85 protein-coding genes and 2 pseudogenes (1 of these 87 cut by a window edge) are annotated in these 93,900 nt (G+C 69.9%); 53 read left to right on the forward strand and 34 right to left on the reverse strand.

Features of this window, described 5'->3' with window-relative positions:
* From MLV88_RS02940 to MLV88_RS02955, 4 genes are all read right to left on the reverse strand, one after another.
* A protein-coding gene (locus tag MLV88_RS02940) for a CARDB domain-containing protein (protein ID WP_242359956.1) crosses the window boundary here: on the reverse strand, nucleotides 1-626 show its 5' portion. 985 nt of this gene lie to the left of the window's left edge; only the first 626 of its 1,611 coding nucleotides appear in the window; it begins with the start codon at nucleotides 624-626; its stop codon lies beyond the left edge, outside the window.
* 236 nt (nucleotides 627-862) lie between these two features.
* Nucleotides 863-1,846 (reverse strand): acrylyl-CoA reductase (NADPH), encoded by a 984-nt coding sequence (acuI, locus tag MLV88_RS02945; RefSeq protein ID WP_242359957.1) that lies wholly within the window; start codon nucleotides 1,844-1,846, stop codon nucleotides 863-865.
* Between the two features lie 146 nt (nucleotides 1,847-1,992).
* On the reverse strand, nucleotides 1,993-2,493 hold the full coding sequence (locus tag MLV88_RS02950; protein ID WP_242332966.1) for a rubrerythrin family protein: 501 nt from the start codon (nucleotides 2,491-2,493) through the stop codon (nucleotides 1,993-1,995).
* Between the two features lie 53 nt (nucleotides 2,494-2,546).
* Nucleotides 2,547-3,500: a DUF481 domain-containing protein gene (locus MLV88_RS02955; protein WP_242359958.1), complete on the reverse strand. Its 954-nt coding sequence runs from the start codon at nucleotides 3,498-3,500 to the stop codon at nucleotides 2,547-2,549.
* 297 nt (nucleotides 3,501-3,797) lie between these two features.
* Here MLV88_RS02955 and MLV88_RS24450 point away from each other — a divergent pair, with 297 nt between their 5' ends.
* The 6 genes from MLV88_RS24450 to MLV88_RS02985 all read left to right on the forward strand — a co-directional run bounded on the left by MLV88_RS24450 (nucleotide 3,798) and on the right by MLV88_RS02985 (nucleotide 10,787).
* The gene (locus MLV88_RS24450) at nucleotides 3,798-5,327 is read left to right on the forward strand and encodes an OmpA family protein (RefSeq protein WP_242359959.1); all 1,530 of its coding nucleotides are present in this window, start codon (nucleotides 3,798-3,800) and stop codon (nucleotides 5,325-5,327) included.
* A 162-nt stretch (nucleotides 5,328-5,489) separates the two neighbouring features.
* Nucleotides 5,490-6,050, forward strand: coding sequence for a xanthine phosphoribosyltransferase (gene gpt / locus MLV88_RS02965; RefSeq protein ID WP_242359960.1), 561 nt, complete (start codon nucleotides 5,490-5,492; stop codon nucleotides 6,048-6,050).
* A 7-nt stretch (nucleotides 6,051-6,057) separates the two neighbouring features.
* A complete protein-coding gene (locus tag MLV88_RS24455; protein ID WP_242359961.1) occupies nucleotides 6,058-7,596 on the forward strand; it encodes an ABC transporter ATP-binding protein in 1,539 nt (512 codons plus the stop codon).
* The gene (locus MLV88_RS02975; RefSeq protein WP_242352277.1) at nucleotides 7,593-8,681 is read left to right on the forward strand and encodes an ABC transporter permease; all 1,089 of its coding nucleotides are present in this window, start codon (nucleotides 7,593-7,595) and stop codon (nucleotides 8,679-8,681) included. Before MLV88_RS24455 ends, MLV88_RS02975 begins: the two co-directional genes overlap by 4 nt.
* Nucleotides 8,678-9,598, forward strand: a complete 921-nt coding sequence (locus MLV88_RS02980) for an ABC transporter permease (RefSeq protein WP_242332977.1) — start codon at nucleotides 8,678-8,680, stop codon at nucleotides 9,596-9,598. The genes MLV88_RS02975 and MLV88_RS02980 overlap by 4 nt, the downstream gene beginning before the upstream one ends.
* A 58-nt stretch (nucleotides 9,599-9,656) precedes the next feature.
* Nucleotides 9,657-10,787: a BMP family ABC transporter substrate-binding protein gene (locus tag MLV88_RS02985; protein ID WP_242332979.1), complete on the forward strand. Its 1,131-nt coding sequence runs from the start codon at nucleotides 9,657-9,659 to the stop codon at nucleotides 10,785-10,787.
* A gap of 102 nt (nucleotides 10,788-10,889) precedes the next feature.
* On the opposite strand, the gene MLV88_RS02990 is transcribed toward MLV88_RS02985, so the two are convergent.
* On the reverse strand, nucleotides 10,890-11,054 hold the full coding sequence (locus tag MLV88_RS02990; RefSeq protein ID WP_242332981.1) for a hypothetical protein: 165 nt from the start codon (nucleotides 11,052-11,054) through the stop codon (nucleotides 10,890-10,892).
* Nucleotides 11,055-11,222: 168 nt separating this feature from the next.
* Complete coding sequence (locus MLV88_RS02995; protein WP_242332983.1) at nucleotides 11,223-13,199, reverse strand: alkyl/aryl-sulfatase; 1,977 nt, start codon at nucleotides 13,197-13,199, stop codon at nucleotides 11,223-11,225.
* A 553-nt stretch (nucleotides 13,200-13,752) separates the two neighbouring features.
* Between MLV88_RS02995 and MLV88_RS03000 the strand changes: the two genes are divergently transcribed.
* Complete coding sequence (locus MLV88_RS03000; RefSeq protein ID WP_242352279.1) at nucleotides 13,753-14,136, forward strand: cupin domain-containing protein; 384 nt, start codon at nucleotides 13,753-13,755, stop codon at nucleotides 14,134-14,136.
* Nucleotides 14,137-14,164: 28 nt separating this feature from the next.
* Nucleotides 14,165-14,584: an SRPBCC family protein gene (locus MLV88_RS03005; protein WP_242352281.1), complete on the forward strand. Its 420-nt coding sequence runs from the start codon at nucleotides 14,165-14,167 to the stop codon at nucleotides 14,582-14,584.
* Nucleotides 14,585-14,615: 31 nt separating this feature from the next.
* Here MLV88_RS03005 and MLV88_RS03010 read toward each other — a convergent pair whose 3' ends face one another.
* The gene (locus MLV88_RS03010) at nucleotides 14,616-15,416 is read right to left on the reverse strand and encodes a DUF2182 domain-containing protein (RefSeq protein ID WP_242352283.1); all 801 of its coding nucleotides are present in this window, start codon (nucleotides 15,414-15,416) and stop codon (nucleotides 14,616-14,618) included.
* A gap of 48 nt (nucleotides 15,417-15,464) precedes the next feature.
* Nucleotides 15,465-16,244: a DUF899 domain-containing protein gene (locus MLV88_RS03015; RefSeq protein ID WP_242332991.1), complete on the reverse strand. Its 780-nt coding sequence runs from the start codon at nucleotides 16,242-16,244 to the stop codon at nucleotides 15,465-15,467.
* Between the two features lie 138 nt (nucleotides 16,245-16,382).
* Here MLV88_RS03015 and MLV88_RS03020 point away from each other — a divergent pair, with 138 nt between their 5' ends.
* The 5 genes from MLV88_RS03020 to MLV88_RS03040 all read left to right on the forward strand — a co-directional run bounded on the left by MLV88_RS03020 (nucleotide 16,383) and on the right by MLV88_RS03040 (nucleotide 23,772).
* Complete coding sequence (locus tag MLV88_RS03020) at nucleotides 16,383-17,627, forward strand: helix-turn-helix domain-containing protein (RefSeq protein ID WP_242332994.1); 1,245 nt, start codon at nucleotides 16,383-16,385, stop codon at nucleotides 17,625-17,627.
* Nucleotides 17,624-18,289, forward strand: coding sequence for a Vgb family protein (locus MLV88_RS03025; protein WP_242332996.1), 666 nt, complete (start codon nucleotides 17,624-17,626; stop codon nucleotides 18,287-18,289). Before MLV88_RS03020 ends, MLV88_RS03025 begins: the two co-directional genes overlap by 4 nt.
* A gap of 390 nt (nucleotides 18,290-18,679) precedes the next feature.
* Nucleotides 18,680-19,687: an efflux RND transporter periplasmic adaptor subunit gene (locus MLV88_RS03030; RefSeq protein WP_242352285.1), complete on the forward strand. Its 1,008-nt coding sequence runs from the start codon at nucleotides 18,680-18,682 to the stop codon at nucleotides 19,685-19,687.
* Entirely contained in the window at nucleotides 19,684-23,058 is a 3,375-nt protein-coding gene (locus tag MLV88_RS03035; protein WP_242359963.1) for an efflux RND transporter permease subunit, read from the forward strand. Before MLV88_RS03030 ends, MLV88_RS03035 begins: the two co-directional genes overlap by 4 nt.
* 141 nt (nucleotides 23,059-23,199) lie before the next feature.
* Nucleotides 23,200-23,772, forward strand: coding sequence for a flavodoxin family protein (locus tag MLV88_RS03040; protein ID WP_242352289.1), 573 nt, complete (start codon nucleotides 23,200-23,202; stop codon nucleotides 23,770-23,772).
* Between the two features lie 22 nt (nucleotides 23,773-23,794).
* Here the strand turns inward: MLV88_RS03040 and MLV88_RS03045 are convergent, their stop codons facing one another.
* Nucleotides 23,795-24,202 carry a MarR family winged helix-turn-helix transcriptional regulator gene (locus tag MLV88_RS03045; protein ID WP_242352291.1) on the reverse strand — a complete coding sequence of 136 codons (408 nt, stop codon included), beginning with the start codon at nucleotides 24,200-24,202 and terminating at the stop codon, nucleotides 23,795-23,797.
* Between the two features lie 103 nt (nucleotides 24,203-24,305).
* Between MLV88_RS03045 and MLV88_RS03050 the strand changes: the two genes are divergently transcribed.
* Nucleotides 24,306-25,391: an aldo/keto reductase gene (locus tag MLV88_RS03050; RefSeq protein WP_242352293.1), complete on the forward strand. Its 1,086-nt coding sequence runs from the start codon at nucleotides 24,306-24,308 to the stop codon at nucleotides 25,389-25,391.
* On the opposite strand, the gene MLV88_RS03055 is transcribed toward MLV88_RS03050, so the two are convergent.
* A complete protein-coding gene (locus MLV88_RS03055) occupies nucleotides 25,330-26,190 on the reverse strand; it encodes an AraC family transcriptional regulator (RefSeq protein ID WP_242352295.1) in 861 nt (286 codons plus the stop codon). The genes MLV88_RS03050 and MLV88_RS03055 overlap by 62 nt on opposite strands.
* Before the next feature lie 105 nt (nucleotides 26,191-26,295).
* On the opposite strand from MLV88_RS03055, the gene MLV88_RS03060 reads away from it, so the two are divergent.
* Nucleotides 26,296-27,231 carry a DMT family transporter gene (locus MLV88_RS03060; protein WP_242352297.1) on the forward strand — a complete coding sequence of 312 codons (936 nt, stop codon included), beginning with the start codon at nucleotides 26,296-26,298 and terminating at the stop codon, nucleotides 27,229-27,231.
* Here MLV88_RS03060 and MLV88_RS03065 read toward each other — a convergent pair.
* Nucleotides 27,228-28,397 carry an NAD(P)/FAD-dependent oxidoreductase gene (locus MLV88_RS03065; protein ID WP_242352299.1) on the reverse strand — a complete coding sequence of 390 codons (1,170 nt, stop codon included), beginning with the start codon at nucleotides 28,395-28,397 and terminating at the stop codon, nucleotides 27,228-27,230. The genes MLV88_RS03060 and MLV88_RS03065 overlap by 4 nt on opposite strands.
* Nucleotides 28,398-28,717: 320 nt before the next feature.
* Between MLV88_RS03065 and MLV88_RS03070 the strand changes: the two genes are divergently transcribed.
* The 9 genes from MLV88_RS03070 to MLV88_RS03110 all read left to right on the forward strand — a co-directional run bounded on the left by MLV88_RS03070 (nucleotide 28,718) and on the right by MLV88_RS03110 (nucleotide 37,183).
* Nucleotides 28,718-29,695, forward strand: coding sequence for an aldo/keto reductase (locus tag MLV88_RS03070; protein ID WP_242352301.1), 978 nt, complete (start codon nucleotides 28,718-28,720; stop codon nucleotides 29,693-29,695).
* 26 nt (nucleotides 29,696-29,721) lie between these two features.
* The gene (locus MLV88_RS03075; RefSeq protein WP_242333015.1) at nucleotides 29,722-30,957 is read left to right on the forward strand and encodes an NAD(P)-dependent alcohol dehydrogenase; all 1,236 of its coding nucleotides are present in this window, start codon (nucleotides 29,722-29,724) and stop codon (nucleotides 30,955-30,957) included.
* Between the two features lie 19 nt (nucleotides 30,958-30,976).
* Nucleotides 30,977-31,837 carry a carboxymuconolactone decarboxylase family protein gene (locus tag MLV88_RS03080; RefSeq protein ID WP_243336756.1) on the forward strand — a complete coding sequence of 287 codons (861 nt, stop codon included), beginning with the start codon at nucleotides 30,977-30,979 and terminating at the stop codon, nucleotides 31,835-31,837.
* 7 nt (nucleotides 31,838-31,844) lie between these two features.
* A complete protein-coding gene (locus tag MLV88_RS03085; RefSeq protein ID WP_242333018.1) occupies nucleotides 31,845-32,762 on the forward strand; it encodes a LysR family transcriptional regulator in 918 nt (305 codons plus the stop codon).
* A 20-nt stretch (nucleotides 32,763-32,782) separates the two neighbouring features.
* A complete protein-coding gene (locus MLV88_RS03090) occupies nucleotides 32,783-33,265 on the forward strand; it encodes a glycine/sarcosine/betaine reductase selenoprotein B family protein (protein WP_242352307.1) in 483 nt (160 codons plus the stop codon).
* Between the two features lie 54 nt (nucleotides 33,266-33,319).
* Nucleotides 33,320-33,571, forward strand: coding sequence for a hypothetical protein (locus MLV88_RS03095; protein WP_242352309.1), 252 nt, complete (start codon nucleotides 33,320-33,322; stop codon nucleotides 33,569-33,571).
* A gap of 175 nt (nucleotides 33,572-33,746) precedes the next feature.
* Nucleotides 33,747-34,880 (forward strand): NAD(P)/FAD-dependent oxidoreductase, encoded by a 1,134-nt coding sequence (locus tag MLV88_RS03100; RefSeq protein ID WP_243336758.1) that lies wholly within the window; start codon nucleotides 33,747-33,749, stop codon nucleotides 34,878-34,880.
* A 213-nt stretch (nucleotides 34,881-35,093) separates the two neighbouring features.
* Entirely contained in the window at nucleotides 35,094-36,512 is a 1,419-nt protein-coding gene (locus MLV88_RS03105; RefSeq protein WP_242352312.1) for an amidase family protein, read from the forward strand.
* Entirely contained in the window at nucleotides 36,512-37,183 is a 672-nt protein-coding gene (locus MLV88_RS03110; protein ID WP_243336760.1) for a TetR/AcrR family transcriptional regulator, read from the forward strand. The genes MLV88_RS03105 and MLV88_RS03110 overlap by 1 nt, the downstream gene beginning before the upstream one ends.
* Before the next feature lie 241 nt (nucleotides 37,184-37,424).
* Here the strand turns inward: MLV88_RS03110 and MLV88_RS03115 are convergent, their stop codons facing one another.
* A complete protein-coding gene (locus tag MLV88_RS03115; protein WP_243336762.1) occupies nucleotides 37,425-39,047 on the reverse strand; it encodes a cation:proton antiporter in 1,623 nt (540 codons plus the stop codon).
* A 317-nt stretch (nucleotides 39,048-39,364) separates the two neighbouring features.
* On the opposite strand from MLV88_RS03115, the gene MLV88_RS03120 reads away from it, so the two are divergent.
* From MLV88_RS03120 to MLV88_RS03165, 10 genes and pseudogenes are all read left to right on the forward strand, one after another.
* Nucleotides 39,365-40,423 carry an NAD(P)-dependent alcohol dehydrogenase gene (locus MLV88_RS03120; RefSeq protein ID WP_243336764.1) on the forward strand — a complete coding sequence of 353 codons (1,059 nt, stop codon included), beginning with the start codon at nucleotides 39,365-39,367 and terminating at the stop codon, nucleotides 40,421-40,423.
* 108 nt (nucleotides 40,424-40,531) lie between these two features.
* Nucleotides 40,532-40,798: pseudogene (locus tag MLV88_RS03125) on the forward strand (dihydrofolate reductase family protein); the annotation flags it as partial.
* The gene (locus MLV88_RS03130; protein WP_243336766.1) at nucleotides 40,799-41,950 is read left to right on the forward strand and encodes a chromate resistance protein ChrB domain-containing protein; all 1,152 of its coding nucleotides are present in this window, start codon (nucleotides 40,799-40,801) and stop codon (nucleotides 41,948-41,950) included.
* Between the two features lie 178 nt (nucleotides 41,951-42,128).
* A complete protein-coding gene (locus MLV88_RS03135; RefSeq protein ID WP_243336768.1) occupies nucleotides 42,129-43,568 on the forward strand; it encodes an efflux transporter outer membrane subunit in 1,440 nt (479 codons plus the stop codon).
* Nucleotides 43,565-44,143: a MarR family winged helix-turn-helix transcriptional regulator gene (locus MLV88_RS03140; RefSeq protein WP_243336770.1), complete on the forward strand. Its 579-nt coding sequence runs from the start codon at nucleotides 43,565-43,567 to the stop codon at nucleotides 44,141-44,143. The genes MLV88_RS03135 and MLV88_RS03140 overlap by 4 nt, the downstream gene beginning before the upstream one ends.
* Before the next feature lie 37 nt (nucleotides 44,144-44,180).
* Nucleotides 44,181-46,304, forward strand: a complete 2,124-nt coding sequence (locus MLV88_RS03145; RefSeq protein WP_243336772.1) for an FUSC family protein — start codon at nucleotides 44,181-44,183, stop codon at nucleotides 46,302-46,304.
* Nucleotides 46,294-46,494: a DUF1656 domain-containing protein gene (locus MLV88_RS03150; RefSeq protein ID WP_243336774.1), complete on the forward strand. Its 201-nt coding sequence runs from the start codon at nucleotides 46,294-46,296 to the stop codon at nucleotides 46,492-46,494. The genes MLV88_RS03145 and MLV88_RS03150 overlap by 11 nt, the downstream gene beginning before the upstream one ends.
* A gap of 18 nt (nucleotides 46,495-46,512) precedes the next feature.
* Nucleotides 46,513-47,385, forward strand: a complete 873-nt coding sequence (locus MLV88_RS03155; protein ID WP_243336777.1) for an efflux RND transporter periplasmic adaptor subunit — start codon at nucleotides 46,513-46,515, stop codon at nucleotides 47,383-47,385.
* 112 nt (nucleotides 47,386-47,497) lie between these two features.
* The gene (locus MLV88_RS03160; RefSeq protein WP_243336778.1) at nucleotides 47,498-48,733 is read left to right on the forward strand and encodes a dipeptidase; all 1,236 of its coding nucleotides are present in this window, start codon (nucleotides 47,498-47,500) and stop codon (nucleotides 48,731-48,733) included.
* Between the two features lie 898 nt (nucleotides 48,734-49,631).
* Complete coding sequence (locus tag MLV88_RS03165) at nucleotides 49,632-52,277, forward strand: DUF4062 domain-containing protein (RefSeq protein ID WP_243336780.1); 2,646 nt, start codon at nucleotides 49,632-49,634, stop codon at nucleotides 52,275-52,277.
* Between the two features lie 143 nt (nucleotides 52,278-52,420).
* Here MLV88_RS03165 and MLV88_RS03170 read toward each other — a convergent pair whose 3' ends face one another.
* From MLV88_RS03170 to MLV88_RS03195, 6 genes are all read right to left on the reverse strand, one after another.
* On the reverse strand, nucleotides 52,421-53,329 hold the full coding sequence (locus tag MLV88_RS03170) for a hypothetical protein (protein ID WP_243336782.1): 909 nt from the start codon (nucleotides 53,327-53,329) through the stop codon (nucleotides 52,421-52,423).
* A gap of 46 nt (nucleotides 53,330-53,375) precedes the next feature.
* A protein-coding gene (locus MLV88_RS03175; protein WP_243336792.1) for an IS3 family transposase occupies nucleotides 53,376-54,487 on the reverse strand; the annotation gives its coding sequence in 2 pieces (ribosomal slippage) (nucleotides 53,376-54,226 and nucleotides 54,226-54,487; 1,113 coding nt in all).
* A gap of 505 nt (nucleotides 54,488-54,992) precedes the next feature.
* Nucleotides 54,993-56,612 carry a hypothetical protein gene (locus MLV88_RS03180; protein ID WP_243336793.1) on the reverse strand — a complete coding sequence of 540 codons (1,620 nt, stop codon included), beginning with the start codon at nucleotides 56,610-56,612 and terminating at the stop codon, nucleotides 54,993-54,995.
* A gap of 359 nt (nucleotides 56,613-56,971) precedes the next feature.
* The gene (locus MLV88_RS03185) at nucleotides 56,972-58,195 is read right to left on the reverse strand and encodes an RNA polymerase sigma factor (protein ID WP_243336794.1); all 1,224 of its coding nucleotides are present in this window, start codon (nucleotides 58,193-58,195) and stop codon (nucleotides 56,972-56,974) included.
* Between the two features lies 1 nt (nucleotide 58,196).
* On the reverse strand, nucleotides 58,197-58,532 hold the full coding sequence (locus MLV88_RS03190; RefSeq protein WP_242359979.1) for a YciI family protein: 336 nt from the start codon (nucleotides 58,530-58,532) through the stop codon (nucleotides 58,197-58,199).
* Between the two features lie 183 nt (nucleotides 58,533-58,715).
* Nucleotides 58,716-59,336 carry a cupin domain-containing protein gene (locus tag MLV88_RS03195; RefSeq protein ID WP_243336795.1) on the reverse strand — a complete coding sequence of 207 codons (621 nt, stop codon included), beginning with the start codon at nucleotides 59,334-59,336 and terminating at the stop codon, nucleotides 58,716-58,718.
* A 273-nt stretch (nucleotides 59,337-59,609) separates the two neighbouring features.
* On the opposite strand from MLV88_RS03195, the gene MLV88_RS03200 reads away from it, so the two are divergent.
* Complete coding sequence (locus tag MLV88_RS03200) at nucleotides 59,610-60,083, forward strand: VOC family protein (protein ID WP_243336796.1); 474 nt, start codon at nucleotides 59,610-59,612, stop codon at nucleotides 60,081-60,083.
* A gap of 185 nt (nucleotides 60,084-60,268) precedes the next feature.
* On the opposite strand, the gene MLV88_RS03205 is transcribed toward MLV88_RS03200, so the two are convergent.
* Nucleotides 60,269-60,667 carry an alanyl-tRNA editing protein gene (locus MLV88_RS03205; RefSeq protein ID WP_243336802.1) on the reverse strand — a complete coding sequence of 133 codons (399 nt, stop codon included), beginning with the start codon at nucleotides 60,665-60,667 and terminating at the stop codon, nucleotides 60,269-60,271.
* 305 nt (nucleotides 60,668-60,972) lie between these two features.
* On the opposite strand from MLV88_RS03205, the gene MLV88_RS03210 reads away from it, so the two are divergent.
* Nucleotides 60,973-62,445, forward strand: a complete 1,473-nt coding sequence (locus tag MLV88_RS03210) for an aminotransferase-like domain-containing protein (RefSeq protein ID WP_243336803.1) — start codon at nucleotides 60,973-60,975, stop codon at nucleotides 62,443-62,445.
* An 83-nt stretch (nucleotides 62,446-62,528) separates the two neighbouring features.
* On the opposite strand, the gene MLV88_RS03215 is transcribed toward MLV88_RS03210, so the two are convergent.
* The 3 genes from MLV88_RS03215 to MLV88_RS03225 are packed head-to-tail and all read right to left on the reverse strand — an operon-like array spanning nucleotide 62,529 to nucleotide 65,550.
* Nucleotides 62,529-63,839, reverse strand: coding sequence for a DNA polymerase Y family protein (locus tag MLV88_RS03215; RefSeq protein WP_242359984.1), 1,311 nt, complete (start codon nucleotides 63,837-63,839; stop codon nucleotides 62,529-62,531).
* Between the two features lie 48 nt (nucleotides 63,840-63,887).
* Nucleotides 63,888-64,886, reverse strand: coding sequence for a non-homologous end-joining DNA ligase (ligD, locus tag MLV88_RS03220; protein ID WP_242359985.1), 999 nt, complete (start codon nucleotides 64,884-64,886; stop codon nucleotides 63,888-63,890).
* Nucleotides 64,887-64,935: 49 nt separating this feature from the next.
* A complete protein-coding gene (locus tag MLV88_RS03225) occupies nucleotides 64,936-65,550 on the reverse strand; it encodes a dihydrofolate reductase family protein (RefSeq protein WP_242333057.1) in 615 nt (204 codons plus the stop codon).
* 409 nt (nucleotides 65,551-65,959) lie between these two features.
* On the opposite strand from MLV88_RS03225, the gene MLV88_RS03230 reads away from it, so the two are divergent.
* Nucleotides 65,960-67,174, forward strand: a complete 1,215-nt coding sequence (locus MLV88_RS03230) for a formylglycine-generating enzyme family protein (protein WP_242352333.1) — start codon at nucleotides 65,960-65,962, stop codon at nucleotides 67,172-67,174.
* An 8-nt stretch (nucleotides 67,175-67,182) separates the two neighbouring features.
* On the opposite strand, the gene MLV88_RS03235 is transcribed toward MLV88_RS03230, so the two are convergent.
* The gene (locus MLV88_RS03235) at nucleotides 67,183-68,157 is read right to left on the reverse strand and encodes a hypothetical protein (protein WP_242359987.1); all 975 of its coding nucleotides are present in this window, start codon (nucleotides 68,155-68,157) and stop codon (nucleotides 67,183-67,185) included.
* A 430-nt stretch (nucleotides 68,158-68,587) separates the two neighbouring features.
* Nucleotides 68,588-69,616 carry a vWA domain-containing protein gene (locus tag MLV88_RS03240; protein ID WP_243336806.1) on the reverse strand — a complete coding sequence of 343 codons (1,029 nt, stop codon included), beginning with the start codon at nucleotides 69,614-69,616 and terminating at the stop codon, nucleotides 68,588-68,590.
* Between the two features lie 323 nt (nucleotides 69,617-69,939).
* Between MLV88_RS03240 and MLV88_RS03245 the strand changes: the two genes are divergently transcribed.
* Together MLV88_RS03245 and MLV88_RS03250 are read left to right on the forward strand one after the other, a co-directional pair.
* Nucleotides 69,940-70,284, forward strand: a complete 345-nt coding sequence (locus tag MLV88_RS03245; RefSeq protein WP_243336815.1) for an ArsR/SmtB family transcription factor — start codon at nucleotides 69,940-69,942, stop codon at nucleotides 70,282-70,284.
* A complete protein-coding gene (locus tag MLV88_RS03250) occupies nucleotides 70,281-70,796 on the forward strand; it encodes an SRPBCC family protein (protein WP_243336817.1) in 516 nt (171 codons plus the stop codon). Before MLV88_RS03245 ends, MLV88_RS03250 begins: the two co-directional genes overlap by 4 nt.
* Nucleotides 70,797-70,815: 19 nt before the next feature.
* Here the strand turns inward: MLV88_RS03250 and MLV88_RS03255 are convergent, their stop codons facing one another.
* From MLV88_RS03255 to MLV88_RS03265, 3 genes are all read right to left on the reverse strand, one after another.
* Nucleotides 70,816-71,826 carry an aldo/keto reductase gene (locus MLV88_RS03255; protein ID WP_243336871.1) on the reverse strand — a complete coding sequence of 337 codons (1,011 nt, stop codon included), beginning with the start codon at nucleotides 71,824-71,826 and terminating at the stop codon, nucleotides 70,816-70,818.
* A gap of 146 nt (nucleotides 71,827-71,972) precedes the next feature.
* A complete protein-coding gene (locus tag MLV88_RS03260) occupies nucleotides 71,973-72,734 on the reverse strand; it encodes an SDR family oxidoreductase (protein ID WP_243336827.1) in 762 nt (253 codons plus the stop codon).
* 33 nt (nucleotides 72,735-72,767) lie between these two features.
* On the reverse strand, nucleotides 72,768-73,655 hold the full coding sequence (locus tag MLV88_RS03265; RefSeq protein WP_243336829.1) for an aldo/keto reductase: 888 nt from the start codon (nucleotides 73,653-73,655) through the stop codon (nucleotides 72,768-72,770).
* 210 nt (nucleotides 73,656-73,865) lie between these two features.
* Between MLV88_RS03265 and MLV88_RS03270 the strand changes: the two genes are divergently transcribed.
* The 9 genes from MLV88_RS03270 (at nucleotide 73,866) to MLV88_RS03310 (ending at nucleotide 79,473) form a co-directional block, all read left to right on the forward strand.
* On the forward strand, nucleotides 73,866-74,771 hold the full coding sequence (locus MLV88_RS03270) for a LysR family transcriptional regulator (RefSeq protein ID WP_243336831.1): 906 nt from the start codon (nucleotides 73,866-73,868) through the stop codon (nucleotides 74,769-74,771).
* A 79-nt stretch (nucleotides 74,772-74,850) separates the two neighbouring features.
* Nucleotides 74,851-75,417 carry a dihydrofolate reductase family protein gene (locus tag MLV88_RS03275; RefSeq protein WP_243336833.1) on the forward strand — a complete coding sequence of 189 codons (567 nt, stop codon included), beginning with the start codon at nucleotides 74,851-74,853 and terminating at the stop codon, nucleotides 75,415-75,417.
* Nucleotides 75,418-75,559: 142 nt separating this feature from the next.
* Nucleotides 75,560-76,042 carry a cupin domain-containing protein gene (locus MLV88_RS03280; RefSeq protein WP_243336835.1) on the forward strand — a complete coding sequence of 161 codons (483 nt, stop codon included), beginning with the start codon at nucleotides 75,560-75,562 and terminating at the stop codon, nucleotides 76,040-76,042.
* A gap of 80 nt (nucleotides 76,043-76,122) precedes the next feature.
* Nucleotides 76,123-76,299, forward strand: a complete 177-nt coding sequence (locus MLV88_RS03285; protein WP_243336838.1) for a hypothetical protein — start codon at nucleotides 76,123-76,125, stop codon at nucleotides 76,297-76,299.
* A 44-nt stretch (nucleotides 76,300-76,343) separates the two neighbouring features.
* Nucleotides 76,344-76,667 carry a hypothetical protein gene (locus tag MLV88_RS03290; RefSeq protein ID WP_243336839.1) on the forward strand — a complete coding sequence of 108 codons (324 nt, stop codon included), beginning with the start codon at nucleotides 76,344-76,346 and terminating at the stop codon, nucleotides 76,665-76,667.
* A gap of 424 nt (nucleotides 76,668-77,091) precedes the next feature.
* The gene (locus MLV88_RS03295) at nucleotides 77,092-77,766 is read left to right on the forward strand and encodes a hypothetical protein (protein ID WP_243336841.1); all 675 of its coding nucleotides are present in this window, start codon (nucleotides 77,092-77,094) and stop codon (nucleotides 77,764-77,766) included.
* A gap of 11 nt (nucleotides 77,767-77,777) precedes the next feature.
* Entirely contained in the window at nucleotides 77,778-78,095 is a 318-nt protein-coding gene (locus tag MLV88_RS03300) for a hypothetical protein (RefSeq protein WP_243336843.1), read from the forward strand.
* 17 nt (nucleotides 78,096-78,112) lie between these two features.
* Complete coding sequence (locus MLV88_RS03305) at nucleotides 78,113-79,039, forward strand: zinc dependent phospholipase C family protein (RefSeq protein ID WP_243336845.1); 927 nt, start codon at nucleotides 78,113-78,115, stop codon at nucleotides 79,037-79,039.
* Nucleotides 79,040-79,107: 68 nt separating this feature from the next.
* On the forward strand, nucleotides 79,108-79,473 hold the full coding sequence (locus MLV88_RS03310) for a hypothetical protein (RefSeq protein ID WP_243336848.1): 366 nt from the start codon (nucleotides 79,108-79,110) through the stop codon (nucleotides 79,471-79,473).
* A 237-nt stretch (nucleotides 79,474-79,710) separates the two neighbouring features.
* Here the strand turns inward: MLV88_RS03310 and MLV88_RS03315 are convergent.
* A pseudogene (locus MLV88_RS03315) lies at nucleotides 79,711-80,070 on the reverse strand (IS3 family transposase); the annotation flags it as partial.
* On the opposite strand from MLV88_RS03315, the gene MLV88_RS03320 reads away from it, so the two are divergent.
* Entirely contained in the window at nucleotides 80,030-80,215 is a 186-nt protein-coding gene (locus tag MLV88_RS03320; protein WP_243336872.1) for a hypothetical protein, read from the forward strand. The pseudogene MLV88_RS03315 and the gene MLV88_RS03320 sit on opposite strands and share 41 nt — an antisense overlap.
* Nucleotides 80,216-80,356: 141 nt before the next feature.
* Here the strand turns inward: MLV88_RS03320 and MLV88_RS03325 are convergent, their stop codons facing one another.
* The 3 genes from MLV88_RS03325 to MLV88_RS03335 all read right to left on the reverse strand — a co-directional run bounded on the left by MLV88_RS03325 (nucleotide 80,357) and on the right by MLV88_RS03335 (nucleotide 84,634).
* Nucleotides 80,357-81,202 (reverse strand): hypothetical protein, encoded by an 846-nt coding sequence (locus MLV88_RS03325; protein ID WP_243336851.1) that lies wholly within the window; start codon nucleotides 81,200-81,202, stop codon nucleotides 80,357-80,359.
* A 926-nt stretch (nucleotides 81,203-82,128) separates the two neighbouring features.
* Nucleotides 82,129-82,569 (reverse strand): cysteine peptidase family C39 domain-containing protein, encoded by a 441-nt coding sequence (locus tag MLV88_RS03330; protein WP_243336853.1) that lies wholly within the window; start codon nucleotides 82,567-82,569, stop codon nucleotides 82,129-82,131.
* A 1,084-nt stretch (nucleotides 82,570-83,653) separates the two neighbouring features.
* On the reverse strand, nucleotides 83,654-84,634 hold the full coding sequence (locus MLV88_RS03335; protein WP_243336856.1) for a hypothetical protein: 981 nt from the start codon (nucleotides 84,632-84,634) through the stop codon (nucleotides 83,654-83,656).
* Nucleotides 84,635-85,774: 1,140 nt separating this feature from the next.
* On the opposite strand from MLV88_RS03335, the gene MLV88_RS03340 reads away from it, so the two are divergent.
* The 4 genes from MLV88_RS03340 to MLV88_RS03355 all read left to right on the forward strand — a co-directional run bounded on the left by MLV88_RS03340 (nucleotide 85,775) and on the right by MLV88_RS03355 (nucleotide 92,020).
* Nucleotides 85,775-88,639 carry a type I restriction endonuclease subunit R gene (locus MLV88_RS03340; protein WP_243336858.1) on the forward strand — a complete coding sequence of 955 codons (2,865 nt, stop codon included), beginning with the start codon at nucleotides 85,775-85,777 and terminating at the stop codon, nucleotides 88,637-88,639.
* A complete protein-coding gene (locus tag MLV88_RS03345) occupies nucleotides 88,636-90,189 on the forward strand; it encodes a restriction endonuclease subunit S (protein ID WP_243336861.1) in 1,554 nt (517 codons plus the stop codon). Before MLV88_RS03340 ends, MLV88_RS03345 begins: the two co-directional genes overlap by 4 nt.
* Nucleotides 90,186-91,712, forward strand: a complete 1,527-nt coding sequence (locus MLV88_RS03350; protein WP_243336863.1) for a class I SAM-dependent DNA methyltransferase — start codon at nucleotides 90,186-90,188, stop codon at nucleotides 91,710-91,712. The genes MLV88_RS03345 and MLV88_RS03350 overlap by 4 nt, the downstream gene beginning before the upstream one ends.
* A gap of 128 nt (nucleotides 91,713-91,840) precedes the next feature.
* Entirely contained in the window at nucleotides 91,841-92,020 is a 180-nt protein-coding gene (locus tag MLV88_RS03355) for a hypothetical protein (protein WP_243336865.1), read from the forward strand.
* A 38-nt stretch (nucleotides 92,021-92,058) separates the two neighbouring features.
* Here MLV88_RS03355 and MLV88_RS03360 read toward each other — a convergent pair whose 3' ends face one another.
* The 3 genes from MLV88_RS03360 to MLV88_RS24780 all read right to left on the reverse strand — a co-directional run.
* Nucleotides 92,059-92,808 (reverse strand): hypothetical protein, encoded by a 750-nt coding sequence (locus MLV88_RS03360; RefSeq protein WP_243336867.1) that lies wholly within the window; start codon nucleotides 92,806-92,808, stop codon nucleotides 92,059-92,061.
* Nucleotides 92,808-93,452: a hypothetical protein gene (locus MLV88_RS03365; RefSeq protein ID WP_243336869.1), complete on the reverse strand. Its 645-nt coding sequence runs from the start codon at nucleotides 93,450-93,452 to the stop codon at nucleotides 92,808-92,810. The genes MLV88_RS03360 and MLV88_RS03365 overlap by 1 nt, the downstream gene beginning before the upstream one ends.
* Before the next feature lie 338 nt (nucleotides 93,453-93,790).
* On the reverse strand, nucleotides 93,791-93,900 hold a 110-nt coding region (locus MLV88_RS24780), incomplete at its 5' end, for a transposase (RefSeq protein ID WP_242337485.1).

Below are 93,900 nucleotides of genomic sequence, written 5' to 3' on the forward strand. Positions count from 1 at the left end.
TCGTCACACTCGGTGATGTTCGCGTCGCCGGTGACGTACGCCGCGAGATAGAACCCGCTCGCGCCGATGGGTCCGCTCGTGCGCCCGTCCCCGAGGTTCTTGAGGTGCGCGGTGACCGTGACGGTCTCGCCTGCCTGGATGCTCGTCGGCCCGGCCATCCCCGTGACCGCCAGGTCGGACTGCGTGACCGTGATCTGCGTCCCGAGCAGCGTGTTGTCGTCCTCGTTCGTCTCGGGGACGCGCGCGCCGCCGTAGCCGTCGGGGCCGTCCACGATCGCGCCGGCCCAGAACACCCCCGGCCCCGAGCCTCCGCCGGCCGGCACGTTCATCGCGACCGTCTTCTCCTGCCCGGGCGCGAAGTCCGAGAACCAGCCCGAAGCCCACGCCGGGTCGTCGGGCGTGATGGTCGCGTCGGACGAGAAGTAGACCACCACGTACACGCCGCCGGGCGAGTTCGTGGCGACGTTGCCGATGTTCTTCACCGTCGCCACGTACGTGGCCGGCTCCGCCTTGTTCACGACCGCGGGCACGTCCAGCCGCGTCACCACGAGGTTGGGCCCGTCGAGCGCGGCCGCCGACGAGCCGACCGCGAGGGCCACCACGACACCCAAGAGCTTCGAGCGCATCCAACTCCTCCGCGAGGCGCCCGCGCCTGGAGCGGGAGCTCGCCCCATGCGCGACCGCCTCATGACTGGTTGTGAAGCACACATCGCTAGCACGCTCAGCGCACGGGCGGCGCGGGCGGATTGTCGCACGGACGCCACGCGCGCGGCGGGCGGCGCGGTTGCGCGAGCCGCTCCAGCGAGTCACGAGCGAGGTCCCGGAATCGCGCGCTCACGCGCGCCCGTCGGCCCCTCACCGCTCAGCGATTCACGTTCACCACGAGCCGCCCGCGGACCTTGCCCGCGAGGACGTCGCGGGCCGCCCCGATCGCCTCGCCGAGCCCGATCTCGTGCGTGATGGCGTCGAGCTTGGTCGCGTCGAGGTCGCGCGCCAGCCTCGACCACGCCTCGAGGCGGAGCGCCCTGGGCGCCATCACGCTGTCGATGCCGTAGAGCGTGACGCCGCGGAGGATGAAGGGCGCCACCGTGGCCGGGAAGTCCATGCCCTGCGCGAGCCCGCAGGCCGCGACGGCGCCCCGGTAGCGGGTCGTCGCGCAGACGTTCGCGAGCGTGTGGCTGCCGACCGAGTCCACGGCGCCGGCCCAGCGCTCCTTGCCGAGCGGCTTGCCCGGCGCGGAGAGCTGGGCGCGGTCGATGACCTCCGCGGCGCCGAGCGACTGGAGGTAGCTCGCCTCGGCGGCGCGCCCCGTGGAGGCCACGACCCTGTAGCCGAGCCTGGACAGGATCGCGATCGCGACGCTGCCCACGCCGCCCGCGGCGCCGGTGACCAGCACCTCGCCGTCGCCGGGCTTCAGGCCGTGCTTCTCCAGCGCGAGGACGCAGAGCATGGCCGTGTAGCCCGCGGTGCCGATGGACATCGCCTGCCGCGAGGTGAAGGCCGCAGGCACCGGCAAGAGCCACGCGCTCCTCACCCGCGCCTTCTGCGCGAGCCCGCCAAAGTGGCTCTCACCCACGCCCCACCCGTCGAGCAACACCCTGTCGCCCGGTGACCACGCGGGATCGCCGCTCGCCTCCACGACGCCGGCGAGGTCGATGCCCGGCACCATCGGGTACTTGCGCACGACCGGCGACGCGCCGGTGATGGCGAGGGCGTCCTTGTAGTTGAGGGTCGAGTACTCGACGCGCACGGTGACGTCGCCTTCCGGGAGCTGCGCCTCGTCGAGCTCGGTGAGGCGGGCCTCGTGCCCCGCGGCGGCCTTCTCCACGACGATCGCCTTGAACATTCGCGCCTCCTCCGTGCCCGTCCGCACTCGACGGGAGAGCGTCACGATCGCACGGTTCCCTCGGCTCGCTCGAGCCGCATCTGAGGTGCTGCCTTCGCGACCCGCGAAGAGCCGGCGCCGCAGAGCGACCCCGCCACGTCGAAAAGCTAGGCGACGAGCTGGAACTTCGACTGCGGCGCGCCGCACACCGGGCACTTGTCCGGCGGCGTGCCGAACTCGACGTCCCCGCAGACGGGGCACAGGTACACCTCCATCGTCGAGAGGTCGGCGCCGGACTCCAGCGCCTTCAGGGCCTGACCGAAGAGCCCTGCGTGGACCTTCTCGGCGGCGTTCGCGAACCCGAGCAGGTAGCGCGCCTTGTGGTTCTCGCGCTGGGCCTGCTCCACCATGGGCGGGTACATCTCGGTGTACTCGTAGGTCTCGCCGGCCACCGCGCTCTTCAGGTTCTCGAGCGTCGAGCCGACGCCGCCCATGTTGGCGAGGTGTCCGAGCGCGTGGATCGTCTCGGCCTCCGCCGCGGCACGGAAGAGCTTCGCGATCTGCGCGTAGCCCTCCTTCTCGGCCTGGCGCGCGAACGCGAGGTACTTGCGGTTCGCCTGGCTCTCGCCGGCGAAGGCGACCTTCAGGTTATCGACGGTGGCGGGCATGGTGGGTCTCCTGTTTGCGAGGCGAGATGGATACCACGGGAGCGCCGGCGCTCTTACAGCAGCACGTCGAGCGTGAGCCCGAGCGCCGTGTCCGTCGAGACCTTCGTCGGCGCGGGCCGGCTGTCGTGATTCACCGTGAACGACACCCCGAACGCCAGCGAGCGCGAGAGGCGCGTCGAGATCTTGGAGAGGCTGTTCAAGACGACCCTGCTCTCGCCGACCACGTTCGGCAGGACCTCGGCGTCCTCGGCGAAGAGGACGTCCTTGGAGATGGCGTACCTGAAGCCGAGCCCGGCGCGCGGGGCGTAGAGGGTGTCGTCGGGGAGCTGCGCAGCGGTGGGGTAGTACTGGTAGCGGGCCTCGTTCGCGAGCCGGAAGCCGAGGTCGGTGCGCAGGCTCGTCTTCCAGCCGGAGGGCCCGCCGGCGTCCACCCACACGACCGTCGCGCCGACCTCCCCCGTGCCGCGGAGCTCGACGCTCTTCACGTGGTCGGTCTCCGCCGCGCCGAGCACGTACGCGCTGTAGCGCTCGCCGAAGCGCCGATCGAGCCGGAGCTGGGCACCGGCCGCCTCCGCCACCGTCTGCGAGCCGGTGACGCCGGCCACGCGGTTCTGCCCGTAGCTCGCGGAGACCTTCGCGCCCCAGATCCACGACGCGCTCTTCCGCTCGGCGGCCGCGTTCGCGTTGAACGTCACCGTGTTCGAGTTGCCGGTGAGCGAGATGAGGCCGAGCCCGACGGTGCTGGACCAGCTCGTCGGGACCGCGTGCGCCGGCGCCGGTGGCGCAGCCGGGACCTCGAAGCGGACGGGGACGACGGCCGCGACGCGGGCGGCGGCGTCGGCTGCACGGGCGGCGGCCTCCGCCGCGAGGAGCGCCGCGGCAGCCGCCTTCTCGGCTGCGGCGGCCGCGCGATCGGCGGCGCCTTCGGGGGCGGCCGCGGTGGTCGCGGCGGGCGCCTCGGTCTGCGCCACGAGGAACGTGGCGAGGAGCATTGCGGCGGTGGTCATGTCGGTCTCGGGGGTTCGGGATTCAGAATCGAGGGAGCGAGCGCACGGACTCCGGGCTCGGAATCGTGCGGCAAAAGAGCGCGCTTCTCGGCGACCAGCGGGACGGGCGCGTGAAGCACGCTCGCCATTTTAGGCGAATGCGGCCATAAGGGTAGCTCTCCGGGGTACCTTTCCATGCTCGGCCCGAAAGGTGGGCCACAGATGGAGAGGAGCGGACGATTCAATGCCCGGCTGTCAGGCATTGGAGGTAGTTTGCGCCCGTTCGCTTACTCCCCACTTCAACATGAGGCTTGAAAAGTGACCAAAGTCAGAGTCCTGACCTTCGCGGTGCTTGCGGCGCTCGCGAACGCCGCGTCGGCCCAATCGTTCGAGCTCGAGCGGCTGCAGCTCGACCCTTCCGCGATCGGCTCCCTCGTCGTCGGGACGGGCGAGGTGAACCCCGCGCGGAGCTTCCGCCTGTCCGCCGCGGGCGACTGGGAGCATCGGCCGCTCGTGCGGCACGGCACCGAGCTGTTCGGCCGCCGTACGGGCGACGCGATCGTGAAGGACCGCCAGACGCTCCACCTCACGCTCGACTACGTTCCGGTGGAGCGCGTCGAGCTCTACGCCCGCGCGAGCTACGTCCTGAACCAGGACGGTGAGCGTGGCCTCTCGGCCGCGAAGAGCGACGGCTTCGGGATGCCCTCGTTCGGCATCCGCATCTCGGCGCTCTCGCAGCGCGACGGCGCCTCGCCGGTGAACGTCGCCTTCGCCGGCGAGTTCCTGCCTCCCTGGGGCACGGCGGGCGCGTTCGCCAAGTTCTCGAAGCCCGCGGCGCTGCTGAAGCTGGAGCTCGGCCGCGACCTCGGCAACGTGATCATCGGCGCGGAAGGCGGCCTCGTCGCGCGCGAGGGAGAGCAGATCCAGAACACGAACGTCGGCTCCGAGGTGATCTACGGGGCGACCATCGCGATGAAGGGGACCATCCGGCCCGAGCTGTCGTTCCGCGGCGCGACGCCCTTCGAGGCCGGCCCGAGCACCGCCGAGGTCCTCGCGGGCCTGCGCGCCGTCCTCGGCCCGGCGGAGCTGTTCGCGCTCGGCGGCCCGGGGTTCTTCAACGCGATCGGCACGCCCGAGTGGCGCGGCGTCGTCGGCCTCGCCTTCGGCATGGAGGGCGCGCGCGCGAAGAAGGAGGCCGCCCCCGAGCAGGCGGCCCCGCCGCCTCCGCCGCCCCCCGCCGCGGCCGCGCCGGTGGATCCCTGCGCTCCGGGGCAGTCGCACACGCCCGATCAGTGCCCCAACCTCGACGACGACGGCGATGGCGTCGCGAACAAGGACGACGCGTGCCCGACCGAGAAGGGCCTCCCTGAGCTGAAGGGCTGCCCGGCGAAGGACACGGACGGCGACGGCGTCCCGGATCACCAGGACAAGTGCCCGGACCAGGCTGGCCCTGCCGACAACCAGGGCTGCCCGCGCGTCGTGGTGCAGCCGGAGGCGAAGAAGATCGAGCTCCGCGAGAAGGTCCAGTTCGAGGCGGGGAAGGCCACCATTCGCCCCGAGTCGGACAAGCTCATCGAGGACATCGCGAACGTGCTGAAGGAGCACCCCGAGATCAAGCGCGTCCAGGTCGAGGGTCACGCGGACTCGAGCGGCAGCGCGGCCCTGAACAAGCGGCTCTCGCAGGCCCGCGCCGACGCCGTCGCGAAGGCCATCGCCGCCCGCGGCGTCGACAAGGCGCGGCTGTCCGCGAAGGGCTACGGCCCGAGCCGCCCGATCGCGTCCAACGACACGCCGGAGGGTCGCGAGGCGAACCGCCGGGTCGAGATCTCGATCGTGCAGTCCGAGTAGCGGGCCCACGCTTCGCCGAAACCTCGAGGCCCCCGGTTCGCCGGGGGCCTCTTTTCTTCATTGGCGCAGGTGTCCTCGAGCGCCTGCCGCCCGGCGCCGCCTGACCCAGGCGGCCATCCGCCCGCCTGTCGGCGCTGTCAGCCCCATCCGGTAGAACACGCCATGGCGACAGACCCGACGAACTCCTCGCCCGGCAAGGGTCGGGGCGCGGTCCCGTCCGACGAGGGTCCGTACAAGGACGAGATCGTCATCTCCTGGCCGGAGCTGCACCGCGACACGCGCTATCTCTCGCGCGTCCTGCACGAGCTCGGTGACTGGAAGGGCATCATCGCGATCACGCGCGGCGGCCTCGTTCCTGCGGCGCTCGTCGCCCGCGAGCTCGAGATCCGGCTCATCGACACGGTCTGCATCGTCAGCTACGGCGCGGGCGAGTCCGGCGGCGCGGAGCAGAAACAGGGCGAGCTCCGCTGGCTGAAGACGGTCCAGGGCGACGGCGACGGCTGGCTCCTCATCGACGACCTCGTCGACACCGGCCGGACCGCCCAGGCGGTCCGGGAGCGGCTCCCGAAGGCGCACTTCGCGACGCTCTACGCCAAGCCGCTCGGGCGCCCCGTCGTCGACACGTTCGTGAAGGAGTTCCGGCAGGAGAAGTGGATCTACTTCCCCTGGGACATCGACTACCGGTTCGTCTCTCCGATCCGGCAGCGGCGCGAGACGGAGTGACGGCTCCGTGACCGCACCGCGCCTCGAGCTTCGGCACGTCACGAAGCGCTACGGGGACGTCGTCGCGAACGACGACGTCGCGCTCGCCGTCGCGCCCGGAGAGATCCACGCGATCCTCGGCGAGAACGGCGCGGGCAAGTCGACGCTGATGAAGATCGTCTACGGCGCGGTCGCGCCCGACGCCGGCGAGCTCCTCTGGGACGGCGCGCCGGCCGACATCCGCAGCCCGCACGACGCGCGCGCGCTCGGCATCGCCATGGTGTTCCAGCACTTCTCCCTGTTCGACTCGCTCACGGTCGCGGAGAACGTCTGGCTCGGCCTGTCCCGCACGGTGAGCCTGCGGGAGGTGGTCGAGGGGATTCGCGGGAAGGCGGCCGAGTACGGCCTCGACCTCGATCCTCACCGGCCGGTGCACGTGCTGTCCGTGGGCGAGCGCCAGCGCGTCGAGATCGTCCGGGCGCTCCTCGCGAACCCGCGGCTCCTGATCCTCGACGAGCCGACCGCCGTGCTCACGCCGCAGGCCGCCGACAAGCTGTTCGAGACGCTGCGGAAGCTCGCCGCCACCGGCTGCTCGATCCTCTACATCAGCCACAAGCTCCACGAGATCGTGGCGCTGTGCCACCAGTGCACCGTGCTGCGCGGCGGCCGCGTCGTGGCGAGCTGCGATCCGGCCCGGGAGAGCACCGCGAGCCTCTCGCGCCTGATGATCGGCGCCGAGCCGCCCCGGCTCGAGCGGCGCCCCGCGAGCGCCGGCGCCATCGCCCTCTCGACGCGGGAGCTCACCCTCGAGAGCCACGACCGGTTCGGCGTCGCGCTCGAGGACGTCTCGCTCGACGTCCGGGCGGGAGAGATCGTCGGCATCGCGGGGGTGTCCGGAAACGGCCAGCAGGAGCTGCTCGCCGCGCTCTCGGGCGAGGACCCGCGCGCCGACGCCGGCGCGATCCAGCTCTTCGGGCAGCCGATCGGCCGGGTGGGCGCGGCCGCGCGCCGCAAGCGCGGCCTGCACTTCGTTCCCGAGGAGCGGCTCGGCCGCGGCGCGGTGCCGGCGCTCTCGCTCGCGAACAACATGCTGCTGACGCGCAAGGAGGCGCTGCGCGCGTTCGGCTGGATCGACCGCGCCGCGCTCCGCGACCAGGCCTCCGGCGTGCTCCGGCGGTACTGGGTGAAGGCCGCGGGCCCGTCCGCCGCGGCGCGGAGCCTCTCGGGCGGCAACCTCCAGAAGTACATCGTCGGCAGGGAGCTCGACGCCGTCCCCAAGGTGCTCGTCGTGGCGCAGCCGACCTGGGGCGTGGACGTCGGGGCGGCGTCGCAGATCCGGGCCGAGCTCGTCGCGCTCCGCGACGCGGGGTGCGCCGTGCTCGTCGTCTCCGAGGAGCTCGAGGAGCTCTTCGCGCTCGCCGACCGGCTCCACGTGATCGCGAAGGGGCGCCTCTCACCGTCGATCCCGACGGCCGAGGCGACCGTCGAGCAGATCGGCGAGTGGATGAGCGGGCTGTGGGCGGGCGGCCCCGGTCAGGCGGCCGCGCTCGCCGGAGGGAGCCCATGATCCGCCTCGACGTCCGCCCGGTGCCCTCGCTCAGGATGAGCGTCCTCTCCCCGCTCATCGCGCTCGCGGTGACGGTGGCCGCCGGGGGCGTGCTCTTCCTCGCGCTCGGCAAGGACCCGGTGCGCGTGCTCTCGATGTTCCTCGTCGAGCCGTTCCACGGCGTGCGCGCGCTCACCGAGCTGGGCCTCAAGTGCACGCCGCTCATCCTGTGCGCGCTCGGCCTCGGGCTCTGCTTCCGCTCGAACGTGTGGAACATCGGCGCCGAGGGGCAGTTCCTCATGGGCGCCATCGCGGGGGGCGGGCTCGCGCTGTGGGTCACGACCGCGTCGGTCGCGCTCTCGCCGTGGGCGTTCTTCCCGCTGGTGGTGACGGCGGGGGCCGCGGGCGGAGCGGCGTGGGCGGCGATCGTGGCGCTCCTGCGGGACCGCTTCAACGCGAACGAGATCCTGGTCAGCCTGATGCTCGTCTACGTGGCGGACCTCTTCCTGTCCTGGCTCGTGTTCGGGCCGTGGAAGGACCCGCGGGGCTTCAACTTCCCGCAGACCGTGCAGTTCGCGGCGGCGACCGAGATCCCGCGGTTCGTGCGCGGCATGCGGCTGCACTGGGGGTTCGCGTTCGCGCTCGTCGCGGCCGTCCTCATGTGGCTGTTCATGTTCCGGACCCACCGCGGCATCCAGCTCCAGATCGGCGGCCCCGCGCCGGCGGCGGCGCGCTACGCGGGGTTCTCGTCGCGATCCGCGGTCTGGACGACGCTGCTCGTCTCGGGCGGGCTCGCCGGCGTGGCCGGCGCCTTCGAGGTGGCCGGCCCGATGGGCCAGCTCACGCCGCACGTGGCGAGCGGCTACGGGTTCACCGCGATCATCGTCGCCTTCGTGGGCCGGCTCCATCCGCTCGGCGCGGTGCTCGCCAGCGTCGTGCTCTCCGCGTTCGTGATCGGCGGGCAGCTCGCGCAGTCGCGCGTCGGCCTGCCCGCCTCGGTGAGCGGCGTGTTCCAGGGCATCCTGCTCCTCGCCCTGCTCGGCTGCGACACCCTCATCCACCACCGCCTCCGGCTCGTCCGGTGGACCTGGAGGACCGCGCCTTGAGCGAGGTCGCCCTGCTCGTCGCCGCGACGCTCGCCGCGGGCACGCCCCTCGCCATCGCCGGCCTCGGGCTGCTCCTCAACGAGCGCGCCGGCATCCTGAACCTCGGGGCCGAGGGCATGCTGCTCATCTCGGCCGTCGCGGGCTTCGCGGCGGCGTTCCACGGGGGGAGCGAGTGGCTGGGCTTCGCCGCGGGTGCCGCGGCGGGTGCGGCGGTGGCGGCCGTGTTCGGCTGGCTCGTGGTGTGGCTGAACACGAACCAGTACGCGACCGGGCTCGCGGTGAGCCTCTTCGGCTCGGGGTTCTCCGCGTTCGTGGGGATCGACTACGTCGGGCGGCAGCTCGGCGAGCAGCGCGCCCACGCGGTGCCGATCCTCGGCGAGCTGCCGTTCCTCGGCCCGGCCCTCTTCCGCCAGCACCCGATGGTCTACGTGGCGGTCGCGCTCGTCGGGGCCGCGTCCTTCTTCCTCTACCGGACGCGCGCGGGGCTCGTGCTGCGGGCGGTCGGCGAGTCGCCGCAGTCCGCGCACGCGCTCGGCTACGGCGTGCGCCGGATCCGCCTCGCCGCCGTGGTGACGGGCGGCGCGCTCTGCGGCGTCGCGGGGGCGTTCCTCTCGGTCGTCTACACGCCGCTCTGGGTCGAGGGCATGGTCGCGGGACGCGGCTGGATCGCCCTCGCGCTGACGGTCTTCGCGACGTGGCGGCCAGCCCGGATCCTCCTCGGCGCGTATCTGTTCGGCGGCGTCACCATGCTGCAGCTCCACCTGCAGGCGCAGGGCGTGGAGCTGCCGAGCCAGTTCATGGCGATGCTCCCCTACGTCGCGACCGTCGTCGTCCTCGTCCTCATCTCCCGGAATCCGCTCTGGATCCGCCTCAACATGCCCGCCTCGCTCGGGAAGCCGTTCTTCCCGGGCGCCTGAACGGCGGGACGCAGCGCCTCACCGCAGTCACCACCGCACCTAGAGAGAGGGGAGCCACATGACTCGTTCGTTCGTCCGCAAGCTCGCGCTCGGCGCCGTCGTCCTCGGGGCGACGCTCGCAGCCTGCGCCAAGAAGGAAGAGGCGCCGCCCGCGCCCGCCGCCGCCCCCACCGCGAAGGCCGAGCCGCTGAAGGCCGCCTTCGTCTACGTGGGCCCGGTCGGGGACTCCGGCTGGAGCTTCTCGCACGACCTCGGCCGCAAGAACGCGCTCGCGAAGTTCGGCGACAAGGTCACCACCACCTTCGTCGAGAAGGTCCCCGAGGGCCCGGACGCCGAGCGCGTCATCCGCGACCTCGTCGCCCAGGGCAACAAGGTCGTCTTCGCCACCTCGTTCGGCTTCATGGACGCGATGGTGAAGGTCGCGAAGGACCACCCGGACGTCTACTTCGAGCACGCCACGGGCTACAAGACCGCGGACAACCTCCGGGTCTACGAGGCCCGCTTCTACGAGGGCGCCTACCTCGCGGGCGTCGTCGCGGGCAAGATGACGAAGACGAACACCCTCGGCTTCGTCGCGTCGTTCCCCATCCCCGAGGTGCTCCGGAACATCAACGCGTACACGCTGGGCGCGCAGAGCGTGAACCCCAAGGTGAAGACGCGGGTGGTCTGGATCAACTCCTGGTTCGATCCGCCCAAGGAGACGGAGGCGGCGCAGTCGCTCATGAACCAGGGCGCCGACGTGCTGCTCCAGAACACCGACTCGACGGCCGTCCTCCAGGCCGCGGAGCGCAACGGCAAGTTCGGGTTCGGCTGGGACAGCGACATGAGCGCGTTCGCGCCGAAGGCGCACCTCGGCTCGGTCGCGCTGAACTGGACGGTCTACTACGAGAAGTCGTTCGGCGAGATCCTCGAGAAGCGGTGGAAGCCCGAGGTCACGAAGTGGGGCGTGAAGGAAGGAATGCTCGATTTCGTGAAGCCCGCCGCGTTCCTCCCCGAGGAGACGAAGAAGGCCGTCGAGGCCGCGCGCGAGGGGCTCAAGACCGGCACCGTCGCGGTGTTCAAGGGACCGGTCGTCGACAACACGGGCAAGGAGGTCCTCGCGAAGGACGCCGTCGCCGACGACACGTGGAAGGGCGCGATCAACTTCTACGTGAAGGGCGTCGAGGGGAAGGTTCCCTCGAGCATGTAGCCGACCTGGCCGTCTCACGGCACGGCAGCACAGCGGCCCCGACCGGCTTTCGCCGGCCGGGGGCCGTTCCATCTCTCGAGGCCTGAGCGGCGGCGTCACCGGTCACTGGCGCTCGTGGTGGCGCCGCTCCTCGTCCTCCTCGAACACGCCTTCCGCCGTCTCGTGCTCCCGCTCGATGGGCGGAGCGACGGTGCGCTCCCGCTCATGCGTCTCACGCTCGGCCGGGCGAGGCTCGGTCCGGCGCTCTTTCTGATCCTTTCCCTTCATGTCGTTTCCCCCTCACCCAACGGTAGCGCCGGGCGGCCGCCCAGGCCCGGCATCACCACCGCTGGCCGCCAGCGCGGGCGGGCGCTCGCCGCCCCGTCCCGCGCCGCGCGAGAGAGCGCCCGGGCTTCCGCGGAGCGCGCAGGCGGGAGGTCCCTCTCGAAGCACGCCTCAAGGCGTCACGATCGGCCACTGCGGCTCGAACTTGTCGAGCATGCCCATCAGCTCCGCGAGCTTCTGGACGTTGCCCACCGCCTGGATCCTGCCCGCCTTCACCTCCGTCTGGAAGTCGGTCTGGCCGAGGAGGATGGCGTTCAGGGTCGCGCGGGCGAGCGTGAAGCTCGCGTCCGCCGCCGGGTCGAGCCCCGGGTGATGAGTCAGGGCGGAGTTGGACAGGTTGAGGGCGTAGCTCTCGTTGCGCTCGGTGAAGGTCCAGTTGAGGAGCATGCGCTGGCCGTTCGCCTTGGCCGCGTCGAGGAGCACGCCCCAGTAGTCGAACAGGAGGGGGATCGTCATCGACCGGATCGTGTCCGCGCTGCCGGTCGCCGCGCCTCCCGGCGCCGGCGCGAGCCCGTCCCGCAGCTCCTGGGCGCCGGACAGGTAGAAGTTGCGCCAGATGGGCGACTCCGCCTGATAGCCGAGCTGCTCCAGGGCGGCCGCCTGCAGCTTGCGGGCCTCGACGTTGTCGGGCTCTGCGAAGACCACCTGGTTCATCAGCTGCGCGACCCAGCGGTACTCTCCGTGCTTGAAGTCCTGCTGTGCCCTCGCCGTCACCACGCTCGCGCCGCCCATGTACTCCACGTACTTCCTGGCGGCCTCGACCGGCGGCAGCGGATCCAGGTTGGCCGGATTCCCGTCGAACCAGCCGAGGTAGCGCTGGTAGATGGCCTTCACGTTGTGCTTGAGGGTGCCGTAGTGATCGCGCACGTACCACAGCTTCGCCAGGCTCGCGGGGAGCTTGATCACCTCGGCGATCTCGACGGGGACGTAACCCTGGTTGAGCAGGTGCAGGGTCTGGTCGTTCATGAACTTGTACAGGTCGCGCTGATCGGCCATGAGCTGCACCGCCGGGCCCCTCCCCCACCGCGGCCAGTTGTGCGAGGCGATGAGCACGTCGGCCTGGCTCCCGTACCGGGCGATCAGCTCGTCCAGGCTCGCCGCCCATTTCCTGGGATCGCGCACCTGGGCGCCGCGCGGGGTCAGCGTGTTGTGCATCAACGGACAGGCGATCTCCGCCGCGTCCAGCACCCGGAGCTCGGGGAAGTAGAGGGTCATCTCGGCCGGCGCTTCCGTCTGCGGAGCCATCACGAACTCGATCTGCACGCCGTCCAGGTTTCGCGTCTCCCCGGAGCGCGTGATCGTGTCCGTGGGAGCGATGAGCGAGACGGTGCCGACCGACTGCGACTTCCCCAGCCCGTCGTCCACCGTCCCGGTGGCGGTCTTGGGCAGGAGGTATCCGAACATGTACGAGGCCCGCCGCGACATGGCCGTGCCGGCGTAGACGTTCTCGCTGACGGCCGCGTCCAGGAACCCCTCGGGAGCGAGCACGGTCACGTCACCGCTCAGGACGTCCGCCTCGGAGACGACCCCCTTCACCCCGGCGTAGTGGTCGTGGTGGGAGTGCGTGTAGACGACGGCCTTCACCGGCCGCACGCCGCGATGCTGGTAGTAGAGCTCCAGGGCTGCCTTGGACGTCTCGGTCGCGGTCAGCGGGTCGATCACGATCACGCCGCTCTGGCCCTCGACGATCGTCATGTTCGCGAGGTCGAAGTTCCGGACCTGGTACACGCGCTCGGTGACCTGGAAGAGCCCGTGGGTGAGGTTCACCTGGGCGTGCCGCCAGAGGCTGGGGTTCACCGTCGCCGGTGCCTCGGGCTGCTGCAGGAACTCGAACTCCTGAAGCGAGAACACGATCGTCCCGTCGTCCCTCACGATCGTCAGGTCCGGCAAGGTGGCGATGAATCCTCGCTGCGCGTCGTCGTAGTCCTGGCGGTCCGAGAACGGCAGCTCCTGCAGCACCTGTGCGTTGTGCGCGATCGTGGCCGGCTCGGCCGGCCCCGGGGCCGTCGCCTTGCGAGGGCCCGCTCTCGATCCGGCCGCGGCCGGAGTGGCCTGCAGGATCGCCGCCAGCAGCGCGACGGCGATCATCAGGCGGCGGAGCGTCGTCCTCTCCCCTGCGGTCGCGCCCCCGTTCGACGGCCCTCGCCGAGATGATGAAACGACTTCGACCGGCTCCGGCGCGATTTCCGCGAAGCCCCTCACGCTGGCGATGTTCATGACACCCCCAGGCGCGGGCACGCACCTCGAGCGCCTCGCGCCCAGGCCCACCCTAGGCTCGCGGGGCGCGACCACCGCGAGGGATGCAGGGGTGACACGGTCGCGTGCGCCAGCGAACCGCGATCGGTCGGCGGCTCCGCGAACCGCGGTGATGGCAGGCGAGACGAGCGCCCGCTCATCCGCCGGCGGCGCGCCCGAGCAAGGCGGACGCTCTCTCACCGGAAGAGCGCCGGCCCTGGCGCTCCCGGAGCGAACCTCCGCTCGACGGAGGGTGACGTCGCGTCTGGTAGCATGGACCCTCGCGATCCGGAGGGGCCCAATGGCGAGCAAGAAGGTTCCGAGGAGGAGAGCGGGGCGAACGAGCAAGGCCGCGAAGCCGGCGAAGCGGACGACTGCCCGTGGGAGCCGCCCTCGCCGCTCGACGGTGGCCGCCACGCCGCTCGAGCCGGTCCGGGGCGCGACCCGCAGGGACGTCGGCCACGTCCGGCTCGAGGTCGGGCCCGCGGGAGCGGCGCGGGTGAAGCGCGTGGTGTATCCGCCGGGTTTCCGCTGGTCCGTCGACATGAAGCCGGAGGTCGGCACCGATCTCTGCATGCACGGACACGTCGGCTTCCTCGCGAGCGGCGCGATCCGGATCGAGTACCCGGATGGCTGCGCCCTCGAGCTCGTGGCACCGCAGGTCGTGGCGATCGAGCCGGGGCACGACGGCGCCGTGATCGGCGACGCGCCGGCCGTGCTCATCGAGCTCGACTTCGAGGGGGCGACGGTCGAGCGCTTCGGCCTCCCGGCGTCGCATCGGCACGCGTGAACCTCCTCGCCCGAGCGTGACCCTGTCCATGGAGCCGCTGCCGTACATCGACGAGCACAGCCGGCCGATCGACGCTCCCGCCGACGCGGTCTGGACGGCGCTGCTGAAGGTCCTGCGCCGTGAGATGGGCGGCAGCGCGACGTTCGCGCGGCTCCTGGGCTGCGATCCGGCGCAGGGCACGGCCGCGTTCGCCGGACGGCCGGGGGAGACGGTGCCGGGCTTCAGGGTGGTCGAGGCCGAGCCGGGGCGGCGGCTCGCCCTGCGCGGTCGCCACCGCTTCTCCAGCTACGCGTTGACGTTCGTGCTCGACGGCGGCCGCCTGCGCGCGCAGACGCACGCGGCCTTTCCCGGCGTCCTCGGACGGCTCTACCGTGCGGCCGTGATCGGGACCGGCGGACACCGGATCATGACGCGGCGCCTGCTGCGCCAGGTCGCCCGCGCGACGTGAAGTGTCGGGCAGCGCGACCCCTCACGGAGCGTCACCCCACCCCGGCCGCTCGAGCGATGAGGAGCAACCCTGCCCCGACGGCGAGCGCCCCGGTGGCTCGCGCCACGCGCTCACCGGCCGGCGCGAGACGCTCGACGGTGATGGCCGCCGTCACGACGGCCATCGCGCGAAGGTCCATGACTCCGACGACCAGGAGGACCGCGGTCGGACCCGCACAGCAGAAGGTGCAGTGAAGGCCGAGGCGCAGGCCGTGGCGCCAGGCCGTGCCGGCTCCGGCTGGCAGCGCGCGGCCGCGCCCCGGCGCCTCCCGGCAACAGGCGAGGTGCCGCGCCTTCCACGCGGTGAGCTGGCAGGCGCCGGCCACGAGGACGACCCCGCCGACCGCGATCGGCACGGCGCGCGCGAGCGCCGGCTGCTGCATCTCGGCGGACGCCAGCGCGACCCCCAGCGGAAAGATGGCCACTCCGAGCACGGTCCAGACGAAGAAGTAGCCAGCGCCCACGAGCGCCGTCAGGAGACCGAGGCGCGCCTCGCCGGTGCTGCCGACGGCCTCGCGGTAGCGCCTCAGCATGGGGACGAGGGACGGCAGCATCATCGCCACCATCATCACGACCCACATGCCGAGGAAGGACGCCGCGGCGCCGAGCCACGTCTGTCCGGGCATCCGCATCCAGGCCATCGACATCGTCCAGCCGCCGGGCATCGGCATCCCGCCCATGGCCGACATCGACGCGCACCAGCCGATCGTCACCGCCGCGCTGCCAGCGAAGAGCAGCGCCGAGACGCCCAGGAACCTCTGCCGGGAAGCTCGCTCGGAAAGCTCGGAGAGCATGCGTGAGATCTCCCGTCCCGCAGCCGCGCCAGCAGCGCCGGTCTCGCTTCAGCCCCTGTAGTACTCGTCGTGGCGGCGCCACCAGACGCCCGTCTCGTTGCGCCCCCTGGGTGCGCGATCGAGCCACTGGTACATGCCCCAGAGCCCGTCGACCCCGCGCGAATAGGCGGAGTAGGTGTGGTAGACGACGCCGTCCTCGAGCACGAACGCGCTCACGCCCGGCCGCTCGCGCGTGTACGTGGCCACGTCGGTGCCGGTCATGGCCGCGATCTCGGCGACGGGGCCCTCGCCGTCTTCCCCGACCAGCGCGCTCTGCTGCCAGGCCGCCCCCTCGCGCCGGTAGTTGTACTCGATGCCCCCCTCGCGCTGTTGCCTCTCGGTGAAATGGACGGCGAAGTCGAGGTTGAAGTCGCCGCCGAACGAGGACGCCCAGGGGAACGTCCACCCCATCCGCCGCTTGTAGGCCTGCAGCTTCGCGAGCGGCGCCCGCGACACGGCCGAGAGCGTGACGTCGTGGTGGGCCAGGTGGACGACGGAGCCGCTGAACCCATCGGCGATCGCCGAGCAGGACGGACACCCCGCCGCGTAGTCGGGCCCGAACATGAAGTGGTAGACGAGGAGCTGCGAGCGCCCGCGGAAGAGCTCCTTCAGCGAGGCGCTCCCCTCGTCGGTCTCGAAGCGATACTCCTTCTCGACCCGGACCCACGGCAGCTCCTGCCGCCGCCGCGCCAGCTCGTCGCTGCGCCGCGTCAGCTCCTTCTCCGCCTCGAGCAGCTCCAGCCGAGCTGCGAGCCACTCTCCACGTGTACCGGTGTGGTGCGTCGTCATCGCGCTCTCCCTTCCTGTCACGCTTCGGGGCGGCGTCGGTCCGCCCGCTGTCGGCAGGGATCGTTCCCTGCGTGGCCAGAGGTAACGTCCACCGAAGGGAGTCGGGAGTAACAACGGCGACGGGATTAGGTTCCGAAGATGGACGCCTCGATCACGGCGGCAGGGCGCGCGCTGCGCGCGGGGGATCCGCTCGGCGCGCTCGGGCGCGTGGCCCTGCGGGACGACCCGGCGGCCCTCGCGCTGCGCGGGATCGCGATGGCCCAGCTCGGGGACCTGGGGCGGGCGCGGGAGCTCTTGCGACGGGCCGCGCGTGGCTTCGGGCCGCGGGAGACGCTCGCGCGGGCGCGCTGTCTCACGGCGGAGGCGGAGGTGGCGCTGGCCGCGCGGGATCTCGCCTGGGCGCCGCGGGCGCTGAGCGAGGCCCTGCGCACGTTCGCCGCTCGCGGCGAGCGGGACAACGCGGCCCACGCCCGGCTGCTGCAGATCCGCCGCCTCTTGCTGCTCGGCCGGGTCGACGAGGCGGACGTCGCGTGCGCTCGGCTCGAGCTCGACGCCGGGCCCGCCCGGCTCGCGGCCGTGGCCGCCCTGGTGACCTTCGAGATCGCGCTCCGCCGGGGGCGAGCCGAACGGGCGCGCGCGGCCCTCGCGCGCGCGCGGGAGGCGGCGGCGCGATCGGGCATCGGGGCGCTGCGCGCCGAGATCGAGCAGGCAGGACGGGCCCTCGTCCTGCCGGCGGCGCGTCTCGTCGCCGCGGGCGAGGCGCGATCCCTGACCCTGGCGGAGGTGGAGGCCGTGCTCACCTCGTCGGACCTGGTCGTCGACGGCTGCCGGCGGGCGGTGCGCCGCGGGGAGCGGGTGGTGCGGCTCGCGCGCCGGCCGGCGCTGTTCGCGCTGCTGTGCGGTCTCGCGGAGGCGTGGCCCGGCGAGGCAGCGCGCGACGGCCTCATCCAGCGCGCGTTCGGCGCGCGTCGGACCAACGCCTCCCACCGCGCGCGCCTGCGGGTCGCGATGGGGCGCCTGCGTCACACGCTGCGGCCGCTCGCCGGGATCCGGGCCACCGCCGGTGGCTTCTGCCTGGTCGCGCCAGAGGCGGGCACGGTGCGGCTGCTGGCACCGCCCATCGAGAGCCCCGACGCCGCCGTCCTGGCGCTGCTCGCCGACGGCGAGGCCTGGTCGACCTCGGCGCTGGCGCTGGCACTGGGGTCCAGCCAGCGGACGGTGCAGCGGGCCCTGGCAGCCCTCGAGGAGGCCGGCCAGGTGCGCGCCCTGGGCCGCGGCCGCTCCCGGCGCTGGCTCTCCGCGCCAGTGGCCGGATTCGCGACATCCTTGTTGCTCCCGGTCTCCGACGGACACGGTCAGGATAGGGAAAGGGGCAGGCGATGAGCAGAGAGAGCGACTCGGAGCGGCCGGCCGAGGTGGTGCGCGAGTACGGGCCCTTCCCCGACGCACGGCGCGTGAACGGCGTCAGCTTCGACGGCAGCCTGGTCTGGTTCGCCAGCGGCGAGAAGCTGCAGGCCTTCGAACCGGCGAGCGGCAGGATCGTGCGCGCGCTCGACGTCCCCTGCGATGCCGGGACGGCCTTCGACGGCAGGCACCTCTTCCAGATCGCGGGCGATCGCATCCACAAGATCGACCCGGTGACCGGTGAGGTCCTCTCGAGGATCCCGGCTCCGGGTGGCGGCGCCGGAGACTCGGGGCTCGCCTGGGCCGAGGGTACGCTCTGGGTCGGCCAGTACCGCAACCGGAAGATCCACCAGATCGATCCCGACACGGGCGCGATCCTGCGCACGATCGAGTCGAACCGCTTCGTCACCGGAGTCACCTGGGTGGACGACGAGCTCTGGCACGGGACATGGGAAGGCGGCGAGGCCGAGCTCCGCCAGGTCGATCCCGAGACGGGCGAGGTGCTGACCCGCCTGACGATGCCCGAGGGCACGGAGGTGAGCGGGCTCGAGTCGGATCAGGGCGACTTCTTCTACGCAGGGGGCGGCGCGAGCGGCCGGATCCGCGCGGTGCGCAAGCCGCGCCGCCGGTCGGGACGCTAGACCGCGCGCGCTGGAAGGCGCTCGCGCTGGCCGATTCGCGCCGGCGCTCGGAGCACCTCGCCCCCTCGCCCAAGGCGAGAGGCGCTTCGCCAGGCCGGCAGCCGAGGCGCCGCGGGGCAGCCAACGCGCTCTCCTGCGAGGCGAGCCATCTCGCACGGCGTCGTTCGGATCCACGCGACGGGATCTCGCCGCGGCCGGCCACGAGCTCTCGCCGAGACGGGAGCTCGCCGGATCCCGTTTCGGGGCGCCGCCGCACGGAAACCGCTGCAGGGCACACGGATCCTCGCCGCGGCGCGCCTGGTACAGGCCATGCGATGGCGTCGGGTGTCCCACGCGAGACCGAGCGGCTCGAGCAGAGCTGCAGCTCGCCGTGGTCGAAGGAGCGGAGCCATGACGCGCACCCTCGCAGTGGTCCTGGCAGTGGCGGTGCCGGCGGCGGCGCTGGCCGAGCCGGCTCCTGCCTCGCCGGCGGCGCCCGCGCGCGTGCGCGTCGTCACCACCGCTCCCGCCCGCGGCACCCGATGGGCGGCAGGGAGCCTGGCGGCGGTGCGCCGGGCCGTCGTCTCCACGCGGACGCCGGCCTCGGTCCGCTCCGTGAACGTGCAGGAGGGCGCGTGCGTCCGCCAGGGCGAGCTGCTCGTGCGGCTGTCGGACGATGACGTCCGGGGGCAGCTCGCTGCGGCACGGACCGCGCTCTCGACCGCCGCCGCCCAGGAGCGCCGGATGGAGGTGCTCGCGGCGCAGGGGGCGGCCACCGCGGTCGAGCTTGACCGAGCGCGGGCGGAGCGGGCGCAGGCCCGTGCGGCCGTGGCGGCCGCGCGCGCGACCCTCGCCTACACCGAGATCCGCGCCCCGTTCGCCGGCACGGTGCAGGCCCGCCGCGTCGACGCCGGCGACCTCGTCGGCCCGGGCCAGCCGCTGCTCGAGCTGGAAGGGAGCGCGCTGGAGATCGTGGCGAGCCTCTCCGAAGCGGAGGCGCGCGGGATCGCGATCGGCCAGACGATCCGGTTCGAGGCGGGCGGTGAGGCCGGCGCAGCGCAGGTCTCGGCGCTCGCGGTCGGCGGCGATCCGCTGTCCCATCGCCGGACGCTGCGCGCTCGCGTGCAGCAGGGCGGCGCGACGCTCCGCAGCGGCGCCTTCGCCCGGCTCGTGCTCCCGGTCGACATTGCCGCGCCGCCGCGCGGGGTGTGGGTCCCGCGCAGCGCCCTCGTGGAACGAGGCGACCTCACCGGCGTCTTCGTCGTGACCGGAGGGCAGGCGCAGCTCCGCTGGCTCGCGCTCGGCGAGGGCGTCGGCGACCGCGTCGCGGTGCGCGCGGGACTGGAGGCGCGTGAGGCGGTCATCGACGCTCCGGGCAGCGCGCTGCGGGATGGGCAGCGGGTGGAGGTGACGCCATGACTTCTCCCTCGGAACACCGGGTCGGCCTGGCCGGCCGGCTCGCGCGCGGCTTCCTGCGCAGCAAGCTGACCCCGCTCCTCGTCGTCGCCTCGATCGCCCTCGGCGTCACCGCGGTCCTCCTGACGCCGCGCGAGGAGGAGCCGCAGATCATCGTCCCCATGGTCGACGTGCTGGTGCCGTACCCGGGCGCGACCGCGCGGGAGGTGGAGAGCCAGCTCACCGCGCCGCTCGAGCGGCGGCTGTGGGGCATCCCGGGCGTCGAGTACCTCTACTCGACCTCCACCCCGTCGGCGGCGTTCCTCACCGTGCGCTTCAAGGTGAACGAGCCGCTCGAGGCGAGCCTGGTGAAGGTCCACCAGGAGCTGGGCGCGCATCCCGAGCTCCTGCCCTCCGGGGCGCTACCGCCGGTGGTGCGGCTCCTCACCATCGACGACGTCCCCTTCCTGACGCTCACGCTCCACGGCGATCCGCAGCCCGCTGGCCAGCTGCGCGCCCTCGGGGAGGAGGTCGCGCGCGAGCTGGCGGCCGTCCCGCAGACGGCGCAGGTGCGGGTGCTGGGGGGCGCGCGCCGGGTGGCCCGGGTCGAGCCCGAGCCGGACCGGATGCGGACGCTGGGCGTGTCGATCGCGGAGCTGCAGCCGGCCATCGCGGCCGGTCAGGGGCAGCTCCCCGCCGGCGCGCTCGTGGATGCGGGCAGGCGCATCGAGCTGGAGGCGAACGGATTCGTGCGCTCCGCGGCGGACCTGCGCCGCCTGGTGGTCGCGGTCCGAGGCGACCGGCCCATCTACCTCGAGGACGTGGCGCGCGTGACGGACGGTCCCGAGCCCGAGCCGGCCGTCGTCCTGATGGCCGAGAGAGGGAAGCCCGGATTCGAGCAGGCGGTCTCCATCGCGTTGGCGAAGCGCGCCGGCGCGAACGCGCCCGAGCTGGCGAGGACGGTCGAGCACAAGGTGGCGACGCTGCGCGGCCGGCTCATCCCCTCCTCCGTGAAGGTGAGCGTCACCCGCAACTATGGCGAGACCGCGGGGGAGAAGTCGAACGAGCTCATCGAGCACCTCCTCCTCGCCACGCTGTCCGTGATCGCCCTCATCGCGCTCGCCATGGGCTGGCGCTCGGCGGTGGTGGTGGGGGTGGCGGTGCCGGTGACGCTCGCCCTGACGCTCGTCCCCACCTACCTCCTCGGCTACACGCTCAACCGCGTCACGCTCTTCGCGCTCATCTTCTCGATCGGCATCCTCGTCGACGACGCGATCGTGGTGGTCGAGAACATCCACCGGCACCTCCACCTGCCCGGGCCGAAGCGGAGCTTCGCCCGCACGGTCGTCGAGGCGGTCGACGAGGTCGGGAACCCCACCATCCTCGCCACCTTCGCCGTCATCGCCGCCATCCTGCCGAACGCGTTCGTGCGCGGCCTCTCGGGCCCGTACATGCGCCCCATCCCGGTGGGCGCCAGCGCGGCCATGCTCTTCTCGCTCGCGATCGCCTTCGTCATCAGCCCCTGGGCCGCGATGAAGGTCTTCCGCAAGGAGGGGCACCTGGCGGAGGTCGACGCGTCGGGGCTGCACCCGGCCGACGGCGGCCGCGACCCTGCGGACCCGCTCGCGGCCGAGCCAGCGGCGATCCCGGCGCGGGCGCAGGAGACGCGCCTCACCCGGCTCTACCGTCGCGTCATGGGCACGCTCCTCACCCGCGCCTGGAGTCGCTGGGCCTTCCTGGCCCTCGTGCTCGGGCTCCTCGCCGGGGCGGCGTCGCTCGTCGCGCTCGGGGCACTCAAGGTGAAGATGCTGCCCTTCGACAACAAGCGCGAGTTCCAGGTGCAGCTCGACCTGCCGGCCGGCACGGCACGCGAGGGGGCGCTCGCCGTCGGGCAGGAGCTGGCGCGGCGGCTCCTCCAGGAACCCGAGGTGAAGGACGTCCAGGTCCACTCGGGCGTCGCCGCGCCGTTCACCTTCGTCGGCATGGTCCGCCACAGCTTCCTGCGCGAAGGCGCCGAGCAGGTGGACCTCCAGGTGAACCTCGTCCCCAAGGGCGATCGCAAGGCGCAGAGCCACGCCATCGCGACGCGCGTCCGCCCGGCGCTGGAGGCCATCGCCTGGCCGCGCGGCGGCCGGCTCAAGCTGGTCGAGCTCCCGCCCGGCCCGCCCGTGCTCGACACCCTCGTGGCCGAGGTGTACGGCCCCTCGGCGGCGGAGCGCGACCGGCTCGCCGGCGAGGTCCTTGCGGCCTTCCGCTCGACGAAGGGCGTGGTGGACGTCGACTCGTCGCTGGCAGCGACGTCGCCGAAGCTGGCGCTCCGCCTCGACGCGGAGAAGGCCGCGCTGCACGGCGTCGCGCCGGCCGCGGTGATCCAGACGCTCGCGGCGGGCGGCGCCGGAGCGCCGCTCGGGAGCTTTCACGTCGAGCGGGGCGCGGAGCAGGTCCCCGTCGTGCTCCAGCTCGCGCCGGCGCGGCGGGCGCGCCTCGAGGATCTGCTGCAGCTCACCGTCCCGGGACGGCGCGGCCCGGTCCCGCTCTCCGAGCTCGTCAGCCCGGAGGACGGAAGGGTCGACCCGCCCGTCTTCCACAAGAACCTCATGCCGGTCGCATACGTCCTCGGCGACCTCGCGGGCGAGATCGAGAGCCCGGTCTACGCGCTCTCGGCGCTCGACAGGAAGCTCGACGCGCTTCGCGACGCCGGCGGGGAGCAGGTGCCACGCCTCGGCCTCGCCCACCCCGCGTCCACCGAGCAGCCGGCGCTCAAGTGGGACGGCGAGTGGCACATCACGCTGGAGGTCTTCCGCGACCTCGGCCTCGCCTTCGCCGTCGTGCTCGTCCTCATCTACATCCTGGTGGTGGGCTGGTTCCAGAGCTTCACGGTGCCGTGGGTGATCCTCGTGCCGATCCCGCTCTCCCTCATCGGCATCCTGCCCGCACACTTCGCGCTCGGCGCCTTCTTCACGGCGACCAGCATGATCGGCTTCATCGCCGGCGCCGGCATCATCGTGCGCAACAGCATCATCCTCGTCGACTTCATCGAGCTGAAGCTGCGGGAGGGGATGCCGCTCGCGGCCGCGGTCGAGGAGGCGGGCGTGGTCCGGTTCCGCCCCATGCTGCTCACCGCCGCGGCCGTGCTCGTCGGGAGCGCCGTGATGCTGGCCGACCCCATCTTCCAGGGCCTGGCGGTGAGCCTCATGGCCGGCGAGGTGGCGGCGACGCTGCTCTCGCGGCTCGCCGTGCCGGTCCTCTACTTCCTCGTCGCCCGCCGCGGCCGCGCCGCCGAGCTCCAGCGCGAGGGCGCGCTCGCCCCGGGGCGGCGCGGCGCCTCCGCGGCAGGCCCGGCGATCGCGGTCGTAGCTCCCCTGGTCACGGCGTCCCGTTCAGCAGCCACCTGAGCTCTCCCGCGCGCTGGCCGATCGCCTTCGGCACCCGCGTCATCGCGAGCCCCGATGGCAAGCGGGGCCGTCTTCGTCTAGGTTTGCCGCCGCGCGACGCCACCGCCCGCCTCCGGGAGGCGCGCCGCGAGGGAGCCAGGCATGAAGGTCGTCGCATTCAACGGCAGCGCACGGAAGGACGGCAACACTGCGCTCCTCATCGGCCGGGTGCTCGACGTGCTCGAGCGCGAGGGGATCGAGACCGAGGTCGTGCACCTCGCCGGCCACGACATCCACGGCTGCACCGGCTGTCGCCGCTGCGGCGAGCGTCGCGACCGACGCTGCGCCCGGAACGACGACATGGTCAACGCGTGCATCGAGAAGATGACCGCCTCCGACGGCATCCTGCTCGGCTCGCCGACCTACTTCAGCGACGTGTCCACCGAGATGAAGGCGCTCATCGACCGCTGCGGGTTCGTCGCCAAGCAGAACGGCGACCTGTTCCGCCGGAAGGTGGGCGCCGCGGTCGTCGCCGTGCGACGAGCAGGCTCGACGCACGCCTTCGACACGATGAATCACTTCTTCACGATCAACCAGATGATCGTGCCCGGCTCCAACTACTGGAACGTGGGGATCGGGCTCGAGAAGGGCGACGTGGAGCGGGACGAGGAGGGGCTGCGCACGATGCAGGTCCTCGGCCAGAACATGGCCTGGCTGTTGAAGAAGCTCGCGTGACTCCCGCTCCCACGGACGACGGTCAGGTCATCTTCTCGAGCAGGGAGAGGAGGACCGCCTGCTCGGCGACGCCGAGGCGCCCCAGCCGATCGCTGAACGCCTTCGACAGCAGGGCCTTCCCCTGCGCTGCTGCCTTGCGCCCGGCCGCAGTCAGCACCAGCCGGTGACGCCGCAGGTCGGCGGGATCGATCTCGCGGCGCAGGAAGCCGGCGGCCTCGAGCCGCTTCACGTACACGGTCACGCTGGGCTTCGGCATGCAGAGGGTGGCCGCGAGCGCCGCCGGATACGGGTGCTCCTCGACCTCGCCGAGGACGAACAGCTCCTTCGTCTCGAGCCCGAGCGCCGCGATGGCGGGCGCGGCGGCGGTTATCACCGACATGAGCAGCCGGTAGTTGAGCGACCAGACCCTGGCGGGTTCGATCTTCGGCATGGGTTGCGGCTCTGTGGTTCAGGATTAAAGTAGTTCCACTTTAAACGACGTGTGTTCTTGAACCAGCTGCATCTTTGAACAAGTTAGCACGATGGGAGATCCCATGCCTCTCGACCACTACGTGACGCTGGGCCGGTCCGGCCTGCGCGTGAGCCCGCTCTGCCTCGGCGCGATGACCTTCGGCGAAGATCTCGGGTGGGGCTCGAGCGTCGAGGAGTCGCAGCGCATCATGGACCGCTACATCGAGCGCGGCGGCAACTTCATCGACACGGCGAACTTCTACACGAAGAGCCACTCCGAGAAGATCATCGGCGACCATCTCGGACGCCACGCCGCTCGCCGCGATCGCCTGGTGCTCGCGACCAAGTTCAGCGGGAACCTCTACCCAGGTGATCCCAACGGCGGCGGCTCCGGCCGGAAGTCGATCCTCGCCGCCTGCGAGAACTCGCTGCGGCGGCTCCAGACCGACTACATCGACCTCTACTGGCTGCACAACTGGGACGTCCACACGCCCATCGAGGAGACGATGGCCGCGCTCGACGACCTGGTGCGCGCGGGGAAGGTGCGCTACCTCGGCGTCTCCGACACGCCGGCCTGGAAGATCGCCGAGGCGAACGTCCTCGCCCGCTTCCGCGGGTGGTCGGCGTTCATCGGGCTGCAGATCGAGTACTCGCTGCTCGAGCGCAGCGTCGAGCAGGAGCTCGTGCCCATGGCGCTGGAGCTCGGCCTGGGGATCACTCCCTGGTCGCCGCTCAAGAGCGGTGCGCTGAGCGGCAAGTACACCCGCCGCAACGCCGGCCAGGTGAAGACGGATCGGGCTCAGTTCCTAGAGTCGTTCCTGAACGAGCGGACCTACGCGACCGTGGACGCGCTCGAGGCCATCGCCCGGGCGCACCAGTCGACGGTGGCGCGCGTGGCGCTCGCGTGGCTCCGCCAGCGGCCCGGCGTGACCTCCACCATCATCGGCGCGCGCCGGTGGGAACAGCTCGAGGACAACCTCGCGTCGCTCGAGGTGGAGCTCACGGCGGACGAGCGCGGGCGGCTCGACGCGCTCACCCAGCCGACGTTCGGCTTCCCGCAGAGCATGCAGCCCATCTTCCCGGCCATCCACAACGGCGGCACCACGGTCAACGGGGTGTTCGCGCCGGCGTCACCCTTCGGGCTCGTGAAGGGAGACCAGCCGTACTGACGGCGGCCCGCGCGCGGTCCCTCGAGGCGGCGTCCTTCCGGAGCTTGCTCGGCGACGTCCCCGTCATCCGGTGGAACATGGCGATGAAGGCCGACGAGCTGCCGTAGCCGAGGTCGAAGGCGATGGACTCCACCGAGCGCCCCGCCTCGAGGAGCGCGAGCGCCCGCACGACCCGCAGCCGTTGCCGCCACTCGCCGAAGGACATCCCGAGGTCGCGCTGGCACCGCCGGACGAGCGTCCGCTCCGTGGTGTGCACCTGCCTCGCCCAGTGCGCGAGGGACCGCTGGTCGTCCGGCTGCGCCTGGAGCGCGGCGAGGATGGGGCCGAGCAGCGGGTCCTCGGAGCTGGGCAGGTAAGTGCCCTGGCGCGGCGCCGCAGCGAGCTCGTCGACGAGCACCTCCACGAGCCGGGCGTCCGGCGCCGTCCGCGGCGTGTCGATGCCGCGCGCGCGGAGCTGATCGAGCAGCGCCTTCAGGAGCGGGCCCACCGCGAGCGCGCAGGCGTCCCGCGGAAGACGGCGGCAGCGCTCGCGCGCGAGGTAGAGCGAGCAGAACGTCGCCTCGTGGCGGTTGAGCCCGACGTGCTCGACCTCGGGCGGGAGCCAGATCCCGTACTGCGGCGGAGCGAGGTAATGGCGGTCGGCCAGCTTCAGCTCCATGACCCCGCTGAACGCGTAGACGAACTCGCCCCAGTGGTGCCGGTGGCGTGGGTACGACGAGTCCGGCTGCAAGCTGTCCGTCCGGAAGTACACCGGATGCGGCAGCGTCTCGTCGAGAGGTGTGCGGAGATGCCTGGGCATGGCGCCTTCGCTGCAATGAATGTCCGGATCGCACTATATCCAGCCCCGGCGCCAGCGGCATCATCGCGCTCGCGCAGGCCGCGACGGCCCGCGGGAACGGAACGCATGAGCGCGGCGCGCAAGGGTCTCGACGGCTTCGTGATGGCGACGATGGTGCTCCTGTGCGCGATCTGGGGCGCACAGCAGGTGGCGATCAAGCTGGCCGCGCACGACGTCGTCCCGATCATGCAGGTCTGCCTGCGCTCCGGGATGAGCGCCGCGCTCGTCCTGCTGCTCATGTCCATCCGCCGCGAGCCGCTCTCGCTGCGAGACGGCACGCTGCGGCCAGGGCTCGTGGCGGGTGCGCTCTTCGCCGCCGAGTTCATGTTCGTCGCCGAGGGGCTGCGCCGGACCTCGGCGTCGCACATGGCGGTCCTCCTCTACACCTCGCCGATCTTCACCGCGGTCGGGCTCCACTGGACCGTGCCCGGCGAGCGGCTCCGCCCCCGACAGTGGCTCGGCATCCTCCTCGCCTTCACCGGGATCGCCGTGGCGTTCGCGGGCGGCTGGGCGCGCGGCGCCGTGTCGCTCCGGATGCTCGGCGGCGATGCGCTCGGCGTCCTCGCCGGCGCGGCATGGGGCGCGACCACGGTCGTGGTGCGCCGCTCGGCGTTGTCCGATGCGGCGCCCGCCAAGACGCTGCTCTACCAGCTCGCGGTCGCGAGCGTCCTCCTCGGCGCTGCCGCCGCGGCCTCCGGGCAGGCGACGCAGGTGTCGCTCACGCGGCTCGCCTGGACGAGCCTCCTGTTCCAGGGCGTCGTCGTGTCCTTCGCGAGCTACCTCGCGTGGTTCTGGCTCCTCCGCCACTACGCCGCGTCGCAGGTCTCGGTGTTCTCGTTCCTGACGCCGCTCTTCGGCGTGACCTTCGGCGTGCTCGTCCTGGGGGAGCACGTCGACCCCGCCTTCGGGATCGGGGCGGCGCTGGTGCTCGCGGGCATCGCCACCGTGAGCGCGCCGAGGCTTCGCCGCCGCGCGGCGCGCCTGGAACCGGATATCTGCTAGGTCGGGATCCGCCCGCGTAGCGACTCCGGATCGTGCGGACCGGGCTCCGCGATGAGCTCTCGCGCGGAGTCCATCTTGCCGAAGACGCCCCACGTCAGCACGCCGCGCACCCTGCCATTCGCGACGTAGTAGACGATTCCCCTGCGGTACGGCTCCTTCCATTCGGCGACGACCTCGAGGCGCGGGTCCAGAACGCCGACTGCCTCGTACCCGAGGTCGAACAGGTCCGAGTAGAAGAATGGCAGGTGACGGTAGGCGACGTCGGCCCCGGCCATCGCGCGGCCGGCCTCCCGTCCCATGCGGTTGGCGTTGTCCTCGTGCTCGACCCGGATTCTCGTTCCGAGTGCCGGATTGAGGAATCTCGCGACGTCACCTGCAGCGAAGATTGCGGGGTCGGACGTGCGTAGCGTCTCGTCCACGAGGATGCCGTCGTCGACCTCGAGTCCCGCCTCCGCGGCGAGGCGGTCGTTCGGGACGATGCCGAGCCCCGCCACCACGAGGTCGGCCTGGATCTCGTCCCGGTCGGTCCGGAGGGTGAATCCCGAGCCGCGCGCCACGAGCCCCGTGACGCGCTCCCCCGCCCGAACCTCCACCTCACGCTCGGCGTAGTAGCCGTTCAGGTGAACCGCGAGGTCTCGCGGGAAGAGCCGTGAGCCGATCCCTTCCTCCGGGAAGACGAGCGTCACCCGATAGCCAGCGGTCGCGAGAGAGGCCGCGATCTCCGACCCGATGAAGCCGCCACCGACGATCGCCACGTGCTTTCCCGCCGGGAGCGCCCGGACGCGCCTGAAGTCCGCGACCGTCCGGTAGTAGACGACCCCGTCGCCGTCGAAGGGCAGCCGACGCGGAGTGCCACCGGTCGCGAGGAGGAGCCGCTCGTACCCGATGGTCTCCCCTCCCTCGAGCCCGATGCGCCGCTCGGCACGGTCGATGGCGACGACGCGCGTGCCAGTCCGAAGCTGGATCCCCTCGACCGAGGGCAGCCAGATCGATCCCTCCTCCTGCCCCGTCCAGAGCCCCTTCGTGAGCGGCGGGCGCACGTAGGGTCCCACGGGCTCCTCGCCGACCAGCAGGACGGGCGCGCTCGCATCCACCGAGCGGATCCCCATCGCGGCGGCGTGCCCCGTCATCCCGCCGCCCACCACCACGTACTTGAAATCAGGCATCCGTCCTCCGCCTGGCGCGCTGAAACGTACTGTAGAAGCCGTTCGTCGCCCGTCACGTCCCTCGAGGCCAGTCCTGCACACCTCCGGAGGGATCCCGCTTTCGGGCAGGCACGGCGTGCTCGAGATCGTCCCCCGCGCGAAGCATCAGGCGCTCGGCCGCGGAGTGGCACATCGTGAAGCTTTCCTGCACGGGCCATCCGCGATCGACCTCTTTCGAGACTGCCGTGCCGCGCGTAGTTTCCCGTTCGATGACGACGGGGATGGAGAGCCGCCACAGCATCGGCGTGAGCCGAGGTTGAGCGAACCGGAAGGAGCACGAGATGCAGAAGCGCAAGCTGGGAAGGAGCGGACTCGAGGTCTCGGCCATCGGCCTCGGCTGCATGGGGATGAGCTTCGCCTACGGGACCCCACCGGACAGGAAGGAGATGATCGCGCTCCTCCGCGCCGCGGTCGATCGCGGCGTCACGTTCTTCGACACCGCCGAGGCCTACGGCCCCTTCACGAACGAGGAGCTGGTCGGCGAGGCGCTCGCGCCCGTCCGCGACCGGGTCGTCATCGCGACGAAGTTCGGGATGAAGCTCGGGACGATCGGAGTGGACAGCCGGCCCGAGCACATCCGCGAGGTCGCCGAGGCGTCGCTCCGGCGGCTGAAGGTCGAGACGATCGACCTCCTCTACCAGCACCGCGTGGATCCGGACGTTCCCATCGAGGATGTCGCGGGCACGGTGAAGGACCTCATCCGCGCTGGCAAGGTGAAGCACTTCGGCATGTCCGAGGCCGGCGTGAACACGATCCGCCGCGCGCACGCCGTGCAGCCGGTCGCCGCGGTCCAGAGCGAGTACTCGCTGTGGTGGCGGAAGCCCGAGGAGGAGCTGCTCCCGACGCTCGAGGAGCTCGGCATCGGGTTCGTCCCGTTCAGCCCGCTCGGCAAGGGATTCCTGACGGGGAAGATCGACGAGAAGACCACGTTCGAGAAGAACGACTTCCGCAACATCGTGCCCCGCTTCTCCCCGGAGGCGCGCAAGGCGAACCAGGCGCTCGTAGACCTCCTCGGCGTCATCGCGGCGGGCAAGCAGGCGACCCCCGCGCAGATCGCGCTCGCGTGGCTCCTCGCGCAGAAGCCCTGGATCGTGCCGATCCCCGGGACGACGAAGCTGCACCGGCTCGAGGAGGACCTCGGCGCCGCGAACGTCGAGCTGACCGCGGACGACCTCCGCGCCATCGACGAGGCCGCGTCGAAGATTCGCGTGGAGGGCGCGCGGTACCCGGAGGAGCTCGAGAAGAGGACCGGGCTCTAGCGGCTCGTGTTCGGAGATAGCCAACCATGAAGAATCAGATTGCGAAGCGGCCGCCCGAGCGCGAGCCGGATTCCCACGACACGACGACCCTGAGCCGGCGCGGCTTCATGTGGACGGGCGCCCTCGCCGCGGCGGGCGCAGGTGCCGCCGGGTTGTTCAAGCCGTCCACGGCGGGAGCCGCTCCAGGCGTCGAGAGGACGAGCTACGGACAGGGCCCGTTCCCGGTCGAAGGAATGGCCCTCTACTCGTCCCAGGGCCCGCACAAGCCGATGAAGTTCCAGCGGCGCGCGCTCGGGCCGAAGGACGTCGCGATCAAGCTCCAGTACTGCGGCATCTGCCACTCCGACATCCACCATGGGCGCGAGCACTGGCGGAAGGAGACGTTCCCGCTCGTCACCGGGCACGAGCTGGCCGGGGTGGTGGTGGCGGTCGGCTCGAGCGTCAGCAAGTTCAAGGTGGGCTCTCGCGTGGGGGTGGGCTGCATGGTGAACTCCTGCCGCCACTGTGGTCCGTGCGAGGCCGGCATGGAGCAGTACTGCGAGAACGGCAGCGTCCTCACCTACGGGTCGAAGGACCGCGACGGCTCGCTCACGCAGGGCGGCTACTCGACCTTCGACGTCGTGGACGAGGACTTCGTCATCGCGATCCCCGACGCGATCGACCTCGCGCACGCTGGACCGATGCTGTGCGCCGGGATCACCGTCTACTCTCCTTTCCGGAGGTGGAGCGTCGGCCCCGGGAAGAAGGTCGGCGTCGTCGGGCTCGGCGGCCTTGGTCACATGGCGACGAAGATCGCCGCCGCGATGGGCGCCCAGGTGACGGTGCTGACGACGTCGAGAGGCAAGGTCGACGACGCGAGGCGGTTCGGCGCGAAGACCGTCATCGTGAACGATCAGGGAGCGGATCTGGCGAAGTACCGGCGGTCGCTCGACTTCATCCTCGACACGGTCCCGTACCAGCACGACCTCGAGCGGCTCATTCCGCTGCTGAAGATGGACTCCACGCTGTGCATGGTCGGCGTCGGCAAGACCACCGAGCCTCACCAGATCGGCCCGTTCTCGCTCCTGAGAGATCGCACCTCGTTCGCGAGCTCGCAGATCGGCGGGATCCGGGAGACGCAGGAGCTCGTGCAGTTCTGCGAGCTTCACGGCATCAGGCCGGAGATCACCAAGGTCCCGATGTCCAGGATCGACGACGCCTGGACCAAGGTGGTCGACAAGGCGGCGCGCTACCGCTTCGTCATCGACATGACGAACGCCTGACGACGATCGCGAGCGCACCATGAAGCAGGTCATCGCCGTCGCGGCGTTGACGTTGACGTCCCTGGCCGCGTGCAGCGCCCACTCGAGGATCGAGATGAACTCCACCCGAAACCGTCCGGTCGCTCATCTGACGGAAGCGGCCGTCCGAAACCACGAGCAGCTGTTTCCCGGGTACGAGTCCAAGCTGAAGGAGACGGACCCGGAGTTGATCGAGATCTTCGACAACTTCGCGTTCGACGAGGTTCTCCGTCACGGGAACCTGGACCCGAAGACGAGGGTCATGGTCATCCTGGCGTCGACGATCGCGAGCCAAGCCTCGAGCGAGTACAGGATGATGCTCGGCGGAGCGCTGAACGTGGGCGTCACCCCGGTCGAGGCCAAGGAGATCCTGTACCAGGCCGTCCCCTACGTCGGCATCGCCAAGGTCGTCGACTTCATCCACACGACCAACGACGTGCTGCGGGCCAGGGGCGTGGAGTTGCCGCTGGAGGCTCAGTCCACGACGGCGCCGGAGAACCGGCGCGCGAGGGGGCTGGCCCTCCAGAAGGAGATCTTCGGGGGTCGCATCGACGAGCTGTACGCGGCCGCGCCCGCCAATCAGCGCCACGTCCAGGAGCTCCTTTCCGCGAACTGCTTCGGCGATTACTGGACCCGGGGTGGCCTCGATGCCAGGACGCGGGAGCTCCTGACGTTTTCGATGCTGGCGGCGCTCGGGGGCGCCGAGCCTCAGCTCAAGGGGCACATCCAGGGCAACGTCAACGTCGGGAACGACAAGGAGAAGCTCATCGCGGTCGTGACGCAGCTTCTTCCGTACATCGGCTATCCTCGGGCGCTCAGCGCGCTGACTTGCGTGAACGAGGTCATCCCCGAGCAGCGATAGCGTCCCCATGGCCTTCACTCCGCTCAACGCCCTCAGCTCCTTCATCGCGGTGGCGCGCCGCAGGAGCTTCGCGGCCGCGGCGAGGGATCTCGGGGTGTCCACCTCCGCGCTCAGCCAGTCGGTCCGGCAGCTCGAGGCGCGGCTCGGCGTGACGCTGCTCACGCGGACCTCGCGGACGGTGGCGCTCACGGACGCTGGGCAACGCCTCGTCGAGAACGCGGGTCCGGCGGTGGATCAGGCGCTGGAGTCGCTGAAGACGGTGTCCGCTCGCCCGGGAGAGATCACGGGCCGCGTCCGGCTGTCGGTCCCGACGGTGGCGGTGTCGCTCGTCGTCGCTCGCCTGCTGCCGAGGTTCCTGGAGCGGCATCCGAAGGTGGAGGTCGAGGTCCAGGCCGAGAACCGCTTCGTGAACATCGTCGCCGAGGGCTTCGACGCGGGCATCCGCCTGTCGGAGGCCATCGAGCGCGACATGGTCCAGGTCCGTCTCACGCCGCCCGGGCGCTTCGTCGTGGTCGCGGCTCCGTCGTACCTCGAGCGCCGCGGGGCGCCGCAGAGGCCAGAGGACCTCCTCCAGCACGACTGCCTCTGCATCCGCACGGACGTCGGCGGCGCGCGGTACGCGTGGGAGCTCGAGCGCGGAAAGAAGGAGTGGCGCGTGCCCGTCCACGGATCGGTCACGACGAACGACCCCGAGCTCATGCGGCTCCTCGCCGAGGCGGGAGTGGGCCTCCTCTACTCGTTCGAGCCCCTGGTGGCAGACGAGCTGCGCCGCGGCGCCCTGCGCATCGTCCTCGAGGACTACGCCGCCGCGGTGCCCGGGTTCTTCCTGTACTTCCCGAGCAGATCGCAGGTGTCGCCGGCGTTCAGGGCGTTCGTGGACGTCGCGCGCGAGCTCTCCGTCGGCTCGAAGCAGCGCGTGCGCTGACCGGAAGGAGGTCCACCGACGTGAAGTCCTTCGCAGACGTGGAGCGTGACTACATCCGGGAGAAGCTCCTCCCAGACTTCGAGTTCGAGTCGTACGACGAGCCGTCCCGCGTCAACGCGCTCGGCCGACCCGTCTCGACGGGGACCGTGGCGCTCGTCGTCACCGCCGGCGCGTACCTCGCCGGCGAGCAGGAACGGTTCCGGCGTAGCAAGGAAGGTGACCCGAGCTTCCGGGAGCTTCCGCACGACGTCGACCTCGCCCGCATCGGGCTCTCTCACGGCGGCTACGACACCCGGCGCGCCCTGGACGACGTGGACGTCGTCTTCCCGCTCCGCGCGCTCCGCACCCTGGAGCGAAGCGGCCGGATCGGCGCCGCGGCACCTCGCCACTACAGCTTCATGGGCTACGCCATCGAGACGGACGTGCTGCGAGACAACGGCCGGGAGGTCGCGCGGCGGCTGCGGTCGGACGCGGTCGACCTCGCCCTCCTCGTGCCCGCGTGACCCGTCTGCAACCAGTCGGTCGGACTGGTCCAGCGGGTCCTCGACGAGGAGGGGGTGAGCACGATGTCCCTCACGCTCTCCGCCAGCATCACGCGCCGCATCAAGCCCTCCCGCGCGCTCCTCGTCGAGCACCCCTTCGGCCTCACCATGGGGGACCTGCACGACGACGCCACCCACGTCGCCATCCTGGACGAGATGCTCGCCGCAGCGGAGCGAATCCAGCGCGCCGGTACGCTGGAGGCGCTGCCCTTCGAGTGGACGAAGGACGACCTGCGCTCGAGGCAGCTCCGCAAGGAGGCCTCCTGATCGGAAGGTGGCCGCGCCGGGATGGGCGCACCCGTCAACGCGGGCGCGGCCGGGGCGAAAAATCTCGGAGCAGGCCGTCCAACCCCCTGAGGGGACGGTGGGGAGCGCGCCGTAACCTTGCGCGTGCCCGCCGGACGCTACATGGAGGCCGTCGAGGCTAGGCGGGAGGCGCTCCGTGAATCAGTGCCAGGTCATCGTCGTGGGGGGCGGCATCGGGGGGAGCGCGGCTGCGCTGCGCGCAGCGCAGCACGGCCTCACGGTCGCCTGGATCCGCGGCGACGCGGGGACCGCTCGCGCGAGCCGGGCCCGTTACGTCTACAACGTGGACAACATGATCGGCGTCTCGGGGGGCATCGTGCAGCGAAAGGTGCTCGAGCTGCTCTCGGGCCCCGAGCACGCGGCCGCGCGCGAGGCGATCGCCCGGACTCACTTCCACGTCGGCGTCCCGGAGATCGTCGAGGACGTGACGCTTCGGCTGACCGCCGACTTCGCCGACGTGGCCATGCTGCTCGACGAGAAGGCCGTCGCGGCGCGTGCAGAAGACACCGGGTTCGTCGTCGAGACGGACCGCGGCCAGCGCCTCCGCGCCGGCGCGGTCATCCTCTCCACCGGCGTGATGGACCGCCAGCCGCGAGTGAAGCTCACCACGAAGGGCGGCAAGGTGGTGGACGACATCCACTGGATCTATCCCTGGGCCAACGCGGAGTCCCTCCTCTACTGCATCCTCTGCGAGGGGCACCTCGTGCGCGGCACGCCGGTGGCGGTGCTCGGGGCGAGCGACGCCGCCGCTCAGGTCGCGCTCCTCCTGCACGAGCGCTACGGTGTGGCCGTCGTCCTCCTCGGAAACGGCGAGGCGCTCGAGGCCAGGCCGGAGACGCTGCGACTCATGGAGGCCTACGGGGTGGTGTTCCATGGAGCGCGGCTCGTCGAGATCCTGGACGGCGAGAGCGGCCGGAAGGGCGAAAGCCTCCGCGGGTTCCGCCTCGAGGATGGCGCGCAGGTACCGGCGCGGTTCGGGATGGTCGCCATGGGGCTGCACCGCGTCTACAACGACCTCGCCCTCCAGCTCGGCGCGGAGCTCGACGCCGGCGACGGTCCGGAGGACGCCCGCCACGTGCTCGTCGACGACGCGACGAGCGAGACGAGCGTGCGCGGGCTCTTCGCGGTGGGGGACATGAGCCGGCACCGAAGCGGCACCCCATCCCTGAAGCAGATCTACACGGCGCAGGAGTACGCGGTCCGCGCCGTTCAAGCGATCGACCGGCGCGAGCGCGCGGTCCGCCGCGCGCGCGTCCTCGAGCGGCGGTGACGGGGCTCGCGCTCCGGGCGCCGCGAGCCGACCAGATCGTGCCCGAGGCGGGCCGGTGATGCTCTGGGGTCTCGCGGGCGTGCCTCCGCGATCGCTCATCGGGGCGATTCGATCGGCATCCGTGGCGCTTCCGTCGCGGGCGCCGGGCTCCTTTGACGCGAGGCGGAAACGGGAATACCATGTTCGCGTTTCGACCTCGCGAGGAGGCGTCTCATGGCGAAGTTCCGCGGTCTTTCCCGGCTCGACGGGGTCGGGCAGGCGGCGCTGGTCGCGCGCGGCGAGCTCACCGCGTCCGACCTGCTCGATGCGTTCGCCGAGCGGCTCGAGGCTCTGAACGCGCTGCTGCGGGTGGTCCCCGCCGTGGACCTCGAGCGCGCGCGCGCGGCGAAGGTGCCGCCCGGACCGTTCGCCGGCGTGCCGTTCCTGGTGAAGGAGGTGACCCCGTACCCGGGCCTGCGCTGGTCATGTGGCTCGCGGGTGTTCGCCGGCAACGTCGCGGGGCCCGAGACCCGCACCCCGTACATCGGCCGCATCGATGAAAGCGGGCTCGTCACCGTCGGAAAGTCCGCTGCCTCGGAATTCGGGCTGCTGGGCAGCACGGAGACACTCCTCGAGGGCGTGACGCACAACCCGTGGGACCTGTCGCTGTCGGCCGCGGGCTCATCCGGCGGGGCCGCTGCAGCGGTCGCCGCCGGGATCGTTCCTCTCGCCCACGCGAACGACGGCGGCGGGTCGATCCGGATCCCCGCCTCGGTGTGCGGCCTCTTCGGGTTCAAGCCGAGCCGGACGCGCTGCGTGCCGGCGAGCCTCCCTTCCGAGTTCGGCGCCCTCGTCTCCGACCACTGCGTGAGCCGCACCGTTCGCGACAGCGCCCTGTTCCTCTCCGTGACGGAGGACCGGGCCGGTCCGCTCCCCGCCGTAGGGTACGTGCGGGAGCCGCTCGCGCGTTCGCTGCGGATCGCGACCTGGACGCGCACCCTCCTCGGCGAGGAGCCGGAGCCGGCGGTGCGCCGCGCCGTGGACGACGCGGCTGGGCTCTGCGCGGCTCTCGGACACCGGGTCGAGCCCGTCGCTTCGCCCGATCTCGACGGCGCGGCTCTCGGCGACGCTTTCTTCATCGTCGCCGGGGCGGCGGTGGCCGGCCTCGTGGAGCTGGTGGACCGGCTGCGAGGACACCCGGTGCAGCGGGACGAGCTCGAACCGTTCAGCTGGGCGCTCGTCGACGAGCTCGAACGCCGGGGCCCGGGCGCGCTGCCCGCGGCGCGCGCGGCGTTCGCCGCTGGCACCGAGCGGTACCTCGAGACGATCCGCGGCTACGATGCGGTCCTCACGCCGACGCTCGCGACGACGCCCTGGCGCCTTGGCCACCTCTCCCCGGTCCTGCCGCGCGAGGAGCTGCTCCGGCGGACCGGGCGCACCGTCGGCTACACGCCCATCCACAACATCGCGGGCTGCCCGGCGATGTCAGTGCCGCTGCACTGGACCGAAGAGGGCATCCCCATCGGCGTCCACTTCGCCGCCGCACCGGGCGCGGACGCGCTCCTGCTCGGTCTCGCCTATCAGCTCGAGGAGGCGCGCCCCTGGGCGGAACGCTGGGCACCCTTCTCCTACCCGCGGCTGTTCGAGGCCTGATGCCCCAGGTCCTCAAGGACGAGGTGCGCGCGCGCATCGAGGCGGCCGCCCTCCAGATCTTCGCGGAGCGCGGGTACGCCGGCGCGAAGATGACCGCCATCGCCGAGCGCGCCGGGGTCGGAACGGCGAGCACGTACCGCTACTACGCCGGGAAGTACGAGCTCTTCCATGCGCTCGTCACGCCTGCGCTCGCCGAGGAGTTCGAGTCGCTGCTCGACCGACGTGTGCGCGCCCTCTCCCGCGCGTTCCGGGCGGAGGCGACCCGGGGCGCCGACGACATCGGCGACGAGATGCTGCGCTTCTGGGCGGAGCACCGGCTCGCGGTCGTGATCCTGCTCGACCGCGCCGCGGGAACCGACTACGCCGCGTTCGGCGCGCGCTTCGTGGAGCGTCTCGTCGCCTCGACGCTCGCCGATCTGCATCCGCGTCGCGGCGCAAGCGCGGCCGCGCGCTTCGTGCTCGCCCGGATCTTCGACAACACCCGGCGGATGCTCGCGGCGATCCTGGAGGCGCACGCCGACGAGCGCGCGCTCCGCGAGGCGATCGAGGCATTCTGGAGCTACCAGATCCCCGGGCTGCAGGGGTTCGCACGCTGGTCCAATCGTCGCCCCCGACGCCGGCTGTCCCCGAGCGAGCGGCGCGTGCCGCCCGTCACCGTGCCTCGTCCGTGAGCGCCGTGCAGATCGCAGGCGGGACGTCGAGGCGTACCCGCTCGACAAGGAGGCGCTGTTCCAGGCGGGCGACGTCCGCTGGCACCTCAGCGAGACCGGCGAGTACTTCGAGCGCGAGCGCGACCTCAACGCCTGGACGAGCTCCTGCGGGCGTGGCGGCGCGCGGACGCGAACGCGCCGCTCCTTGCGGACGCGCGGTCGCTCGAGGCGCGGCTCGCGCGGGCCCGTTGGCGCCGCCACGTCAGCGCGCGGCAGCCGCCTCGTCCGGTCCGAGGGGCTGGAAGTTCAGCTCCTCCCGGTCGAGCTCCTGCTCGACGCGCTGGAACGCAGCGTCGCCGATCGTGCCGTCCGCCCGCAGCGCGAGGATCCGGCTGCGCGCGGCGGCCGTCGCCTTGCGTACCAGGTCCGTCCCGACGTCGAGCCGCTGCCCCTCTTGCCCATCCGCGCCCACCGCCCCGCCGGCGTTGTCGGCTTCGGCGCGGCGGAGCAGCACCTCGTAGCGGCGGCGCAGCATGCTCGACATGTCGTCACCGGGCGCCTCTCCCGCCGCCGCGACCGACGCCCGCAGCGCCTCCACGCGAGCCAGGCGCAGCTCGCGCTCGATCTCGCCGTCATCCCGCAGCCGCAGCGCGCTCATCAGAGGCCGGAGCGTCAGCCCCTGAACGACGAGCGTGCCGAGCACGACCGAGAACGCCGTGAACAGGACCAGGTCGCGGTACGGGAACGCCGCCCCGCCGCCTCCTCCCGCGGGAAGCGCGAGCGCCGCGGCGAGCGTGACGATCCCGCGCATCCCGCACCACCCGACGACGGCCGCCGCGCGGGGCGACAGCCCGACGGCGTCGCGGCGCGGCTCCTCGCCCTCGGCAGCGGGACGGCACCGCCACCGGCTGACCGCGGCTGCGCCGGAGACCCAGACGATGCGCGCGAGGATGGTGGCGGCGCAGACTGCCGCCGCGACCACGACGTAGCGAGCCAGCGTGGCCGCGTCGATCCGGCCCAGGATCGCCTTGAGCTGGAACCCGACGAGGATGAACGCGAGCACGTTCAAGACGAAGACCGCGAACTCCCACACCGCGTACGACGGGACCCGGACCCGCGCGGGAACGGAACGCGACGCGGCCCGCGTGCTCGCCATCGCGAAGACGACGACGGTGAGGATGCCCGAGAGGTGGAGGCGCTCCGCGAGCATCCACACGGCGAACGTGCCGCAGAACTGGACGACGACCGCGATGGGCACGTCCTGGATCCGCGCGGTGAGCGGTACGATCACGCGCGACAGCACGTACCCGAGCACCACGCTGCCGGCGGTCACCACGACGAGCAGCGGGATGGCCTTCACCGGGGACACCGAGCCCGCGAGTGCGGCGCCGAGCGCGAGCCGGAAGACGAGGAGCGCGGTCGCGTCGTTGAAGAGGCTCTCGCCCTCGAGGATCACGAGGAGGCGGTGCGGCGGGCGGAGCTGCCCCAGGACCGCCATCGCGGCGGCCGCGTCGGGTGGAGCGACGATCGCGCCGAGCGCCACCGCGGCGGCCCACGGCATGTCCGGCACGACCGCCCGGGCCACCACCGCCACGAGGGCGACGGTCAACGCGACGGCCCCCACGGCGAGCCCGGCAACGGACCGCCAGTTGGCGCGAAGATCGCGCGCGGACGAATCGAACGCGGCGTCGAGGAGCACCGGCGCGACGAAGAGCGTCAGCGCCAGATCGGGCTCGAGCACCAGCGTCGGAGTGCCGGGGACGAGCGCCAGGGCAGCGCCGGCGAGCGCCAGCATCGCGGGGTACGGCGTCCCCAGGCGCCGCGACAAAGCGGTCAGGCCGGCGCCCGCGAGCAGCAAGGCGATGACGATCTCGAAGACGACCATGCCGTAGGGTTGTGCGGTGGCACACGCGTCCGCAATTCAGGCGCCCGCTCCGCACGGGTCGGGCCGACCGCGAGTCAGAGCCGCCATTCTCGTGCTCGCCCGGCTGAGTAACGGGCTGCGGGATCGTTCGAGGCGGGCGGGACGCTCCATCCCTCCCCCCCTCACGGTAAGCCCGTGGAGTCCTGCATTTCGTGAAGCTTTCCTGAACGGCCCATCCACTTCTCGCCCGTTTCGCGGGACTCGGGGCGCGCGTAGGTTTCACGGCGTCGCCCGGCTCCGTGCAGGGCCGCAGCGCACCCCGAAGGGAGAAACAGTCCATGTTCCACGCCAAGGCCTACTCCGCGGCGAGCGCGACCGCGCCGCTCGCCCCTACCACCATCGCCCGTCGCGAGCCGACCCCGCATGACGTGCAGCTCGAGATCCTGTTCTGCGGGATCTGCCACTCCGATCTCCACACTGTCCGGAACGAGTGGAGCAGCCTGATGTCCACGGTGTACCCGTGCGTTCCCGGCCACGAGATCGTCGGTCGCGTGACGAGGGTCGGTTCCGCCGTGACGAAGTTCGCGCCCGGCGACCTCGCCGCCGTCGGCTGCCTCGTCGACTCGGACCGCACCTGCCCCGAGTGCAAGGCCGGGTTCGAGCAGTTCTGCCCCGGCCAGGTCCTCACCTACAACGCGCCCGACAAGCACCTCGGCGGCGTCACCTACGGTGGCTACTCGGACGGCATCGTCGTCGACGAGCGCTTCGTCCTGCGTGTCCCCTCGAACCTCGACCTCGCCGGCGTCGCGCCACTGCTCTGCGCCGGCATCACGACCTGGTCGCCGCTGCGCCACTGGGGTGTCACGAAGGGAAAGAAGGTCGGCGTCGTCGGCATCGGCGGGCTCGGCCACATGGGCGTGAAGTTCGCCCGCGCGCTCGGCGCTCACGTCGTCGCCTTCACCACCTCCCCCAGCAAGAAGGAGGACGCGCTGCGCCTCGGCGCGCACGAGGCCGTCGTGTCGCGCAACGCCGACGAGATGCGGAAGCATGCGGCCAGCTTCGACTTCATCCTCGACACGGTCTCCGCCGAGCACGACCTCAACGCGTACGTCCAGCTCCTCCGGCGCGACGGCACCCTCACGCTCGTCGGCGCGCCGGAGAGGCCGTCCGCTCTCGCCGCCTTCGGGCTGATCCTGGGCCGCCGCAGCATCTCCGGCTCGCCCATCGGCGGCATCCCGGAGACGCAGGAGATGCTCGACTTCTGCGGCAAGCACGGCATCACCGCCGACGTCGAGGTGATCCCGGTGCAGAAGGTGAACGAGGCCTACGAGCGGATGCTGCGGTCGGACGTGAAGTACCGCTTCTCGATCGACATGGCTTCCCTGAAAGCGGCGTAGGCCGTCGAGGCCGGCGACATGAACCTGCTCGCAGCGATCGTCTCCCTCTCCGTCCTCGCTCCACCGCCCGCGCAGTACGGTCGGTGAGCCCGTCATGACGAAGCGTTCCGCAAGCTGCGATCCCGGTTCGGAATTCGACGGCTGCTCCTCGAGGGCGGCGGAAAGATCAACGGCTCGTTCCTGGCAGCCGGCGTCATCGACGAGCTCAGCGTCCTCGTCGCTCCCGTCGCCGACGGCGGGGTCGGCACGCCGACGCTCTTCGACGCGCGTGAAGGGCCCGGGCCAGCGCGCCACCTGAAGCTCGTGTCCGTCGAGCGTCGTCGCGGCGACCTGCTCTGGGTCCGGTATCGGATCCGGAGCTCGGGCCACAGGTGAATGCGCCCGAGACCACCTTTACTGACGACCGCCCACGCTCACCGACCCGTCTCGGCACCGCGCGGTTGCGCGGAGGCCTGCACGCTCGGAGTCCGTCCCGTCCGGGTCTCGCGCACCAATGATTCACTTGCTAGATCCGCGACACAGTTGAGCGCCCTGAAGAAACGTGAGAGTCCCCCCGCCCGGCCGGAGGCGCGCTGGATGCTGCTGATCCACCAGATCCCGCCGACACCAGCCTATCTGCGGGTCAAGATCGGCCGGCACCTGGCTCGCATCGGGGCGGTCGCCATCAAGAACTCGGTCTACGCCTTGCCCTACGACGACGAGTCGCAGGAGGACTTCCAGTGGGTCCTTCGCGAGGTCGTCAAGGGCGGCGGCGACGCGTCGATCGTCGAGGCCCGGTTCATCGAAGGCCTCTCCGACGAGCGGGTGATCGAGCGGTTCCAGTCGGAGCGCGAGGCCGACTTCCGCCACCTCGCGGAGCAGGCGCGCGCCATCGCGGCAGCTTTTCCGAAGCGAGGCGTCGTTCCCGAGGACCGCCGCGCCGAGCTCGCAAGGCAGGTTGCACGCCTCCGCCAGCGCGCGACCGAGCTCGCCGCGATCGACTTCTTCGGAGCACCCGGGCGCGAGGTCGTCGATGGCCTCCTGTCCGGAATGGAGGCACGCATGAGGCCCGTCGAAGGAACGGAGCCGGCGAAGGCGTCGCTGGCTCGTGAGCAGCACCAAGGCCGCACCTGGGTGACACGCACCGGGATCAAGGTGGACCGGATGGCGAGCGCATGGCTCATCCGGAAGTTCATCGATCCGAAGGCGCGCTTCAAGTTCGTCCCGGCGAAGGGGTATCGCCCGGAAGAGGGCGAGCTTCGCTTCGACATGTTCGAATCGGAGTTCACTCACGAGGGCGAGCTGTGCACGTTCGAGGTGCTCGTGCGGCGATTCGGCCTCACAGATCCCGCCCTCCGCGCGATCGCCGAGATCGTCCACGACATCGACGTGAAGGACGCGAAGTACGGCCGCGAGGAGGCGCCTGGCATCGGGCAGCTCGTCGCGGGCATCGCTGCCGCGCATGCCGACGACGAGCAGCGCCTCGCCCGCGGCACGGCGCTGTTCGACGACCTGTACGCCGTGCACAGCGGCGCCACCAGGCACTGATCGCTCGACAGGAGGTGCTCGGGCGTGCCGAGGAGCTCTGCGTCGAGCGCCGTCCGCTCGAGCGCTTCTCGCCCGCCTTGACATTCCAGGGCGGGCCGCTATCTTCTCCGCCGCGGGAGAAACACCAACTTTGGATTATTCAGAATCGCGGGCTCGCGGCGTTCCGGCCGTCGCTGCCTTGTCCCTCGTCGTGCTCGGCGCCGCCGGCTGCGCCTCTCCGGGCCGGATCGCCCCCCGGGAGCACCTCGCCGACACCGCTGCGCTGGCGCCCGGTCACGAGATCGCCGAGGCCGAGCTCGCCGGCCGCTGGCCCGACGCCGACTGGTGGCGATCGTTCGGCGACCCCCAGCTCGACGCCCTCGTGGCCGAGGCCCTCGACCACGCCCCCCGGCTCGCGCTGGCCTCGGCGCGCATCCGCCAGGCACAGGCGTTCGCCGCCGGCGCACGGGCGAGCCTCCTCCCCTCCGCGGACGCGAGCGCGGCCGCGATGCGGGTCCATCCCTCCGACCACCAGCCCCCCAAGACCACGGAGTGGCAGAACCAGGTGCGGCTGGGGCTCTCGTACGAGCTCGATCTGTGGGGACGCCACCGGAGCGCCCTCGAGGGCGCCCTCGACGGCGTCCAGGTTGCCGCCTACGAGGCGAGGTCCGCCCGCCTCGCCCTGGTGGGCGCCATCGTGCGCACCTACGCCGAGCTCGCGCTCCAGCTCGACCTCCAGGACTCGGCCCGGAGCGTCCTCGAGGACCAGCAGAAGAGCCTCGACGTCGCGCGCCGGCGGGCGGCGGCCGGCATCGGCACCGAGCTCCCCGTCCGCCAGGCAGAGACCCAGATCGCGACCACGCGCTCCGAGCTGGAGCAGCTCGACGGGCGCGCCGCGCTGCTCCGGCACCAGCTCGGCGCCCTCGTCGGCGTCGGCCCCGGCGCCGGCGACCCGCTCCGCCGTCCGGCGCTCCGGCTCGATCCGACCGTCGCCCTGCCGAGCAGGCTCCCCGCGGAGCTCCTGGGGCGCCGCCCCGACGTCCTCGCCAGCCGCTGGCGCGTGGAGCGCGCCGCGCGGGAGATCGACGTGGCGCGGGCAGCCTTCCTCCCCAACGTGGACCTCGCCGCGTTCGCTGGCGTGTTCGCGTTCGGCTTCCAGAAGCTCTTCTCCGCGGACGCCGCCGGATGGGGCGCCGGTCCGGCGATCTCCCTCCCCGTCTTCGAGGGGGGGCGGCTGCGCGCCGGGCTCGAGGGGCGCACGGCCGCCTACGACGCCGCGGTGAGCGACTACCAGGCCACCCTGGTGGACGCGCTGACAGACGTCGCCGACCAGCTTGCCCGGCTCGGGTCGCTCCGGCGCGAGCAGGCGCAGCGCGAGGTCGCGCTCTCGTCGGCGGAACGCGCGCACACCCTCGCGCTGCAAGCCTACCGGGCGGGCTTCGGCGACTACCTCGACACCCTCGTGACCGAGATCGCTCTCCGCGGCGAGCGCGACCAGCTCGTCCGGCTGCGGTACGCGCAGCTCGAGGCGGGCGCCAGCCTGACCCAGGCCCTAGGCGGCGGCGTCATGCCGGAGGCGGCGCCGCTCGCCGCCGCCGACGCCGCGCCGGTGCGCGTGGCCGCGGAGGAGAAGCCATGAGCGAACGTGTCGCGAAGCACGCCGGCGCCGCCGAGGCGGCGACCGCGGACGGCGGACGGCGCGCGGCCGCGAGCGATCGCGCCGGCGTCCTGGGGCGCCTGGAGCAACACCTCGAGACGGTCGCCGACCTCTTCCCGGGCTTCCCCTCCGATCTCTGTCTGCTCGTCCGGACCGCGGCGCTGGTGGAGCGGCGCATGGTCGAGGCCGGGAACGCGGTGCTGAAGCCCCACGGCCTCACCTACCCGATGTATCAGGTCCTCGTCGTCGCCCCTCCGACCGGCGCGGGCGGGATCACTCCGGGCGAGATCGCGACGATGACGGGCGAGCGTGCCACCAACGTCACCCACCTCTGCGACGAGCTCGTGCGCCATGGGTGGATGACGCGCCGGCGCGACGCCTCCGATCGTCGCCGGGTGCTGCTCGGCCTGACCGCCGCCGGCCGGCGAGTCCTCGCCGAGGTCCAGCCGCAGATGTGGGCGACCTGGCGCCGCCGGTTCGCCGGGCTCGACGCGGGCGAGCGGCGGGCGCTCCTCGCGCTCCTGCGCCGCGAGCACGCGAACCTCGAGGTCGACTGAGTTGGCGCGCGGCTCGCCCCCCGCAGCCGCCGCCCCGGTGCCTCCGCGCAAGGGCTGGCGCGGGCTCCTGCGCGAGGAGGCAGGCTGCTGGGGTCACGCGCTGCGCACGGCGTCGGCCGCGTCCCTCGCGCTCTGGATCGCGCTGCGGCTCGACCTGGGAGCGCCCGGCTCCGCGGCGATGACCGCCGTCCTCGTCTCGCTCCCCACCGCCGGACAGTCCCTGGAGAAGAGCCTCGCCCGGCTCCTCGGGACCGCCGTCGGCGCCGGGGTGGCGCTGCTCCTCGTGATGGCTCTCGCGCCGGAGCGGGACCTGTTCATCCTGGCCCTCTCGGCCTGGCTGGCGATCTGCGTCGCGGGCTCGGCCTGGTACCGGCAGAAGGCGGCCTACGCCGGGATGCTCATGGCGATCACCGCCTGCTTCGTCGGGCTCCCCGGCTTCCAGGCCCCCGAGCGCGCCTTCGACCTCGCCGTCGACCGGCTCACCGTGATCTCGATCGGCGTGATCTGCGGCGGGCTCGCCACGGCCCTCGTGTTCCCCCGCGCCTCGCGCGACGACGCGGTCGCAGCGGTGCGGGCTGCGTTCCGCGACTTCGTCGCCCACGCCTCGCGCTGCCTCGCGGGTCAAGGCCGGCGGTCGGAGGCCGAGGTGCTCGATCGGCACTTCGTCCGCCAGACGATGAACCTCGAGTCCGCCCGGATCTCGACCGCTTTCGAGGAGCCGGAGCTTGCACGAACCCGGCGGCTCGACGGCTTCATCAGCGCCTTCATGCTGTCGTCCACGACCGCTCGCGCCGTCGAGCACCTGCGCGCGGACCTCCGGGCGCGCGGCCAACACGCGGTGCTCGCGGCGCTCCACCCGGTCGCGGAGCGGCTCCTCGCGGCGCTGCGCGTCCCCGGCGAGCGCGCGCCAGCCAGCGCGGCGGAGGCAGCACCGGTCGCCGAGACCCTGGACGCGCTCGCGGCGCGCTGGGGGGCGCACGCCGACGAGGCCCGCGGCCGGCTCGGGACGTCCGTCCCACCCGTCGACCGGCTCGCGCTCGACGGCGCCCTCGCCCTGCTCCGGCAGCTCGTCCGTGAATCGCGGGAGCTCGCCCGGACCTACGCCGACCTGCGGGCGCCTCCGGGCGGCGCCCCGCTCCCGGCACGCCCGCTGTGGCGCCGGCCCGACACGCTGGGCGCCGCCGTGGCGGGACTGCGCGCGGCGTTCACGTTCCTCGTCGTCTGCGCGCTCTGGATCCTGACCGCATTTCCGGACGGTGAGTTCGCGGCGACGACGGCGGCGGTGGGGCTCTCGGTCTTCCAGGCGACCCCGAGGCCAGTGACGTCCACCCGGAGGGAGCTCATCGGGTACGTCCTGGTCTTCCCCATCGCCTTCGCGGCGTGCGCCTTCGTGCTCCCGGCGATGCAGGGGTTCCCGCTCCTCGTGGCCGGGCTCGCCCCGTTCCTGCTCGTCGCAGGCTATCTGACCGCCCGTCCCGCGACCGCGGCGTTCGCCTGGCCGGTCACCGCCCTCTTCTTCATGTCGCTCCGGATCACCGAGCGGACGACCTACGACGTGGGCGCGGTGATGAACACCACGCTCGCAGCCATGCTGGGGATCGCGGTCCCCCTGGTGAGCTTCGCGGTGGTGCTGCCCAGCGAGAGCCGCGTGCGAGCCGCCCTGCTCGAGCGGGCGCTGACCCGCCAGCTCCGCGCCGCTCTCGGCCGGCGGCGGTCACACTCGCGGCACCGGTTCGAGGCGGCCGTCCGGGACCTCACGCTCGAGCTCGCGGACCTGCCGGGCGCCAACGCCGACGAGCGACGCCGTCGCGTCCTCCACGGGATCCGCGTCCTCGAGGCCGGCCACGCGGCGCTCTCCCTCGCGGCCCTCAGCGGGCGCGGCGCGCTCCGCGCCTGGAGCCCCGAGATCGGCGCGGTCCTGGAGGCCTCCGTCCGCGCGCTCGAGTCGCGCCGCCCGGGTGATGCCGCCCGTGCGCTCGCCGCGCTGGAGGCGCTGGGCGCCCGCGTGGACGCTGCCGCCGCCGCGGCACCCCGGGCGACCCTCGTCGCGCTCCGCACCAGCGGCTGGCTCCTGCGCCTGGCGGTGGAGGAGCACGCCGGCGCCCCCGCCGCGGGCGCCGGCGCTCCCACCCGTCTCCCCGAGGTGATCCATGCCGCGTGAGCTCGAGCTGTTCGGCGTGCTCTTCCCGACGTTGCTCCTCGTCTTCCACGTCGCGGCGATCACCTTCTGGTTGCTCGACCGCGCGCTGGCGCGAACCGGGCTCTACCGGCTCGTCTGGCACCCTGCCCTCTTCCGCGCGTCCGTGCTCGCCGTTCTCTTCGGCGGCCTCGGGCTCGCCGTCTACCGCTGACCCCAGGAACCCGTCGCCATGTGGAAGGCCATCCTTCGTCCCACCCTCACGCTCGTCGTCCTGGCGCTGGCCGTGCTCGCCGGCCGCGCGCTCTGGAGTCACTACATGTACGCGCCGTGGACGCGCGACGCCCGCGTCCGCGCCGACGTGATCGCCATCGCGCCCGAGGTGGGCGGCCAGGTGCTGGACGTCGCCGTCGTGGACAACCAGATCGTCCGCAAGGGCGACGTCCTCTTCGCGATCGACCCGGCGCGCTACCGGCTCGCCGTGCAGCAGGCTCGCGCGGCGCTCGCCGCGACCCGGACCGAGCGGGCGCAGAAGCGCGCCGAGGCGCGACGTCGGGCCGCGGTGGACACCACCGTGGTCTCGAGCGAGAGCCGCCAGTCCGCGCAGTCGACAGCGGAGGCCGCCGACGCGCGCGCGCAGCAGGCGGAGGCGATGCTGGCGGCCGCCGAGCTCGACCTCGAGCGCACGAAGGTCCGGGCTCCGGCGGACGGCTGGGTGACGAACCTGACCGTCCGCCCCGGGAGCTTCGCGGTCGCCGGCCACCCCATGCTGGCCGTGGTGGACGCGCGCTCGTTCCGGGTGGAGGCGTACTTCGAGGAGACGAAGCTCGGCAGCGTGCGCCTCGGCGCGCCGGTGGACGTCCGCCTCATGTCCGGCGGCGCCCGGCTCGCCGGTCACGTCGCGAGCATCGCCCGCGCGATCGGCGACCCCGAGGTGGAGGGCCTCCTCTCCAACGTGAACCCGACGTTCCACTGGGTCCGGCTCGCCCAGCGGATCCCCGTGCGAATCACCCTCGACGAGATCCCCGAAAGGATCATGCTCGCCGCCGGAATGACCTGCACCGTGATGATCCATCCGGGCGGCGAGCTGGCGGCGGCCGAGTGACAGGAGCCGCCGGCTCGGCAACGACGTCGCGTTCCAGGGCTCGGGGCGCGGGCGCACCGTGTCTCCGAAGAACGCTGGGATCGTGTACGCTGCGAGTCCGGAGGGAGGCTCCATGTCCCGGATCTCCTGCCTGCTCGCGATGACCCTCTGCGCAGCATGCTCCGGCCCCCGCGCCCCCACGACGCTCTCCCCGCGGGTGCCCGCGTCCGCCGAGGAGGTCCACCGCGACGCCCTCGTGGTCGACCTGCACCTCGACACTCCGCAGCGGCTCCTCGACCGGCACTTCGACCTCGGCGAGCCGCTCCGCGATTTCGGCCAGGTGAATCTCGAGACGCTCCGCCGCGGGAACGTCGGCGCCGTCTTCTTCGTGCTCTGGCACGCGCCGGAGCTACCGGAGTCCGGCGCACACGCCCGCGCGCTCGCGCTCGCGGAGGCCGTCCGCGCCCAGGTGGCGCGCCACCCCGACGCGCTCGTCCTCGCGGAGAGCGCCGACGAGATCGTCGCCGCCCGGCGCGCCGGGAAGATCGCAGTGCTGCTCGGGCTCGAGGGCGGCGAGGCGCTCCGCGGAGACGTCGGCGAGCTCTCGCGGATGCACGCGCTCGGCGTCCGTTACGTCGGGCTCACCTGGAACGCGCACACCGCCTTCGCCGACGCGGGGAAGCCGGACACCCCCCGGCACGGCGGCCTCTCCGCCCTGGGCCGCGCCGCGATCGCCGAGATGAACCGGCTCGGCATCGCCGTCGATCTCTCCCACCTCTCCGACGCCTCGGCCGCGCAGGCGATCGCCGTCAGCAAGGCACCGGTCCTCGCGACGCACTCGTGCGCCCGCGCGCTCGCCGACCACCGCCGGAACCTGCCCGACGACCTCGTCCGCGCCGTCGCCGCGAACGGCGGCGTCGTCGGCGTCAACTTCCACTCGGCCTTCCTGGACGCCGCATACGCCGCGCGCGTCGCCGCCGCCGAGAAAGCGCACGCGCCCGAGCTCGAGGCGCTCACCCGATCGCTCGAGAACGCCGACCTCGCGACGAGGATGTGGTCGCCGTTCCTCTTCGAGATGCGCCTCGGCTACGAGCTGCCGCGCCCCCCGCTGTCGGTGCTCGTCGACCACGTCGAGCACCTCGTGGAGGTGGCCGGGGTGGATCACGTCGCGATCGGGACCGACTTCGACGGCGGCATCGTCCCGCCCGCGGGCATCGACTCGCCGGCCGACCTGCCGGAGCTCACCGCCGCGCTGCTCGACCGCGGCCACTCGCCCGACGACGTCCGCAAGATCCTGGGCGGCAACTTCCTGCGTGTGCTCCGCGACGTCGAGCGCGTCTCCCGCGAGCTGGGCGGAAGCGCGCGGTAGGCTCTCAAATAGTAGAGGAGGCGGCGCGCACGACGCGCTCGTGGCGCACGCCGAGCCGGGGGAACGCGCCCGTTACGGGCGCGTCCCACAGCGACTCAGGCGAAGTTCAGGACGAGGACGAGGACGACCGCGAGGATCCCTCCGATTCCGACCGTGAGCTTCGTCCCAAGCGACCAGGTGCTCCAAGAATTGTTGGTTGTCATCTGACTCCTTCTCTCGCCGCAGTATCGCGGCCGTAACCACCATGTGCCTATTTCACGCGCCGCGATAGCCGCGTCGCGAGATGGTGGCCCGATGGGGCGGATGCGAGCGATCGGTTCGAGCCGTCCGCAGCTTGATCGCGAACCGCGCGTCGAGCGCCTCGAGCGCATTCGTGATGAGGAAGTCGAAGGTGTTGACGTTCGGTGTCGACTGCCGCCCGGATTCGCGTCGAATCATCGGTCGCGGTGACGACCACGGCGAACATGAGTCCAGGCGCCGAGATCCCCGCGCACCGGAGCCGCCCACGCGCGAGTCGAATCGGTCGCGGTTCGCTCGCCCGACTGAAGGAGTCCGCGGGCAGCGTCGCGTCGGCTCGCGTCGAAGACCGACGTGGACCTTGGCGCGACTACCGCCGACCGGCCGCCGCCGCGGCGGCTGCGCGAACGATAAGCGCCCGCTCTTCACGGGAGTGTGCTGCGAGGACTCGACTGCTCGCTCGGGCGCGGGTGGAGGCGTGCCCGCGGAGTGGAAGACCGTGCGCATCCTCTGGCCTGCGTCCTCGAGGCATGCGCCGGCGAGCGCCGCCGCCTCCCCGCGCGGCAGCAGAACGCTCGCCAATCACTTGGGTCTCACCCGTCCGCGCTGTGCGGTTTTGGTAACGTGGGGCTGCGCAACCGGCGTCGGGATGGAGGGCGCAATGCGCACCGCGGTGTCACTGGGGCGAGGTGTCGCGCCGACCACGCCGATCCGGACGCCTGACCAGCACCTGCGCGTCTTCATCAGCTCGACGCTCGACCTGATGCCGGAGCGCAGGGCGGCGCGCGCCGCGGTGGAGCGGCTCCACCTCGCGCCGGTGATGTTCGAGCTGGGGGCGAGGCCGTACCCGCCGCGTGCGCTCTACCGCGCATATCTCGAGCAGAGCGACGTCTTCGTGGGGATTTATGCGCGCCGCTACGGCTGGACCGCTCCCGAGGAGACGGTGAGCGGGCTCGAGGACGAGTACGCGCTCTCGGGTGATCGGCCGAAGCTGCTCTACGTCGAGCGGGCATGCGACCGCGAGCCGCCTCTCGACGCGCTGCTCGAGCGCATCCGTCAGGAGGACCAGACCTCGTACAAGGAGTTCGACAGTGCCGACGAGCTCGGGAGGCTGCTCGAGGACGACCTCGCGACGCTACTCAGCGAGCACTTCGACATTTCGGGCGCGATGCCGTCGCGCGAGCCGGAGCCCGCCTCGCGCCTGCCCGTCTCCTCCACCTCGTTCGTCGGGCGCGAGGACGCCATCCACGAGGTGCGAGCGCTCCTGTGCGCCGGTCGGGCGCGGCTCGTGACGCTCACCGGGCCGGGCGGGATCGGCAAGACGCGCCTCGCGTTCGAGGCGGTGCGAGGGCTCTCGTGCCGCTACCGCGACGGCATCACTCCGGTGTTCCTCGAGGCGGTGGCCTACCCCGAGGAGGTGCTCGGGGCGATGGCGGAGGCGCTCGGGGTGGCGGACACCCCGGGCCTGTCGCGCCTCGAGATGCTGGTCGCCTATCTCCGCGACCGCAGGGTCCTGCTCGTGCTCGATAACTTCGAGCACGTCATCGACGCCGCGCCGCTGGTGGCGAAGCTTCTCGCCACGGCGCGCGGGCTGCGAGTCCTCGTCACGAGCCGTGAGCTCCTCAACGTGCGCGGCGAGCACGGGTACGAGGTGGGCCCCCTCAAGCTGCCGGACCCGAGCTGCGGGTGCGACCTCGGCGCGGTGCTCGGGTCGGAGTCGGTCCGGCTGTTCCGCGATCGCGCCTGCGCGGCGCTCCCCGGGTTCGCGCTGGACGAGCAGAACGCCGCGGCGGTCGTGGAGATCTGCAGGAAGCTCGAGGGGCTGCCGCTCGCGATCGAGCTCGCGGCCGCCCGGGTCCGGATGCTGCGCGCGTGCGAGATCGCCTCCCGCCTCGATCGGCGCCTCGGCTTCCTCGTCTACGGGCCGCGGGATCTGCCGGAGCGGCAGCGCACGCTGCGCGCCACCATCGCCTGGAGCCACGGCCTGCTGTCGGAGGAGGAGCGCCGCGTCTTCTCGAGGCTGGGTGTGTTCCGCGGAGGGTTCACCCTGGAGGCGGCCGACGTGGTGTGCGAGCCGGGCTGCGACCTGCTCCAGGTGCTCTCGTCGCTGCTCGACAAGAGCCTCGTGCGCGGCGGCGACGGCCGCGCGGGGAGCGTCCGGTTCACCATGCTGGAGAGCATCCGGGAGTTCGCGCTCGAGCAACTCGGCGCCGCGGGCGAGGAGGAGCCGGTCCGGCGCCGGCACGCCGCTTGGTTCCGCGAGTGGGTCGTGCAGTGGTGGCTCGCGTTCGAGCGGGACCTGAGCCGCGAGCCGGAGCTCGCCGCGAGCGTGTCGGACGAGCTCGACAACGTCCGGGCCGCGGTCCGATGGCACCTCGATGCGCACCAGCCCGGCGTCGCGGCGGCGATGGGTCTCGCCCTGTGGCCCTTCTGGTGGATCCGGAGCCACTTCACGGAGGCGCGGAGCTGGATGGAGGAGGTGCTCCGCTCGGAAGGCTTGGCCCCCCGGGATCGCGCGACCGCGCAGCTCGTCATCGGGCTCGCGGCCGTCGGGCAAAACGACTACGCGGCGGTGGCGCGGACGCTTCCGCCGGCGCGCGCGGGGCTGCTCGAGGCGGGGGACGAGATCGGAGCCGCCATCGCTTCCGTGCCCCTCGGCCTCGGGCAGTGCCTCGCCGGGGACGCCGCCGGAGGGGAGGCCGCCATCCGGGAGGCGCTCGAGACGTTCGAGCGCTCGCACCACCCGTTCGGCGTGTGCTTCTCCCTGATCGTGCTCGGGCGCGTGCTCATGCTCCAGGGTCGCCTCGAGGACGGCATCGCCGCCGACGAGAGCGCCGCCGCGCGCATGCGGAGCAAGGGCGAGCTCATGATCCGGAGCCTGAGCCTGCTCGCGCTCGCCTGGGCCTACGTCGGGAAACGGACGCCTCGAGCGCGCGGCCTCCGCGGTAGACGAGGCGCTGACGGTGCTCGCGACCCTCCAGAACCCGGAAGGCATCGCCCGCGCGCTCGACGTGGCCGGGGCGGTCGCGTTCGAGAGGGGAGTCGCGCGGACCGCGGCTCTCCTGCTGGGCGCGGCGGAGGGCACGCGCCGATCGGTTGGAGCACGGCCATGGCTCCTCGACGAGCCGGCCCGCTCCCGCCTCACCGCGCACGCCTGCGCGGCGCTCGGCGCGAAGGCTTTCGAGGCCGCCCACGCCGAGGGCGTGGCGCTCCGGGGCGCGCGCGCCGTCGCAGTCGGACGCGCCGCGATCGTAGGTGCCGGCGCGGCGGGGTCCCAGGCGGCGGCGGGGTGAGGAGAGCTCGCTGAGTAGGTCGCTCCGCGCCCGATCAGAGCCGAAGAGAAACTCGGTCGCGCTCGCTTTCCGGCGCCGCCATGTGCTGTGCGCGAAGCGCAGAGCACCGGATCGCCTCGCACGTCGCGCTCCCACGGCGATCCTCCCCGGGTTCCCATCACTCCTTCAAACAGGCCCGGACTCCGCCAGCGATGAACGTCGTCTTATCGCACCACGTTGCAACGGGGTAATAGTCGCCCATCACTTCCTGGGCACACTTCCCTGCCTCGTCCACGGAGGAACGGTCCAGAGTACCCGTCAACACGAGCGCGAACGTGCAAGGGGGATCGGCCGCAACGGCATCCTGGACGGAGTGGTGAAAGTCGGGGGAAGGCAGCATGTTTCGGAAGAACAGCATCTTGGGATACTGCTCGTCGCCCCACGGCAGCCACCTGATGTTGGGCCTCAGCCAGGCCGGGCGCAGCAGATCGTCCGATATGACGATCGTGTAATAGCCACCCACGACATCGGCGGTCAGGTCGGTCACGCAGCCCACCGTCGGCACCGGCAACGCAAGATCGGCCTCGCAGATCGACCAGTACCGCAGGTCGACGGTGCGAAAACCCCGTGCCGGGGTCGCGATCGACGATCCGTGGAACGTGTCGGGAAACCCCGGAGCCTTCCCATGGATGACGATGATCCGCCCAGGCTGGTACGTGTCGCCCGGGAACATGCCCAGATACTTGTTCTCTGGATTTGGAAGCAGCGACGGTGGCGGGGCCGTCGGCGCCGCAAACCAGAGCCGGTCGGAGGTTGGCGTGCCTTCGATCACCGTCAGGTCGACCGGGAAGAGCCCTTGAAGAAGCGCGCTCACGTCGGCCAGCCTGTTGACCCGCAAGCATGGCTGCAACTGCTGACTCGCGCCGTTCCTCGTCACGGATACGGTGGGCAGTGGCACGCCGCCCATCAGGTTGTGACCGCCAAGGGATGGATCCGCGTCCGGTACGTACATCCGCAGGAGCAGCCAGGCAAAATCCGACGAAACCCTGATCGTATTCCCGGGAGGCTGGCCGGCGCGCGAGATCACGACCGTATACGTTGACCTCCCCCCGAATCCTGGACGGTTTCAGACCTTAGGAAACCTCACTGATGGTCTGAGCCTCCGTCCTGAGCTTGGTCGCGAACTCGGCTGGCGTCAGGTCGCCAATCGAGCTGTGAGGCCTGTTCTGGTTGTAGTCCCGCCGCCAGGCCTCGAGCTTCTGGCGGGCATCAAGTAAGCCCATGAAGAGCTCACCATTCAAGAGCTCGTCGCGCAGCCTCCCGTTGAAGCTTTCTATGAAGGCGTTCTCGACCGGCTTCCCGGGGCGGATGAACTGCAGTTGCACGCCGTGCCGGTAGGCCCAGGAGTCCATCGCCTGTGAGTAGAACTCGGAGCCATTGTCGACGGTGATGCTTTTCGGGTATCCGCGCTCGCCTGCCACCTCGTCGAGCAGCTCCGCAACGCGCTTGCCGGTCAGCGATACGTCGGCCGCGAGCAATGGGCACTCGCGCGTGAAGTTGTCGACGACCGTCAGGATCCGGAACGGCCTCCCGCCATCGAAGGTGTCCCGCATGAAGTCCATGCTCCAGCGCTCGTTGGGCGCGGTGGGCGGAGGCGGCACCACGCGCAGGTGGCTCGCGCGCTTCTTCCTCTTCTTGTACCTGAGGTTCAGCCCTTCCAACCGATAGAGGCGGTAGACGCGCTTGATGTTCACCTTCCAGCCCTCGCGGCGAAGCAGGACGTGAAGGCGCGGGTACCCGAACCGCGGCCGCTCCGCAGCGAGCTCGCGCAAGCGTGTCCGGAGCGGCGTCTGGTCCTTCGCCCGGCTCTTCCAGTAGAACGTCGACCGCCCGAGCCCGATGACCTGGCACGCCCGCTGCGCGCTGACGTTGAACGCGCCCATCAACCAGCGGGCGCGCTCTCGGAGCGCAGCGGGCTTTAGAACTTTTTTCGGAGGACCTCCTGAAGCATGTGCTTGTCCAGGGTGAGGTCCGCGACCAGGCCCTTCAGCCGGCGGTTCTCGTCCTCGAGCTGCTTCACTCGACGCATCTCGACGATGCCCATGCCCGCGTACTTCTTCTTCCACGAATAGAAGGTCTGCTCGCTGATGCCGAGCTTGCGGCACAACTCGGCGACGGGCACCCCGGCATCCACCTGCCGGAGCGCGAGAGCGATCTGCTCCTCCGTGAACCTCGACTTCCGCATCGGCGATCCCCTTTCCAGTGGGGCTCAGCCAAGCGAAGTTCTAAAGTCCGTTTCCGTCCAGTTTTCCGGGGGAAGGTCAACGTACCGTTGCCGGCGCCGAATTCGACGAACGGATTGACGCTGCCTGGATCAGGGGTGATCTCGGCGTCGTAGAGATCGCCATCGATGACGCCGGTCGGCGTCTTCTCGCTGTTCGTCTGGTAGGCGACGAACGAGAAGAAGCGGGCATGAGGATAGGTGCCCCTGAGCGTCATCGTGTCGTAGCTGGCGAAGGGCATGAGCCAGTATCGCGCGGCCGTGTCGGGTGATGTTGCGTTGCCGAATCCCTCCGGTGAAAGCTCGATCGGCCACGCACACTCTTCGACGTTCTGGGCGCGAGCGGCGCCGGGGCCGATCACGATCGCGCAAGTCACGAGAGCCGCGGGTATCCCCATTCGAGCGAGTACCTTCATGATTCCCTCCCCTTGATCGATTCGAGCGTTCGTCTCGGTCATGCGAAGCATGGCTACTCGGCGAGCCGGAACCAGATCGCGCGATCCGGGACGACGTCCTCGTGACGCGGGCCCGATCGCGTCACCGGGTTCAGGTAGGCGCGGTACCCGATCATCATGGAGTTCTCGAGGGGGATCCCATTCCCCGAGGGTTCCGGGAAGCCGTACGGGTTCGGGTCCGGCTCCGGCACGACGACGCGGTACGGATCCGTCCCGGCAGCCCGGGCCTTCCTCACGACGCGGACGGCGTAGAGATAGCGCGCCATCGGGTCGCCGGGGAGGTACTGCTCGGCGCTGCCGGCGAAGTCGTGGCTGTTCATGGACGCGACGCCGTTCCAGATCGGGTCTCCACAGCCGTTGAGGTAGCGCGGTGCGGCTCCCGGGTCCGGACACGGGTAGCGCACCCAGTCGCCGTACACGGCGAAGCTCGAGTACGTCGCGACTCCGATCGCGGCATGGTTCACGCCGTACACGACGACCATGTCGTCGTCGCCGAGCGTGAAGTCGGACGGCGCGCCGTCCTCCGCGGTCCTGAAGTACGGGGTGTCGGAGCTCTCGCCGGCGACGAAGGCGCGGAACGCGGGAGATGCCGGATCGTCCTCCAGCACGTCCTTCGAGTCCGCGAACCAGCGGACAGACTCGAACTGCCGCGACGACGTCGCCGCCGTCTGATCGAGGATCGCTCCCCCGAGTCGATCCAGTGCCTCCAGCAATCCCGGCACCAGGACGGTCTCGTGAGTGAAGGTCCGGTCTCGCCACGCGGGCGTCGGGAACGGCTCCAGCGTGGGAGCCACCCTCGGCGTTACCCGGTACACCCTGGCCCAGGAGTCGTCGTGCAGGTAGTGCCTCCCCTCGGCCTCGCTGGTGAAGTTCGCCGTCCGCAGCAGGAAGAACAGGGTGTCGGCGTCCTCGCCGATGCCCATCCTCAGCTCCTCCCCGGGCAGCACGTACGAGTTCAGCATCGAGGCGGGATACCCAGCAGCGCGGGCGCTCTTCGCGACGCGCTCGTAGATCCCCTCGTCCGCCGTGAACACCACGATGGTGTTCTTGTGGAACGGGTTTCCGCTCCCTTCGGTACGGATCCGCAGGTCGTTCAGCGGATCGCGGAGCGACGCGAATACCCAGTCGCCGGTCGCCGTCACCCGGACGCCCGGGTACCTCGCCCAGAGCATCGGACAGAAGCTGAAGTAGTCGCCTCGCGGCGGGGTCCGACCCGCGTAAACGATCGCCTCGTTCGGCGCCAGCTTGAAGGCGTCCGACGCCTCGTCGATCCCGCCCCCCTGGTCCGGGTGGGCGGGGACCACGAATCGCTTGTAGTACTGGGGAAAGTTGAACCCCGACGCGGAGTCGATGGCGTGCCGGTCGAGGGCGTCGATGGGGTCCACGAATGTCGCCAGCCCATCCTGGACGATGAAGCCTTCGGCCTCGAGCGCGGCACGGAACGCCCTCGCCCGTCCGCCGTCGACGCCGTCCCGCTTCTCGCGGCTCTCCGCAACAGGAGGCGTCGCCGACTGCGCTTCGGTGACGGTAGGTGATGTGTTCGAGGGCTCCTCACCGCCCGAGGAGCAGCCAGCGACCCCGACTGCCACCGCGACGGCGGCGCCGATGCCGAGGAGCAGTTGCCTGGAAGCCATGGAAACTCCCTCGCGGAAGACCCGCCGCCCGAGACGAGGCCGAGCGCGATCATCGTGAGTCCGCGAAGCGACCGCGTACATCGATTACGCGGGTTCTCGCGTTCGGGGCTACGTTCCCTTCGTCGAGTGCGAACGCGTCTCCACGCCTCGTGCCCGAGGCTCGCTAAAGCGCGAGAAGTGTCCGGACGACGAGCTCGCCGGTCGAGCGTGCGCACGCGTGAGCGAGTGGCACGACGCGTCGCACCCGGGCTCCGCAAGCAATTGGACCGACCCCGAGCTCGCCCCTCATGTCGGCGAGTGACGGGCGTGGCACGGGGCCTCTACCTGCCGTCGCTCCGTCCACCCCGCCTGGCGCCTCATCATCTTCCCGACGAGGCCGATTCCTGGGCGGAGATCTCGTTCAGGCGCCGTTCGAGCAGGGCTTTCTCGGGATTCGTCGGTGCGGCCTCAAGGGCGCGCTTCGTATGCCTGAGCGCGCGGTCGCGATGCCCGCACCTTCGATGAAGCTCGCCGAGCGTCGCGTCCCACAAGTAGAAACCAAGGAGCCAGCTCGGCGCCTCGAACGCCTCGAGCGCGGCGAGGCCCGCGTCGGGCCCCTTCCACTCGGCCAGCGCGATCGCGCGATTCAGGACGTTGAGCGGCGACGGAGCGACGCGCTCGAGCACCTCGTAGAGCCGAACGATCTCCTCCCAGTCGGTCTCGGCATACGAGGGCGCGAGGCAGTGCTGCGCCGCAATGCCGGCCTCGACGTGATAACGCGAGACCGCCTCGCCGCGCGCGGATCGCATGAGGTGATCGAGCCCCCGCTCCACGAGCTCGCGATCCCAGTGCGAGCGATCCTGCACCTCGAGGAGCAAGAGGCCTCCCCATCCGTCCACGCGAGCGTCGAAGCGCGCTCCGTGAAAGCACATGAGCGCGACGAGCGCGTCCGTCTCCGGGAGCGCTCCTGCGGGATCTTGCCTCAGCATGAGCGCCAATCGAAGCGCTTCGTCGCAGAGCTCGCGGCGGATCACGCGATCGGGCTGCGCGGAGCTGTAGCCCTCGTTGAAGAGCAGATAGAGCATGTGAAGGACGCCCTGCACACGCTCCGGATCGACGCCCTGCACCTCCGCGTGCTCGCGTAGCCGGGCGCGGGCGCGTTGCAATCGCTTGTGAACGGCGTCTTCGCTCTGGAACAACCGAAGCGCGATCTCCTCGGTGCTGAAGCCGCAGAGGGTCTTCAGCGCGAGCACGAGCTGCGACTCGGGCGGGATCGCAGGATCGGCGCACACGAAGAGCAGCCGAAGCACGTCGTCCTGGACCTCTTGCTGCGCGTAGTCGGCATGGACTTCGGCGAGGTAGCGCTCTCCTCGTTTCTCGCGACGAAGCTCGTCGAGCACGTAGTTGTGCGCGACCCGATAGAGCCACGCTTCTGGGTTGTCGGGCAGCTTCGACGACCACGATTGCGTCGCCTGGAGAAGAGCGGTCTGCGCGGCGTCTTCGCAGAGCTCCATGCGATCGACGCCGAATCGGCGCGAGAGAATTGAGACCAAGCGCCCGAGCTCCCGGCGGAACCAATGCTCTGGAAGCTCGGGCGTCGTCATGTCAGAACGACGTGATCTCGATGATCTCGACGCTCGGAAACATGGGAACTTCCTTGGCGATCTCGACCGCTCGCGCGAGCGACTCGACCTCGATGAACGACCAGCCTGCGACGATCTCCTTGCCTTCGACGTAGGGTCCGTCGGTCACGGCGCCGGCCTTGCACACTGCCGATGCGCCGCCCGGCTTGGGGCCCGAGCGCGCAGGGGGCTGTTCGAGGATCTCCTTCGTGTGCTTGGTCATCCAGGCCTTCCACTTCATGTAGCCAGCCTGCATGTCGGCGGGAGAAGGCTGATCGCCCGGATCGGGTGACTTTCGATAGAGAAACAGGAACTTCATCGTCGGACCTCCTGAATGACCTGCTCCATCGCAGGTCTGATCGGGTGACGTTGGGACGTCCTCGAATGGACACGCTGATTTCGCGCACCAGAGGCGCCGGATGGGTGCATGCCCGGCGTCCACCTCCACGAGTGGCCCGGCCCCACGGGGTTGACTCGCCCCGAAGGCAGCGCGCGTAGCGAGTCACCTCGACATCGCCCGGAGCTTCGCTGGCATGGGGCGACAGCCGCAGTTCTTCTCGTGCGCTCGGTGCCATTCGAGCCGCTGCTCGATCGTCGGGCTCTTCGGCATCGGATGACGTGCGTGCCAGGCGGCGTTCACGCGTGGCCGATTCGCGGCGACGGTCTTCGGGGACTTCGCTGACCTGGGTCGCGGCGGCGCGTTCGCCGTGCGGGACGCGGCGGGGGAACGCGCGCGGAACCACTCGGCGATCTCTGCCATCTCGGGCTCGAAGTCGCCGGGCACCGAGAAGTTGAGCGCCCCCGCCGGCTTCGCGGTGCGGTTCTCGAAGTCGTGCGCCGTGCCTCCGGGCGCCATCACCAGCGAACCCTTCGGCGCGTCGATCCACGCGCCGCCCACGAAGAAGCTCATCGTCCCCTCGATCACGAAGAAGACGTCGTCCTCCTCATGCTCGTGCGCGCCCGGACCGCGCGTGTATGGCTCGAGCCACCACTCCGAGATCGAGTACCGCCTGCGCGTCTCTTCGCCGTCCGCCTTGAAGACGGCGTGCACCGGGCCCATCGCGTACGCGCGGCCTGCGCCCGGAGGGAGACGGATGGGAGCGCGCTTCTTCTCGCGTGGCATGACCCAGTGGTGTTAGCGCGGTGCCACGTTGCGCGCTACGAGGCCGCTGCGTGCCCCACGCTGATGCTTCGCGGTCCTCGGCGACACGGAGCGCGGCTTCAACGTGGAAGAGTCATCGCTTCCCGCCGGTCGTCGCATCGAGGGGCGCTGGACGATTCCTGGTGCAGCGGGTGGCGGCTACGACTAGCACCTCACACGGATCGACTGCCCCTCGTCATCTGGCCGACAAGGCCTCAACCCAATACCGACCGTTGCGAGATGGAGGAGGAGCACATGGCCAAGAACACGATCGTTCTGTGGTACGACAAGGACGCCGAAGCCGCGGCCCGCTTCTACACGCAGACCTTCCCAGACAGCGCGATGGGTCGCGTCTTTCGCGCGCCCAGCGACTACCCCAGTGGCAAGAAGGGCGACGTGCTGACGGTCGAGTTCACCGTAGCCGGGGTGCATTGCATGGGCTTGAATGGTGGGCCCGAGTTCAAGCACAGCGAAGCGTTCTCTTTCCAGATCGCGACCGACGACCAAGCAGAGACCGATCGCTACTGGAACGCGATCGTCGGCAATGGTGGCCAGGAGAGCGCGTGCGGGTGGTGCAAGGACAGGTGGGGCGTGTCCTGGCAGATCACGCCGCGGGTCTTGACCGAAGCGCTCGCGGCAGGGGGTGAGGAAGCGAGGCGCGCTTTCCAAGCGATGATGCCCATGAAGAAGATCGACGTCGCCACGATCGAGGCTGCGAGGCGTAGCTGACGCTTCGACTCTCCTCTTCACGCGTCGGACCTGCTGAATGGGGAGCCGCGCTGGGCCTGCTGAGCCCGGGAGACCGCGTACGTCCCACTCCGCGAGGATGGGCACGCGCCGGTCAACTCATTTTGACGCGCGATCCTCGGCCCCGAGTTGCCGGGCCTCTGGACCGCGCCGAGCAGCTCGCAGCTTCACCTTCCGCGCTCGTGTTCCCTCACCCGGTGATACCGCTCCAGCGAGAGCTCGGGATGGAGCGTCTCGACGTAGATGCGCTCCACGCTTCGCCCCATGCTCTTTCGCTTGACCCTCAGTGGACCGAAGGCGGTGGAGACCGCGTGCGTGCCCCCGCAGGGAATGGTCACCCCGTCGCACCGCCAGTACCACGCCTCCGGTTCATCAGGGTGCGGGAAGACCTCGACCGGAAGGCTCTTCTCCACCGCGCGCGAGGTGAAGTCCGAGATGGCCTGCATCTCCTCAGGCGAGAAACGCTGGCGCGCGGCAAAGTCGAGCCGTGCAGATTCCTCCGCGATGTGGCAGCCGCAGATCACATCGGAGATGCCCGGGCGGAGCCGTTCGATCCCCATCAGCACGAGGTGCCTGTTCTACGAGGACCCGTTCCTCACGGAGTGCGCGGCCGTTGTCACCCACGTCTCGGCGTCACGCGTTGCTCCTCTCGGACGGTGAGGCAACGTCCCCGACCGCAGCAGCCAGGCTCAGTGCGCCCACTTCGCGATGAAGATACCAAGGAGCGTCAGCCCCATCCCCAAGCCCTCTGTCCACGAGAGCCTCTCGCCGAAGACCATCGCGCCTATCGCCCGCCGCGAACAGGTTCAGGAACGCGTCGGCGCGACCGGAACAGGCGATTTTGCTTGCCCCGAGGCGGTAGACTGAACGTATGGGTCTCAGCACGCGCCGCATACCCCTGTACGAGCGACTCGCACGTCGGTACGCGCTGGCGATCGAGGCGGGCGCGCTGCGCGCCGGCGACAGGCTTCCGTCCATCCGCGCGCTGCGCGCCCAGGATGGCGTCTCCACCGCCACGGTGATTCAGGCGCTCGCGCGGCTGGAGTCGCTCGGGCTCGTCGAGGCTCGCCCGAGGCTCGGCACCTTCGTGCGCCCACACCGGGCGTTGCCGGCGCCCCAGCCCACTCGCCCGGAGCAGGGCGCCTGCGCCGTGACCCACTCCGCGCTCATCGCGCGGGTGCTCACCGTCATCGGCGACGAGCGGCTCGTGCCTCTCGGGATCTCCAGCCCCTCGCCCTCGCTTCTCCCGGCGGAGCAGCTCGCGCGTGCGGCTTCGGCGGTGTTCCGCGGCACGGCCGGCGCGGCGCTGCGCTACGAGCCGGCCGCGGGGTGTCCGCAGCTCCGCCGCACCGTCGCCCGGCGTGCGCTCACCTGGGGATTCGCGGCGCGGCCAGAAGAGGTCATCATCACCGCCGGAGCGTCGGAGGCGATCCACCTGGCGCTGTCGGCCGTCGCCCGACCCGGCGACGCCGTAGCCATCGAGTCGCCGGCGCACTACACGACCTTCCAGGCCCTCGAGGCGCTGGACCTCAAGGCGATCGAGGTGCCGTGCCGTCCGGACACGGGGCTGGACCTCGATGCGCTCGGGCGCATCCTGCGGCGCCGCCGCGTCGCCGCCGTGCTGGCGGTCCCGAGCTACAGCAACCCGCTCGGCAGCTGCATGCCGGAGTCGGCCAAGCGACGGCTCGTGGCAATGCTGGCGGAGCGCGGCGTGCCGCTCGTCGAGGACGACGTCTACGGCGACGTCGGGTTCGCCAGACGGCCGCCCGCAGCGAAGGCCTTCGACCGCCAGGGGGAGGTGCTGCTCTGCGGCTCGTTCTCGAAGACCGTGGCGCCCGGATGGCGGGTCGGCTACGTGCTCGCGGGGCGCTATCACGAGGACGTGCTGCTGCGGAAGTTTGCCCTCAACGTCACCACCAGTTCCGGACCGCAGCGCGCCATCGCGCGCTTCCTCGACTCCGGCGCGTACGATCGCCACCTCCGGCGGCTGCGGACGGCGCTCTCCGAGTCGGCGACCCGGATGCGTCACGCCGTCGCGAGATCGTTTCCGGTCGGCACCCGCGTCTCCAAGCCCACCGGAGGCTACGGGCTGTGGGTGGAGTTGCCAAAGTCGGTCGACGCGCTCGCGCTGTACTCCGCGGCGGTCGAGGAAGGGGTCAGCCTCGTGCCGGGGCACCTCTTCGGCCTGCGCGACGCGTTCCGCAATTTCGTCCGGTTGAGCTACGGCCACCGGTGGTCCGACGAACTTCAGGTGGCCGTGCAGAAGATCGGGCGGATCGCCTGTCGGATGGCGCAGGCTGACGCTGACACCCCGCCCACGGCGACCGGCGGAACGGGGAGGTGACTGGCCCAGCCCCACGCTGCGCCCGTCGTGGACTCCAGCAGGTCGCGGTGGATCTGAGGAGTGGACGATGCGCGCACGCGGGCTCAACCCCCGCGCGTCCGTACGCATGCTCGCGGCCCGGAAGGCGCGCGCCTCGTCGGGCTGCCGCGCGCGGTCGCCAGCGAGACCGTCGAGAAGCCGAAGCGCTCCCGGATGCTGTCGACGACCGCGCCGACGCGATCGTTGCGATCGAAGAGCGGGAGCTGCTCGAACGTGCCGAGGTTCGAGAGCTGGAGGCCGAGCAGGCGGATCGCCAGCGACCGCGTACGCGCCGCCGCGAACATCTCCTTGACGATGGGATAGAGCTCGAGCTCCGAGTTGGTTGCCATCGTGGTGTGCGAACGCGTGAGCGTGTGGAAGTCGGCGTAACGCAGCTTGAGGGTCACCGTTCGCGCCTTGACGTGGCGCTTGCGCGCGCGCCAGCAGACCCGCTCGCACAGCCCGCACAGGACCGCCTCGATCGACGCCGGGTCGCTCACGTCCTCGCGGAAGGTCCGCTCGTTGGAGATGCTGCCGACGGTCTCGCCCTCGGGATCGTGCTCGGAGAACGCCGGGCGCTCGCGGCCGAGGTCGCCCGAGCCCAGGCCCTGCACGCCGCGCGAGATCGACGCCGCCCAAGCGCCGAAGATCTTCTGCAGATCCGCCACCGGCGCCTCGGCGACCGCGCCCAGCGTCTGGTAGCCGGCGGCGTGCAGCTTGGCCTCGGCGACGGGACCGATACCGGGGAACGATCGCACCGGCAGCGGCGCGAGCACGGCGCGCTCGACGCCCGCAGGCACCAGCATCACACCGCGTGGCTTGGCCAGCGCCGACGCCACCTTGGCCACGACCTTGCTCGTCGCGACCCCGGCGCTGGACGGCAGGCCGATCTCGTCGAAGACGGCCGTCGTCAACTGCAGCACCGCGCCCTCGATGACGGCGTCGCCAGCGCGGTCTTCGCCGCCGTTCCCGCAGGCGGGGTCGCCGGAGGCATAGAGACGCTCGCAGCCGGAGAAGTCGAGATACATCTCGTCGATGCTGGCGACCCGCACCGTGGGCGCGAAGCGACGCGCGAGCTCGCGCACGCGCTCGGCGTAGGTGCCGTAGATCTCGTGGCGTGTGGGCAGGTAGATCGCGTTCGGCGCGCGCTTGCCGGCCTCGACGAGCGACATGCCCGACTTCACGCCGAGGCGGCGCACCTCGTAACTGGCGGCGGTGACCACGCCGCGGCTTCCCGGCTTTCCCCCGACGACCACCGGTTTGCCTTCAAGCGTCGGATCGAGCAGCCGCTCGACGGACACGAAGAACGTATCGAGATCCAGGCAGCAGATGCGCGGCGCCGTGAGCGGCTGCGCGCGCGCGAGCTCCGATGCCATCCCCATGTGCCGACGTTACCTGATCATCCGTTCAGGTACAAGTACAAGTCACCGCCTGGTCTTCGAGGGGGTGCTCCTGGTCGGCTTCAGGGCCTGCTTGCGCGGTGCCTTGCGCGACACCGGCCGCCGCGTCGACGCGGCCAGCGCCTCGCTCCGTTCCGCGTCGGTCAACATCGTTTGCAGCCTCGCCGTCGCGTCGCGCAGCGAGCACCGCCGATCGTCCAAGTCGGACCAGAGCTCGCCCACTTCACCGATGCGCGCCGCCATCGTGCGCAGCGTGAACGTGCGCGGGCCGGCGGTGCCTTCCTCGAGCTCGGCCCACGTGCACGGCGCCGAGATCGGCGCGCCCGGCCTGGCACGAACCGCGTAGACCGCGGCGAACGTCGCGCCCGGCAGGTTGCGCCCGGTGTCGACGAAGATGCGGTCGCCACGGTCGGCCTTGATGAACTCCTGGGTCAGGATGTGCGGGTGGCGCTTGACCAGCACCGCGCCAGCGTCGTGCGCAAACCGCCAGACGCTCTCCGCGTCGGCCTCGCCGTCGAGCGGGATCAGGATATGGAATCCCTTCGAGCCCGAGGTCTTCACGTACGACGGCAGCCCGAGCTCGTCGAGTAGCTCGCGCACCGCCAGCGCGGCCGTGCGCAGCGACTGCGGATCCTCCGCGGAGGGATCGAGATCGAACACGCACAGGTCCGGCTGATGGAGCTTCGGTACTCGCGAGATCCAGACGTGGGGCGTGACCGAGTTCTGGTTGGCGAGCCAGACCAGCGATCGCGCGTCGCCGACCAGCGGGTAGTGCACGGACTCGCCCGCCTTGCCGTCGCGCTTCTCGACCTCGACGCGCTCGAGCCAGCTCGGGAACCCCTTCGACACATCCTTCTGGATGAAGCCCTTCTTCTCGATGCCGGCGGGGAATCGCTCCATCGTGATGGGACGCCCGCGAATGTGCGGGATCATCAACGGCGCCACCGCGTCGTAGTACGCGCACAGCTCACCCTTGGTGATGGCGGAGTCGGGAAAGAGCACCTTCTCGGGGTGAGTGATCACGCTCGCTAAACTTGCCGTTGGCGCCCATTTGGGCGGGCCGTCGTAGCGATTAAGCGCCCATCCGCCCGTACTCCGGTTTCCCGCCGCGCTCGAACCGGTGGTACGTCGCGCCCTTGCTGCTCGTGACCGACTCCACCTGCTTGAGCGCCACCGGCACCGTGCCGCTACCGAAGAGCCGCTTGCCGGAGCCGAGCACCACCGGGAAGATGAACAGCCGGTACTCGTCGATCAGGTCGTTCTTCAGCAGCGTCTGGAGCAGCTCGGTGCTGCCCCAGGTGTGCACGGTCCGGCCGGGCTGCTGCCGGAGCTTCCGGAGCTCGGCGACCACGTCGCCCTTGATCAGGCTGGAATTGTTCCAGGTGACGCGATCGAGGCTGCGCGAGACCACGTACTTCGGCCGCGAGTTGAGCGCGGTCGCGATGGGGTCGTTGGGGTCGGTGACCTTGGGCCAGTAGTTGGCGAAGATGTCGTAGGTCTTTCGCCCGAGCAGGAAACCGTCGGCGTCCGTGATCCCCTCGGTGACCAGCCGTCCCATGACGTCCTCGACGTAGGGGGCCTGCCAGCCTCCGTGCGCGAACCCACCGTCGCGGTCCTCGTCGGGGCCGCCGGGAGCCTGCATGACGCCGTCCAGGGTCAGAAATGCATTCACGACGATCTTGGGCATACTCAAGTCCTCCACCAGGGCTATGACTCACGCCGGCCCGAGTCGACAGATTCGGCACAGAAGAGATGGTCTGCCGCCGAGCCGTTGGAAGCGGAACACACGCATTCGACCCGGCGGCCGGGAAACTCCATCGGTCGCGACCCAAGCGAGACGGCGCCGAGATCGACGCCAGCGTCGAGGACGCCCGTGCGCGTGCCCCAGCGGCGAGACGCGGAGGCGAGGTGTTCGCGCTCGACGGGCTGACCGGTAACCTCAGCTCGTACCGCTCGGCGACGGGCGAACCCTGCGAGCAGGCGTTCATACGTGCCGTCGGCGCGGCCGACAGCGAGCTGACGGTTTGGCGACGGGCGCTGGTGCGCAGCGTGATCTTGGCAACCTCGTCCGCGCGTGGTCCTGTGCTGGAGCTCTCATGCGTCACCCTTCGCTCGCCCTCGCGACGGCGGCGCTCCTGATCGTCGTCGCCCTGCCGCTCGCGATCAGTCTCGCAGTGTTCGCGCGGATCGAGCGCCGCGCCCAGGACCGCGCGGATCGCCGGGCTCGGGGTGAGGTCGAGTTGCGCGTCTCGAACCCGGGCGCGGCCCGCCTCGCTCTGTACCGCGCGGGGCAGAACCAGGGAGAAGCGGTTCCCGTCGCTGTCGAGTCGTTCACCTCCGCCTGGCTTCCGCCGGCGCGGTACTTCCTCGAGGCGAACGGTCCGCAGGGACGCCTGCTCTATCCCGTCACGTTCGATCCCGAGCGACCGGGCCCCAACGGCGACGGTTCGCTCGACCTCGTGGTGAGACCGATGCCGCCCTATCCGACGCCGCCGACCGACGACGGTCCGGGCTTCGTCTACGTGCCGAGCGGACCATTCGAGATCGGGGATCGGAGCACTCCGCGCCTGGCGCACCACCCGTGGGTGGCGGGCTTCTTCATCGCGACGTTCGAGACGACGAACGGCGAGTTCCGGCGCTTCCTCGCGGACCCTGGCGGTTACGACGATCGGGCCAACTGGACCGACGCCGGGTGGGCCTGGCGCGCGCGGGCCGCTTCGCAGACGACGGCCCGGCTCACACCGAGCGACCCCCGGTTCCCGCGCTTCGGTCGCGACCCGCTCCCCGTCGTGCTCGTCACCTGGTACGAGGCGGACGCCTACTGCCGCTGGCTGACCCGGCGCTTCGGAGGTGGCCGGTTCTGGTACCGGCTGCCGACGGAGGGGGAATGGGAGAAGGCAGCGCGCGGTCCGGACGGCTTCGACTACGGCCTCGGCATGGCGCTGAGCGAACCGCAGGCGGCGCTCTACAACTGGAGGAAGAACCCGGATGCCGATCCTACCGTCGTCGGCGCGGGTGAGAGCCTCGAGCGGTACCGCGCCAATCGCTACGGCCTCTACCACATGTCCGGCAACGCGGCGGAGTGGACGGCGTCGCTCTATCGTCACTACAACGTCGAGCAACCCTACCGCGAGGACGATCGCAACGACCGGGCGCTGCCCGGCATGCGCGTGACGCGTGGCGGCTCCTGGTACAGCGCGGCCAACGTGCGGCTCAACCTCGCGTACCGGGAGGAGTTCCAGCCGGACATGAGCAGCGACGATCTCGGATTCCGCGTGGCCGCCGTGCCGCTGGTTGGACCGCTACGCTGAGGGCGTGTCTACAAACTCACCGAGTACGCGGCTTCCCTGAACACCAGGACGTTCGAGTGAATGGTCGGCATACCGTCGGGCAGATCAATATAGAACCCGGCCGGCCCTGACCCGTCCCCGATATAGGAAGTCGGGTGCACATAGGGTCCCAGGTTGTCCAAGATGCCATACGAACCGGCCGATTCAACGAAGACGACCGGGTAGTCGGGCGCTGTAATCTCAAGGGTGAATCCCGCCACGTCGGCGTTGATCAGGTCGACGGTGCCGACACCCAACAACGTAGGCGGAGTCACGGAAAAGTTGAGGTTGAGGTAACTCCGCCAAGAACCTGGGTCGAACGTAATGAGGCCGACGTCTCGCGGGGGCAAGGTGACCGTGACTTGCGTTGAGAAGTTCTCCGCCATTGTCGTCCCGCTGCTGGGCACGAAATTCGCCAGCCGAACCTGTGCACCGATGCCGTTGAGCGTGAAAGACAAGGAGTAGAGGCCGGAGGCGTCTCGGCTCAAGACGCCGGTGAAGGGAACGGCAAAGCCGGAGGCGGATCCGAAAATGCCCATGGCGAGCAGGGCGGCTTTGGGGTCGATCATGCCAACGCCCGCCCTGGGACACATGCCAATGAGGCTCTCGCCATCGAGGCCGACGGAAAGCCGACATGACAGGCCTCCGCAGTCTGCATCCGAGCAGCATTGTCCTGCGGAGACGTCATAGACGAAGTCTCCGTGGTTCCCGACGTGGCTCTTGACGGCGGCCTCGGGAAGCGTGAGGGGAACCCATCGCCCGCCGGCGCGGTGGCACACGGAGACCTTCGCCGCCGAGCTCGCGCGCACGGAATCCCGGTCCCATGCCGTCGAGCCGGTGCCAGGCTCGACGGCGTCCGGGGTCAACGCTGATGTCGCATGCGACCCGCTCACGGGATCGGCATCGCCCGGCGCCCCGCAAGCCAGCAACAAGCAACTGGCAATAGCCATCGCTGTTCGCTGCATAGAGTCTCCTCTCGTCGAGCAAGCCGATCATGCTCCGGGCTGCATGACCATCAGAACGGCTCCTGGGTAGGCCACTGCGGTGTACGTCTCACCGGTGTGACCGCCTGCCGCGTTCCTCTGGACCGGCCGCGCGCTGCCGCTCAGCGCTCGACGCGCTCCCCGGGTCCGTGGGCGAAGAGGAGCCGGGTCCGCGCCGCTCCGCCCGCCGCCCGCACGCCGAGCGCAGGGGCCGGCACTCGCCGCAGTGCCTCGGCGTGATGTGGGTGGTGAAGCAGGCCGACGACCGGACCCAGGCCTACTGCTCCGCATGCCGCGACGTCGAGGCGGTCATCTCAGGCCGACAGGATCGCTCTTCGGCGACCGGCGTCGCAGAGGCGTCGGATCGGGGCGGGCGCCCGGGCTGACCCCGAGGCCTTCGGTGCGAGCAGCCTCAACCGATGGAGACGGTCCCCGGCACGACCCCGGCGTTCACGTCGCCCGCGCGGAAGCGGAACTTCACGCGCGCGACGCCGCCGTTCACCTCGATCAGCTCCTCGTACTGGTACTCGCCGGGCGGGAGCGGCATCGTGATTCCGTCGCGGCGGATGGTCGTGAACTCGCGCGCGATCTGCTGGAACAGGGTCGCCACCTGGCTGCTGTCGGGGTTTGACACGAACCGGCCGTGCCCCGCCGCGGCGATCGCCGACAGCTCGGAGGCCTTGATGGTGTTCCCGAGACCGATGACGTGGACCTCGAGCTGCGGGAACGCGCTGAGCTTCTCGAGCAGGCCGTCGAGCGTCATGGGCGCCGTCCCCGCGCAGGAGAAGGAGCCGCCCGCCGCGGGGTAGCTGATCGCGGGCGCGGTGGAGTTGTCGTACCAGCTGTAATTGTCCCAGCCGTCGGTGAAGACCACCATCGCGAAGTGATCGGACGACCCCGGCGCCACGAGCGCGTCATACTGCTGCTTCATCCGATCGACCATCCGCGCCGTCGCCGCGAAGAGCTTCGTCGCGTCCCCCGGAACCGGCGCGGGGATGTCGAGGACCGCCGCGTCCGGCATCGCGGGCGACGGCTCGCAGACGTAACCGTCCTGGAACCAGTCGAGCAGCGACGAGAACGTCCCGGTGTTCCAGGTCGTGAACTGCTGGCGGATGGACGCCTGCGTGTCGAGCGCCGCCTGCTTCATGGGCTCGAACGCCGGCGGCTGCCATTGCGTCATCGAATAGCTGGCGTCGAGCACCATCCCGACGCGCAGGTTCGCCATCATCTTCGTGTCGCGGAAGTCGGGGACCGACTCGAGGTCGACCTCCTGGCCGTCGACGAGCCGCCGAATCTGCGCCGTCGTAGGATCGATGGAGTTCCCCGAGGAGTCGCGCAAGACGAAGTCGAGGACGACGGTCGTCTTCCCGGTGGTGGGCTCGAAGATCGCGACCGGCGCGCCCCGCACCTCCACGCTCGGCCGCCGCGGCGGTGGCCCCATGGAAGCGCCCCCGCCGCACCCGGCGACGGAAATGGCGAGCGCGAGGGCCGTCCAGAACGAGGAACGATGCGGTTGGAGCGTCATTCTCCTGCCGTACCATGATCATGGGACCACGCAAGAAAAATCTCGGGGGTTCTTCGCGATGTGGGAGTTCCGACCGGGAGTCCCGACCGGGGAGTCCCGACCGACAGTACCGCCGCGCGAACCGCCGACCATTCCGCGGCCGTTCTTGGCTCCAGCCGCGCGCTCCATGTTGTTCCTGCACCCGCACGGGAAAGGGCCCTTGACCCATGCCGTATGCGTGTTCATGCATATGCACGTACATGCACCTCGACGCGTTCCAGGCCCTCGCGGATCCCACCCGGCGACGCATCGTCGAGGCGCTGAGCGTCGGGGAGCAGCAGGTCAACGACGTGGTCGGGAAGCTGGACATCCATCAATCCGGCGTGTCGCGGCACCTCCGGATCCTCCTGGAGGCGCGGTTCGTCCAGGTCCGTGCGGATGGGTCTCGCCGGCTCTACTCGCTACGTCCGGAGCCGTTTCAGGAGCTGGATGCCTGGCTGGAGGGCTACCGGAGCCTCTGGGACAGGCGGCTGGACCGCTTCGGCGAGGCGCTGCGGAAACGGCGCGCGGCTCGCGCCACCCACTCCAAGGAGAAGGCGAGATGAAGAACGAGAGCGCAGCACCGAACCCTCAGCCGGTCCGGTTCGAACGCACCTACGACGGCCCGGTAGACGACCTCTGGGACCTCTGGACCACGATGGACGGCTTCGAGTCGTGGTGGGGTCCCGAGGGGTTCCGGGTCAAGGTGTCGAGGATCGAGCCACGCGTCGGCGGCAGGCTCGACTACGACATGATCGCGACCCGCGCCGAGGAGATCGCGTACATGCAGAAGGAAGGCTGGGCGGTCCGCCACGGGACGCACGGCACCTTCGTCGAGCTCGAGCCGAAGCGCCGGCTCAAGCTCCGCCATCGGATCGACTTCATCCCCGGCGTCGAGCCGTACGACAACGACATGGTGGTGGAGCTCGTTCCGGAAGGCGCACGCGTTCGCATGGTGGTCGAGATCGAGCCGCACCGGGACGAGCAGTGGACTCGCATGTCCGCTCAGGGCTTCGAAAGCCAGCTCACGAAGGTCCCCGCGGCGCTGGCGGCGCGCCGGAGCTCGTCGCTCAGCTGACGGCGCCTGGCATTCCTACTCACTTCTTCGGAGGCGCCTCCACCCCCGAGAAGACCAGCACCTGATCCGGGAGCCGTGCGCCGCGGATCTGGACCGCCGACACCGCTCCATTCAGCTCGGCGAGCTCGCTCGACGTGAGCCGCAGGTCAGCGGCACCGATGTTCTCGAGCATGTGCGGCATCTGCGTCGTCCCGGGGATCGGCACGATCCAGGGCTTCTGCGCCATCACCCAGGCGAGCGCGATCTGTGCGGGCGTGGCACGCTTCCGCTCGGCCCAGCGCCTGAGCAGCGCGACCAGCGCCAGGTTCTGCGGAAGATTCTCCGGAGAGAAGCGGGACTCGACGCCGCGGATGTCACCCTGAGCGAAGCGTGTGTTCGAGTCGATCGCTCCCGTGAGGAACCCCACGCCGAGCGGGCTCCACGGCACGAAGCCGATTCCAAGCTCCTCGCACGTGGGGATGACTTCCTTCTCGGGTCCGCGCCAGAGCATCGAGTACTCGTTCTGGACGGCCGTGACCGGCAGCGTCGCGTGCGCTCGGCGCAGCGTCCTGAGCCCCATCTCCGAGAGACCCCAGTGCAGGACCTTGCCCTGCTGCTTCAGGTCCTTCACCGCCCCGGCGACGTCCTCGATCGGCACCTCAGGATCGACCCGGTGCTGGTACAGAAGGTCGATCCGGTCGGTCCGGAGGCGCTTCAGCATCCCTTCGACAGCGAGCTTGATGTGCTCGGGCGTGCTGTTGAGCCCGGGCCGCCGCTCTCCCGTCTGGACGTCGATGTTCCAGCCGAACTTGGAGGTGATCACGACCTTGTCTCGGAACGGCGCGACGCCCTCGCCGAGGATGCGCTCGACCTCGTGAGGGCCGTACGCCTCGGCCGCATCGAAGAACGTGACGCCCCGGTCGAACGCGGTCCGGATGATGTTCAGCATCTCGGGTCGGGACGGGATCGTCGTCTGGTAGGTGCGGCTCATGTTCTGGACGCCGAGCCCGACGCTGGAGACCTCGAGGGACCCCAGCCTCCGACGTCCGATCGCTGACGGGGTCGGCCTGCTCGGCGCCGGCGCATGTGCAGCGGAGCGCGGGGGCGCACCGCCCAGGAGCGGCGTCGCTGCCAGGGCGCCCGCCGACAGCAGGAAGGAGCGGCGTCCGAGGCCGTCCTTGCGATTCGAGGCGGTCATCACAGCTCCTGCCGCGTCGGGCGGAAGAGGATCTCGTTGATGTCCACGTCCTCGGGCTGCTCGATCGCGAACGCGACGGCACGGGCGAACGAGGACGGCGGGATCGCGTACTCCTCGTAGAACTGCGCGATGCCCTTCGCGATGTCAGGCTCCGTGATGCTCTGCGGCAGCTCCGTCGCGACTGCGCCCGGCGAGATGATCGTCGAGCGGATGTTCCAGGGCTTCACCTCCTGTCGCAGCCCCTCCGAGATCACGCGCACCGCGGTCTTCGTCGCCGAGTAGACCACTCCCGCCGGACGGACCTTGTGGCCGGCGACGGACGAGACGTTGATGAAGTGGCCGCTCTTCTGCCGCTGCATGTGGGGCAGCGCGGCGGCGATACCGTAGAGCACGCCCTTGATGTTGACGTCGATGGTCCGGTCCCAGTCGGCGATCTTGCGGCGCTCGAGGGGCGAATGCGGCATGAGCCCGGCGTTGTTGAGCATGACGTCGATGCGGCCGAACCGCTCCACGGCAGCATCGACGAGGCGTTGCACTTGCGCGGAGTCGGTGACGTCGGTGGCGAGGGTGAGCGCCTTGCCGCCGCCCTTGGTGATCTCCCCCACCAGCGCATTCAGGCGGTCCACGCGACGAGCGCCGAGCACGACGATCGCGCCCCGCTCGGCGAGATGACGGGCGGTCGCCTCGCCCATGCCGCTGCTGGCGCCGGTGATGACGACGACCTTGCCCGAGATGTTGGTGCCGTTCATGTGTCCGTTCATGTTCACGCTCCTGTCGCTGATGTCGCTGTGGGCTCACGCCTCGGGGATCGGCCTGCCGTAGCTCTCGAGGGTGATGCTGCCGGGCTCCGGTCCGCCGCGGACGCCGGTGTCGAGCGCGTCGATGGCGGCGAGCTGCTCCCGCGTGAGCTCGAAGTCGAAGACGGCGAAGTTCTCGGCGATGCGGGCGGGCTTGGTTGACTTCGGGATCGCCGAACGGCCCTGCTGCAGATGCCATCGCAGCATCACCTGGGGGGCCGACTTGCCATGCTGGCGCGCGATCTCGAGCAGCGTCGGGTCCGCGAACGACGTCTTCTCGAGGCCTCGGTAGGCGGTGATGCCGCCGATCGGCGACCAGGCCTGCGTCGCGATGCCGTGCTCCGCGTGTACGCGCTGGAGCGCCGTCTGCTGAAAGTACGGATGCACCTCGATCTGGTTCACGGTCGGTACAACGGACGCGGTGCTCAGCAGCCGCTCGAGGTGCTCGGGCATGAAGTTGCTCACGCCGATCGCGCGCACCCTGCCGTCCGCGAGGAGCTTCTCGAGCGCCCGGTACGCTTCGAGGGTGAGGTCGAACGCCGACGGCAGTGGCTGATGCAGGAGGAGCAGGTCGATCTGCTCCACGCCGAGCTTGCGGGCGCTCTTGTCGAACGCGTGCAGCGTGGCGTCGTAGCCGTAGTCGCTGATCCAGACCTTCGTCTCGATGAACACCTGGTCGCGGGGAAGCCCGGAGCGACGGAGGCCCTCGCCGACCTCGCGCTCGTTGGCGTACGCGGCGGCGGTGTCGATGAGCCGGTACCCGGTCGCGAGGGCGGTCTCCACGGCTCGCGCGGTCTCGGCCGGCGGGCTCTGGAACACGCCGAGCCCGAGCGCCGGCATCTGGACACCGTTGTTGAGGGTGATGGAGGGACTCTTCGCGGTCATGGTCGAACTTCCTTCGGGTGGGATTCCGTCTGTGGCCGGTTCGGCACCCCTCCGCACCGGTCGGAAGGAAACTAGCGGCCTCGCGAGCCACGCAGTAGGCGCCGAGCCCGCAATGGGCCTTCAAGCTGTGCTTGAAGATCTCCCCCGCTGACGCGCTACGCTCTACGGGGCGAGGAGGCGGGCTCCCCTCCCCCACCTCCGAGCCTCTCGATGAAGACGACACTTCTCCCGCAGCTCCAGACCTTCCTCGTGGCGGCCCGGCGGAAGAGCTTCAGCGCGGCGGCGCGCGAGCTCGGCGTCTCACCGGCGGCCGTGAGCCAGTCCGTGCGTCAGCTCGAGGAGCAGCTGCGCGTCGTGCTCTTCACCCGGACCACGCGTACCGTGGCGCTCACGGATGCGGGACGGCGGCTCTTGGAAGGCGCGGGGCCGGGCCTCGGCCAGGCGCTCGCCTCGCTGCAAGAGGTGTCGGCGCAGCCTGGGGAGGCAGTGGGTCGGCTGAAGCTGACCGTGCCGGAGGTCGCGGTTCCGTACGTGGTCACGCCCGTGCTGGCGGCTTTCCGCGCCCGCCACCCGCGCGTCGAGGTCGAGGTCGTCGTCGAGAACCGCCTCGTGGACATCGTCGCGGAGGGTTACGACGAAGGCGTGCGCCTGCACGAGGCGATCGAGCGGGACATGGTGCAGGTGCGCCTCACCGACGCCTTCCGCTTCGTGGTGGTGGGGGCGCCCTCGTATCTCGAGCGTCAGGACGCGCCGCGGCGCCCCGAGGACCTGCTGCGGCACGAGTGCTTCACGTTCCGCGTCCCGTCGAGCGGCGCGCTGTATGCGTGGGAGCTGGAGCGTGGCCGGAGGAACTGGCGGGTGCCGGTGCGAGGCAGCGTCGTGACGAACGACCGCCGGTTGACGCTGGCGCTGGTGGAGCAGGGGCTGGGGCTCGCGTACGCCTTCGAGCCCGCCGTGAAGGAGGAGCTGCGCACGGGGCGGCTCGTGCCCGTGCTCGAGGAGTACGCGCCGACCGTCCCCGGGTTCTTCCTCTACTTCCCGAGCCGGGCGCAGCGCTCGGGTCCCTTGCGCCTCTTCATCGAGGTCGCCAAGGAGTTCGCGACGAAGGCGCCTTGAAGCGGCGGGGCACCCGGCGCGGCGCCGGTGCCGTGTTCGCTTCAAGCGTCTCGTCGCGTATCTTCGAACGGAGGACACCATGGGCAAGCTGATCTACATCGCGAACATCTCGCTCGATGGCTACGTCGCCGACCGCGCCGGAAACATCGGCTTCACCGTCCCGACACCCGAGGTGTTCTCGACGATCCTCGAGCTCGTGCGAGGCGCCGGCACGTACGTGTACGGCCGCAAGATGTACGAAGTCATGGCGGCGTGGGAGACGGCGCACCTGACGCCCGGTGCACCGTCGTTCGTGCCCGGCCTGGGCGATCTCGAGCGCGACTTCGCGAACGTGTGGCGCGGGGCCGACAAGCTCGTGATCTCGACGACGCTAGCCACCGCGACAACGCAACGAACGCGCATCCTGCCCTCCTTCGACGCCGACGCGATCCGCCACCTGAAGCGCGACCAGACGCTCACGGTGGGCGGACCGCACCTCGCCGCAGCGATGCTGAACGCCGATCTCGTCGACGAGCTTCACGCCTTCGTCAGTCCGGTCATTCTCGGAGGCGGGAATCCCTGGCTCCCACCAGACCTCCGACGAACCCTCACGCTCGTGGGCGAGCGCCGGATGGGCGGCGTCGTGCACCTCCACTACGCGCAGTAGCGGATCCCGGACTCGGGTGCAGGCGTTGAGTCATAGGCGCCCCGCCGCGACGCGGCCCGAGGACGAAGAGCCCCTGCCGCCTTGCGGCGACCGGGGCCACGGCGCGGCGCTCCTGCGCTAGGCTGGGGGAGGAGGACGCCACATGCCCGAACCCACGAGCGCACCGATAGCCGTCGACGCGACCGCCGTCCCGCCACGCCGCGGGGCCGCGTTCGTCCCCGAGCCGTTCCGGACCATGCTCGCCGGCCGTGTGAAGCACCCGCTCGGCGATCACTTCGGCCTGAAGGCCTTCGGCGTGAACCTCGCCCGGTTGGCCCCGGGCGACCGCTCCGCCCTCCACCACCGGCACTCCGTGCAGGACGAGTTCGTCTACGTGCTCGACGGGCACCCGACCCTCGTCACCGACGCGGGCGAGGTGACGCTCTCCCCGGGCATGTGCGCGGGCTTCCCGGCAGGCGGAACGGCCCACCACGTCGAGAACCGCACCGGCCGCGAGGCCGTGTTCCTCGAGGTCGGGGACCGCGGCACGGGCGACCAGGTGGTCTGGCCGAACGACGACCTCGCGCTCGTCACCGGACCCGACGGGAAGCGGCGGTTCACGCACAAGGACGGGACCCCGTACTGACTCACGAAACGCGAAGCCCCGGTCGCCGCCAAGGTGACCGGAGCTCCGGATGGTTGCGGGGGCCTGCAACGCCGAGAATCATGATCGCGTACGTGCTCGCGAACCCGGTCGCCGCCGGCCTCGTCCGCCGCGGCGCTGAGTGGCCCGGCCTCTGGACCGCGCCCGAGCAGCTCGCGGGCACGACGCTCTCCGCGCGAAGGCCGAAAGTCATCTTCGACCCGAAGAGCTACATGCCCGACGTAGCGAGCTCGAGCTGACCGTCCCCCCCGGTTTCGAATCGGCGGAGCACTTCCGGGCGCTCGTGTCGGAGGCCCTCGGCGCCCTCGAGGAGGAGCACCAGCGGGAGCTCGCGTTAGAGAGGCGCCGGTTTCTCGGGCCTGCGCGCGTCCTCGCCCAGAACCCCTTCTCGCGTCCGCCGCCCGGCGAGCCGCGCTTCGCGCTCAGTCCGCGTATCGCCGCCCGCGACAAGTGGAGGCTCGAGGGGATCTTCCGCTTGAAGACGGTCCTGCGCGAGTACCGGCAGGCCTGGACCGCGCGGCAGTCGGGCGCGTCCGACGTGACGTTCCCGGCGGGCACCTACCTCCTCCGCATCTTGCACGGCGTGCAGTGCGCCGGCGCTGCGTAAGGCCGTTCCGCGCTCGGTCACGCCGTAGAGGAACTCGGTAGCGCTCGCTTCCGGCGCCGCAATGTGCGCGGCGACGCGCCGACAATCGTCTGGGCGTTGTCCGGGCCGTCCACATACCGGTTCGAGCGGTACTCACGGTCACTTGCTTCGGCGCCAGCGCGCCCCCTCCCGCACACCAGAGGCTGGGCGCGGCCCGCCTTCAGGTTTCGCGGAGCGGGTACTCTGGGGCGGGGAGCCCCGTCACATTCTTGTCGCAGCGCTCCCTTTTTCGGACGCCGGAGTCGCCCCGTCAGGCTTCGCATAGCGTTGTTCTCGGACAGGGCGCCCCGGTTACTCTCGGGCGGGGCGCCCGCGCCCGTGTCAGACCCAACGTGTAGGCATATGCGCTCCGATGCCGGCTGTTCCGGCGTCGCGGGGGAAAGCCATGGCGATGACGGCGCGCAGTCGAGTGGTCTTCGGGGCAGTCGCAGCGCTCGTCGTGGGTTGCGCGTCCGTCCCGCAGCAGGCCGTCGACCTCTCTGTGACAGCGGGGCGCGACCTCGACGCGGTCCACCGCGCGCACATTGCGCTGCTCGACAGCTATTTCGATCGGATGGAGTCGGACGTCAACGCTTTCGTCGACTCCGAGTACCGGACGTACAGCATCGAGCGCAACATGAAGGACTTCAAGCTCGTCGATAAGATCCGCGACCCGTCCACCGCTGGAGAGGGGCTCGACGCCCTCGACGTGATGGAGGTGTTCGTTGAGGAGATCGTCGCGGACGTCGAAGCGTTCCGCGCGTCCTTGCTCGGGCCGGTGCGCGCGCAGCGCGCTGAGGTTCGGACCGCGATCGAGGATGCATACCGCCGAATCCAGGATGCGCAGGCCATCGTCACCGGCCACCTCGCCTCCGTCCGGCGCGTGCACGATCTGCAGGACGAGATGCTTGCGCGTGCCGGCCTCGAGGGACTTCGCGAGAAGTTCGTCGACACAACGGCCAAGAGCGCAGACGCGATCGCCAAGCTCACGAAGGAGACTGAGTACGTGAGTGGCAAGATGGTCGACTTCCAGAAGGAACTCGAGAAGCTGAAGGCCACTACCGGAGCGCTGAAGAAGTAAGGGAGATTAACGTGCCGACTCGGCGAAACGAGGCGAAAGAGAAGATGCGCCTCGAGCTCAAGGCCATCATCAAGAAGAATAGCGAGGCGTTCCAGGGCGAGTTCGCGGAGGAGATCAAAGGACTACTTGGCCTTTCGCGCGAGGAGATCGACGCGATCACCCCCGACGTTACCGACCTCGCGACCTACGCCACGCTGATCGAGGTGGTGAAGGACGCCTCGAGGAAGAACCTGTCCCAGGCCGAACTGAAGGCTCGGGTCCGCGCGCTCGGGGGCGTCGCGGTCGAGATCGCGAAGAAGGTGCCGCGTCTCGCGAAGCTCCTCGCCTGACTGGATCGGAGGTCCGGATGCCCGGCGCGTATGCGCACCTCACGCTCGTGGCGATCGCGAGGGAGCCTGCCGAACTCGAGGCGGCAGGCGTCTCGGAACAGGCGATCGTCGCGCTCCTCGACTTTGCAAAGTACTGCGAGCTCGGGGCGGTGAGCCCTGACTACCCTTACCTCGCGATCACGCATCCCGCACAGAAGGAGTGGGCCGACGCGATGCACTACGTACGGACGCGCGAGGTGATCTCCTCCGGGATCACGCGGCTCCGGACGATGCAGGGCGACGCAGCTCGAAAGTGCTTGGCGTGGCTCCTGGGATACGCCGCCCACGTCACGACCGACATGACCATTCACCCGGTCGTCGAGAAGAAGGTTGGCCCGTATCGCGGAAACGAGCTCCAGCATCGCATCTGCGAGATGCACCAGGACGCGTACATCTTTCAGCGCCTCGAGCTCGGCGGAATCGAGTTCGCCGAGTACCTGGATCACGGCATCGCTGCGTGCTCGAGCCCGTCGGACCACGATCGCCTCGACGGCGATGTCGCGACGCTCTGGACGCAGGTGCTCGGCGAAGTCTACGCCGGCACTCCGATGCCTCAACCGGATCCCGACGCTTGGCACCGCGGCTTTCGTCGCGGCGTCGACAAGTTCGCCGAGTCGGGACGGTACCTGTTCCCGCTCGCGAGGCACGTCGCCCAGGGGCACGGGTTGGTCTACCCGCTGAAGCACGAGATCGATCGTCAGTTCATCGACGACCTCCTCACGCCAAGCGGCGCGCGCCTGCCCTACGACTTGATCTTCGACCGCGCCGTCGCGAACGTCCGCGCACAGTGGGCGCTTATCGCCGCCGAGCTCGCCGGCGGCCCCCTTTACGCCAGCGCTGGCGGAACGTGGAACCTGGACACGGGCCGTGACGGCGATCGTTACGTGTTCTGGGAGGTCGCATGAGGCCACCCGCAGCGAGCGTCCTCTTGATCGCCGCCCTCACTGTACCCTCGTCTGCCTCTTCTGATGACGTGGCCGAGCGCATGTACGCGCTCGCACCCGCCCTGACGCGGCTCACGTCCGCCGTCGAGTCGGCCGTCCGATACAAGAACGCGCCGCCGGGGCTGAGGGACGACGCCTTGCTCGAGTTCGCGACGAGGCACGACCGCAGCCTTCTCGAGCCCCTCAAGAGGTTCCGTGTTCTCGCTAAACGCGAAGGGCGCGATGCCGTCGTGCTCGTGTGCGGTCGAAAGCAGCCCGTGCGCCTCCTTGAGGATGCGGGCTGCAGCGCCAAGCTGGATCGGCACCATTGGCGCTCGCCGGAGCCGCTTCCGTGCGAGTTCACGCTCGACGCCGCGGCGATTTGCGCCGGTTCGGGATCGGCGACCGCTCCTTAACGCTGAGTTTTCCCTGCTCCCTTTGCGCACCGCGGCCATCGGAGTGAAGTCGGCAGACAACCGGCCCGCGGGCTGTTTGCGGCCGAGAGGCGAGTAGACAGGGCGCCACTGGTCATCCACGGAAAGTCTCGACGGGGACGGACACACCGGGCCCAGAACCTTGAGCAGCGTAGGCGTCAGCGCACCGTCCGGCACCACGGGACCTGTCAACGTGAATGAGACAGCGTGTTGCTGAGATCACTGAGGCGCATACTCTGTCGGTGAAGTCTGCCGCGGCTTGTTGATCCAGACCTCGCTCGGTACCGCGCCGGCCGATGGCGCGCCGGCGGGGAACCGCTCGGGCCGGGCGGCGAAGGCGGCCGCGAGGACCACGTCCCGCGCCTGGAGGCGGGCGGCGGCGAGGCCGTGGTGGACGTCGTGCGGCGTAATCAGCCCGAGACTCCGTGGCGGTGCTCGGTGTTGTACCGGCCGGCCTTCCGGAACTGCCAGCCGCAGAAGTCCGCGCAGTGCGCGCGCCCGTCCTCGATGGCCCCGAAGCGACTCAGAGAACGGGTTGTTGTTCGAGACGTGCGGCCGCGAGTGGCTCTTCGTGACGCCCCGCCGCTACGGCGGCCTCGTCCACGCCTTCTGCGTCCTCTCGAACCACGCACACGTGGGCCTCGCCGACCCTGACGGCCGGCACCTCGCATTCATGCAGTACCTCGACTCCCTCGCCGCGCGGGCAGCGAACGCGTCTCTGTGACGTTTCGAGGGCACGCAGGAGTCGACCCGCCAGGCTTCGATTTTGACGGAGCGTCCCGGTTACTCTCGGGCGGGGCGCCGCGCCCAGGGTGAAGCACCGCAGGCGCAACTAGTTGCGGGAGCCCCCTACCCAGCGGGTTGGCTACTGCTCGAGCAGCTCGAATTTCACGAAGTCCGATAGCGGAAAAGTCGCGCTTCCGACGTGACCAGCGCGGTCGTAGATCGGGCCGTAGCAGCCGTAGCCGGGACTCCCGAACCAGCGTGGCTCGGTCGCAGAGACGATTTCGTACGCGAGGTCTGGGGACAGTCCCGGGCTGCATGCGCCATTGAAGAGTTGTGGAATTGGCATGGTGAGGCCGAAGAACTGGTCACCGGTACGTACGGTGCAGTTGGAATCCGCAAACGTGCTACCGCCGCTGTAACACGTCATTTGGGGAAGACACACTGACTCCCCCGCGTCGTTCACGGTAACGGTACAAGGAATCCCGAGTTTCGTATCGATGAACCCTTGCGCGGGTTGCGTCATTCGCGATCCATCGGCTCCCACATAGACCCGGGTTTCTGCGCGGAGACGAGAGCCGCCCACGTACGGCAGTCCCGAGTCTCCAGGATCGCCCTTCACACCCGGAGGACCCGGCGGCCCCGCGGGGCCCACAGGGCCAAGCGCGCCCGGAACGCCCGCAACGCCGCGTTCCCCGGGTACTCCAGGCGCGCCGTTGCACGCCGTCGTCTCGACGCCCTGCGTGATGAAGCGGGTGCCGCCGAACGGACACAGCAAATCGCCGGGCGAGACCGGAATCGCGAGGACGGACTCGCCGGCCTGCCCCTTCTCGTTCCACGTGATTCTCACTTCGGTGGATCTGCACGCCTCGACGGCCGTATCGATCACGCGGAGCTTGCCCGTCTCCTTTTGAAAGCAGGACGTGTACGTACCGTTCGCATCCGGTATGGACGCGAGCACGAGCAGAAGTGGAGCGAGACTTGTCATCGGTTCCCCTGAACCTGCGGATCAGCCGAACTCAGTACCAAGGACGCGGGAAAGCGTCTGTCCCCTGGCCATGGCGTTCACGAGGCCGAGACGGTTGCTTCCGTGCGTTTCCCCACACCCGCCAGTTCCGTTCGCGCTCCGCGATCAGTCAGTCGGTCCAGTACGGCGCGATCGCCTGGTGCGGAGTCCTCTCGCGCGCAGCTCGAACGGCAGCGTCTGAGCCGTCGCCCTCCCAGCGTAGTTGTTCGTGCGCGTGTCGCTCCAGCCTCTCGACTTGCTCCAGGTGCATCCGCGCAACCGCTTCCTTTTCTCGGCCGCGCGAATCACCGTCTCAAGTCTGAGCCGCTCCCGGTCGAGTTAAGGCAAGGAAGCGTGCACGGAAGCGAGCTGGCGTTCACAGGCGTTCCAGGTTCTCAAGAACTTCGCGGAGGGCACTGTTCGCCTGGCACCATCCGTCGAACGCCTGAGTCCACCGAGGCTGGATGTCGCCGAGCTGCCGCCGCACTTTTCGACAGCATCGTCGCTCATCGCTGCACTCGCGTCCCCTGGGATGTCCCCTGCTGACGCCCGTCCCCTGGACACCAAGTACAAAGTGCCGGAACCGTAAGGATTCCGAGCCCTTCAAGTCGGGGAGACAGGATTTGAACGAGGTGGTCAAACAACAGCTAACTGCGCGACGGCACACTGCTTTTCCCGTTCAAGCGGCCGTTCGCGAGCTCTTCGCGACCAAACTCGAGTCCAGTGGAGTCCAGAGGTTACCAGCCCAGTCCAGCCGAGTTTTGGTCGTATTTTGGTCGCGACCGCGTAGCTGAAACGGGCACGCGGAGCCGGGTCGCAGGTTCAAATCACGAGCGGGCCTTGGCGGACAATCACCTCCTGGTGGACGAGGGCCATTCCGTTCGTCGTGCGCGTGAACCGGGCGAGCCTCACGGGACCCCGAACTCAATGAACGCGATGTCGCCTGTCCACGCCGCCGTGGCGTAGGCCCAGGGATACACCTCCTTGGCACCGTTCCCGGGGTTGTGGAGCACCGCTTCGTTCTCAGAGCACCCCGCCGCGACGAAGCAATGGATCCCATTCGGCGTCCTCGCCGGAAACAGCACCGGGATGCCAAGGCGGTTCAGCTCGCGCACCCGGGCAGCAACGTCGAGTGGGTGCTCGTTCTTCACCGAGTGCTTCATCCCGAGCTTCTTGAAGGCGGCCGACAGCTGCGCGAACCCCGACCCCGACCAGCCGGCGGGCGGGTACATGACGGCGATAAGCTCCTCTTCGGTCGGAGCCTGCTCTCCGGCGGCAGACAGGACGCTGCGGGTGCAGGCGGGGATGCAGCCCTTAGCCGGGTCGGTCTGCTTGATGATCTGGAACATCGGAGCGCCTCGACGTGGAGCACTACCGTGCGTCCTTCTAACGTTCCGTGAAGTCGCGAATCTTCACGCGAAAGCTGGACTGGTCGCCGCCGACGACTTCAAGCTGGTAGTCCCGCGCGCAACCGGAGCACGGCACCTCGGTGCTCTTCAACTGGCGTGGGGGGCTCTCGCTCACCTCGTACTTGATGGCGAAGCCGCAGCCAGGGCACCTAATGTCTCCCTTGGTGAACCGCACATTGCTCGAGTCGGACATCGGTTCTCCTGTTTTGGTTCGGGTGGAGGCGGATGTTCCGCGTAGAATCGCCGCGTGCGCGGCGCTCCGCAACACGAGCCGCACGACCGGCACCCGTGAGCTAGAAGACGCGAGAGCGCATCTACCTCGACAGCTTCTTGAAAGCGGTCGGGTGGTCGTGTGCGCCGAGCGACGTCGCGGAAGGCGAGCCCCGACTTCGTTGTCCCGTGCGAGGCCGGACGGTAGGCGTGGAGATCGTCCAAGTCTTCGCGGACCAGACGCCGAAGAAGTCGAAGATGCGGGAGGGTGAGTAGATTCAGCTCCGGTGGCTCGCCGAACTCGCCAGGACTACTACGACTGCGGAGGTCCGCCCGCACGGGTTCAACTCCAGGTCCAGCCCAGCTACTTCGAGAAGATCCGCGGAAAGATTCCCCCTGAGTTGCGCGCCAAGATCATCGAACGCCTCATAGCGAGAGTGCGTCGGGTGAAGTCCGGCGACCATCTCACGTCCCGCATCCGGCAAGCACCAAGATCTTCTCGTCACGCTCTCGATCTGGGCGCTTCCGCCTTCGTTTGCGCGCTACTCACGGTGGCGACTCGGGAACGATGCGGTCGGGTGAGCCCGGAAGCTCCTCCGAAGCCATGTCGAGGACCTGATCGCAAGAAGGCGGCTCTTCTTCCCGAGTACCGCCGCCGTGCGAGCTTGTGCTCGTGTTCGTCGCGGACAAGTTTCTCGTGTCCGGAATGATCATCTGGGAAGGCGCGCGGCACTCTCCGAAAGGGTTTGACGCTGGTACCTGCTCCACTTTCCGGACGGAGACGTCGACCGCGTCGGGTAGTTCATTCCAATCTTCAGTCGTCTTCGTCCGGGATGAGCCTCTCGTCGAACTCGGTCATGGCGGCGCCGAGGTCGAGGCGGGCACCCCACCGGCGCTCGCGCTCCTGGTCGTCGTACCTCCAGAACGAGTCCGCCTTGTCATCCGCGAACTCCGGCCAGAGCTCGGGTGTCTCGATGAGCCGCTCCATGCAGTGGCGAGCGAGGAGCTCGGACTCAGCCGCGCGCCGGAACGCCCGCATGCGCGCCTGGGCCCGCGGGAGCGGAGGCAGCATCGCATCAGGCGGGTGGAAGTGCTCGGCGTTGCTCCGGATCATGTAGAGCTCGCGGCACGCCCCGAGGTCGCCGGGCGTGACGAAGGTGCCGCACCGCTCCTTGAACTGGTTCTTGTTCCAGGCGCGGCTGATCCCGTCCACGGAGCGCACGAACTGGTGGACGGTTTCGGACACGTCGCCCTCCTGGAAGGCCTTGAGAAATGTGTTCACCGCCAGCTTCATCCGACGCATGCCGCGGGTGGCGAGCAGGGCGAGGAGTCCCTCCGCGAGCTTCGCCGCCCGGCGGAGCCGTTCCTCCGTGGCCAAGCCGTTAGGGAGGCCGCGGACGTGGAACACCATATTCAGGTTCGAGGCGGAGCGGACCTCCACGCGGCCGTCCACGTTCGCGCCGGTGAGCCGGTTCCCCTGGCCACCGATCCACAAGGGCCCTGTGAGGAACAGGGCGTAGTACAGGGCGTCCACGCGCCGCAGGAGCGTCTGGTTGTCGCCGTCCAGCACCTCCGGATGTGCGGTCGGCCCCGTCGCCAGCAGGATCACATCTGCATCCCGTAGAGCGCCCGTCCGGATCGACCCGAGCCAGTCCTTCCAGTGGTCCGTGATGTCCACCGAACCCTCGGGAAGCGCGAAGTACCCCGCTCCGAGGTCCAGCGGCGCGGAGAGGTCGGTGCCGCACTTGAGGGAGATGAGCGCGAACTTCTCGCCGGGCTTCACGGGAAGCTTCATGACGGGATCCTAGCCGCCCACTCCGTCCTTCCCACCGGGTGATCTGCGGGGTGAAGCTGGAAGGGCATGGACACGAGCACGCCTCCGAACCGCACCCCCCAGACGGCCGCCTCGAAGGCGAACGGCGCTACCAGCTCCGGCCCCGTAACGCCCGCCGGAAGGGGATTTCCTCCACCAACGGCACCACCCACGGCCTCGCCAGCCGCGGCGTCCTGCTGCGACGAGCTTCTTCGCCGCCTTCCTCGCCGTCGCCTCCTTGATCTCCGTGCCCTGGGTGAGCGTGGAAATGCGGAGGGCCTCCCCCTCGGACGCGGGCGCGTTCTGGAGCAGGACCTTTTCGGCCGCGGCGGTAACGACGCCGCCCTCGTCGGGGGGCTCGTAGCTGTGCTCGGTGAGCTCGACGTACTGCACCCTGGGCGTCGCCGGAACGCGAGAGGGCGTGCAGCACCCGGACGGCGGAGGAGGTCTGCCCCTCGGGCCGGCGGAGCGAGACGATGATGTCCACGGCGCCCGCGAAGGCGGAGCTGCCCCGGCCGCCATCCCACGACGTCGCTGGATACCTTCTTCTCATGGTGGACGGCGATCACCGCGAGGCCCCGGGCGGCCTCCTGGAGCGGCTTCAGGGGCCTCCAGGGCGGCGCCGGCCTCGTTCTCCGTGTCGCCGCGGAGCGCGCGGAACTGAGCGATGGTGTCGACGACGAGGATTTTCCCCGATCTCCTTCGCCACCTGGCACGCCGCTGCGACCTGCTCGGCGAAGTACGTGCCACGCTTCTGGATGTGGGAAGGACGCGCGGACCGTGCGGCTCGCGGCAGGAACCCCTATCACCCCATATCCCGAGAATTACTCGCGATTTTTTCTAGGGCTACGGGTCGCGCGACAGTGGCGCCGGAGTCGGGGACAGGGAAGGCTATCGTGGGGCCCAATCAAACCGGACTCGGCTGCGCAAGAGGTGCTGGTGGCCTCCCCCGCACGTCCGCCAGCGGTGTAGAACGGTTGGGGACCCTTGTAGGCGACTCTACCTGCCCTCCTGTGCGGGATCGACACCGGTGGCCAAGACGTCCCCCGCACACTCATCTCCGCCGTCCTCCATTCCGGCGCTCACCGACCAGCGGCTCTCGAGACCGTGACCAGTCCCAGAATGTCCCCTCCCGCAAGTCCGAACACGCCCGAGAAGAAGGCTCGAGAGAAGATCGACGCCCTCCTGGAGCAGTCTGGCTGGGTGGTCCAGGACCGGGCGGAGATGAATCTCACCCTCCCCGCCGTCGCGGTGCGTGAGTTCGCCCTCGCCAAGGGTCATGGCTTCGCCGACTACCTCCTCTTCCTGGACGGCCAGCCGGTCGGAGTCTGCGAGGCCAAGAAGACTGGCACGCCGGTCCGCGACGTCGAGGTCCAGGCCAACAAGTACGTCCGCGGTGTGCCGCCCGAGCTCGACACGGATCGCAAAGACCTCCCCTTCGTCTACATCTCCACTGGCGACGAGACGGCGTTCTACAATCTCCTCGATCCGCACCCACGCACTCGCGAGATCTTCACGTTTCACCGGCCGGAGACCGTGAGGGAATGGCTTTCCGCCGACACGCTTGATGCCTGGATCAAGCTCTCCGGGGGCTTCTTCACCGCCGCGGACGACGAGAAGCCTTCCACGTTGCGGGCTCGCCTGCGCGCCATGCCGCCGATAGTCCTGCCGGGCCTCTGGCCCAACAAGGTGCAGGCGGTCACCAACATCGAGAAGAGCATGTTCGACGACCGGCCGCGCTCGCTGATCCAGATGGCCACCGGCACCGGCAAGACGCTGCTGGCGGTGACCACGCTCTACCGACTGATCAAGTTCGGCGGCGCGCGGCGAGTGCTCTTCCTGGTCGACCGCGCCAACCTGGGCGAGCAGGCGGAGAAAGAGTTCCAGGCCTTCCGCACCCCCGACGACAAGCGCAAGTTCACCGAGTTGTACGGAGTCCAGCGGCTCACCACAAACACCATTGGCGCCTCGAGCAAGGTGGTCATCTCGACCATCCAGCGGCTCTACTCCGTTCTCAGAGGCGAGCCGGTACTCGATCCCGAGGCCGAGGAGGGGGAGGCCTTCGATAGCGACGAGGTCGAGCGGAGGGAGCCGCTGCCCGTCGTCTACAATCGGTCGGTCCCGCCGGAGTTCTTCGACGTCATCTTCATCGACGAGTGCCACCGCAGCATCTACTCGTTATGGCGACAGGTGATCGAATACTTCGACGCCTACCTGCTCGGCCTTACGGCGACTCCCGCCAAGCACACCTACGGCTTCTTCGACCAAAACGTGGTCATGGAGTACCCGCACGAGCAGGCTGTGGCCGACGGCGCCAACGTCGATTTTGACGTCTACAAGATCCGCACTGAGATCACCGCCAAGGGCTCCACCGTCCAGGCGGGCCGGGGCGTCATGCTGGGCTACCGGGACCGGCTGACCCGCAAGACTCGCTGGGAGGCTCCGGACGAGGACGTTTCCTACGAGGCCGGTGATCTCGACCGGAACGTGGTTGCCGTCGACCAGATCCGCCTCATCGTGAAGACCTTACGCGACAAGGTGTTGAAGGAGACGTTCCCCGATCGCACCGAGGTGCCGAAAACCCTCATCTTCGCCAAGGACGACAGCCACGCGGAGGACATCGTCAAGGTCCTCCGCGAGGAGTTCGGAAAGGGCAACGACTTCGCCCAGAAGATCACCTACAAGGCCTCCAACGCGAAGCCGGCCGACCTCATCCAGAGCTTCCGCAACAGCTACTTCCCGAGGGTGGCGGTCACCGTTGACCTCATTGCCACTGGCACCGACATCAAGCCGGTCGAGATCGTGATGTTCATGCGCACGGTCAAGTCCCGCGTGCTTTTCGAGCAGATGAAGGGCCGCGGCGTGCGAGTCATCGGCAAGGACGAGCTGCGGGCGGTAACACCGGACGCGAAGGCCAAGACGCACTTCCTGATCGTCGACTGCGTCGGGGTCTGCGAGGCCAAGCTGGCCGATACCCGGCCGCTGGAGAAAAGCCCGAGCGTGTCGTTCAAGGCGCTGCTGGATCACGTCGCCTCCGGTGGCACCAACGATGAGTACATCTCGTCCCTGGCGGGCCGGCTGGCGCGCCTAGACAAGCAGTGCGGTCCCGAGGAGCGTCAGCGCATCGCCCAGGTCTCCGGCGGACTGACGCTCTCCCAACTCTCGACCGCGCTCCTCCACTCCGTTGACGACGACGTGCAGGTCGACGCGGCCCGCAAGAAGTTCAAGCTCACGGCCAAGCATGAGCCGACGGAGGCGCAGCTCAAGGAGGCCGCCAAGCCCCTCAAGCTGGCCGCGACCAAGGCGCTCATGGGCGCGCCCGCCCTGCGCATGCTCCTCGTCGACCTCAAGCAGAAGTTCGAGCAGGTCGTCGACACGGTCAGCATCGACCGCTTGGTGGAGAAGGACACCGGCTACGGGCCCGAGGCCAAGAAGCGGGCTCAGGCGCTGGTCGATTCATTTGAGAAGTTCCTGGCCGGAAACAAGCGGGAGCTCGACGCGCTCCAGTTCTTCTACTCGGTGCCGCACCGGAAGCGGCTCCGCTACGCGGACATCAAGGCGCTGGCCGACGCCATCTCGGCGCCACCGCGGTCCTGGACGCCGGAACTCCTCTGGCAGGCGTACCAGACGCTGGAGCGGTCCAAGGTGCGCGGCGCCTCCGCCGGACGGCTCCTCACCGACGTGGTGAGCCTGGTCCGGTTCGCCCTGCACAAGGATGACGAACTCGTGCCGCACGCCGACCGCGTCCAGAAACGCTACCAGAACTGGCTGGCCCAGCAGGCAAACAAGGGCCGGACCTTCACCGACGAGCAGCAGCGCTGGCTCGACATGATGAAGGGGCACATCGCGGTGAGCGTGGAAATGGCGACTGACGACTTCGATCTCACGCCCTTCGTGGAGAAGGGCGGGTTGGCGAAGGCGACGAAGGTGTTCGGGAAGGAGCTTCCGGCCGTGGTGCGTGAGCTGAATGAGGTACTGGCGGCATGAGCTTCACTGAATCGGTAGCCGACATCGTCCAGGCCAACACGAACGGCCTTCTCGCGAAGCATTCCTCTTGGGGAAGGGTGCCGCTACGCGACGTGTTCTACGTGCAGAACGGATTCCCCTTCGAGTCGAAGTACTTCAACGCGTGCGGCGATGGTAAGCCGCTCCTCCGAATCCGGGACATCGTGTCCGGTACAACGGAGACCTTCTACAGCGGCCCTTACGACGACGAGTTCATCGTCAAGCCCGGTGACATCGTCGTGGGCATGGACGGGGATTTCAACATCCGTGCGTGGAGGGGGCCCGAAGCCTTGCTCAACCAGCGGGTGTGCCGCCTGGCTCCGCGAGGCGGTTATCTCCAAGAGCTTCTACCCTGGGTGCTTCAGGGCTACCTCAACGCTATCAACGCGAGCACGTCCGCGATCACGGTCAAGCACCTGTCATCCCGGACCGTGGAGGAAATCCCCCTGCCGCTACCCCCGGCTAGCGAGCAGGGCAGGCTCTTGGAGTCGCTCGAGAGCGAGATGTCCCGCCTCGACGCGGCGGAGACGTCCCTCCAATACGTCCGAGGACGGCTCCAGGCGTACCGCGCGTCGGTCTTGAAAGCCGCGGTCGAGGGCCGGCTGGTACCGACGGAGGCGGAGCTGGCCCGGAAGGAGGGGCGAGAGTACGAGGCGGCTTCGGTCCTGCTCGACCGCATCCTCAAGGAGCGTCGACATCGGTGGGAGGAGAACGAGCTCGCGCGCCTGATGAAGGCCGGCAAGGCGCCGAAGGACGACAGGTGGAAGAAGAAATACGAGGAACCCGAGGCGCCCGACACGCGCAAGTTGTCCGAACTGCCGCAGGGATGGTGCTGGGCCAGCATCGAGCAACTTTCACTAAGAGTGTTCTACGGGACCTCGGCGAAGACCTCCCAGGACGGTGAGGTGCCGGTGTTGCGGATGGGCAACATCATCGATGGCGTCCTCGACCTCGCGGATCTGAAGTACCTCCCCGCCGACCACCCGGAGTTCCCGGAGCTCTTCCTGAAGAGGGGTGACCTCCTATTCAATCGAACCAACAGTGCCGAACTCGTGGGAAAGACCGCGGTGTACCGGGGCCACCCCCCCACCGCCTCGTTTGCTTCGTACCTGATCGGTGCCCGTCTGCTCGTAGACGCCGGGTGGGTCTCCCATGTCATCAACTCCCCCTACGGCCGCCACTGGGCCTCGGATGTGGCCGTCCAGCAGGTCGGGCAGGCCAACATCAACGGCTCCAAGCTCAAGGCACTCGCTGTTCCCCTACCGCCGTTGGCCGAGTTTGACCGCATCCTGTCTCAGGTTGATCGGGCTCACTCGAGTTCTCAAAACGTGATGACAACGCTCCAGCGAGAGCAACTCCGGGTCGCCCGCCTCCGCCAGGGGATCCTCAAGTGGGCATTCGAGGGCAAGCTCGTGGACCAGGACCCCGCCGACGAGCCTGCCGGGAGGCTCCTGGCCCGCATCCGCGCCGCGCGCGCCACCACTACCACCATCAAGAAGTCGAAGAACGGCAAGGAGCGGCTGGCTGGATGAGCGACCAGAGCGAGCGGATCGTCAAGAAGTTGTGGAGCTACTGCCAGGTGCTCCGCGATGACGGCCTGTCCTACCAGGACTACCTGGAGCAGCTCACGTTCCTGCTCTTTCTCAAGATGGCCAACGAGCGGTCGAAGCTCCTCGACAAGGAGCAGTCCATCCCCAAGGGCCACCGCTGGGAGGACCTGGCGAATCCCAAGATGGAGGGGACTAAGCTCGAGACCCATTACCGCGAGACGCTCAAGAAGCTCGGCGAACAGGGCGGGATGCTCGGGCTCATATTCCGGAAGTCGCAGAACAAGATTCAAGATCCCGCCAAGCTCCGCAAGTTGGTAGTCGACCTCATCGGCAACGAGTCCTGGCTCGAGATGACCGCCGACGTGAAGGGCGACGCTTATGAGGGGTTGCTGGAGCGGAACGCCCAGGACGTGAAGGGCGGCGCAGGCCAGTACTTCACCCCCCGGCCGCTCATCGACGCTATCGTCGACTGCATCCGGCCGCGGCCTGGCGAGGTTATCGCCGATCCGGCCTGCGGCACCGGCGGTTTCCTGCTCGCGGCAAACCACTTCTTGGCGACTCAGTACAAGCTGGACAAGACCCAGAAGCTCTTCCTCAAGCTCGACGCGCTCCGTGGGATCGAACTTGTCGACGGCGTGGCACGCCTCTGCGCCATGAACCTCTTCCTGCACGGCGTCGGCCCGGACGACGACAAGAAGGCGCCCCCTATCAAAGGCGGCGAGGACTCGCTGCGCAACGAGCCCTCCTCGACTGTCGACGTGGTGCTCACGAATCCGCCCTTCGGCAAGAAGTCGAGCATCACCGTGGTCAACGAAGAAGGCGAGACCGACAAGGAGTCGATCACCTACAACCGGCCCGACTTCTGGACCACCACCAGCAACAAGCAGCTCAACTTCCTCCAGCACGTGAAGTCGATGCTCAAGATCCATGGACGGGCGGCAGTGGTGGTGCCCGATAACGTGCTGTTCGAGGGCGGGCCCGGCGAGAAGATCCGCCGCAAGCTCCTCCAGGAGTGCGATGTCCACACCATCCTTCGGCTGCCCACTGGCATCTTCTACGCCCAGGGCGTCAAGGCCAACGTCCTCTTCTTCGAGCGCAAGCCGGGCGCGAAGGAGCCCTGGACGAAGAAGGTCTGGTACTACGACCTCCGCACGAACAAGGACTTCACGCTCAAGACCCGTCGCATGACGCGGGCTGACCTCGACGAGTTCGTGGCCTGCTACCGCCCGGAGAACCGGAACGACCGCAAGCAACTCTGGAGCGAGAAGAAGAACCCCCAGGGGCGGTGGCGGGTGTTCACCTACGAGGAGCTCGTCTCCCGCGACAAGTGCAGCCTCGACATCTTCTGGCTCAAGGACGAGAGCCTCGAGGACTCGGCCAAACTGCCTGCGCCGCACGTGCTCGCCGAAGAGATCGCCGACGAGCTCCGGTCAGCCGTTGAGCAGATCGAAGCTGTCCTCGGGGATCTACAACTGCGGGCGGAGCGAGTCCTGAACGGGTCTTGAGGTCGCTGTAGACGTCTGCCGGCCCGATGGAAGTACCGAAGCTCCCCGCAACGCCGACCCCCGGTGCTGCACGGGCCGACCACATGCCTGAATGTCCGCATTCCGTCGCATACTGCTACGGAACGGACATGCCCACGTACCTCCCTATCCCCCGCAGCCAATACCCCCGCACCGAGCAGGACCTCGCGACCATGTCGTCCGAGCGGCTCGGCGGCAAGGCCTCGCTGCACCTCGCCCGTGAGAAGGTCGAGAAGACGGCCATGGTGAACGGTGCACCCGTGGCGAGACGGCTGCACGCCATCAGCTGACCGGCGGGCGTAGTGGCGTGGGCGCGAGGAGGTTTCGGCTACTGCATCAGCGCGAGCACGCCGTTCGTAACCAAGTCCTTGATGAACTCCTCCGCTGTCTCCGGCGGGATCATCACGCGCGATGGGTGCGCGGCCATATTGCGGCGGTCGAGCTTCTCCTTGAAAATCTTGTGCTGATCCGGAGTGAGGATCCCGGCTGAACGGCAGACCTCGATAACCTGCGACTCCTTGAGCTCTGCCAAGTCATCGCGCTTGGCGATGACGGAAATGTCTGCGCGCGGGAACCGCTTCGGCAGCGCGACGTTGAAGTCGCCGAGGTGCTTCGCGATGACCCAAGTGCAGAGATGGTCAAAGGCGAGATTCCAGGTCATGACCATCGACGCGCGGTATGCCTTAGACCGGAAGCACGCGATCGCCTCGTCCAAGAAGACCCGCTCGACTTCCTCCGGGAGGCGGGCTGGAAGATCCGCGAGCAGCTTGTCGACGCGGGCCGCGGCCGGGCGCTTCCCCAGCTTCTCGTCAAGCGCTTGTCGAACTCTGCGCTCCAGCACGTAGCCCTCACCGGCACGCAGCGCCTCCTTGGGCTTGCGGCTCAGCATCTTGGACACGTACGGCGAGATCGCCTGAGGCGGCTCCACCCCGAGCCCGTCGAAGCAGCGGCGCAGATCGTCGGTCGTAAAGTACGGCCGGCCCTCGTGCGTCAGCACGAACCACGCGAAGGCCCGCACCTTGTCGGCGTGCGACCATGCCGGGAAACCCGGAGCCGCAGCTAAGTCCTCGAGCAGCACTACGCGCTCGCGCCCATCTTCGCCACGTCGTTCTCGCCGAGGTGGTTGATGGCGTACGCTCCCTTGCCCTCAACCTTGTCGAAGAGGTTGTGCTTACGCTTCAGGTCGCGGAGCGGCTGCGCGGGGTCCGGTGGCACGGGCCACTTCAAGTGGCGGTAACACGTGAAGATTTCGTTCATGGTAACCGACGGAATGTTTCGGAAGTCCTTCAGCCACGCCGCGATCACGAGGTATCTCTTGTAATCGCTGTCCGGCTGCTTTTCGGCGCAGTACGCCTCCAGCGTTACGGGCCCGGACGTCAGGTCAAGCGGGACGACCTGGGGCCTCGGGATGGCGCGCTGGGCCTTTGGACGTGACGGTGCCACGGGCGTTTCCGTCTCGATCTGCTCCTCCTCGATGAAGAGCGAGCCCTGAGGCGGCGGGACCGCGGGCGTGATGTCCACTTCCGCCGGCATCCTTGGCGCCTTCGCCTGCGTGGGCCCCGCCCCGTTAGCAGCGGCGGGGAGCGCGGTGCGCGCCGGGGGCTGGCGCGCAAGCGTCGCCGCGAAGGAGCGCACCGTCTCCTGCAAGGCGGCACTCCCGCCCTCGATCTCGAGGAAGACGAAACGCACCTTCGCCTTATCGTCACGCTCCTGCTTCGCCATGCGGGTTGTTCCTTGAAGTCCGGCCGCTGCCGACCGGTGCCGGTGGTTGGCTACCGTATGCAACTCTACGTGATGGGGCTGACAACACCGCCCGTGCGGTTCCTGCGGCCGGCGGCATCCGGCGCCTGACACCTGAACACTTGATCAGGCGGCCGAGGAAGCGTACGATAGCCCGTGTTCGTCAGCCTAAAGAACGGCCACGTGGACGGCCGGTGGCCCAAGCGACCAGCCGACCCATCGCTCGCCCCTAGCCTTTGGTATCGGAGCATGGAGCCACCGTCCCATGGGATGGTGACTAGGTGCACGCTGGGTGCTACGCTTTGACCTGCCCCCCGACTCTAGACGGCTAGCTTCGTGAGTCCGGTGATACTGCGAGCAAAGCCGTTCGGCGTCTGGTTGTCCAGCGAGCTGTGCGGCCGCACCTCGTTGTAGTCGATCCGATAGGCCT

The sequence above is a fragment of the Anaeromyxobacter soli genome, from assembly GCF_022808855.1.
GTDB classification, from domain to species: Bacteria; Myxococcota; Myxococcia; order Myxococcales; family Anaeromyxobacteraceae; genus Anaeromyxobacter; species Anaeromyxobacter soli.

Excerpts from the sequence above, each read along its gene's own strand:
- MLV88_RS03185 (WP_243336794.1), bottom strand. The coding sequence starts at position 58,195 with ATGACGACGCCCGAGCTTCCAGAGCATTGGTTCCGCCGGGAGCTCGGG.
- MLV88_RS03365 (WP_243336869.1), bottom strand. The coding sequence starts at position 93,452 with ATGGCGAAGCAGGAGCGTGACGATAAGGCGAAGGTGCGTTTCGTCTTC.
- MLV88_RS03035 (WP_242359963.1), top strand. The coding sequence starts at position 19,684 with ATGACTTCTCCCTCGGAACACCGGGTCGGCCTGGCCGGCCGGCTCGCG.
- MLV88_RS03025 (WP_242332996.1), top strand. The coding sequence starts at position 17,624 with ATGAGCAGAGAGAGCGACTCGGAGCGGCCGGCCGAGGTGGTGCGCGAG.
- MLV88_RS03250 (WP_243336817.1), top strand. The coding sequence starts at position 70,281 with ATGAAGAACGAGAGCGCAGCACCGAACCCTCAGCCGGTCCGGTTCGAA.
- MLV88_RS03085 (WP_242333018.1), top strand. The coding sequence starts at position 31,845 with ATGGCCTTCACTCCGCTCAACGCCCTCAGCTCCTTCATCGCGGTGGCG.
- MLV88_RS03120 (WP_243336764.1), top strand. The coding sequence starts at position 39,365 with ATGTTCCACGCCAAGGCCTACTCCGCGGCGAGCGCGACCGCGCCGCTC.
- MLV88_RS03195 (WP_243336795.1), bottom strand. The coding sequence starts at position 59,336 with ATGCCACGCGAGAAGAAGCGCGCTCCCATCCGTCTCCCTCCGGGCGCA.
- MLV88_RS03305 (WP_243336845.1), top strand. The coding sequence starts at position 78,113 with ATGCCCGGCGCGTATGCGCACCTCACGCTCGTGGCGATCGCGAGGGAG.
- MLV88_RS03160 (WP_243336778.1), top strand. The coding sequence starts at position 47,498 with ATGTCCCGGATCTCCTGCCTGCTCGCGATGACCCTCTGCGCAGCATGC.
- MLV88_RS03110 (WP_243336760.1), top strand. The coding sequence starts at position 36,512 with ATGCCCCAGGTCCTCAAGGACGAGGTGCGCGCGCGCATCGAGGCGGCC.
- MLV88_RS03155 (WP_243336777.1), top strand. The coding sequence starts at position 46,513 with ATGTGGAAGGCCATCCTTCGTCCCACCCTCACGCTCGTCGTCCTGGCG.
- MLV88_RS03240 (WP_243336806.1), bottom strand. The coding sequence starts at position 69,616 with ATGGGGCCACCGCCGCGGCGGCCGAGCGTGGAGGTGCGGGGCGCGCCG.
- MLV88_RS03180 (WP_243336793.1), bottom strand. The coding sequence starts at position 56,612 with ATGGCTTCCAGGCAACTGCTCCTCGGCATCGGCGCCGCCGTCGCGGTG.
- MLV88_RS03065 (WP_242352299.1), bottom strand. The coding sequence starts at position 28,397 with ATGCCTGATTTCAAGTACGTGGTGGTGGGCGGCGGGATGACGGGGCAC.
- MLV88_RS03270 (WP_243336831.1), top strand. The coding sequence starts at position 73,866 with ATGAAGACGACACTTCTCCCGCAGCTCCAGACCTTCCTCGTGGCGGCC.
- MLV88_RS02975 (WP_242352277.1), top strand. The coding sequence starts at position 7,593 with ATGATCCGCCTCGACGTCCGCCCGGTGCCCTCGCTCAGGATGAGCGTC.
- MLV88_RS03355 (WP_243336865.1), top strand. The coding sequence starts at position 91,841 with ATGCCCACGTACCTCCCTATCCCCCGCAGCCAATACCCCCGCACCGAG.
- MLV88_RS03190 (WP_242359979.1), bottom strand. The coding sequence starts at position 58,532 with ATGAAGTTCCTGTTTCTCTATCGAAAGTCACCCGATCCGGGCGATCAG.
- MLV88_RS03330 (WP_243336853.1), bottom strand. The coding sequence starts at position 82,569 with ATGTTCCAGATCATCAAGCAGACCGACCCGGCTAAGGGCTGCATCCCC.
- MLV88_RS03215 (WP_242359984.1), bottom strand. The coding sequence starts at position 63,839 with ATGGCATCGGAGCTCGCGCGCGCGCAGCCGCTCACGGCGCCGCGCATC.
- MLV88_RS03070 (WP_242352301.1), top strand. The coding sequence starts at position 28,718 with ATGCAGAAGCGCAAGCTGGGAAGGAGCGGACTCGAGGTCTCGGCCATC.
- MLV88_RS02950 (WP_242332966.1), bottom strand. The coding sequence starts at position 2,493 with ATGCCCGCCACCGTCGATAACCTGAAGGTCGCCTTCGCCGGCGAGAGC.
- MLV88_RS02990 (WP_242332981.1), bottom strand. The coding sequence starts at position 11,054 with ATGAAGGGAAAGGATCAGAAAGAGCGCCGGACCGAGCCTCGCCCGGCC.
- MLV88_RS03280 (WP_243336835.1), top strand. The coding sequence starts at position 75,560 with ATGCCCGAACCCACGAGCGCACCGATAGCCGTCGACGCGACCGCCGTC.
- MLV88_RS03075 (WP_242333015.1), top strand. The coding sequence starts at position 29,722 with ATGAAGAATCAGATTGCGAAGCGGCCGCCCGAGCGCGAGCCGGATTCC.
- MLV88_RS03130 (WP_243336766.1), top strand. The coding sequence starts at position 40,799 with ATGCGCCCGAGACCACCTTTACTGACGACCGCCCACGCTCACCGACCC.
- MLV88_RS03275 (WP_243336833.1), top strand. The coding sequence starts at position 74,851 with ATGGGCAAGCTGATCTACATCGCGAACATCTCGCTCGATGGCTACGTC.
- MLV88_RS03150 (WP_243336774.1), top strand. The coding sequence starts at position 46,294 with ATGCCGCGTGAGCTCGAGCTGTTCGGCGTGCTCTTCCCGACGTTGCTC.
- MLV88_RS03080 (WP_243336756.1), top strand. The coding sequence starts at position 30,977 with ATGAAGCAGGTCATCGCCGTCGCGGCGTTGACGTTGACGTCCCTGGCC.
- MLV88_RS03010 (WP_242352283.1), bottom strand. The coding sequence starts at position 15,416 with ATGCTCTCCGAGCTTTCCGAGCGAGCTTCCCGGCAGAGGTTCCTGGGC.
- MLV88_RS03260 (WP_243336827.1), bottom strand. The coding sequence starts at position 72,734 with ATGAACGGACACATGAACGGCACCAACATCTCGGGCAAGGTCGTCGTC.
- MLV88_RS03165 (WP_243336780.1), top strand. The coding sequence starts at position 49,632 with ATGCGCACCGCGGTGTCACTGGGGCGAGGTGTCGCGCCGACCACGCCG.
- MLV88_RS03055 (WP_242352295.1), bottom strand. The coding sequence starts at position 26,190 with ATGCCCAGGCATCTCCGCACACCTCTCGACGAGACGCTGCCGCATCCG.
- MLV88_RS03200 (WP_243336796.1), top strand. The coding sequence starts at position 59,610 with ATGGCCAAGAACACGATCGTTCTGTGGTACGACAAGGACGCCGAAGCC.
- gpt (WP_242359960.1), top strand. The coding sequence starts at position 5,490 with ATGGCGACAGACCCGACGAACTCCTCGCCCGGCAAGGGTCGGGGCGCG.
- MLV88_RS03015 (WP_242332991.1), bottom strand. The coding sequence starts at position 16,244 with ATGACGACGCACCACACCGGTACACGTGGAGAGTGGCTCGCAGCTCGG.
- MLV88_RS02995 (WP_242332983.1), bottom strand. The coding sequence starts at position 13,199 with ATGATCGCCGTCGCGCTGCTGGCGGCGATCCTGCAGGCCACTCCGGCC.
- MLV88_RS03265 (WP_243336829.1), bottom strand. The coding sequence starts at position 73,655 with ATGACCGCGAAGAGTCCCTCCATCACCCTCAACAACGGTGTCCAGATG.
- MLV88_RS03245 (WP_243336815.1), top strand. The coding sequence starts at position 69,940 with ATGCACCTCGACGCGTTCCAGGCCCTCGCGGATCCCACCCGGCGACGC.
- MLV88_RS02955 (WP_242359958.1), bottom strand. The coding sequence starts at position 3,500 with ATGACCACCGCCGCAATGCTCCTCGCCACGTTCCTCGTGGCGCAGACC.
- MLV88_RS03235 (WP_242359987.1), bottom strand. The coding sequence starts at position 68,157 with ATGCAGCGAACAGCGATGGCTATTGCCAGTTGCTTGTTGCTGGCTTGC.
- MLV88_RS03140 (WP_243336770.1), top strand. The coding sequence starts at position 43,565 with ATGAGCGAACGTGTCGCGAAGCACGCCGGCGCCGCCGAGGCGGCGACC.
- MLV88_RS03295 (WP_243336841.1), top strand. The coding sequence starts at position 77,092 with ATGGCGATGACGGCGCGCAGTCGAGTGGTCTTCGGGGCAGTCGCAGCG.
- MLV88_RS03020 (WP_242332994.1), top strand. The coding sequence starts at position 16,383 with ATGGACGCCTCGATCACGGCGGCAGGGCGCGCGCTGCGCGCGGGGGAT.
- MLV88_RS03005 (WP_242352281.1), top strand. The coding sequence starts at position 14,165 with ATGGAGCCGCTGCCGTACATCGACGAGCACAGCCGGCCGATCGACGCT.
- MLV88_RS03345 (WP_243336861.1), top strand. The coding sequence starts at position 88,636 with ATGAGCTTCACTGAATCGGTAGCCGACATCGTCCAGGCCAACACGAAC.
- MLV88_RS03225 (WP_242333057.1), bottom strand. The coding sequence starts at position 65,550 with ATGCCCAAGATCGTCGTGAATGCATTTCTGACCCTGGACGGCGTCATG.
- MLV88_RS03060 (WP_242352297.1), top strand. The coding sequence starts at position 26,296 with ATGAGCGCGGCGCGCAAGGGTCTCGACGGCTTCGTGATGGCGACGATG.
- MLV88_RS03030 (WP_242352285.1), top strand. The coding sequence starts at position 18,680 with ATGACGCGCACCCTCGCAGTGGTCCTGGCAGTGGCGGTGCCGGCGGCG.
- MLV88_RS03325 (WP_243336851.1), bottom strand. The coding sequence starts at position 81,202 with ATGACAAGTCTCGCTCCACTTCTGCTCGTGCTCGCGTCCATACCGGAT.
- MLV88_RS03230 (WP_242352333.1), top strand. The coding sequence starts at position 65,960 with ATGCGTCACCCTTCGCTCGCCCTCGCGACGGCGGCGCTCCTGATCGTC.
- MLV88_RS03045 (WP_242352291.1), bottom strand. The coding sequence starts at position 24,202 with ATGCCGAAGATCGAACCCGCCAGGGTCTGGTCGCTCAACTACCGGCTG.
- MLV88_RS03115 (WP_243336762.1), bottom strand. The coding sequence starts at position 39,047 with ATGGTCGTCTTCGAGATCGTCATCGCCTTGCTGCTCGCGGGCGCCGGC.
- MLV88_RS03350 (WP_243336863.1), top strand. The coding sequence starts at position 90,186 with ATGAGCGACCAGAGCGAGCGGATCGTCAAGAAGTTGTGGAGCTACTGC.
- MLV88_RS03105 (WP_242352312.1), top strand. The coding sequence starts at position 35,094 with ATGGCGAAGTTCCGCGGTCTTTCCCGGCTCGACGGGGTCGGGCAGGCG.
- MLV88_RS03050 (WP_242352293.1), top strand. The coding sequence starts at position 24,306 with ATGCCTCTCGACCACTACGTGACGCTGGGCCGGTCCGGCCTGCGCGTG.
- MLV88_RS03040 (WP_242352289.1), top strand. The coding sequence starts at position 23,200 with ATGAAGGTCGTCGCATTCAACGGCAGCGCACGGAAGGACGGCAACACT.
- MLV88_RS03340 (WP_243336858.1), top strand. The coding sequence starts at position 85,775 with ATGTCCCCTCCCGCAAGTCCGAACACGCCCGAGAAGAAGGCTCGAGAG.
- acuI (WP_242359957.1), bottom strand. The coding sequence starts at position 1,846 with ATGTTCAAGGCGATCGTCGTGGAGAAGGCCGCCGCGGGGCACGAGGCC.
- MLV88_RS02985 (WP_242332979.1), top strand. The coding sequence starts at position 9,657 with ATGACTCGTTCGTTCGTCCGCAAGCTCGCGCTCGGCGCCGTCGTCCTC.
- MLV88_RS03210 (WP_243336803.1), top strand. The coding sequence starts at position 60,973 with ATGGGTCTCAGCACGCGCCGCATACCCCTGTACGAGCGACTCGCACGT.
- MLV88_RS03335 (WP_243336856.1), bottom strand. The coding sequence starts at position 84,634 with ATGAAGCTTCCCGTGAAGCCCGGCGAGAAGTTCGCGCTCATCTCCCTC.
- MLV88_RS03285 (WP_243336838.1), top strand. The coding sequence starts at position 76,123 with ATGATCGCGTACGTGCTCGCGAACCCGGTCGCCGCCGGCCTCGTCCGC.